The sequence below is a fragment of the Pseudonocardia sp. MH-G8 genome, assembly GCF_002262885.1.
Taxonomy (GTDB): Bacteria; Actinomycetota; Actinomycetes; order Mycobacteriales; family Pseudonocardiaceae; genus Pseudonocardia.
Genome location: NZ_NKYF01000001.1, coordinates 1,195,449 through 1,310,791 on the forward strand (window position 1 = coordinate 1,195,449; position 115,343 = coordinate 1,310,791).

The following is a 115,343-nucleotide window of genomic DNA, read 5'->3' on the forward strand; positions in this document are numbered from 1 at the left end:
ATCTCCCCGAACAGGACCACGGCCGGTCGGGCCGGCTCCGTGCAGCGCGCGCACCCCGGCAGGTCGCCCTGGCGCACCTCGTGCGCCTGCCCGGTCCAGCCGCAGAAATCGTCGTCGAGGCAGCGGGCGCGGCCCGCGGAGCCGTGCAACTCGACCACGTCGGCCGACCCGGCAGCCTGGTGCAGGCCGTCGATGTTCTGGGTGATCACCGACGCCCCGGTGGCGGCGAGCGCGCGGTGCGCGGGGGTGGGACCCGCCCCCGCCGCGATCTCCCACATCCCACCCCAGACGCTCCACAGCGCGTCGACGTTGGCGGGCAGCAGGTGGGCGTGCATGGCGCGCTCCACCTCGGGCGCGATCGTCCACAGACCGTCCGGCCCGCGGAACGTGCCGAGCCCGGCGGCCACGCTGATCCCGGCGCCGGTCAGCGCGCAGACCCGCGCGAACCGCTCCCGCGGGGCGACATCGACGAGGCTGGACACATCTTTCACGGCGTCGACCACATCACGATCCTCACATCCGGCGGGCCGGTCCGGCACCCCGCACACCAGCGTGCACCGTTGCTCGGCCCGCTCGCGGCGCCCTCACCTCGCGCCCCCTCGCCGACGACGCGACGGCGACGGCGGGGCGCCCGCGGCTCCCGGGTAACCTGCACGCAGGCCCTCGTAGCTCAGGGGATAGAGCACCGCTCTCCTAAAGCGGGTGTCGCAGGTTCGAATCCTGCCGGGGGCACGTACAGCATCTGCACAAGAACGGGTGTCGTTCGTGGGGAGCCCGCCGGCGTCGTCGGCGATCCCGTCGTCGAACGCGAGCACGGTGGGCTCCTCGACGCGCCGGTACACCGCGACGCACTGCACGCGCGCCCGCCGCCGGCGTCCGGCGCGATGCTGTAGCGTCGGCGCCTGATCAGCGCTGCCCGTACCGTCGGCGCATCTCCCGGGTCAGGTCCGCGGCGCGCCCGGCGTGCACGTCGGGGACCTGCGCGGCGAGCCGGTCGGCTCCGGCGCTGATCATCTCGAGCTGGGCGGCGAGCTCCCGGGCCGCCGTGTCCGGCGGGGTCCACGGCGGGCGCCGGAGGTAGGTGTCCAGGCATGCCGGCAGCTCGACCCGCACGATCTCGGAGGCGTCGGCGAGGCGCTCGGGCGCCGCGACCCGGTCGGCCTCCTGGTCGGCCGGCCGGTCGAGCCGGTCGAGCACCACCCGTACGGTCCTCACGATGTGGCGGAAGGTCCGCTCCGCGCCGGGGGGCAGCTCCTCCCGCTCCAGCTCCACCCGCGTGAGCTGCGCTTCGGCCTCCCGTCGCAGGACGTCGGTCAGGCTCGGCTCCGCGGCCGGTTCCGCGACCGGATCGGGTGGCGCGACCAGTGCTCCCACCGCGTACAGCCCGATCGCGACGACCGGCCAGACGTCGCCGACGACTCCGGCGAGGTGCAGCCCGACACCGACGAGCGCGCCCACCATCCCCGCGATGTTCCTGCGCGAGTCGAGGTATCGGCGCACCGCGCTGAATCCCGTCATCGGTTCGGCTCCTCACCACCCGTCGATCCGATTCTGCCGGGAGCCGCAACGCCCCGGGCCACATCCGCGCCCTCCTCCTCGCCGGCCTGCTCGACCGCGCGGTGCTGCACGTCCCGCAGGGAGTCGTCGCTGCGCACCGCGCCCCGCAGCTCGGCCTGGGAGACCGCGTACCGCTGCACCATCTCGAGGTAGGTCAGCCGGCCGTCCTCGCGCACGGCGCGGGCCACCCGCCTGGCCAGTTCGGCGATGTCGACGACCTCGATGCGCACCGGCGTGCCGTCCGGCAGCGCGTGGATCTGCGGCTGGATCTGGCGCGCCCCGATCACCTCGTTGGTGAGCCGGTCGAGCATCCGGAGGTTCTCCGCGTCATCCGGGCCGCCCAACTGCAGCTCGTGCACGTGGTCGGCGGACATCTGCACGGTCACCCGACGGACCAGGCGGTCGGCGAGGTCGGGATCGTGCGGCCGGATCACGTGCTCGATCCGCTCGACGAGGTCGTGCCGGTACTTCCGGGTGACGTTCCGGTCGCGGGCGACGGGGTTGTGCGCCTTCGTCAGGCGTCCGTCCGCGCTCAGCTCCAGCAGCCGCTCGGCCTTCCACCGGAACTCGCGTCGTGGCATCGCCTTCTCGTACCAGATCTTGACGGTGGCCGGTGGCGGGCTGCGGGCGCCCCCGGCGCCGGTCATCGGGGAGGTGGGCTCGACCTGCCCTCGGCGCGCGACGGCCGGAACCGACGCGGCGGGAGCACGGAACGGTGACGGCGCTGCCGCGCCCGGCGCGTCGTCGGCCGGAGCACCTCCGGCCCCTGCCACCTCTGGGACGTCCTCCGATCGCTGCGCGCGGGCGCGCTGCAGCACCTCCACCAACCGCGCGGCATCCTGGTCGTGGCGGTGGCCGGTGTGCTCGAGAACGTGCCCGCCGGGCAGGTGGAAGTCCTGTTCGTGGACCAGCAGGTCGCTCCACCAGCCGGCGTCGAGCCGGCCGGCGGCCAGGTGACCGGACAGCTCGTCCAGCATTCGCCGGGTGATCACCACCGCGCGCCCGTCGGCCCAGCCGAACGCGATCACACCGGGCACCGGCAGGTCGCCGTCCAGCACCAGCACCTCGACCCCGGGCGGCCCGCGCGGCATCCGGTGCGGCAGCTGCGCCAGCGGTGTCATGCGACCCTGCTGCGCGAGCAGCGCGTCGACGATCGCGAGCCGATCCGCCTCCGTGATGGGCCTGATCGCGACCGCTCCGCCGCCGGGCTCGCCGTACATCGGATCGAGATCGAGCAGCGCGGCCCGCGCGGCGGGCCAGCCCGCGGCGAATCCCGGGTGCAGTGGCAGGGTGTGCAGCTCGTCGAGCCGGACCCACCGCAGCTCGTCGCTCTCGTGGTCCGCGGTCGGGGTCAGCAGGGAGTTCGCCTCGGCCAACACCCAGGCGTAGGTCCAGCCGCCGTGGTCGTCGGCGTACTTGCCGGTCACGCGGTACTCGCCGGGGCCGATCCACGCCTCCTCCCAGCCCTCCCGCATGGCCGCCCGCTCGTCGGACTCCCGGTAGTCGCGCGCCCCGCCGAGCAGGCCCCAGGTCCCGGCGTGCTGGTTGACCGCCGAACGGTGCTGCATCAGCACCCACCGTGTGCCGTCCGCCGCCCGATGGGTCAGCAGCAGACCCGCGGCGCCGTGGCGCCCCCAGTGCCGCTGGCCGCAGTCGCACTCGACCCAGCCGTCCCCTGACCGGTCGGGTGCTCCGGTGCCTGCGGGTGCCGGTTCGTCGACGAGCATCGCCGCGCGGTTGCCCACCAGGTACTGGCGATCGAAGTCGTAGCGGCCGCGTCGGATCCAGATGGCGTCGACCCCGCTCAGCGCAGCCCACAGCCCGATGTCCTTCTCGAGGGCCGCGGCGATCGCCGTACCGCCGCGTCGACTGGCGGCGGCCGCGTCCTCGTCGCGCCTGCGCCGGGCCTCGTCGATGTGCACCACGACGGCGTCCTTGTGCAGGTATCCCAGCAGCGTCGCCGACCTGGCCGACCGCCGCCGCTGCGTGAAGCCAGGGCTCGGCGTGTCGGCGCTGTACTCACCGGCCACCGCATGGTCGGTGGCGAAGTTGGTTCCGCGCCCCTCCATGTTCGCGGCCCACCCGATGAACGGGGTGCCGGTGCGGAACTGTTCGGCCCTGCGGACGGCGTAAGCGCCCGCGATGCCCCGGTACATCGGGATGTGCCCGGCGGCCACGATCGTCGGCCAGTCCACCTCGCGCACCACGGCCGGTGGGCCGTCCATCCCCTGGACGGCCCACACCTCCCGCAGCGCGTCCGCGACCGGCACGGCGGCGAACCCGGCCAGCTGGGCCCGGTCCCACTGCGCCACGCTCGTGCGGCGCACACCGAGGTCGAGCCGGGCCTGCCACGCCGCGCCGTTGTCCGGGTACCGGCGTGCCAGGGGGTTCAGGCGGCGCTCGACGGCGCGGCGCAGCGCACCGGTGGTCGCCGCCAGCATCGCGCCCCGGCGGTCCGGCGCCGCGGCCGGCAGCGCCGCGGCCAGGCGGACCGCCACCGCCGCGGCGCGGGCGTCGGGTGCCCTGCCGTGGGTGAGCACCAGCGCGTCCGCCAGCAGCAGGGTGACGAGATCGGTCCAGCGGCCCAGGTACGCCGCGCGGCCCGCCCTCTCCGGACCGAGCCCGAGCAGCTCCTCGATCGGACCGACCAGCGGGCGCAGCTCGGCGTCGGTGTACCAATCGGCCAGCGCCCACAGCACGTCGGCGCGGCGATGGCTCGCGGGCAGCCCGGCGAGGACACCGCGGCCGCCCGCGGCCAGGACCGCCAGCGCCAGCGCCGCGCGGTCGCGCTCGGTGGCCGTGGCCCATTGCGCGGTCGCCCACCGCGGGCCGCCCGCCGCGATCCAGCCGGGCGCACCGTCGACGAACAGGCCCAGCTGACCGCCGGGGGCCGGAGTCGCGCGGTCGCTGTCGAGCAGGATCTGCGCGACGCGGCCCACCACTGCGTGGTGCAGGGTCGAGCGCTCCGCCCACGGCGTCCGGGCGATCTCGGCGAGGACCGGCCCGGCCTGGCGCCAGTCCTCGGCCGTCAGCTCCCCGGTCCACGGGCTCTGCAGCAGCAGCGCCGCCCTGCGCAGCGTGGCGAGCGTGCCGCGCGCCTGGTCCCGGCGCTTCGTCTGCGCCGGGTCGAGCGCCTGCGGCCACAGCCCGTGGGAGCCGCCCAGCAGGTCCAGCCCCGCCTCCGCCACGTCGAGCTGCGCGGTGCCGAGCGCCCCCCTCGAACTCCACGGGTCCGCCAACACGTCCACGGCATCGGCGAGCGCCCCCTCCACACCGTCGAGCAGCCGCGCACCGGCCCGGTCGTCGAGGCGGGCGAGCCGCTCGGCCCAACCGGGCGCCACGGCCAACGCGACCAGCGCCAGCCGCTCGGCCCGCTCCGCGCGCCGCCAACGCTCGAGCCACGCCGGCCGCGGACCGTGGCCGGCGAGCAGCTCGACGAACGGGGCGGGTTCGTCGAGAAAGCCCGGCACGGTCGGTGGTCCGATCCGCAGGAGCGCCGCGGCGATCGTGGTGCGCCGATCGACCTGCTTCCCGTCTCCGATCGCCGACGGGAGGACGTGCCACAGCCGCGCCCAGTCGACCGCGTCGGCGCTCACCCGCCCGGCGCCGTGGAGCAGATAGGTGGATTCGGCCCGGGCCAGGTGCTGCCCGGCTCTCCTGACGAGATTCGCGGTCCGCCGGTCCCGAGGCAGGAGCCGGCGCAGCTTCGCGTGCCGGTCGAGGCCGCGGACCACCCGGTCGTACCGGGACCACGCTCGGGCGAGCGCCGCCGCGTTCCCGGCGCGGGCCGGGTCCCTGAGCACGACGTCGCCCGCATCCCACGAGGAGTCGAGGGCGGCCGCACGTCGGCGGCTCCCGTGTCTCAGCCACCAGATGCCGCCCACCGCGCCGACCAGGCCGCCCGCGAGCACCCAGATATGGATCAGCCGGGCGGTCTCCCGATCGTCCTGGCGCTGCTCCAGCTCGGTCAGCTCGGCGCGCAGGACGGGGATCCTCGCGTCGAGGGAGTTCAGGGTCCGGTCGAGCTCACCGACGTCCGATTCCAGGTCCGTGAGTCCCCGCCGCAGTGACTCGAGGTCGATCGCGGGATCCGCGGCGTCCCGGATCAGCAGGTCGGCGCTTTGGCGCAGGTAGTACGGGTAGAGGCGTTCGGGGATCGCCCCTGAGAGCTCCGCCTCGATCCGAGCGGCCGCCGCGACGATCCGCTCGGACTCGGCGTCGGTGGAGAAGTCCTCGACCCGCCACTGCAGGGACGAGGCCCGCGACCCGAGGGACACGTCGTCGAGGGAGTCGATGCGCCGGTCCAGCGCGTTCACCGCGGTGCGGAGCCCGCGTGCCCTGTGCCCGATCCGGTCCCGCTCGTCCCTGGGGGCCTGTGCCGCCGCGGGGGTGGCGTGCGCGACGGGGGCGGTGGCCACGGTCGTCGCCGGGTTCGGCGCGGCGACGGTCGTGGCCGCACCGCCTGCGAGCACGGGCATGCCGCCGAGGACCGCTGCCGCCGCGAACCGCCCCAGCCTGTGTCGGGAGGGGGCACGCGTGGTGCGCTGCAGCGGCCCCACGTAGGTCAGGTCGCGTGCGCGCAGGCCACGGAGCGGGAGGCCGGCGCCGTCGCGGGCGTCGGCCAGCGCGGCGGCGAGTTGATCGGCGTGGTCGTCATGCCCGAGCCCGTGCAGCCGCTCCCGGCCGTTGACGTGGAACGCCGTCTCGTGGCCCAGCAACTCCGGCCACCAGTCGGTCGTGAGCCGGCCTGCGGCCAGGTGCCCGGCGATCTCGTCCAGCCGCGCCCTGGTCAGCACGATCGCGCCCCGCTCGAAGCCCGAGCCGGCCGGGCCGTGCCAGCCGAACGCCACCAGCCGGTCCAGCACGTCGTCCAGCCGGGCCTGCTCGTCGCGGGTCAGCAGCCGGGCGAGCACCGGCCGCAACGCCTCGACGTCCAGGACGGCGACGGGCGGCACCGGGCCCAGGAGCCGGCCGCGCGGAAGACGCACACCCAGCCGGCGCGGCGACGTCAGGTGCGGGGCCAGCCTCGCCAGCACCTCCCGGAGGAACCGGGTGTCGGAGTCCTCCCAGCGACCGGTGGCGACCGGGCCGTCGGGCTGCGTCGGCCCCGCGGCCACCACCCCGGACCGGCGCGGATTCCCGCCGGTGGTCCCCGATGGCGGACCGCGCCGTGTGATCACATGCTGCAGCGCGGCGATGGCCCTCCGGGCAGCAGCACCGACGCGCGTCGCGCGAGTACCGGGCGATGCGCTCGATGCCTCGGTCCTCGGCGCGTCGGGTGTCACCAGCGAGTCGGCTTCGGCGACGCGGCCGTCGGAATCCAGCCCGGCGCGCCGGGCGACGTCGGCACGGCGCGCCTTGAGCCGCTCGACGAGCAGATCCGTCGTAGCCGGCCCGAAACCGGCGACAGTCACGATCGCCTCGATCTGCTCCGGGGTCACGGCCAGGACATGACGCGCAGAGGTGCGCAGCTGCTCTGCGGACATCGAGCCGAACACGCCTGCAGAATCCGGGTTGTCGGCATTCGGCAGCAGCGGGTTGTCGTACCCACGCAGGGTGTCCCACTCGGCCACGGCGTTGCCGAATGCGCCTCCCTTGTGGTCACCGCGGGCCCGGAACAACAACGCCCCGCCCGTGTCGATCCGCACCGGGGAGCCGTCGACGGTGACCACGTTGCCGTAGCCACCGCCCATCACATCCCATCCACCCAGCCACGCATCAGCCGCGAACCCGGGGAACAAGGCGGCCACGTAGACGGGATCCGAAAGTCGCTCGGACAGATCCGACCGCGCACCCGCCAGCATCAGGGACGCCACCGCCAGCTGCCCGTCGACCGACAGCACCAACCTGTTCGCCGGCACCGCGATCCCTGCCGCCTCGTACAGCACCGCGGCGAGCACCTCGTTGCGGGCATGATCCGCCGATGGCGGGAACTTGACGTAGTACTGCGAACCGTCGGGTGCCACGTACGTTCCGCCCGGGTTACTCCCCCGCCTGCCCCCGATTTCCTGCCAGCCCTCCATGCTCACCGGCCGGAACCGGTCCACTACCCCATCGGGAACCGACCCGGCCGCGGAAGCCGAAACCAACGCGTCGTCGGTGCCGCGGCTGCTCATCGACCCCGCCGCCGCGTCCCCGACCTCCACGAGCATCACCCCGCGGTTGATCACCAGGTAGTGCCGGTCGCCACCGCCAAGGCTCTTGGAGATCGCATCGACCCCGGTCAGCGCCGCCCACAGGCCGATGTCGGCCCGGACCCGGTCGGCCACCTCGTCGTGGCCTGCCTGACGGAGTGCCGCCACATCCACCGCGCGCCGCGCGTGTGCGGCGTCCAGATCCACGATGTGCGCGTCATGGCCCAGGTAGCCGATCACCACCGCCCGAGATCCCGTATCGGACCCACCGAACAACTGCCGGAAACCGGGGAGCACCACCTGGGAGAAATGACCGGCCACCCGTGGATCGGTGCTGAAGTTGGTCCCATGACCGCCCATGCTCGCCGCCACCCCGACGAACGGCCGATCACCGGTGCGGAACTGCTCGGCCCACTCCTGCGCCCGATCGCCGAAGTCGTCGTGGATACCCCGGTACAGCGGCTCCCGACCAGCAGCGAACAGCTCCCGTCGCTGGACGCTATCCACCGGTGCCGGTGCACCATTCAGGCCCTGAGCAGCCAGCACCGTCAGCAGTGGGTCTTCCGCTGACAACGTCATAAGTTCGTGCAAGAACTCCGGATCCCACTCGCCGACGTGGGAACGACGCCCGTCGGAACCGGCCGGCGCAGCGGCCCGGGCCGACCGCAGGGCCTCCGCGAACGGGGCCGCGTGCGCGTCGTGCCGATCACCGGTGTGCTCCGGTGCGCGCCCGTCACGGGGAAGGTGGAAGTCCCGCTCGTGTTCCAGCAGGCGGTACCACCAGTCGGCGGTCAGCCGGCCGGCCGCCAGGTGATCGGCGATCTCGTCCAGCACCCGCCGAGTGATCACCACCACGCCGCGCTCGGCCCAGCCGAACGCGATCACACCCGGCACCGGTAGCTCGCCGTCCAGCACCACGACCTGGACACCGGGCGGCGCCCGCGGCATCCGGTGTGGCAGCGCATCGAGGGGTGTCATGCGGCCCTCCATGCGCGGCAGCGCGTCGAGCACCGCCAGCCGGTCGGCCTCGCGCAGGGGGTCGAGGGCGGCCGCCCCGCCGCCCACGGCCGCACCCAGCCCGCGGCCGTGGGCGGGCGCGTACAGCACGGCGACGGTGAGGTCGTCGCGGCCGCCCTTGTTGCGCGCGGTGTCGGCGAGCAGGGTGGCGCCCTCGTCCGGGCCGCCGACGCCGGCAGCGAAGGTCAGCTCGCCGAGATCCGCCGGCTCCGGCAGGTAGCGCCACAGGCCGTCGGTGGCCAGCACCAGCACGCCGGGCACGGCCGGGCGGTAGGTGGTGACGGTCGGTTCGGGCATGTAGTCGCTCGCCGCCCAGCGGGTCATGATCCCGCCGTCGGTGATGTCGCCGCCGCGGGAGTCGTCGGAAGCCAGCTGGATGTCGGGGCGCGACTCGAGCCGGGTGCGGTCGAGCGGGAGGTAGTAGGCGCGGGCGGTGCCGACGTGGCTGATCGTGATCGTCGCGTCGGCGGCGTAGTAGGCGGCCAGGTAGGCGACCGCGGCGTGACCGGTCTCCGGGGTGTAGTTCTCGGTGAGGCCCCGCAGGCCGGCCTCGTGCGCATCGCCGAGTGCCTCGGCCGGGGTGCGGCCCGCCCGGTCGGTGCGCAGGATCTCGGCGCGGAACGCGGTGGCGAACCGGTCGGCCGCGAACCTCGACCCGGGGTAGCTGAACACGCCGTCCACCACCACGGCGACGCGGTCGCCGTTCGGGAGCGTCAGCAACGTCGCGGCGTCCTGGTTGGTGCGGTTGCCCAGCCCGCGCCGAGTCGACGCGGCCATACCGGGACCGCCGAGGTCCTCGTCGCCGTATGGGTGCTCGACGCGGGCGCGGTGCGGGATCACCGGGGAGACGCCCGGCGCCGGGGCCACCGGCACTCCGGTGAACAGGTCCTGGTGTGCGGCGCGCAGCCTCTTCGCCGCCACCCGGGCCGCCTCGATGATCCGCAGGCCGCCCGCGGTGCGGTACAGACCCGCGGCCAGCGCGTAGACGTGGTCGATCTCGTAGCGCTCCAGCGACAGCCTGGCCTCGGTCAGCGCCACCTCCCGCTCCGGGCCGGGATGCAGCCGGTCGAGCTCGGCACGGGCCGCGTCCAGCTCCCGGGTGATCTCGCGCAGCCAGTAGTCCGCGGTCGGCGGCAGCGGGTCGGAGCCGGGGGCGTACGGGCGGGCGGCGTCGGCACCGCCCAGTGCCCGGTCGACCTGGTGCAGGTGCGCGCCGACCAGCTTCAGCTCGTCGGCGGCCCGGCGGCGGGCCTCCCGCAACCGCGCGTGCGCCTCGACCTCGGCAGCGCGGGCCGCGTGCAGGAGGTCGGCGGCCTCGGTCCGCAGCAGCTGGTCCGGCCGCTGGTCGGCGAGGAACTCGCCGGCGCGCCGCGCCCGGAAGTAGAGCCGGTCGGCGGCGTCGGTCTCCCGCAGCAGGGCGCGCAGCAGGCGACGCTGAACGCCGGGCACTGTGTGGTGCCGCCACCGCGTCACGACCAGATCGCCGACGCCACGGGCGAACCGGACGGGCGCGGCGGGGTGGTCGGCAGGCAGCGGCCAGCTGAGCCAGCCGGCCGAGTGCCGCATCCGGTAGCCCAGCCCGGTCAGCCGCCGCAAGGTGATGCCCGCGTCGTCGAGCCATCCGTCGTGCCAGTGGCGGAATGCGAGATCGCCGTCGCGCAGCAGGTCCCGCAGGGCGCTGTAGGCATCCCGCGGCGTGGGGCCACCGGGCTGCACCCTGACCTCTGTCCCGGTGAGCGGGGCGAGGTCGGCGCCGCCGGGCAGCACCGACGCGTCGGAGCGCACCGCGTGCCGCAACCGGGCCCCGGCCGCCCGCCACAGCTCGATCAGTTCGTCGGTGGCGCGGTAGCCGTTCGCCGCGTCACCCACGACCGCCTCGATCTCGGCCAGCGCCTCGAGGGTCTCGGCCCAGCCGGTACCGCCGTACAGCGCTTGCAGCTGCGTCGGGGTTGCCGTGCCGCGGCGGCCTGCGAGCAGCAGCAGCCGCTCCAGCAACGTGGCAGGCACCGTGTTCGGCGTGGCCTGCGTGGCCTGCGTGGCCCGGGTCATCGCATCGCGCCAGCGCTCGCGGTTCCAGTTCCGCTGGGTGGAGCTGTGCTCGGCCTCGATGGCGAGCAGCGCCGCACCGTTCAGCAGCCGCATCCCGGCCTCGAGCTGCCGCATCTCGGCGAGCCGCTGGTCGTCGGCACCACTCTCGCCTGCCGCGATCCCCAGCTCCTCGGTGCCGACCGATTCGCCGATGCTGCGCGCCCGCTGGTCGGCCAGCTGCCCGACCGCCTCCAGCGGCTCGACGCGCGGCTTGCTCGCGCCCAGCACCTCGTAGTCCAGCGACCGCGCAAGCGCCGCGGCCCGGCGCAGGTTCGGGTGGTCCGGATCGTCGTTGTCGTGGTAGTGCTGCTTGATCGCCCGCAGCAGCTCACGCCGCGGGCCCGTCGTGTACCGCGACCGCAACTCGTTGCGGTCGGCCAGCGCGGCCGCCAGCCGTCGCGCCCACACCCGGCTCGACGGTGCGGGTGCCTGCTCGGCCTGACGGTCCTCGAACAGCGCCCACAGCTCCTGGCCGAGCATCCGCTGGAACTCGACGGAGTGCGCCTCGGCGACCCAGCCGTCGCTGTGCAACCTGTCGGCGACCCGTTTCAGCGCACCGGGGTCGGCCGCGAGGATCGGCACGACCAGCTGGACCGTCTCGACGTGCTGCAGGCGCCGCTGGTGGGCCGCGCGCCGCTCGGCGGTCAGCGCGGCGATGATCTCCGCTGTCCCCGGCAGCGGCTCCCACTCGTCCAACGGCGTGTGGATCGGCGCCGTCATCCGACCCCACAGCCGGGCTGCCAGGTCCTCGGCGAGGCCACGGTCGAGCGTGCGGCCGGACAGCCCGAACAGGCCCAGCGCCTCGTCCAGCTCGCGCCGGTACCCCTGTGCCCGGTAGGGCATCCGGCCGCCGGTCAGCACCGTCCAGCGGGGCGCCCGGCTCGGCGACCGCAGCGCCCGCGTGCTGCGGAACCCGTAGTAGCCGTGGCGGAACTCGTCGAAGTCCCGCCACAACTTGTTGATCAGCAGCACGGTCGTGGCCGTCACCGCGAACCGGATGAGCACCTCGGCCGGTGAGTTGTCGTTGGCCAGTACCCAGGCCCGGTCCACCCAGGCCAGATTGATCATGACGGCTGCGAGCCCGGCCAGCACCGGGTCCAGCGCCTTGCGCCACGTCAGCCGCGTGTCGACCGGGTTGAAGTTCCGGTAGTCCAACCAGGCGCGGAACTTCCGCCGCTGCCGGTCGCCGTTCCCTTCGACGGCCGCGTTCTTGCGTTCCTGCTGGGCCGCCCGCTTCGCACGCGGCGCCATGATGCGCCCGACCCAGACGTTGACGTACTCCGCGACCACGGTCGGCGACGCGTAGACCACCGTGGCGACCACGACCGCGTAGACCAGGTCCTGCCACCCACCCGGGACCAGTGCGGTACCCAGGGAGCTCACCACGAACGCGACGACGGCCGACAGCGACCCGGACACCAGGGCCTTGATCCCCCTGGTCCGCAGGGTGTCCTTCTGCTGCAGGACCGAGCTCAGGACGCCGACCACCATCGCCGTGCCGACCGGCCACAGGCCCCAGTAGCCGGTGACCAGGCCGAACGCCCGCCCGAGGCCGAGCGCGGCGATGAAGACGTAGGCGGCCGCCGCCGACCGCCACGCCGCCGGCCACGGCCGCGTCGGCATGCCGGAGTCCTGGTTGACGTGCTGGCGGCGCAGCACGTACCGGAACACCATCCCGGCGGTGACCACCGGCACCAGCAGCGCCTTCACGCCCAGCAGGCCCGGCTGGTCGGCGAACACCGGCCACAGCGCCACCAGCTGCTCGACCAGCGGCTGGGCAGCCAGCGCCGCGCCGATCCCGCCTGCCACCCACACTCCGAGCCGCACACCGTGGGCTCGCAGGCCTCGCCAGAACGCCGGTGCCGGCGGGCCGCGGGTCTGCCGCGGGGTCCACACCGCGCGCGCCGCGACCAGCACCGCGGCCACCGCGACGACCACCCCGGCCGGCACCGTCACCGGGCCGACGCCGACGAGCCCGACCAGGCCCGCCGCCGTGAGGCCGACGCCCGCACCGATACCGAAGGCGGCCATGCGGACCCGGCGGGTCCGCAGCCGCGGCGCCACCGGCACGTCGAGCCCGAGGCGGGTCCACAGCCGGGTCCACGTCCCGGCCGGGCCCCGGCCGCGAGCAGCCCGGTCTATGCGGCGGTAGGCGCGCTCCGGCGCCACCCCGGCATCGGCCGCGAGCTGCACCGCGCCAAGCCGCCCGGTGACCAGCGCCCGTCCGGCCGCGCCGTCCGCGGCTCGCGCGCCCCGCAACGCCGGGAACGCCTCGGCGTACCGGGCGGCGACCGCGGCGAGGGCCTGGTCGAACGTGATGCCGGTGGCCCTGATGTCTCCCGGCGCCCGGACCTCGGCGGCGTCGAGCCTGCCCGCCCGCGCGAGCAACCGGGCGGCGACGTGCTCGGGCAGCCCCAGCGCCCGCGCGACCCTCGCAGCCAGCCGGCGGTCGGGCAGCCGCGCCCCCGCGGGCTGCGCCGAGCTCACCACCGACAGCCAGCCGATCCAGCCCAGCTGCTCGGTGGTGACGTCCCGCACCATCGTCTGCTGCTCACGGCTCAGCAGCCGCGCCGTCGCGCCGGCGGCGGCCCGCAACCGCGCGACACCGCGGATCTGGGCCCGCAGGACCCGCCCGGCCCGCAGGTGATCAACGAACCGCTGGCGGCCACGGCCCAGAGCAGCGGCGCCGGCCACCAGCCGGTCCCCGGCCCACTGCCGGGCCGTCCCGAGCGCGGACCGGAACCCGTTCCAGCGCTCGACCGTCCACCGGGCCGTACCACGCACCCCGTCCAGCACGCCGTCGCGCGAGGTCTGCCATCCACTCGCGATCCGCGTCCCGACGGCGCGCGCGGCGTCCTGCACGGTCGGCGGGGTGGCCGGCAGCACCCGGACGTCGGCCCGGGACAGGCCGGTGGCGCGGCGCACCGTGCCCGCCCGCACCCCGGAGTTGCGCGCCGCCAGCGCCGCTTGCAGGACCTCGCGCTGCGCGTCGATCCGGGCGGCAGCCAGGCCGTTCGTCGCCGACTCGTGCTCCGCCACCGCCGTGCCCAGCTCCACCGCGTGCCCCGTGGCCGCGGCCCGGGTCGCTGCCAGCAGCTCCGCGGCCGTCATGCTGGTCGCCGCCAGGCCTGCGGGCAGGTTCGCCGTCCCGGCGAGGTCCCGGTCCGCCAGCCGGGCCCGCACCCGCTCCGGATGCACGGACAGCGCACCCGTCAGGTCCGTGACGATCTGCTCGTCGGTCCGGCCGTGCGCACGCAGCCGCTCGGCCAGCGCGGGCACCCAGCCCAGCCGGGCCGCCATGTCCTGCTCGCGGATCACGACGGCGTCCCGGGCGCGGGCCTCGGAGTCCTCGACGGCGGCCAGCGGCTCGCGCGCCTGTGCCACCTGCTCCTGCAGCTCCCGGGCCGCTCGGCGCTGTCCGGGCCACCAGACCATGCCGGCCGCGGCGATGGCACCGGGTTCGGCCGCCCCGTACCGGAGCGCGGCCAGGGTCGCGACCACCGCGACGGCGAACAGCACGACCGCCCCGGCCGTGCGGGTGGAGAAGAAGCGCTTCCACCACGGCGGGCTGCGCGAGCGGGCCTCGGGGCCGCCGGTGCGCGGTCCGCCGGTCCGCATCCCGGCGGTCGTGCCGGTCCCGGCCTGCGGGGCCGAGCCACGCTCGGGCCCGGTGCCGGTGGGGCCGGAACCACCGCCGCCGACCACCGGGCCTCCACCGGTCGCGGTCGGGCCCGAACCGCCGCCGCGCGTCTCGTCGATGATCGCCTGGACCTCGCCCGGGGTCAGCCCGGTGAGCCCGGCGATCCGGTCGATCGGGACCCCGCCCGCGGCCGCCGCCCGGACGGCCACCTCCAGCGCCGCCCTGCGCTGCGCCTGCAGCTGCACGAGTGCGCGGTTCGCGTCGTCCACGCCGTCGGCGGCGTCCCGCAGCCGGGCCTCGACGGCGCGCAGCGCCGCCGTCACCCCGGCCAGGCGCTCGTCGAACGAGCCGGTCGGCGTGCCCAGGCCCGCCGCGTCCACCGGCACGTCCCGGTCCAGGGAGTACCGCCGCACCTCGGTAACGTCCAGGCCGAGTGCCCGCGCCACCGCGGCCTCGCGCGCCGCGTCGACGACCGGGTCACCGGTCCAGCCGTCCGGGCCGCTGTACAGCCGGCGCACCGCGCGCCGCTGCCAGGCGGCCAGCTCGGCGTCGGCCGTGGCCAACCCGCCCCGCGCGCCACGGAGCTCGGTCCGGCCGCCCCGCACCCGCTCGTCCAGCCCGGCCAGCACCGACCGCAGCCTGCGGTCGGCGGCCCACCGGCGGCGCGCAGCCACCAGCGCGTCCCAGGGCCCGCGTGCAACCTCGCCGACGTGCTGACGCACGGCGCTCAGTCCGGCAGCCGCCTGGCCCCACAGCTCACGCAGCCGGTCGCCCGCCTGCCCCCGCAGCTCGCGCAGCCGGTCGCCCGCCTCGCTGCGCAGGCCCCGGACGTTCGCCGGGACACCCACGAGCGCGGCGCGGACGCCACTGGCCCGCCACCGGGCACGCAGCCCGGCCGGCACGCCGAGCACGGTGTTCCAGCCACCCAGCCGCGCCAGCCCGTCCCGCATGCGCGGGGCCAGGATCACCGCGGCAGCGGCAACCATCGCACCGACGGAGAGCAGGCTCGCCCCCGGAACACCGGCCGTCTCCAGCGGCCACCCGAGCAGGCTCGCGCCGGCCAGCGCGCCGAGCACGGCGAGCCGAACCGCGGGGCCGCTCAGCAGCGGTGCGCCGATGACCAGCCGGTCCGTCCACCGCCGCGCGGCAAGGCCGGTTGCGGCGGCGGGTGTAGTGGTCGAGCTCGACGCGGGCGGTGGGCCGCGGTTCCGCACGAGGTGGATCACGGTCACGACCGCGGCGCCCGCCACGGCCCCGACGACGGTGAACCCGGCGACGCCGGCTCCGGCCGCTCCGCCGAGCACCGCGAGCCCGCCGCCCGCACCACCCGACGCGATCGCCGCACCGGCGATCACGGCAGCCGGGAGCCTGCGCTGCGCCGCCGGCGCCTGGTCGCGGGCCGGCAGCCCGTGCTCGGCGTGGACGTAGGCGTCCAGCACCAGCAGCGCCACCGCCTGGCCGAGCCCGGCGCCCGGGGCCGGCGTCCGCAGCGCGCCCGAGGCGGCCCGCACCAGCTCGGTCAGCTCCGCGTCGTCGAGATCCCCGGCACGGGCCCGGGCCAGCAGGTCCAGCGCCTCGACCGGGATCGCGGCGCGCTCGGCCTCGGTGATCAGCCCGTCGCGGTCGCGCTCCAGGAGCAGGTCGGCCAGCGCCCTGAGCGTGTCGATGCCCAGCTGCGCGCGCAGGTCGGCGATCCGCCCGATGGTGGCCGGGACGCTCGGGTCGTACGGAAGTCCGGCGGCGATGTGCATCGCGGCCAGCAGGTCGTCGTGGGTCCAGGCGGAGCGCGAGGAGGCCAGTTGGAGGGCCAGGTGGCGGTCGCGGGTGCCGAACCGCTGGGGCACCGACGTGCGTGCCAGCGCCGCACGCACCGCCCTGGTCGGGCCGGCGGGCATCCCGAGGTCGGCCAGCTCGTCGAGCGACATCGCCGCCAGCTGCGACACCGACGTGACGCCCGCGCCGATCAGCGTGGCGTACACCCGGTCGCGGTGCCGCGCCGGGAGCCGGTCGACGAACTCCTCGATCCGGTCCGCCCGCTCCCACAGCGCGGCGGCCTCCGCCGGGTGCAGCCCGTACAGCTCGGCCGCGCGCAGCTCGTCGCGCGCCCGCTCCCACACCCCGCCGGCGCCGGCCGCGGTGAGCTCGTCGACGCCGAGGTCGGCGAGGACGCGGTCCAGGATCTCGTCGCGGACGGCCGCCTCGGTGCGCACCTGCCTGCCGGCCGGCTCCCGGGTGCCGAGCAGCGGGTTGTTCCGGGTGGCCCGGGTGAGCTTGTCGATCACGATGCCGGGGTTGTCGGCGTCCATCCGCAGGAACCAGCCGAGCTCGCCGGGTGTGATCCCGAGCCGGGCGGCGATCTGCGTCTCCGGCACGCCGCGCGCGTAGTCCAGGAGCGCCTGCAGCTCCCGGTCGCTCAGCGCGGCGAGCCGCATCTGCTCGGCCGGTGCGTTCGGGTTCGCGGGCATCGGCGTGCCGGTCCGCCGCGCCTCCTGCCGGTCGGCGAGCAGCTGAGCGGCCACCGCCATCGTCGCGGTGTACTCGTCGGCGTCCATCCCCAGCCGGTCGCGCAGCTCGGGGCCACGCCGCACGGCGTTCGCCTGCTGGGCCAGCTCCGCCAGCCGCTGCGTCACCGCGGCCAGGTCCGCCTCGGTGTACCGGTACGGCTGGAACGAGCGCTCCGGCAGGTGCTGCGCGACCGTGGCGGCCGCCGCGCGGTCGGCGTCGGTGACCGGGTTCTCCACCGCGTGCCGGCGCGCCAGCTCGCGCAGCTCCTCGTTCAGCTCCGCGTTGCGGTCCTGCGCCAGACCCTCGATGTCCTGCCCGGCGCGCAGTGCCGCCAGCTGGGGCAGGTCGATGCCCGCCGGGTTCGCCGGGATCGTCGACTCCTGCGCGGGCTGCGGCACGTCCTTCGAGCCGAGCACCTGGCGGGCCGGCATCCCGCTGCGCCGCAGCGGGTTCCGGCCGCGGCCCTCCGCGGCCACCCGGGCCTGCTGCTGCGCTCCGCGCTGGGCGCGGGCGGTCAGCTCGGCCTGCTGGCGGGCCAGCGTGAACAGGGCGTCCACCGCGGTGGACCCCTTGGACACCGGGCTGTCGTCGAGCGTGCGCACCGCGGCGAACTCGCCCTTGCCGAGCGGCTGGAGGACCCGGTCCTCCAGGGAGCGGTGCAGGGTCGAGCTGCCGTTCTCGCCCTGCCGTGCGGCGCGGCCGCGAGCCTGGAACTCGATCCGCAACGACTCCGCGAACTCGGTCAGCACCACGTGCAGCCCGCCGGCCCGGTCGACCGCGGCGTGCCTCGCGCCGCCCTTCGCCTCGCCGCCGAGCAGGACGTCCACGCCCCGGCCGGCGATGTTCGTGGCCACCGTGACCTGCCCCGACCGGCCCGCGTCGCCGAGGATCCTCGCCTGGTCGCCGGCGCTGGTCTTCGCGGTCAGCAGGTTGTGGTCGACACCGGCCTGCCGGAGCCGCTGTGAGAAGGCGGCCGCCTCCCGGATCGACCCGGCCACCACCAGCACCGGCCGCCCGGAGCCCATCGTCGCGACGACGTCGTCGAAGATCCCGTCCCACTTCTCGGCAGCGGTCCGGTACGTGCGGGTGCCGTCCTTCCGCAGGGACGTGCGGTTCGGCGCGATCTCGACGACGCCCTTGTCGTAGTACTCGCGGAACGCCGCCGCGCCCGCCTCGCCGCCCGCGGTGCCGGTCATCCCGGCGAACTCCCGCTTCCCATCCCGTATGCCGAGGAAGTCGACGACCGTCATCGAGTCCAGCACGCGGGTGGGCCCCAGCACCTGCACGAGCTCGGCGTACTCGATCGCCTCGGCCAGTCCGTCGTTGTAGCGGCGCCCGTCCAGCCGGTGACCGGTCCTGCGGTCCTCCAGGACGATGCGGCCGTCCTCGACGAAGTAGTGGACGTCGCGCTCCAGGACCCACTTCGCCGTGAGCGCGTTCTCCACGTGCCGCACGAGCGGCTTGTTCGCCGACGTCGACAGGTCCCGGCCGGTCTCCTGCGCGATGAACCGGATGCCGTCGGGCGTCAGCGTCACGCCGTCCCGGCCGAGGACGTAGTGCCCCGCCGGGTCGGCCGCGGTGCGCGGCTTCAGCTTCGTCGCGATCCCCGCGGAGAACGCCAGGTCGCCCAGCGGCGCCTTGCCGTTCCGGATCGACGCCGCCAGCACGTGCGGGGTCAGCGCCTCGTCGAGCAGCACCTGGTCGACCTCGTCGATCAGGCGGAACGCACCGCGGTCCCCGTGCACCGGGCGGCCGCGGCTGTTGCGGGCCCGCAGCCCGTCGAACACGAACTCGCTGACCGTGCCGATCGCGATGTCGGCCCCGTAGGCGCGGCGCTTGAGCGGGATGCTCCACCGCGAGGTGTACGGACGCACCACACCGACCGAGAGCCCGAGCCCACGGGCGATCGGCCGGACCGTCCGGACCGCGGAGAGCAGGTCCGTCGGGTTCAGCGCCATCCACTGCACGCCCTTGCCCGCGAGCGGCCTGCCGGCCACGTCCCGTGCGTCGAGCGCGCGGACGGGCGCCGCGAGCGCTCCGGTGAGCGTCTTGCCCTCACCGGTGAGCATCTGGATGACGTTTCCGTCCGCCAGCGCGAGCGCGCCGGCGATCTGCTTGTCGGTCGGCTCCTTCCCGTTCCGTCGCGAGACCTCGCAGGCGAGCGCCATGCACTCGGTCCTGACCTCGTCGATCGTCTTCCGGTTGGCGCGGACGTCGGCGGCGAGCGCCGCGTACCGCTCCTTCAGTACCCTGAGCGGAACGGTCGCCTCGTCCCGGAGCCCCTCCCAGAAGGAGCGGACCTCGGCGACGCCGGGCGCGTAGTCCTGCTCGGTGCGGACCGGCTGCCCCGCGTTCTGGCGAGGACCGGTGGTGCTGCCCTCGTCACCCGGCGGGGGCAGGTCCGACTTCAGCGGGTCGGGCTGCGTCGGGTGACCCTTGCTCGGCTGCGCCGGTGCAGGCTCGTCCGCGTGCGGGCGGGGCGTGCCACCGGGCGGGGTCTCGCCGGGCAGCGCGTCGGGCCCGCCGCCGGAGTTGCTCTGCCGCTGCCCGCCACCCAGCCGGTCACCGCTGCGCGGGGCCTGCGGCAGCATCGAGTCGGCGGGCGCGGGCTCGTGCCGCACCGGGTTCGGCTGCTGCACCGGCGTCCCGTCGGGCTGCTGCCCGTCGGGACGCTGCCCGTCGGATCGCTGCCCGTCGGCCTGCTGCTGCGCCGCGTCAGTGGTCGGCTCCCCGTCGCGGCCCTGCGTGCCGGTCCGGGCAGGGCTGCCGCCGCGGTTCCCGGCCGCGGTCACGGTGTCGGCCACCTCGTCGAGGCCGCGGGTCAGCGAGGTGTACTCGGCGGAGCTCAGCCGCCCCTCGGCGATCTGGGACAGCACCTGCGCACGCTGCCCCGCGTACACCCCGCGCCCGGCCAGCCGGTTCGGGTTGCGCAGCGTGCCGCCGAACATCACCTGGTCGTAGCGCGCCACCGCGCTCGCACGGTCGGCACGGCCCTGGCGGATGGCGTAGGCGGTCTCGTGGCCGAAAAGGCGACCCAGCATCGTGCGCGGGCCGAGCGCGTCGGGGGCGAACGCCCGCACCGACGCGTTCGTCGAGGCCGACGCGATCTCCGTAGCCGTCAGGGGTCGGCCGAAGCGCAGGCCGAGGTGGTTGTAGGCGCGCAGCGTCCCGATCAGGCCCGGGGTACGCCCTTGCATGGTCGTCCGGCCGAAGAGCCCGTCCGAGCCGACGATCCGCCCGGCGTACGCGCCGGTTTCCAGGGCACCCCCGATGCGGCCCAGCCGCGCGGAGTGGGCCTGCAGCGCGATTCCCTCGGAGTAGCGGCCGAACTCGAACGCGGCCCCCGCCCGCCCGGCCGCGATCTCCGCCGCACCGAGCATCCGCCCAGCCAGCGGGCTGAGCACGGCACGCGACACGAGCCCGGTAGCCATGCGTGCGGCCGCGAAGTTCACCGACAGGGGCGCGAGCGCCACCTTCCCGGTCCACCCGGCGAACCGCATGGTCCCGCTGAACGCCGCGTCCAGACCCGGCACCCGGGTCGCCGCCCACGCGCCCCGCGCCGCGACCCACCCGGTGCTGAAACCGGACAGCATCGACGTGGTCAAGCCTGCCGATGCGGCGGAGGCTCCCTTCGCCCCCAGCGAGATGCCCTTGATGATCGCCCCGGCGCCGACCGCGACCAGCGCGACCGTGCCGACGTCCTCCAGGAGCGTGGAGACCGGCGCGTAGTAGTAGTCGTGGCCGAGCCGGTCCCAGTCGGGTCCGCCGTCCTCGAAGTTGAGCCACCGGTTGTAGAAGTTGACCGCGCCGGTCGCGACGCCCCCGGTGAAGGGGTACAGCCGCGTGTAGTACTCGAGGTCGGACTCGCCCTCCTTCTGGTCGGGAACGTCGAAGCCGACGTGGCCACCGGTGATCGACCCGACCAGGCCGGTGTCGCCGAGGAAGTCGTACCTGACGGTGTTCAGCAGCTCGGTTCCGACCGACTCCAGCAGGCCGGGGATCGCGTAGACGACGACGGCGCCGAGGTCGCGGGCGGCGTTCTTGAACCACTGGCCGGGGGACTTGTCCTCCGTCAGGTCGAGCACGTAGAACTCGCCGTCGAGGTCCTTGAACGCCTCGTCGTCGATCTTCTGCGCGTCGCACCGCGAGCTGGCCGAGCAGATCTTCTCGGCGTCGTCGCGGCCGGGCGCCTGCGAGTTCAGGGTGATCGTGTCGTCGCCGTCGGGGTCGCCGATGAACCGGCCTGCGGACAGCGCGTGCTCGGGCACGGCCAGCCCGACGCACATCCCGCTGGCGCCGCCGCTGGACTTGCAGTCCGACAGGGTGTCGCGGTTGGAGTCGACGTGGGTGCTGAACTCGCCGCGGCAGGAGTTGTTGGAGTCGCTGCAGAACCCGAGGGCCAGCGCCTGCCCCTGCCGCTCCCGGTCCCCACCGGCCGCCACCGCCGACGCGGCGAGAGCGCAGTTGCCCGCGACGCCCATGCCGCAGCTCTTCTCCGAGTCGGCGTTGTTCTTGCCCGACTCCTGGAACGCCTCGACGTGCGCCGAGTACGAGCACGCCTGCGCGTTGCTGCTCTGGCACCAGACCGTCGCCTCGGCCAGGCGCTTCTCGGTGTCGATCGAGACGTCGGCCGCCACCGAGCACCAGCCCGACCCGGTCGTCCCGGAGTCGCCGCAGTCGCTGCGCGCGTTGGCGGCGAGCAGCCCGTCGTCCTCGGAGAGCTCCTCGAGGCCGTGCGCGGAGAAGTCAAAGCTGCAGTTCTCCTCCGGACCGTCGGTTCCGCACCCCGCACCCGACTGCACGTGCGCCGGGAGCTTGATCTCCTCGCCGTTCTCGGCGGTGACGGTGCGCTCGCCGTCGGCGTAGTACTTCGCGAACGACACCGAGGAGCAGAACCCGCCGGTCTGGTTGCAGTCCGACACCCCGTCGCCGTTCAGGTTCTCGCCGTTCGGCGAGTCCACCCACGCGTAGGTGTGGGTGGAGGACCGGGTGCAGTTCGTGCCGCCCGAGTCCCCGGTCGAGCACTGGGCGAACGCCGTGACCGTGCCGGTCGCGTCGTCGTAGGCCACCGAGGCGACCGTCGAGCACGAGCCCCAGGTCCCCGAGCAGTCGGAGTAGGCGTTGCCGTTGTGCTTGGTGTGCTCGGTCTCCCGGTCGAAGGTGCCCCAGGAGTGCGCTTCCTGGGTGCAGTGGCTCCCCTCGGGGAAGCAGCTGGTCTGCGCGATCACGTGCGCCGGGATCTCGTCCGGCTTGCCGTCGCCGTCCTGGTCCTCGCCGGTGGCCGCCGGCACGTAGTCGAACCGACCGGCCACCGCGCACGTACCCGAGGTCTTCACGCAGTGCGCGTTGCCGTTGCCGTGCAGCGTGCCGTCCTTCGCGCCGCCGGGCTTCGCCTGGCCGGGCCCGGACACCTCGCCGTGGAGGTGGGCCTCGGACTTGGTGCAGCCGGTCGCGCCGCCGTTGTCGCAGACGGCGTAGGCGGTGATCTCTCCGGTGTCCGCCTTGAACCCGCCGCCGACGATCGTCGAGCACCAGCCGGTGGTGCCCGCACACTTCGACACCGCGGTCGCGCCGATCTTGCCGTCGGCACCGGAGATGTTCGCGTTGGCCTGGGCGTTCTGCGAGCAGGTGCCGCCCTCGACGGCGCAGCCCGTGCCGACGACCAGCGTCGGCGGGATCTCGTTCCCCTTCTCGTCGAGGCTCGCCTCGTGGTACTTGACCACCCCGACGGCCGAGCAGCTCCCCGGCCCGGCCCCGCCGCAGTGCACTGCGCCGTCGCCGGTCAGCTGCCCGCCCTGGAAGGACGCGTCGATGGTGATGTTCGCGTACTTGGAGCAGGAGCCGCCCTCGGTGGAGCAGTACGAGGTGGCCTGCAGCTGCCCGGTCTTCGCGTCGTAGGCGACCTTGGAACCGGTGGCGCAGTACCCGCCCGCGGCGCCGCCGCCGGAGCAGTCCGCACCCGAGTCGCCGTTCAGGCCCGCGCCCGAACCGGACGACCGCGAGCTCGTCGCGTAGTACGAGTCGCAGGACCCGGTGCCCGAGCAACCCGCCTGGGCCAGCGCGGTGTCGGCGTCGACCTTCACCACGGCGTACGAGCCGCACGAGCCGCCGGTGCCCCCGCCCGAGCAGCGCGACCACGCCTCGGCGTGCTGGCCGCCGACCGTCTTCGACGCCTCGGCGCCGCTGGAGTAGCTCGCCGAGCAGTTCGATGCCCCCGAGCAGCCCGCGGCCGCGTTCGCGTACCCCTTGCCCGCGGTGGCCTGGGCGAACACCGACAGCCCGCCGCCGCCCGGCCCGGACCCGCCACCGGAGCCGGACGCGTGGGCGTGCGCCCAGCTGCGGTGCGTGCCGTCGTCGTAGGAGGCCGAGCTGGACGCCTCGCCCGCGTAGCCCCACCGGCAGTTGGCCGCGCCGGAGCAGGAGGCGCTCGCGTTGGCGTAGCCCGGGCCTGCGGAGGCCTGCGCGGACACCGACACACCGCCACCGCCGGTGCCGCCACCACCCGAACCCGACGCGTAGGCGTTCGCCCAGTTGCCGCCGTAGGACGCCGACGCCGACGCGTTCGCGCTGTAGGAGTGGCTGCACCGCACGCCGCCGGACCCGCCGCCGGACCCGCCGCAGGACGCCCCCGCGGACGCGAAGCCCGGGCCGGCCGACGCCTGCGCGGACACGGCCACCCCGCCACCGCCCGTACCGCCGCCACCCGAACCCGACGCGTACGCGTTCGCCCGGTTCCCGCCGTGGGACGCCGACGCCGACGCGTTGGCGCTGTAGGAGTGGCTGCACCGGGCGCCGCCGCTGCCGCTGCAGGACGCCGCGGCCTGCGCGCTGCCGTCCCGCGCCGCGGCCGTCGCCGTCGTCGCGACGTACCCGCCGCCGAACGTCCCCGACCCCGATCCGTGGGCGTTCGCGTTCGCCCGCGCCCCGCCGGACGCGGCCGCGGCCGAGCTGCGCGCGCGGTAGGAGTGGGTGCAGCCCGATCCGGCGCTGCCCTGGCAGGCGGCCATCGCGACCGCGGCCCCGTCGGCGGTCTGCGCCGCGGCTCCGGTGGCACACCAGCCGCTGCCCGCCCCGCCGGTCGTCCCGCAGTGCGCGTGCGAGTCGGCGACGTCCCCACCGGTGGCGCTGTGCGCGGAGCTCGTCGAGGAGTAGCTGTGGCGGCAGACCGAGCCCTTGCTGCCCGCGCACGACGCGGATGCCTGCGTCCCGTTCTCGGTGGCGCCGACCCGGCTCGTACCCGCACACATCCCGGACGTGCCGGCGGTGCAGTCCGTCCGTGACGCCGCCTTGCTCATCCCGCCCGGCACGGCGCGCTGCGCGGTGCCGTCGGTGTGGGTGCGGCAGCCGGTGCCGGTGCACTCCGCGGTCGTCTCGACAACGTCCTTCGAGGCGAACCCGCCGGTGGCCGAGTAGCAGGCGCCGGTGGCACAGGTCGCGCTCGACGTGCCGTGCACGCCCTTCGCGACCGCCACCGTGGTGCGGCTCGACGTCCGGCTCGCGCAGCCGGCGGCCGTGCCGTTGTCGCAGAGTGCGCCGACCGAGGCGGAGGTGAGCGCGAACCGCTCGTCGGGCTCGGCGTCCGGCGCGCTGCTCGTGCGCGACGCGCTCGCCGTGATCTGCGCCAGGCACGCAGTGGTGCCGTCGCACCGGGAGGACCCGGTGGCGGTGCTGGTGCTGCGCTGTCCGCCGGCCCCCGCGGCCGCCGAGGACGTGCCGGTCACCGTGCCGGTGCAGCCGGCCTCCGGGCAGAGCAGCTGGGAGCTCGCCTCCGCGACGCCGGACGAGCCCGGGATCGGCCTGGCCTTCTTGCCCTCGCCGCGGGTGAGGCCCGAGTCGCGCTCGGCGGTGACGGTGACGTCGCTGGTGACGACGCAGCCGCTCGCGGCGGCGGCGCACTGGGCCGCGGTGTCGGCGCGGCCTGCGGTGCCGTTCGTGGCACCGGTGGTCGAGGCACGGCACGCCGGGCCTTCGCACTGCGCGGCCGCGCTCGACCGCGACATCGTCGCGGGAGCGTCGGTGACCGGCATGGCGGCCAGCTTCGCGGCCTCGGTGTGGGCCTTCCGGGCGTCGGCCGCGTTCTTCGCGGCGTCGGCGGCGGCCTTGCGCTGTGCTGCGGTCGCACCCGGGTGGGCGGCGACCTCCGCGGCGTCACGGGCTGCGGCCTCGGCCTCGAGGGCCTCCCGGCGCGCCTGCTCGGCGGCGGTGTTGCGGTCCTCCGCGACGATGTCGGCCACTACCTGGCCGGATCCGGACTCGCTGGTGGTCTGGACGAGGCAGCCGCTCTGCGTGCTCGCGCAGCTGCCACTGGAGCTGGTGGTTCCGGTCGTGGCCGGTGGCCCGCGCGCCGTGCCGGCACCGTTCATGGCCGGCTGGCCCTCGTCGCCGGTGGCCGAGGTCCGCGCAGTGCCCGCGCAGCCCCCCGATCCGGCGCAGTCGAGCGCCGCCGACGCCATCGTCCAGCTGGAGGCGCCCGGCACGGTCGGGCCGCCGGAGTTGGCGCTCGAACCCGGCGCCGTCGGCCCGGCCGGCATCCCCGGCTGCTGTTCGGGAGCGCCGCCCTGCTGCTCGTTGCCCTGCTGCTCGCCGGCCGAGCCGACCTCCTCATCGGAGACCGTGGCGTTCGCGGTCGAGCTCGCCGCCACGAGCGGCAGGATGATGTTCGCGTCCGGCCCGGACGAGGCGCCGGAGTTCGTCACTGCCTGGCACACCCCGCCGGTCACGCCCTCGCACGAGCCCGTGCTGCGCGAACCGCGCGGGTCGGCCGACACGACAGGGTCGGTCGCCGTCGCCGCACTGGACGCCCGCCCGTTGCAGACGGCATCGCCCGCGCAGGCCACGACCGCACCGGCGGCGGAGGCCGCCGACGGGCCGGGGGTCAGCCGCGCCCGGTTCACCGGCTGCCCGCCGGACAGAGCCAGCGCCGCTCCGGAACCGGTGGAAGCGGTGGAGACGGAGGAGGCCTGGCACCCGGCGGTGCCACCGGCGCAGCTCGCGTCACCGGTGGAGGTGCGCGGCGCACCGCCTGCGACCGCCCCGTCCCACGCGGAGGTCGACGTCCGCACCGAGCCGGAGCACGCAGTACCTGCCGCGCACACCACGCTGCCGGACGACGACGCCACGGACGACGGCCCGCTCGTCGGCTGCCCCGGCAGGGGCAGCCCGGTCGCCGGGTCGACCGCCACGAAGTCGGGCGCCGACGACGCGGACGAGTTGGTCTCACCCGAGCAACCACCGCCGGCGACCGAGCACTCCGCGGTCGCCTTCGTGCCCCGCGCGTGCGGCGACACCGCGGTGTCGCGCGCGCTGGTCGACGACTCGGCCGTGCCACCACACGTCCCGGCGCCGCCGGAGCAGTGCACGGCCGCCGACGCGGTCGAGACGCTCACCGGTCCGGACACCGCGGCCACGCCGGGCACGGTGCCGCCCGCGGCCGGGTCCCGGTCGGACACCGCGGTGCCCGCCGAGCTCACGCATCCGCCGCCGTCGCCGTGGGCGGTGCAGCTCGAGCTGCCCGTGCTGTCCCGCACCCCGGTGACGTCCCCGGACGCCGCGCCGGTGGTCCGGGCCTCGCCGGAACCGCGGCACGCGACGACGCCGCACTCGGCGCCCGCGTCGGCGGTGCTCGATGCCGACAGTGCACGACCCGGCTGCCCCAGCGCTGCCGCCCGGCGGCCGTCGGACTCCCCGACCTCGGCCACCCGGTCGCTCACCTCGGACGTCGCCTCGGTGTCGCACCCACCCGCCGCCGTTGTGCAGCGCGTGGACGCGCTCGTCGTGCGCACCGGCGCGGCACCGCCCGCCGTCGCGACGCCGGTCGCCTTCCCGGTCGTCGCACCGGTGGCCGTGCCCGTGCACCCCGCGGCGTCGTCGCAGTGCACGCTCGCGCCAGCCGAGCTGGACGCCGAAGCGTCCCCGTCGGACAGCACGGCGAACCGGACCGGGCCCGCCTCGTTCTCGGACTCCTCGATCGACGTGCCGGTCCGGGTGCCGCTCTCCGCGTCGCACCCGCCGCCACGGACCTCGCAGGACGCCGTTGCGGTGCTGACCCGGGACGCACCCTCCTGCGTTCCGCTCGCGGAACCGCTGGTGGTGGTCGTCCCGCGGCCCGAGCACTTCGCGGCGTCGCAGTCCACCTCGACGGTGGCAGCGCTCGCGGTGTCGACATCGTCGGCCGAGCCGTCGGCGTCGGACTCGGAGACGGCGCGGCACCCGCCGCCGTCGACCGCGCAGTCCGCTGCGGCCTTCGTGCCCGACTTCGGGGCCTTCGCCGTCACGGTGCCTGTGGTGCCCGCCTCGTGGCCGGCCTCGGTCGAGCTGGCGGCCGAACCGGTGCAGCCCGCGCCGCACTCCGTCTCCGCCTCGGCGCGGACCTCGCCGGCCTCGTCCAGCTCCACCGAGCTCGACGTGGCGCAGTCCCCACCCCGGCAGCTCGCAGACCCGCTGCCGGTGCCGCTGCTGGCGCCGAGCTCGTCACGGTCGGGAGCGTCCTCGCGGCTCGTGCTCGCCGCGGCGGCGCGATCGTCGCGCCCGTTCCCCGAACTGTTGCTCTCGCACGAGCCGTTCGTGCTCTCGCACTCCGCCGACGCCTCGTCCGGCGTCGCCCGGGAACGCTCCTCGCAGTCGCCCCCACAGCGGGCCAATGCCCGCGTGGCCCCGTCCTTCTTCCCACTGGAGGCGCTGCTCCGGCAGCCCCCGGCACCGGACGTGTCGCATGACGCGGACGCCTCGTTGTCGCCGGATCTGGACGACGCGCCGCCTCCCGAGGACACCCCCGACAGCCCGACCCACCGGTCGGAGTCACGGTTGCCATCGGAGTCCTCGCTCGCGGCACCGCACTCGACGAACGCGCCGCTCGACCCGCAGCCCGACACCGAGCCCTCGCCGTCCAGGTCGTCCTCGGACGCCGCGTCGGTGTGGTTCCCGGTGGCGTCCATCAGCTCGTCGGTGGCCTCGTAGACCTCGTCGCGCTTCGACTCGTACTCCGCGACGTCACGGTCATGGGCCTTCGTGCCGGCCTTGCCGTCGGAGACCTTCTTCTCCTCGGCCGCCAGGTCCTTCTCACGGTCCGACAGCTCCCGGTGCCCGTCGACGACCTCGTCGACGAGCTCGGCCCGGTCCTCGGACAGCGTCGCGCGCCCGGACTTATACTCCTGCTTCGTCTTCTTGTGCTCGGCGGCCTGCTTGTCGTAGTCGGCCTTGGTCGCCTTCCCCGACGCGACCTTCTTCTTCGTCCCCTCGAGCTTCTTCTCGCTCTTGTCGGAGTCGATCCGGTCCTCGAGGACCTTCTCCGTGTTCTCCTCGGAGTCGTCGTACTCCACCCACTCGCCGTCGACGTAGTGGCCGTCGGAGTCGTCGCGCTCGTCCTCGTGCTCGCTGTCGTCGTCGCGCTTCTCGTCCTCGGCGCGCTTCCCGCGGCGCTCCTCGCCGGCTTCCGACGCCCGCAGGGCGGCGGCGATCTCGTTCGTCGGCGGCGCCCGCGGGGCGGCCTGCGCCCGCCGCGCCGATCGCGTCGTCCCCTTCGACTTCCGGGCGCTCGCCTGCTCGCCGTCGTCCGCTGCCTTCGGCGTAGCGGACGTGGGCCGGTCCGCGGCGGGTTCGTCGTCGGACACCGTCGACTGCGCGTCCCGGACCTCCTGGACCGCCCGGCGCACGCGCTTCTCCGACTTCTCCTCGTCGTCCGCGTTGCGCGCCTTCCGCTCGGCCCCGTCGACCGCCTCGTCCACGAGCTCACGCACCGCGCGGGCGGTGTCCCCGTCCCCATCACCGTCCAGGACCTTGCGCGCCACATCCACGGCGCGCTGCGCGGAGCGGCGCTTCTCGTCCCGATCTTCGTCGGACGAGTCGTCACCTGATGTGTCGTCACCGGCTTCGTCGTCCGGCGCCTCGCGGTCGGCGGCGTCGTCGAGCGCCCTGGCGACACGCGTCAGTACCTCATGTCCGTCCGCGTCGTCGGCGTCCCGCCGATCACGCGATCCCCCGGCCTGCTTCCGCCGCCGTCCGGAGTCATCGTCGACGGACTCCTTCCGCCCGATGGCCCGCTTCGTGGTCGAGTCGCTGTCGGCCGCGCGGGTCGTGCTCGCGTCGGCGCTGCGCTTCCCGTCGGCCTTCTTGTCGGCCTTCTTGTCGGCCTTCTTGTCGGCCTTCTTGTCGCGGGCACCCGCCGGGATGGCCCGAGCGTCGTTCCCGGACTCCTCGGCCGCTGCGGACTCGCCGGCGGCTTCACCGGTATCGGTGTCGCCCTTCCCGGCGTCACCCTTCCCGGTGTCGCGCTTCTCGGATCCATCGTTCCCGGCGTCCTCGGACTCGTCGTTCCCGGATTCCGAGCTGCTAGCCCGCGATCCGCGGCCCGATTCGTCGGAGTCGTCCTCGCCCTGCCGCGTCGACTCCGACCGTGCGCGATCGTCCCGTTCCTCGTCGGAATCCTGCCGATCCGACGTCCGCCGCGAGTTGTCTGCGCTGTCGCGCTTCCTGTCCGAGTCACGGTTGCCGGATTCGTCGGCCGACTGCTCGCGATCCTCCGACTCGCCCGAATGCGGGTTGTCGGACTCGCCGCCACCCTTCCCGCCGTCGGACTTCTCGTCGGACTTCTCGTCCTTGTCGTCGGATTTCTCGTCATCCGAATTGTCCGACTCCTTGTCGGACTTCTTGTCGGACTTCTTGTCGGACTTCTTGTCGGACTTCTTGTCGGACTCCTTGTCGGACTTCTTGTCCGACTTCTTGTCGGACTCCTTGTCGGACTTCTTGTCCGACTTCTTGTCGGACTCCTTGTCGGACTTCTTGTCCGACTTCTTGTCGGACTCCTTGTCGGACTCCTTGTCGGACTTCTTGTCCGACTTCTTGTCCGACTTCTTGTCCGACTTCTTGTCCGACTTCTTGTCCCCGGAGCCCGAGTCGGAATCCCCGCCACCGGCCGGCCGGAGACCGCCACTCCGGGCCACACTCTGCTTGCCGACGCTCGCCTGAACAACCGGAACCGCAACCGCAGCGGCAGCCGAGGTCGCCGTCAGGAACGCCGACCCGAGCCACATCACCACGACGGCGCCGGTGACCATGAGCGCCCACCGGACGACGCCCAGTGCGCAGTCGAGCGCCGAGAGACGCAACCGCACGGGAACGATGTCAGCAGTCGAGGAGAGGCCAACGGCCTCGCCCTCGCACACCGACACCTGACCCATGACGGACACTCCAGAGGTTTCGCCGCCGCACGCGGACGACAGAAGGGGAAGAACCAGAAGGACTCGCGGGCGATGCCGCTCATAGCTACGAGGTGGGAGAACACGGGTTCCCGCCGCACGTCGCGCCTGAGGCCAGCGACATGGGGTCGGCCTACGCCGCTCCACTCGCACCGTCTCCCGCGAGCCCACCCGTTGCGAGGCTTCAGCAACCGGCGACACCCTGGGGAGGCAGCCACAGATGATGTTGAAGGGCGGAGACGACGGACGTCGATCGCTCCGACGTCTACCAAATGATCGATGGGTGAACATCCGGGTGCGCCGCCTGCGACCCGCCACGGGCCGGACACACTGCGGCCACGGGTCGCGCCCGGGCACTGCCGCGACGCCCGGGGCCACGTCTTGTGCCGACGACCGCTCGACCCCATCCGGGTACGCCGCCGAACGGCGATGGATCAGGAGCTGGGAGCAAGCAACCGGAGCCGGCAAGGAATCCGTCGAGAAGACGGATCGCCGAGGTCGGCCCGCTCTCGGTTCCCTGACGCCGGAACAATCCGTCAGGCGAGCGGCCAGCTCTGCAACGCGGCGTCAACCGCCCGGTGCAATTCGTCGCGGCCCGCGCCGCCCGCGCCCTGGACTGCGATCCGGGATGCGACGCTCGCGACGAGCCTGGCGAGTAGTACCGAGTCGGATGTCGGCGGCAGGTCGCCTTCGTCCTTGGCGCGCCGGCATCTGTTGTGCAGGCGGGTGCAGGAATTGTCGCGCCAGTCGGACAGGGTATTCCGGATGCCGCGGTCGGCGGGGGCTCAGCCAGAGCGCCCTGGACGGTGCGGCACCCGTGCGGCCGATCGGGATCGGTGGCGGTGTCGCCGTCGCCGTCGCCGTCGCCGTCGACGTTGCTCTCGGCATGGGAGGTCATGTTCGAAGCAGCGGCTCAGGTGGAGCCCTTGTGTTGGCAAAGGACAACACTCCTCAAGCGGATGCCGCAGGTTCGGATCCTGCCGGAGGGCACGAGAACAACCCCTCACCAGACAGAACCTGGCGAGGGGCTGATCTTTGTCCGGTCCCTCGGCGAACTGAGCGCGAAGCGCCGCACCTGCTAGCGCCGGGCGCCGGAGAGGCCGAGGTCGTCGGGCCGCCCGGCATCAGCGCGTGTACCGGTCGATCCAGTCCAGGATCCGCCCCGGCTCCCGCTGGAAGTGCAGGTAGCCGTCCCACCGGCGGGTCGTGTCGGAGATCCAGAACAGCTCCTTGGGCGCACCGTCCACGGCGGGAACGGCATCGAAGATCGCCTGCACGTCGCTCGGCCTCGTCATCACGTCGTCGTGAACCTGGTACACCAGAGTGGGGACCCGGACGCTGCGTGCCGCCGTCACCGGTGACATCGCGTCGAGGGTGAGGCTCGTCCGGAGCTTGATCCGCCGGTCGAGCTCGTCCACGTACGCGGCGGGAAGTCCCCGGCGGCTCAGGTTCTGCTCGATGACCATGCGGGGCGACAGCGGCTGGCAGGCGACGAGGCAGCGGACGCCGGCGAAGGCCGCGGGGTCCCGCTCCATCGCGAACAGGGTGGCGTCGGCGCCCAGGCAACGGCTGAACAGGGCGATCCTGGCGGCGCGCAGATCGGGCCGCGACCGGGCGTAGCGCAGGGAGCCGATCACGTCGCGCGACTCGAATCTTCCGCTGCTGGTCAGTCCGCCGTTGGCCGCTCCGCTGAGGCCGAAGTTGCGCAGGTCGTAGGCGAGCACGTGGTACCCGGCGGCGTGCAGGACAGCGATGTCGGGGACGAGGTCGACCTCGACGTCGTTGCCGGTCTCGGCGGTCATCGAGCGCCAAGGTTCCTCGTGCGAGGGCAGGCCGGACCGGCTGAAGAACCGCGGGTGGTTCACGATCACCAGCCGGTCCGAGTCCCCGGCCGGCACGAACCATCCCTCGAGCGGCGTCCCGTCCTCGGAGGGGAAGGTGACGTCTTCGTAGCGCAGCCCGTGCTCGGCCGGCGAGCGCAGGACCGGAGAGCGGGGGGACGTGCTGAAGTTGTCGGCGATCCGGTTCAGCACGGTGTCGAGGTGCTCGTCCATCAGGCGCCGGTCCGGGTGAGCCCACCGTCGACGTGCAGGATCTGGCCGGTGATGAAGCCGGCCCGGTCCGACACCAGGAAGGCGAGGGCATCGGCCAGGTCGGCCGGAACCGACGGACGCTTGATCGTCTGCATCGACGCCACCCGGTCGAACACCGCGTCGGCGGTCGGCCCCGTGGTCCGGTCGCGGCCGAGGAAGCCCTCGGTCGCCACCACGCTCGGCGCGATCGCGTTGACGGTGATCCCGTGCTCGCCGAGCTCGTTCGCCAGGGCCCGGGTCAGCGCGTGCACGCTGCCCTTGCTCGTCATGTACGCGAGGTCGCGGCCCTGCAGGAGCGTGTTGGCCGAGCCCGTGTTGACGATCCGTCCCCAGCCGGCGGCCCGCATCCCCGGGGCGAAGGCCCGCGCGAACAGCAGGGCGGCCTCGACGTTGACCGCCTGCACGCGCCGCCACAGATCCACCGTCACGGTGTCGAGGTCGGTGGCGGGGAAGATCCCGGCGTTGTTGACCAGGATGTCGCAGCGGCCGAACCGCTCGGTGACGGTGCCGGCCACCGCGTCGATCTCCTCCGGCCGGCTGATGTCGCCGGTCAGCCCGAGCTTCGTGCCGTCGCCCTCGAGTCCGTCGATCTGCTCGGAAGGATCGTCCACGTCCACCGCGACGACGTCGGCGCCACCGGCGGCGAGTCGCCGGCAGTACGCGTACCCGATGCCCCGCGCACCGCCCGTCACCACCGCGGTCCTTCCTCGAAGTGTCATTCCGATTTCCTGTTCCGTGAGGCTCGGCCGCCGGTCACAGCGAGAACGTGAGCCCGAGCTGGCCGGCGATGCCGAAGTAGTCCTCGAGGTGCCAGGTCTGCACGATCCGGCCGTTCTCCAGGCGGTGGAAATCCGACGCCCGGAACTCGATCGCACGGCCGGTGCCCGCAACGCCGAGCAGCTCGCCGACGTGGCGCGCCCGGTTGAGCGACCGGACGGCGACCACATCGCCGTCGACGACGACGCTCTCGATCGTGACGGTGAGGTCGGCGAAGACGCTGCGCAGGTGCTCGATGCTCGCCTTCCAGCCGTCCGGTCCGGGGCCGGTCCGCAGCGCGGGGACGGCCTCCCACCCGACGTCCAGCGCCAGATCGACCAGGGGCGTGTCACCGGTGGCAAGGGCCTCGTAGAAGTACCGCACAGCGGGCACGGTCATCTCTGCTGGGAAGCTCACGATTCGACGGTAAGGACGCCCCTGGACGGACGTCCAAGACCTGTTGTCGACCAGGTGATCCACAATCCGCATCACCGCGGCCCTCATCCGCGGTCCGGCGCTTATCATCGCGATGTGCCACACCCGGTCGACCCCTCGGCAGACCTCGACCTCCGGCTGGTGCGCTACTTCACCGCGGTCGCGGGACACCGGCATTTCGGCCGCGCCGCCGCCGCGCTCCGGGTGGCGCAGCCTTCGCTGAGCCGGCAGATCCGCCAGCTGGAGGCGCAGGTGGGCGCCCGCCTGCTGGACCGCGACCGGCACGGGACCAGGCTCACCGAGGCCGGCGAGGTGTTCCTGCCGCGGGCGGAAGCCCTTCTGCGGTCAGCGGCCCAGGCGGCGGTGGCGACCCGCTCGGCCGCCCGGCCGGCCCGGATCGTCATCGGGTACACCGCCGGGATCGTCGTCACGCCGGCCGTGCGGAACCTGCGCCACAGCCTTCCGGGAGCCGACATCCACACCCGGCACCTGGCCTGGAACGAGCCCCGCCAGGCGCTGCTCGGCCAGGAGGTGGATGTCGCCGTGACGCGGCTGCCGCTGCGATCCGACGGGCTGGCGGTCGCCGAGCTCTACCAGGAGCCGCGCGTGCTCATGGTCTCGGCCGGGCACCGGCTGGCCGGCAAAACCGCCGTCAGCCTCGACGACATCAGCGACGAGCCCATGCCGCGCTTCCCCGATCCCGAGTGGAACGCCTTCTGGCGGGTCGACCCGCGGCCGGACGGGAGCGCAGCCCCCGGCGGGCCGCCCGTCGACAGCATCGAGGACAAGCTGGAGTTCATCGCCGCCGGCGAGGCTGTCGCGATCGTCCCGGGCATCCCGCGCGCGGCCGGCACCCGCGGCGACGTCGTCACCGTTGCGTTGGCCGACGTCGAGCCGGCGCACGTGGTGCTGGTGTCCCGTGCCTCGGACAGCAACCGGCTCGTCGAGGCCTTCCGTGCCGCTGCCGTGGAGTGCCTCACCGGTCCGGCGTGACCGGGCCATCACCGCCCGGCTCGCTCCAGGCGGCTTGCCGCCGGCCGCGGTGGAGGTGACCTCCGGGCCGATCAGCAGGAAGCGCGCTCCGCCGTCCACCTTCGGGCAGTGCTCGATCCCATGGGGCCCAGCCCCAGGCCCCGGTGTGAGCGGAGATCGTGTCTCCGCCGGGAGTGCTCCGGCAGATGGCCCGGTCGGTGGTCCTGTTGTCACGGGTCGCCGGCCGGCGTGCGTCGAAGGCGCGCGGGCGCGCTGTTCCGGGACTCGGTAGATGTCACATCCGCGGGCCGGGCGGTGTCTTCATGCCGACGACCGAACAGGGACCCGTGCAAGGAGAGACAGCATGGCGCTACGCCTCCCGAAGGCCCAACTCCCCGCCGAGCTCAGGGAGAACATGATCACGCAGCTGGGTGCCGTGCCCGAGAACGTCGAGGTGCTGTGGCACAGCCCCCAGGTCGCCCGGGACAACCTGGAGTTCGGCGCCAAGGTGGGCGCGTGGGACGCGGCCGATGCGAGCCTCAAGTCGTTCGCGCACATGGCCGTCGCGGCTCAGGTCGGCTGCAGCTGGTGCCTCGACGTCGGATATTTCCAGGCGCAGAACGAGAACCTGGATCTGGCCAAGGCGAGCCAGGTGCCGCGCTGGCGGAAAGCGGAGGTATTCACGCCGCTGGAGCGGGACGTGATGGAGTACGCCGAGGCCATCACGACCACGCCGCCGACCGTCAGCGACGAGCAGTACGCGAGCCTGCTGGAGCGGCTCGGCGCGCCGGCGATGGTCGAGCTCACCGTTCACATCGCCTACTGCAATTCGGCGACAAGGGCGAATGTGGCGAACGGGGTCACCTCCCAGGGTTTCTCCGATGCCTGCGAGATCCCGCTGGCCGAGCGTCCGCAGATGTCCGGCGAAGTGTCCACAGCATGATCGAGGATCCGTTCGTCGCCCACCGCAGCCTGCTGTTCACCGTCGCTTACGAGATGCTCGGGTCTGCGGCCGACGCGGAGGATGTGCTGCAGGAGACCTGGCTGCGGTGGGCCGACGCCGACCGTTCGCAGGTGCACGACTGCCGGGCGTACCTCGTCCGGGCCGTCGCCCGGCAGGCGCTCAACCGCCTGCGGACGCTCTCGCGCCGCCGCGAGGACTACGTGGGCGAGTGGCTGCCGGAACCGCTGCTGACCCTCCCCGATGTCGCTGAGGACATCGAACTCGCGGAGAGCGTCTCGATCGCGATGCTGACCGTCCTGGAGACGCTCGGGCCGGTGGAGCGGGCGGTGTTCGTGCTCCGCGAGGTCTTCGACATGCCCTACGGCGAGATCGCCGAGGCTGTGGGTAAGCCGGCGGCGGCGGTGCGGCAGATCGCGCGGCGGGCCCGCGGGCATGTGGCGGCCCGGCGGCCGCGGACACAGGTGAGCCGCTCGGAGCACCGGGCCGTGGTGCAGCGGTTCCTGGCCGCGTTGCACACCGGGCAGGTGCGGGAGTTGATGGAGGTCATGGCGCCGGACGTCGTCCTGATCGCCGATGGCGGCGGGCTTGCTGCCGCCGCTCCCGCTCCGGTCCACGGGGCCGAACTCGTGGCGACGTTGCTCGCCCGCGCGGACCGGGGTGCGTTCGACACCACGGCCGTATGGATCAACGGCGCGCCCGCGGTCCGGCTCGAATCCGATGGCCGGTCGGCCGCGGTGAGCATCGTGGTGGAGAACGGGCGCATCACCCGGATCTACGCGACGGCGAACCCGCGGAAGCTGACACGGCTGGACGAACCGGCCGAACTCACCAGGTGAGCCGAGTCGGCGAGCCGGCCGAACGTGAGGTCCACCGGCCTGCCTCACGATTCGCCGCGCTGTCCGGTCGGACTGGTGAGACACCAGCGACCGACGCAGCCGACGACGACCAGCCGGATCGCGCAGGTACCCAGCAACGGAAACGGATGGAACCGATGACGCAAGCCACGAACCCGCCGCTGCCGATGCGCCGCGACCGCCTCGACCCGGTGGACGAGCTGGGCAGGGCACGCGACGACGAGGGCGTGGTGCCCATTACGACGCCGGTCGGCCGCCCCGCGTACCTGGTCTGCCGCCACCAGGACGTCCGCGAGGTACTGGCCGACACCGACCGGTTCAGCAGCGCGGCAAGCCCGATCCCGGGGGCCGAGATGCTCGACCGGCAGGAGGCGGAGAGGTTGCGTGCCGGCCAGCTGATCAGCCTCGACCCGCCGGAGCACACGCGGCTGCGCAGGATGCTGGCCCCGGAGTTCACCGTGCGCCGGATACGCCGGCTGGAGCCGAGGATCACCGAGATCGTCGAGGCGGCGCTCGACGACCTGGAAGCCGCCGGCCCGCCCGCGGACCTGGTGGCGCACTTCGCGTTGCCGGTGCCGGCGCTGGTGATCTGCGAACTCCTCGGCGTGCCCTACACCGACCGCCCCGAGTTCCAGGAACGCTCCATGCGGCTGCTGGACACCTCGCTGTCACTGGATGCCCGGATGGCCGTCCAGCGGGAAGGCCGGGCCTACATGGCCGGCCTGGTCGCCGCCGCGCAGGCCGACCCCGGCGACGACCTGCTCGGCATGCTCGTCCGCGACCACGGCGACGAGCTCGACACCGAGGAGCTGGTCGGCATCGCCGAACTGCTGCTGCTAGCGGGCCACGAGACGACCTCGAACATGCTCGGCCTCGGCACCTTGGCCCTGCTGCGCCACCCCGACCAACTAGCGGCGCTGCGCCACGACCCGGGCCTGACCGACTCCGCCGTGGAAGAACTGCTGCGCTGGCTGTCGGTGGTGCACTGGATGCCCCCGCGCAGGGCCGTGACCGACGTCGAGCTGGCCGGCCACACCATCCCGGCCGGCTCGCTGGTGGTGCCCTCGCTGGTGGCGGCCAACCGCGACCACGCCACCGCCGACGACCCCGACCGCCTCGACCTCGCCAGGCCGGCCACCCGGCACGTCGCCCTGGGCCACGGCGCACACCATTGCCTCGGTGCGCCGCTGGCGAGGACCGAGATGCGGATCGCGTTTCCGGCCCTGCTGCGCCGCTTCCCGTCCTTGGCCCTGGCCCAACCGTACGAATCGCTCGACTACCGCCGGTTCAGCGTCGTCTACGGCGTGCACGCTCTGCCCGTCACCTGGTAACGGCTTGATCATTCCGCGGCCGGCTGCTCCCGGTGCGCGCGCATGAGTGCTCGCACGTCGGCGACCGGCCCGAGGTGGCGGAGCTTGTCCGGGTTGATGACCGATCGGACGGTCTGGACGGCCCCGTCGGCGACGTCGAGGACGAAGACGTTCGTGATCTGCCCGTCCGGGTCGAGCACCAGCGCGCCCGGCTGCCCGTTGATCTCGCGCAGCTCGGCGCGTATGCCCATCTCGCGCATCTGGCGGCCCACCGCGGCGAGCAGGCGCGACACCTTGTCGACGCCGGCGATCGGCACCGTCCACTGCGGCGCCTTGCCGCCGCCGTCGCCGTAGACGACGACGTCGGCGGCCAGCATGCCGACCAGCTCGTCCACATCGCCGTCGCCGACGGCGGCGAAGAACCGCTCGGCCAGATCCTGCTGCTCCTGCCGGGAGGCGTCGAACCGCCGCCTGCGCTCGTCGAGGCGCCTCCGGGCCCGCGTGGCGAGCTGGCGGCTGTTCGCCTCACTCTTGCCGACGATCCCGGCCACCTCGTCGTAGCCGTACCCGAACACGTCGTGCAGCAGGAAGACGGCCCGCTCGACCGGGTTCAGCCGCTCCAGCACGAGGAGGAAGGCCATCGACAGCGAGTCGGCTTGTTCGGCGTGCGCCGCCGGGTCCGCCTTCCCTTCGTCGGTGAGCAGCGGTTCGGGGAGCCATTGCCCGACGTAGGACTCGCGACGCACCCGGGCCGAACGCAGGTGGTCGATCGCCAGCCTGGTCGTCACCGCGGAGAGGTAGGCCCGCGTGGAGTCGATGCGGGCGCCCCCCGCGAGCGCCCGCTGGTGGCGGACGAAGCTGTCCTGGACGATGTCCTCGGCGTCGCTGACGGAGCCGAGCATCCGGTAGGCGATCGAGAACAGCAGCGGGCGCAGCGCCTCGGCCGGTTCACCGGGATCGGTCATCCGCGCGCTTCCCGGGCTGCGCCCTCGTCGACCAGCCCGTGGCGGAAGCCGTCCCGCCAGCTGGCCCAGGCCGGGCGCCAGTCCAGCTCGCGCTTCGCCTTCTCGTTGGAGGAGCCCCGGCCCTCGGTCATCCACCGCACCACGACCTCCCCCGCCGCGAGCCGGGCGAGCCACACCGGCAGCTTCATCGGCGGCTTCGCGCCCACCGACTCGGCGAGATGGGGCAGCCACTGCGCCACCGGCGCCGGATCGTCGTCGACGACGTTGTAGACGCCCGCCTCGCCCCGTTCCACCGCCGCGACCGTGGCGATGGCTGCGTCGTCGAGGTGGATGAACGACCACACCCCGGTACCGCTGCCGACGATCGGCATCCGGCGGGCCCGGACCATCTCGACCATCGAGTCCGACGCCCCCGGCCCGTAGAAGTTGCCGTAGCGCAGCACGATCCCGGTGAGCGGCGCCTCCGGCACGGCCCGCTCCACGAACCGGATGGCCGCCATGGACTCCCGCTGCGGCTTCGCGGGCTCGGGGTCCAGGGGGTCCTCCTCCGTCTTCACCGGCCCGCCCGTGCGCACGTTGGTCCAGCCGGTGTAGCTCTGGGCCACGACCTTCTCGACACCGCCGGCCTGCGCCGCGGCCAGAAGATGCCTGGTTCCCTGCGTCCGCAGCTCATTGGTCGTTGCGAACCAGCGGTCGAAGTGGCGCAGGTCCTGCACCCCACCCAGCGCGGTCATCTGGTGGACGATCACCTCCGGCCCCGCCTCGGCGACCGCCCGTCCGACCGCGACCCCGTCCAACCCGTCCACCACCACGGCACGGGCGCCGAGCTCCTGCAGCTCGCGGGCTTTGCCCGCGCTCCGGGTGGTCGCGGTCACCTCGTGCCCGTGCGCCACCAGCTGCGGCACCAGCCGCCGGCCCAGCGCACCCGCACCGCCTGCAACGAAGACCCGCATCGCCGTCCCCTCTCGTCTCCTCGACGTCCTGCACCCTGAGACGAGGCACGAGGGCAGCTGGTGACAGCGGCGCACGTCGCCAGGCCGCGCCGGTTGATCACCAGACGGTGGTCAGGAACAGTCCTCCGGCCCGACGCCGATGTCCGAGGGCGTGATGGGGCGGCCCGGCAGCCGGGCCGCCGACCCCGCACGGAGGCTCTCGAGCATGAGCTCCATGCAGCGCTCGGAAGCGAGCTGCGCGACGTCCCCCCGCATGATCAGCAGCGGGTGCGCCAGCAGCGCGAACATCACCGCGACGTCGCCCGCCCCGACGTCCTCACGCAGGCTCCCCTCCGCCTGCGCCTTCCGCACCACGCCGTCGAGCAGCTCGATCATGGTGCGGCGGAGCTTGCCCGTCTTGCGCTCCTTCATGATCTCGTGCACCGCCGGGTAGGCCAGCACGAGCCGGATGCTCAGCCGCAGCTCGTGCGACTGGCGCAGGATGCGCACCAGCGCGTCCCACGCAGAGGGCTCCTCGGCCACGGCGGCGCGGGCCTCCACGAGCGCGTGGTCGAGGTTGTTCTGCGCCACCGCGAGGAATAACGCTTCGCGGTCGGCGAAGTGGCGGTACAACGTGCCCGGCGCGACACCGGCGGCGCGCGCGATCTCCTCGGCCGGGGTCTCGGGTCCGTGGGTGGCGAAGGATGCCTTGGCGGCGGCGAGGATGCGGTCGCGGTTCCGGCGCGCGTCCGCCCGCAGCCGTGTCTCGCCCTCGTTCGTCACTCTCCGCCCTCCTGCTGGAACCGGACGTCACTCTCGCATGTCGACGGTCACACCGCGTTGCTCAGTCCATAACTGTAAGACCCTCCTCTCGTTTCAACTTCGTGATCGGTTACCGTTCGTGGCACGAGAGACATGGGCACGCGGCGTGGAGGGGGAGCGTGTAAATGGAACGGCAGCACGCACCGGGAAGGCCAGTTCGGAGGATCGGACGGGCCGCGGGCGCCGTCCTGGTCGCGCTGACGGTGGCGTCGTGCACCACGGACGAGGCGACACAGGCGCCGGTCGCGACGGTGGAACGCGGTGTCGTGACCACGGGGGTGTCGGCAACGGGGTCACTGAGCGCGATCACCCAGCAGAACATGGGCTTCCCGAACGGGGGACAGCTCACCAATGTGTTCGTGAAGGTCGGTGATCGTGTCGAGGCCGGGCAGGTGCTGGCCACGATCGACGACTTCGCGCTGCGCCAGACGCTCCTGCAGCAGGAGGGCCAGCTGAGGTCGCAGCAGGCGGCGCTCGACCGCCTCGTGAACTCACCGGCTGCCGCGGGCGCGCAGGAATCGGTGAACAAGGCCGAGGAGATCATCGAGGCGACCCGCAAGCAGAACAAGGCCTCCCTGGACATGGCCGAGGTCGCGATCGACAACGCCGAGAAGCAGCTCTCCGTCGACAAGGAGGCGCTGGACGACGCGAAGGAGCGGCTCTCGCGCAGCCGCGACGCGTGCGGTGAGGACAACCCGTACGACGTGGACACCGACAGCCCGGACACCGGCGCGCCCACGGGCGGGAGCCAGGCACAGAGCGGCGACCAGCAGTCGGGTGGCCGGCAGTCGGGCGACTCGGACTCCGACTCCGACTCCCAGGAGGACGGGAACTCCTCGGAGGACGAGGCCGACTCCGAGGGCAGCGGGTCCTCGGACGATTCCGACTCGTCGGAGGACTCCGACTCGTTCAAGGTCGAGTCCTCCAGCTGGACCACGTCCCGGTCGTCGTCGCTCGTCCCGAGCGAGGACAACCCCACCGCGTGCGCGGCCGTCCCCGCCGACGAGGCTTCGGTCAACGCGGCCGAGCAGCAGGTCGTGGCGGGCCAGACGGCGTTGAAGAACGCCCAGGAACAGCGCGACCTGGAGAAGACCAGCGGTGACCTCGCGGTCGCGAACGCCGAGCAGTCGATGCAGAACGCCCGCAACACCGCGGACACCGCGGAGTCGGACCGGCCGTTCGACATCGAGGAGCAGCGGGGCGCGCTCATCGCCCAGCAGGCGGCGGTCGCGGACGCCAAGCGGGACGTCGAGGACGCCACCCTGAAGGCGCCGGTGCCCGGCACCGTGTCGGTCCTCAACGGTGTGGTCGGCGAGTACCTGGCGCCGAGCAGCGGCACCACCGCGCTGGCGCCCGGCAGCAGCGCCCCGATCCCGGGGGCGGACAACGCCAGCCAGCCGGCAGCGGCGGCCGCAGGCGGGCTCGCCTCGCCCACCCGTCCCGGTGGCGCGGAGTTCCTCATGCTCGACAACATCGACGCGTTCCAGGTCGTCGTCCCGTTCAACGAGTCGGACGCGGCCACGATCACGGCGAACCAGAAGGTGAACGTCGTGCTGGATGCGATCCCGGAGCTCACGCTCAAGGGCAGCGTGCTCTCGGTCGCCCCGACCGGCACCGAGATCTCCGGGGTGATCAGCTACTACGCCACCGTCCTCATCGACGGGCAGGACCCGCGGCTCAAGGACGGTCAGACCGCGCGCGCCACGATCGTGACCGAGGAGACCGACAACGTCCTGACCGTGCCGAGCTCGGCCGTGCGCCAGGAGAACGGCAGGAGCGTGGTGACGGTCGTCGAGCCGGACGGGGCCCAGCGCGTGATGCCGTTCGAGCCCGGTACCGCGGGGCAGGACCGCACGCAGGTGATCTCGGGCCTGCGGGAGGGGCAGCAGGTCCTGCTGCCCGCGGCAAGGTGAATGGGCCCGTGAGGAAGCGCGAAGGGGTGTCGATCGATGGCTGAGGACCCGGTCACGGAGCAGATAGCGACGACTGACGATGCCGTCGAGGCGGCACCGCCGGAGAAGCGCGGCATGAAACGCTCCACGCGCATCTCCCTGATCGTCATCATCGTCCTGGCGGTGGTGGTCGGCGGCGGCATCACCACCTGGTACTTCATCGACGCCCAGAACTACGTCAGCACGGACAACGCCCAGATCGACGGTGACCAGATCCTGGTCAACGCCCCGACGAGCGGCACGGTCATCGAGTGGCAGGGCGAGCAGGGTTCCCACCTCACCCAGGACGAGATCGTGGGCCGGATCCGTATGCAGGGCGGGTACGTCCAGCCCGAGATGCCGGTGCGGGCGCCCGCCGACGCCACCGTGGTGGTCGACAACGCCGTCGAAGGCGGGTACGTCACCGCGGGCACCCAGCTCGCGGTGGCCTACGACTTCTCCACGATCTTCGTCACCGCCCGGGTGGACGAGACCGACATCAACGACGTCCGGGCGGGTCAGCGCGTCGACATCGAGGTGGACGCGTTTCCCGGCGCCGAGCTGACCGGCACGGTCCGCGAGGTGCAGGGGGGCGCCGCCGGCGTCTTCTCCCTCTTCCCGGAGTCCAACTCGACGGGGAACTTCCAGAAGGTCACGCAGGTGATCCCGGTGGAGATCGACATCTCCAACCCGGAGAACGTCCCCGTCGTGCCCGGCATGAACGTCACCGTCCAGATCCACAAAGGCTGACGATGTCGACCACAGCGGAGGCCCCGGCAAAGCCTGCCGAGCAGACCAGCGGTGGCTGGGGCCTCCCGCTCGTGGTGCTCATCGCCGGCATGTTCATGTCGGTGCTCGACACGAGCATCGTCAACGTCGCGATCCCGGAGATGCAGAACGTCTTCGGCGTCACCGCCGACGACATCGAATGGATCGCCACGTCCTACACGCTCGTGCTCGGCGTGGTGGTGCCGGCCAGCAGCTGGCTGGCCAACCGCTTCGGGATGAAGCTGGTCTACACCGCCGCCCTGCTGGCGTTCGTCGCCGGGTCGGCGCTCTGCGGCATCGCCTGGGACCTCGACAGCATGATCGCCTTCCGGGTGATCCAGGCGATCCCCGGCGGCGTCCTGCCGGTCGTGACCCTCTCGATGATCTACCAGATCGTGCCGAAGGAGAAGATCGGCACCGCGATGGGCATGTACGGCCTCGGGATCATCGTCGCGCCCGCGGTCGGGCCGACGCTCGGCGGCTACCTCGTCGAGTACGTCGACTGGCGGCTGATCTTCCTCATCAACGTCCCGATCGGCGTGATCGGGGCGATCGCGGCCTGGTTCCTGCTGCCGCGCTTCACGGCGCAACCCACCGGACGCTTCGACGTGCTCGGCTTCGTCACCATCGCCGGCGGGCTGACCGCCCTGCTGCTCGCGCTGTCGGAAGGGCAGTCGTGGGGCTGGACGTCGTACCCGACGGTGATCCTGATCATCGTCGGAATCCTGAGCCTGGTGCTCTTCGTGGTGGTGGAGCTGGAGGTGAAGGACCCGCTCCTCGACGTGCGGGTGTTCCGCACCTGGCCCTACACCAACTCCCTGCTGCTGATCTCGGTGCTCTCGGTGGGGCTCTTCGCAGCGCTGTTCTACATCCCGGTGTACCTGCAGCAGGCGCGCGGGCTCGGGGCGTTCGAGGCGGGGTTGGTCCTGATGCCCCAGGCGCTCGTCATGGCCGTCCTGATGCCGACGGCCGGTCGGATCTACGACCGGATCGGGGCCCGCTGGCCCGCGGTGATCGGGTTGTCGATCGTGGCCTATGCCACCTACCTCATGCGGGACCTCACGGTCGTCACGTCGGAGGGCGAGATCGTCGCGCTGCTCTGCTTCCGGGCCGTGGGCATGGGGCTGAGCATGATGCCGATCATGACGGGCGGGATCGCCGCCGTCACACCGGAGCTCGTGGGCACGGCCAGCGCGTTCAACAACGTCGCGCAACGCGTCTCGGCGGCGCTCGGACTCGCGATCCTCACCTCGTTCATGACCATCAACCAGTCGCAGATCAGCGCCGACCGCTCCGCCATGGTCCCCTCCGACACCCCGATGCCGTCGCTCGGTCCGGGCGCGGACGGCGAGATGATCGGAACGATGACCGCCTACCAGCAGATCCAGACGGAGGTGTATGTGACCTCCCTGGACAACGTGATGATCATCATCACGTGGACGAGCGCCCTCGGGGTCGTTCTCGCGTTCTTCCTCCGTTCCCGCCCCAGCACATCAGCCGGGGCGGGGTCCGCGGCCGACGCGGTCCACTGACGTCGTCAACCTTCGGTGGAGCCGACGTTCACACCGACCGCCAGAAGTCGACGAGCATCCGCGCTGCGCGATCGGGGTCCTCGGTCATCCACCAGTGCCCCAGCCCGTCCAGCACCTCCACGCGGGCACCCGCCCGCGCGGCCGCGCGGTAGCGCTGCTCGTCGGTGCCGACCATGTGGTCCTCGGTCGGCAGCACCGCGAGCCCCGGGCGGGCGGCGGCGGCCTCCAGGCCTGCGCCGAGCTGAGCCATCACCGGCTGCGCCGCCGAGCGGTAGAGCCGCAGGATGCAGTCGCCCATCACGTCGTCGAACCCGGCGGCGATCCGCTCCGCCACGACGGGCGCCATCCCGCGCCCGGTCATCCCGGACGCCCGCGCGGCGGCAGGCGCCGCGGCCATCGCCGCGACGGCGGCCTCCCCCGCTCCGGGCTGCTGCCAGACCTGGGCCAGCTCGTGCCACACGTAGTCGGGGTCGAAGACGCCCGGGATGTCGCTGCACCAGCTGCGCACCAGCTCGGGCCGCGCCATCACGGCGTTCAGCACGTGCCCGCCGCCCCAGTCGTGGCCCACGAGGTCGACCGGGTCGTCGAAGCCCTCCAGCTCGGCCACCAGCCAGTCCCGGTACTCGCCGACGGAGCAGCCCCACCCGTCCGGCACCGGTGCCCCGAAACCCGGCGGCGCGAGCCGCACCGGTTCGGGGACGCCGAGTGCGGTGAGCGACTCGACGAGCAGGTCCCACACGGCCGGGGTCTCGGGGTTGCCGTGCACCAGCACCGTCGTCATGGGACCGACCCAAACGTGGGCCACCGCCGGCGTCAACGACGACTCGCCCGCGGTTCCCGCGGACCACGGTGATCGGTCAGCGCAGAGGGTCGAACGGTGCGAGCTCGGCCGGGGCCCGGCCGGTGGTGATCCGTTCGGCCAGCAGCTGCCCGGTGGCGGGTCCCAACGTGATGCCCCACATGCCGTGGCCGCCCGCCACGAACACACGCTGGGAGCGCGTGGCGCCGATCAGCGGCAGCCCGTCGGGGGTGCAGGGCCGCGACCCGACCCACTCGTCGGTCCTGGCGTCGAAGTCGGCGTCGCGCAGGAGCGGGCGCGCCGCCTCGACGATGGCGCGGACCCGACGCGGGTCCAACGGTGCGTCCGGCGCGCGGAACTCCATCATCCCGGCGACGCGCAGCCGGTCGCCGATCGGCGTGCACGCCACCCGCTGCGAGGGGAAGTAGACCGGCCCCGCGGGGACGTGCTCGAGCGGGATGCTGAAGCTGTAGCCACGACCCGCCTGGACGATCGTGCGGACCCCGAACGGCCGGGCCAGGTCCCCCAGCCGGGCACCGGTGGCGATCACCACCGCGTCGGCGCGCTCGACGTCCCCGCCGGCCAGCTCGACGACGCCGGTCGCGCCCTCGTCGCGGATCGCGCGGACCGCGGCACCGTCGCGGATCTCCCCGCCGCGCGCCCGGACGGAGTCCGCGAGCAGGTGGACGTAGGTGCCGGGGTCGATGAACCGCTGCCCGTGCAGCCGGATCGCGGAGCCGATCGCGCCGGAGAGCGACGGCTCCACCTCCCGGGCCTCGGCGCCGGTGAGCACCTCGAACTCGAGGTCCTGACCCGCCGCGCGGATGTGCTCGATCTCCTCGAGCAGCACGCCGCGTTCGGCCTCGGTGCGGTAGGCCGCGAGGAACGACTTCGCCTCGACGGTCTCGCCCGCCACACCGCCGTCGGCGAGCGCGTCGAAGCCCGCGAGCGCCTTGCCGTTGATCGGGGCCAGCGCGGCCATCGCGCGCTTCCACCGGGCGGCGGTGCTGTGCCGGGCGAAGCCTGCAGCGAAGCGGAGCAGCCGCGGGTCGGCGGTCGGCGGCACGTACACCGGCGACGACGGGCTCAGCACCGCGCGCAGCCCGTAGCGCAGCACGGCGGGCTCGGGCAGCGGGGTGGCGAGGCCGGGTGTCAGCCAGCCCGCGTTGCCCCACGACGATCCGGCGGCCACTCCCTCGCGGTCCACGACCGTGACGGCCACGCCGCGCTCCTGCAGGAACCACGCGGTCGCGAGACCGACCATGCCCGCCCCGATGACGGTGACCCGTTCCGGCGTGCGGTGGGTGTCGACGGCAACCATCCGTGAGCTCCTCTCGAAGGCCTGACACCTCGATGGTCGCCCGGTTCTCGGCGCTCGTCTTCGTGCGATCAGGCCAAACCGATCCGATCTGATGGTGGAGCGGGCACAATGAGGTCGTGATCACGGTTGCCGCGCTCGTCGACGCCGTCGGCCCTGCCCTCCTCCGCCTCACCCGTGCGGGTGACGGCACCCCGGTCGGCGACGTCACCCTGGCCGAACCGGCGGAGGACATCGTCGGGGTCGCCGGTGACCTGGTGCTCGGCATCGGGCTGACCAGCGCGGACGCCGGCGCCGAGCTGGTGGGACGGGCCGCGGCCGCCGGTGCGAGCGGCGTGGTCGTCAAGCCCCCGCTCGCCAGGGACCCCCGCGTCGAAGCGGTGGCCGAACGGACCGGGCTGGCCGTGGTGGAGCTCGCCCCGCACGCGTCCTGGACCCACCTGGTCTGGTTGCTGCGCGGCGTGCTCGACCGGGCCGCCGGGCCCGGGCCCCCGACGCTGGGCGACGCGGGCGTGCACGGCGAGCTGCTCGCACTCGCCGACGCAGCCGCCGTGATCATCGACGCGCCGGTGACGATCGAGGACGCGCAGTCGCGGGTGCTGGCCCACTCGGCCCGCCAGGAGCACGTCGACCCGGCGCGGGTGTCGACGATCGTGGGGCGCCGCGTGCCGGACGAGGTGGTGGCGCACTTCCGCGCACGCGGGGTCTTCCGCAGGCTCGCCCGCACCAGCGAGCCGCTCTACATCACCGATGTCCCGAAGGGGTCGCTCCCCCGGCTCGTCATCCCGGTGCGCGCGGGTGGCGAGTGGCTGGGCTCGATCTGGGCGGTGGTGGCCGGGCCGGTGGCAGCGGACCGGGTGGAGGAGCTCGTCAGGGCCGCATCCGTGCTCGCGCTGCACCTGCTGCGCCTGCGCGCCCAGGCCGGTGTGGCCCGCCGTGCCTCGATCGACCAGCTGCGCGAGGCACTGCGCGGCACCACGCCGGCAGGTGAGGGCCTGTGGCTGCCCGACGGGCCGTGGCGGGTCGTCGCCCTGCACGCCGCGAGCACCGGCGACGACACGCAAGGGCACCTCGACCTCTGGGAGTCGATCACCCGCCGGTTCGGCTGGCACCAGCCACTGCTCGTCGACCTCGATGGCGGCGTGTTCGCGCTGGTCAGCGCGCACGGCCGCGCGAAGACCGCCGGCTCGATGAGCTGGATCCAGGGCCTCGTCGACGCCGTGCACGACCACGACCCGACGCTCGAGGCCGCGGTGGGCGGGGTCGCGGCCACCCGCGCAGAGCTCCCCCGCTCCCGCGCGGAGGCCGCGGAGCTGCGCGCGCTGCTGGGGACCGAGCCACTGGACGGGCCGCTCGTGGCGATCGAGGACGCCTGGGACACCGTGGTCGTCGCGCGGGCCCGGTCCGCGGTCCGCCCGGAGGCCGGCCTGCTCGGCGGTCCCCTACCCGCCCTGCTGGCGCACGACCGCGACCACCACACCGACTACCGCCTCACGCTGGCCACCTGGCTGCGGCACGCGGGCGAGCCGAAGGCCACCGCGGCCGCGCTCCGGGTGCACCCCAACACGCTGCGGTACCGCATGCGGCGCATGCGCGAGGTGGCCGACTGGGATCTGGGATCACCGCAGGTCCGGCTCGCGCTCCAGCTCCAGCTCTGCGCGCTCGACGCCGGCGGCCAGGAGCCGCCCGCGGCGAGCCGCTGACGCCCGGTCGGGCCTGCTCAGCCGGCCGGGCCGGTGCCGTTCGCCTGCCGGCCACCGCGGGGCGCGACGCTCATGGCGACCGCGACCGTGTCGCCCTGGTCCACGTCTTCCGCCCGCCGGACGGCGTCCTTGACCGGCAGCACGTAGCCACCGCCCTTGGGCAGCAGCGAGGTCTCCCACTCGGTGGCGCCGATCCGCACGCGCACCGGGATCGCGCCCCAGCCGTACGACGCCGCCGACGCTTCCGCGCGTACGTGGTCGCAGCCGTCCTCGGGGACGGTCAGCCAGTAGAAGGGGGCCGGCCCGCGCCACTCCCACAGCTCGGCGGTGAACTGCAGATCCATGCGATCACGCTAACGCGGCCGCGTCCGGTCGGGTAGCGAGCGATCGACGCGGTGCCGGCGCGTGGGACCGGTACTGGTAGAACGACGCTCGTGGGTGGGAAGCGGGTTGCTGCTGCGCGGGCCCGCCGCGTGGCCCACCGGCTCGCCGCGGCCCGGCGCATGTTCGGCAGCGCGTTCGTCCTGCTCGCCACGGCCGCAACCTTCCTCACGGTCGGCGTGCCGGTCACCAAGACCGCCGCCCTGTCCCTCGCGGTGTCCGCGCAGCAGGTCGACGCGGGCCCCAGCGGGCTGACGACCGGGGCCGACGCGCTCGGCGCGGCCGATCCGTACGGTCCGAGCGGTCCGGACACGCCGGGCCACGTCGCCGTCGTGGCCGCGGAGCCGCTGCTGCCGAACTCCACCGGGGCACGAGGCCTCGGGCAGGCCGCGCACGATGCCGCCACCGTGCGCGCGGGCGCCGGCTGGGCGTGGAGCGCGCGAGGGCCACCCGGCCCCGCCTGACCGCCCCGGGGACCTCGGGGCGGCCGTACCTGCTCCGGGCGCGCACCCGCGCCCGTTCCACGGGTTCCGTGCGCCTGCGCGCCGCCCGTGCGACCGCCCCGTTCCCCGGCCGCCGCCGTCGCGGCAGGCCCCCTTGGCCACGTGGTCCGCGCGATCACGTCTCCCCTCGAGGACCCGCATGCTCTCCGTCGTCCGTTCCCTGTTCACCGCCCCCGACCTGCGCAGGAAGATCCTCCTGACGCTGCTGGTCGTCGCCGTCGCCCGGCTCGGCTCGGCGATACCGGCGCCCGGCGTCTCGTTCCACAACCTCCAGCAGTGCGTGCAGGAGGTCGAAGGCTCCGGGTCACCCGGCGTCCACGCGCTGCTCGACCTGCTCAGCGGCGGCGCCCTGCTACGGCTGTCGGTGTTTGCGGTGGGGGTGGTCCCCTACATCACCGCGAGCATCATCGTGCAGCTCCTCACGGTCGTCATCCCGCGCTTCGAGCAGCTGAAGCGCGACGGCCGGTCGGGGCAGAACACGCTGACCCAGTACACGCGCTACCTGACGATCGCCCTCGCGACGCTGCAGGCCACCGCCACCGTCGCGCTGGCCGAGCGCGGCCGGTTGTTCTCCGGCTGCACGCTCCCGGTCGTGCCGGACACCCGCGCGCTGACCGTGGTGACGATCGTCGTGGTCATGGTCGCGGGCAGCGCGTTGCTGATGTGGCTCGGCGAGCTGGTGACGGAGAAGGGCATCGGCAACGGCATCTCCGTCCTGATGCTCACCTCGATCGCGCACCGCATCCCCGCGGAAGGGCAGATCGTCTACGAGAGTGCGGGTCCGCTCGCGTTCGCCGGTGTGTGCGTGTTCGCCCTGGCGATCCTCGCCAGCGTCGTGTTCGTGGAGCAGAGCCAACGCCGGATCCCCGTGCAGTACGCGAAGCGGGTGGTCGGGCGCCGCATGTACGGCGGCACCTCGACCTACCTGCCACTCAAGCTGAACCAGGCCGGAGTCGTGCCGGTGATCTTCGCGAGCTCGCTGCTCTACGTCCCGAGCATGATCACGCAGGTTCTCGGCGAGGACGCCGGCGTGATCGGCCGGCTCGTGCAGACCCACCTCGCCGACCCGTCCGGACCACTGCACATCGCGCTGTACACGGCCCTGATCGTCTTCTTCACCTACTTCTACGTGGGGATCACCTTCGATCCCGGCGAGCGTTCGGAGGAGCTGAAGCGGTTCGGTGGCTTCGTCCCGGGCCTGCGCCCGGGCCGCCCGACCGCGCGGTACCTGCGCCACGTCCTCTCCCGGATCACCCTCGTGGGCTCGCTGTACCTTGGCGTCGTCGCCGTCCTCCCGAGCCTCTTCCTCGGGCTGACGGGCGGCGGCGGGCAGAACCTCCCGCTGGGGGGCACCGCCGTGCTGATCCTCGTCGGCGTCGCGCTGGACACCGTCAAACGCGTCGAGAACCAGCTGATGGAGCGCAGCTACGAGGGCTTCCTCCGCTGACCGCGCGCCAGGCGCCCACGATCAGTCGCCGCGGGCCGCCCGTGCGGCGGTCACGAGGTTGCGCAGGGCGGCCGTCGTCTCAGCCTCACCGCGGGTCTTCAGACCGCAGTCGGGGTTGACCCACAACCGGGACGCGTCGACCCACTCCTGCGCGGCCGCGATCAGGGCTCGGATCTCCCGGGTGTCGGGCACCTGCGGGGAATGCACGTCGTACACCCCCGGTCCGAGCGCACGCGGCACGCCGGGCCCCAGGTCGGCGAGCACCTCCATCTTCGACCGGGCCGCCTCCACCGTCGTGACGTCGGCGTCGAGCGCGTCGATCGCCCCGATGACGTCGCCGAACTCCGAGTAGCACAGGTGCGTGTGCACCTGGGTGGAGTCCGCGGCACCACCGACCACGATCCGGAACGCGTCCACCGCCCAGTCCAGGTATGCGGGCCGGTCCGTCGCCCGCAGCGGCAGCAGCTCGCGCAACGCCGGCTCGTCGACCTGCACGATCCGCAGGCCTGCCGATTCCAGGTCGTGCACCTCGTCGCGCAACGCCAGGCCGACCTGGCGCGCGGTGTCCCCGAGCGGCTGGTCGGTCCGCACGAACGACCACGCCAGGATCGTCACCGGTCCGGTCAGCATCGCCTTCACCGGGCGGTCGGTGAGCGACTGCGCGAACCTGGACCAGCCGACGGTGATCGGTTCCGGGCGCGAGACGTCGCCGTGCAGGATCGGGGGGCGCACGCAACGGCTGCCGTAGGACTGCACCCAGCCCAGCTCTGTGGTGGCGAACCCGTCGAGGTGCTCGGCGAAGTACTGCACCATGTCGTTGCGCTCGGGCTCGCCGTGCACGAGGACGTCGAGCCCGATGTCCTCCTGCAGTCGCACCACGCGCTCGATCTCCGCCCGCATCCGCCGGTCGTACTCGGCGTCGTCGAGGTGCCCGGCGCGGTGTGCCGCGCGGTCCGCGCGGATCGACGCAGTCTGCGGGAACGAGCCGATCGTGGTGGTGGGCAGCGGGGGCAGCGCGAGCTGCCGGCGCTGCACGCCCGCCCGGTCCGGCGCCGGGGCACGGCGGTAGTGGTCGGGTCCGAGCGCATCCAGGCGAGCCCGGACCCGGTCGTCGCGGGCGCCGGATGCGCGTCCGGCAGCGCTCGCGGCGAACCCGGCGGCGACGACCTCGCGGCCCTCGCGCAGGGCGCGCGAGAGCAGCACGACCTCGCCCACCTTCTGCCGCGCGAACGCCAGCCGCTCGCGCAGCGCCGGGTCGAGCCCGCCCTCGGCATCCAGGTCGTAGGGGACGTGCAGCAGCGAGCAGGACGTCGCGATCTCCACGCGGCCCGCCGTCCCGAGCAGGGTCGCGGCCCGGGCCAGCGCGTCGTCGAGGTCGGTGCGCCACACGTTGCGCCCGTCGACGAGGCCGGCCAGCACGGTCTTGTCCCGCAGGCCGGGCAGGGCCGCGGCAGCGTCGGCGTCGGCCGCGCCCGCCACGAGGTCGAGCGCGATCGCCTCGACCGGCGCCTCGACGAGCACCGGCAGCGCGGGCCCGAGGTCGCCGAAGTACCCGGCGACGAGCAGCGCGGGCCGCTGGGCGAGACCGCCGAGCCGCGCGTACGCCCGGCGCAGCGCGTCCAGCTCGGCCGGGCTGCGGTCGGCGGCGAACGCGGGCTCGTCCAGCTGCACCCACTCCGCGCCGGCCGCGGCGAGCTCGGCCAGCAGCTCGGCGTACACGTCCAGCAGCGGATCGAGCAGCTCCAGCGGGGCGAAGCCGGCCGGCGAGCCGGGCGCGGGCTTGGCGAGCAGCAGGAACGTGACCGGCCCGACGAGGACGGGCCGCGTCCGAACGCCGGCGGCCAGCGCCTCGACGAACTCGTCGAGGGGCTTGCGGTCGCGCAGCGCGAACCGCGTCTGCGGCGCCACCTCCGGGACCAGGTAGTGGTAGTTCGTGTCGAAGAACTTCGTGAGCTCGAGCGCCGGCACCCCGTCCCAGCCGCGGGCCATCGCGAAGAGCTCGTCGAGCGGGTCGAGCCCCAACGCGGTGAAACGCTCGGGCACCGCCCCGGCCGTGCGCGCCGCGTCCAGCACCTGGTCGTAGAACGAGAACGTGCCGGACGGCACCGAGCCCAGCCCGGCGTCCGACAACTCCCGCCAGGTGTCGCGGCGCAGACCGGCGGCCACGGCCTGCAGATCGCCTGCGCTCGTGGCGCCGGACCAGTAGCGCTCGAGGGCGCGCTTGAGCTCCCGGCGCGGCCCGATGCGCGGGTAGCCGAGGACGGTGGGGCCGATCGGGCGGACCTTGTTCTCTGGCACTGCTCTCTCCTCGCGAGCGGTTCCGAGGACCCGGGACCGGCAGGAGGACGGGCAGCGACACCCGGGCGGCACGGCGTCCGGCCCGGTCCGCCCGGCCCACCCACGAGGCCACGGATCAGCGCACGCCGGCGGCGCGCGCACCGGCGGCAGGTCTTCGGACTCGCGGGCACCTCCTCCTGATGGAGAAGACCTACTTGCCGCCGCTTCCCGGGTGGATGCCCACCCAGTGCTCCTGACGACGTTCGTTCCCGTTCACCGCTGCGGGGCAGTCCCGGATTCCCACCGGGTTCCCTCTTGCCTCGTCCCGGACCACGACCGGCGCCCGGGACGAACCGCCAGCAGGGCCACCCTAGCCCCCTCCACGCAGGAACCCGGGAAGGCGACCGAGCGGCCGTCGCTACACTCCAGCGAGCCCTCCGACCGCCAGGAGTCCGCACGTGCGCGTCCGGATCGCCACCCTGCCCGGATCCGCCGACCGGCCCAACGAGGACCACGCCGTCGCGGATGCCGGCACCGCCGTGGTCGTGGACGGGCTGACCGCCCGCACCGAGACGCACTGCGTCCACGGCGTGGCCTGGTTCGCCGCACAGCTCGCCCGCGACGTCCGCGACGCCGGCGACGCGGCACCCCGCGAGGCCCTGCGCGCCGGGATCGCCCGCACCGCGGCCCGCCACTCCGGGACCTGCGACCTGGGCGCTCCCGCGACACCGTGCGCCGCGGTCGGGGTCGTGCGGGTGGGTGGCGGGCTGCTGCGCTACGCCGTGCTGGGGGACGTGTCGCTCGTGCTCGGCGACGAGCACGTGGTGTCCGACCAGCGGGTGGCCGAGGCCGCGCGGGCGCAGAGAGCAGCAGCCGCGCGGCTGCCACTCGGGTCCGACGCGCGGGCCGCCGCGCTCGTTTCGATGAAGCGGGCCGAGATCGCGCAGCGCAACCGGCCGGGCGGGTACTGGACCGCAGCCGCCGACCACGCCGCGGCCGACCACGCGCTGACCGGTGAGGTGCCGCTCCGCGACCTCACCCACGTCGCGCTCCTCTCGGACGGCGCCGCGCGCGCCGTCGACCCGTTCGGCCTGACCGGCTGGGCCGGGGTCCTGGCACTCCTCGCCTCCGACGGCCCGGACGCGCTCCTCGCCCGGGTCCGCGCCGCCGAGCGCGCCGACGCGGACGCCACCCGCTGGCCGCGCACCAAGGTCTCCGACGACGCCACCGCGGTGCTGTGCCACGACCTCGACCCCCGCGAGGACGCGTGCGCATCACCCTGATCGGCCCCGCCTTCCCGTGGCGCGGCGGGATCCCGCTGCTCACCACCGAGCTGGCGCACCGGCTGACCGCCGACGGCCACCACGTCCGCGTACGCACCTGGACCCGACAGGGCCCCGCCCGGCTGCTCCCCGCCCAGCGCCACCCGCTGACCGCCCCCGAGGCGAGCCCCTTCCCCACCGTCGACGAGCCGCTGTCCTGGCGCAACCCGCTCCACTGGGTGCGGACCGGCCAGCGCGCGGGCGCGGAGTCCGACGTCGTCGTGCTGGTCTTCTACACCACCGTCCAGGCGCCGGCCCTCACGGTGATCGCACGTCTGGCGCGCCGGCACGCACGGGTGCTCGTCATCTGCGCGAACGCCGTGCCGCACGAGCCCCGGCCCGGCGACCGGGTGCTCCTGTCCCGGCTCGTGCGCCGCGCAGACGCGGCGATCGCGCACACCGACGGCGAGCGCGCGGCCCTGCTCCGGCTCACCGACCGGCCGGTCGAGGTCGCGCCCCTCCCGCCCCACCTCCCGGACACCGATCGCCCGGATCTGCGACCCGACCGCCCGGCCCTGCGCCGCCTGCTGTTCTTCGGGAAGGTGCGGCCCTACAAGGGCGTGGACGTCCTGCTGGAGGCGCTCCGCGAGGTCCCCGGGGTCACGCTGTCGATCGTCGGCGAGTTCTACGAGGACGTCGCCCGCACCCGCGCGACGGTGCGCGCGCTCGGCCTCGCGGACCGCGTCGAGCTGCACCCCGACTACCTCCCGGCCGACCGCATCCCCGCGCTGTTCGCCCGCTACGACGCGCTCGTGCTCCCGTACCGCTCGGCCACGGCGTCGCAGCTCGTCGCCCTCGCGCACTGGAACGGGCTCCCGGTGGTCGCCACCCGCGTCGGCAACTTCCCCGAGACCGTGCGGGACGGCGTCGACGGCCTGCTGTGCGCACCCGGCGACGCCGCCGACCTCGCTCGGGCGCTGCGCACGCTCCACGAGCCCGGCCGGCTGGCGCTGCTGCGCGCCGGCGTGCGGCCCGCGGCATCCGAGGCGATCTGGCAGCGCTACACCGACACACTGTTCCGGCTCGCCGCCCGCCCTCCGCACGAAGCCGCTCGGTAGCCCGACACGCCACAGGATGTGGGGGTCACCCGCACACCCAACCACGACATGTAGCGTCTGCCGCGCTGATGGTTCGCCGCCACCCGGCCGGGTGGCGGCGACGTGAGAGGGAACCCGGTGCGAATCCGGGACTGCCCCGCAGCGGTGAGTGGGAACGACCGCCGTCACCACGCACTGGGTCACCCGACCCGGGAAGCGACGGCCAGTAGGAGCACCGGATCCCGGCGCGCGCCCGCGAGTCCGAAGACCTGCCATCGGTGCGCGCACCGCCGGTGCGCGCTGTCCGGGGTCCTCGCGGGACGGGCCCGGGGCGGGCCCGCTCAGCGCGCCCGTTGCCGGAGCGTGCCCTCGTGACCCCGACGCCTGGTCGCCGAGCTCACGAGGAGAGCCGTGACTCCACCCACCGCCACCGCCACCGCATCCGAGGTCCGGGTCGTCCGCCACGACGTCGCCGCGCTCCCGCCCGGATGGTCCCGGGTCGAGCGGCTCGTCTCCGAGGCGGTCGCGGGCATCGCCGACGTCGCCGCCGAGCCGGTGCTCGCCGAGGTCCGGCGAGCCCTCTACGACGGCATCACGAGCGAGGAGCTCGCACTCGCCACCGTGATGGCCGGGCGCACGCTGGTGGAGTCCGAGCCGAACTACAGCCACGTCACCGCTCGGCTGCTGCTCGACGTACTGCGCACCGAAGCGCTGACCCACCTGGCCGGCGCGCGCGAGCAGGCGCGCCAGGACGAGATGGCGGACCGTTACCCGCGCTACTTCCGCGCCTACCTCGACCGGGCCGTCGCCCTGGAGCTGGCCGACCCGGCCCTGCTCGGCTTCGACCTGGACCGGGTCGCGGCCGCGATCCGGCCCGAGCGCGACCTCGACTTCACGTTCCTGGGCCTGCAGACCCTCTACGACCGCTACCTCCTGCACGAGCACGGCGTGCGGTTCGAGCTGCCGCAGGCGTTCCTCATGCGCGTGGCGATGGGACTCTCGCTGCGCGAAGACGAACGGGAGGCGCGCGCGGGCGAGTTCTACGAGCTGCTCTCCTCCCATCGCTTCATGGCCTCGACGCCCACGCTGTTCAACTCCGGCACCACGCGCGCGCAACTGTCGTCGTGCTTCCTCACCACCGTCGACGACGACCTCGACTCGATCTTCCGGGGTTACCGCAACAACGCGCTGCTGGCCAAGTACTCCGGCGGGCTGGGCAACGACTGGACCCCGGTGCGCGGGCTCGGCGCCCACATCAAGGGCACCAACGGGCGGTCCCAGGGCGTCGTGCCGTTCCTGAAGATCGCCGGCGACACCGCGGTGGCCGTCAACCAGGGCGGCAAGCGCAAGGGCGCCGCGTGCGCGTACCTGGAGACCTGGCACATCGACGTCGAGGAGTTCCTCGACCTGCGCAAGAACACCGGCGACGACCGGCGCCGCACGCACGACATGAACACCGCCAACTGGGTGCCCGACGAGTTCCTGCGCCGCGTCGAGGCCGACGCCGACTGGACGCTGTTCTCCCCCGACGAGACCCCCGACCTGCACGAGCTCTACGGCACCGCGTTCGCCACCCGCTACCGCGAATACGAGGCCGCCGCCGACCGCGGGGAGATCCGGGTGTTCCGCCGGGTGCGGGCCGTCGAGCTGTGGCGGCGGATGCTCACGATGCTGTTCGAGACCGGCCACCCGTGGATCACGTTCAAGGACCCCTGCAACCTGCGCTCCCCGCAGCAGCACGCCGGGGTCGTGCACTCGTCCAACCTGTGCACCGAGATCACCCTCAACACCGCTGCCGGCGACGAGGGTGAGGTCGCCGTCTGCAACCTCGGCTCGGTGAACCTCGCCGCGCACGTCGGACCGGACGGGCTGGACGCGGCGACACTCGAGCGCACCGTCCGGACCGCGGTGCGGATGCTCGACAACGTGATCGACAACAACTTCTACACGATCCCGGAGGCCCGTCGGTCCAACCTGGCACACCGCCCCGTCGGCCTCGGGCTGATGGGCTTCCAGGACGCCCTGTTCACGCAGGCGATCCCGTTCGCGAGCGATGCCGCCGTCGAGTTCGCCGACCGCAGTGCGGAGCTGCTGAGCTACCACGCGATCGCCGCGTCCAGCGACCTCGCCGCCGAGCGCGGCAGCTACGCCTCCTTCGACGGTTCGCTGTGGAGCCGGGGCGTCCTGCCGATCGACTCGATCGCCCTGCTGGCCGCGGCCCGCGAGGACGACGCGCTGGACGTCGACACCGCCACCACCCTGGACTGGGACGCCCTGCGCGAGCGGGTCGTCGCCCGGGGCATGCGCAACTCCAACGTCCTGGCCATCGCCCCGACCGCCACCATCTCCAACATCTGCGGGGTCGGGCAGTCGATCGAGCCGCAGTTCCGCAACCTGTTCGTGAAGTCGAACATGTCGGGCGAGTTCACGGTGGTGAACCCGCACCTCGTGCGCGACCTCAAGGCCCGCGGGCTCTGGGACCCGGCGATGGTCGCCGACCTCAAGTACCTCGACGGCAGCCTCCGCACCATCGACCGCGTGCCCGACGACCTCAAGGCGCTCTACGCCACGGCCTTCGAGGTCGACGCCCGGTGGATCGTCGAAGCCGCGTCCCGGCGGCAGAAGTGGCTCGACCAGGCGCAGTCGCTGAACCTCTACCTCGCCTCCCCCAGCGGCAGGGCGCTCGACGAGTTGTACCGGCTGGCCTGGCACAAGGGCCTCAAGACCACCTACTACCTGCGCACCCAGGCGGCGACGCAGGTGGAGAAGTCCACGCTGCGCGGCACGGACGGGCGGCTCAACGCCGTGCCCGCCGCGCCCCTCCCCGACGCCTGCCGCATCGACGACCCGGACTGCGAGGCCTGCCAGTGACGACGACGCCGACCACGACGCCGACCACCGGCCTGGAGACGATCCACCGCGGCGCCGCACCCGTGGACGCCGGCGCGAAGCGCATGATCAACGCGCGCGCGGACGTGAACCAGCTCCTGCCGTTGAAGTACCGGTGTGCGTGGGACCGCTACCTCGCCGCCTGCAGCAACCACTGGATGCCCACCGAGGTGTCCATGCAGGCCGACATCGCGCTCTGGCGCAGCCCCGACGGCCTCACCCCCGACGAACGGCTGCTGCTCACCCGCAACCTCGGCTTCTTCGCCACGGCAGAGTCGCTGGTGGCCAACAACGTCGTGCTGGCCGTCTACCGGCACCTCACCAACCCCGAGTGCCGCCAGTACCTGCTGCGGCAGGCGTTCGAGGAGGCCGTGCACACGCACACGTTCCAGTACGTGTGCGAGAGCCTCGGCCTCGACGAGGGCGAGCTGTTCAACGCCTACCGCGAGGTCCCGTCGATCACCGACAAGGACGCCTGGGCGCTCGAGTACACCCGGCACCTCGCCGACCCCGGCTTCACCACCGGCACCCCGGAGGCCGATCGGGCGTTCCTGCGCGACCTCGTGGCGTTCTACGTGGTGTTCGAGGGCATGTGGTTCTACACCGGCTTCGCGCAGATCCTCTCGCTCGGGCGCCGCAACAAGATGGTCGGGATCGCCGAGCAGTACCAGTACATCCTGCGCGACGAATCGATCCACCTGAACTTCGGCATCGACTGCATCAACCAGATCAGGCACGAGAACCCGCACCTGTGGACCGACGGGTTCGCCGCCGAGGTCAGGGGAATGCTCGGCGAGGCCTGCGAGCTGGAGATCGCCTACGCCCGCGACACGCTCCCCCGCGGTGTCCTCGGCCTGACCGCCGACGCGTGCGCGCAGTACATGCGGTTCATCACCGACCGGCGGGCACGGCAGATCGGGCTGGCGCCGCTTCACGGCGAGCCCGAGAACCCGTTCCCGTGGATGAGCGAGTCGATGGATCTGAAGAAGGAGAAGAACTTCTTCGAGACCCGCGTCGTCGACTACCGCACGGGGGGCGGGCTCGACTGGGACTGAGGCACCGGCGCGTCCGCGCGCACGTCGACCACCGTGGTCCGGGTGACCACGCCGCCCAGGCCGCGGTGGTCCCGCGTGGTGAACAGCGCCACCAGGCTCGCCGCGCCCCACAGCGTCGCGAGCCCTGCGAGCCCGCTACCGGACCCCTGGAGCAGCACGAACCCGCCGGTCCCGACCAACGTCCGGACGAGCCGCCCGGCGCGCTCGAGCGGGCGCCCGTCGGCCGACGCCGGCCGCAGCAGCACCGCACGCTGACCGGCGGTGCCGCCTGCCCCCACGAGCGGGAGCAGCACCAGCAGCACGACGGCCGGCACCCAGAACGTGAGGATCGCCTGCAGCGAGGCGACCCACCAGAGACGGTCGTCGCCGGTCACGTCGACGCCGGCCGCGAAGATCAGCGCCGCGTTCAGCGGGGCGCCGACCAGCCCGCCGACGAGCTGCACCGCGATGAGGTCGCACACCACGCCGAGCAGCCGTCGTCCCGCGGTCACCGGCCGCGCCGACCCCGCGTGCACCGCCCGGGCCCGCTGCCCCGGCACCGCGGCGAGCAGCGGCGCGCCGATCGCCCCCACCAGCGCGCCGAGCCCGTTGGCGAGCAGGTCGTCGACGTCGGCGATGCGGTAGGGGCAGGGGTAGAGGAACCAGTTCCCCGTGAACTGGGTGAGCTCGATGGCCACCGAGACCGCCACGCCCACGAGCGTCGTGACGAGGATCGAGCGCCTGCCCAGGTACCGCAGGAACGCGCCCAGCGGCACGAACAGCGCCACGTTGAACACGATCTGCTGCACCGCGGGGTTCGTGAGCACGGCCCGCGGGCCGCTGCCGGACTGCTCGGCGCGGATGTCGGCGAGGAAGCGCAACGGGTCGAGCTGCGGGGCGGCCAACGCCTGGTTCCGGGCGCAGAACGCCGCGTCGACCTGGGGCAGCGGGAGGAGCACGTAGGCGACGAGCGCGAGCCCGTAGACCAGCACCGCGAACGCGAGCACCGCCCGGCCCGGCCCGAGCTCGCCGCGACGGCGGTACGCCATGGCCACGTAAGGGACGAGCAGCACGACCGCGAGCACACCGCCGAGGACGACGGCGATCACCGCCGGCAGGATCCGGTCACCCAACCCCGACGCTCCCCCTCACGACGACCCGCGCGCCCGCAAGGTACGCCGACGCGCCACGCGCCGGGCCCCCGGCTCGGGCGGCGGCGGGGCCGACCACCCGACCGGGTGACGCGCGCCGGCGGGCGCCGCTCGCCGTCCGAGGTGGCTTCAGGTCCCCGAGGTGCTTCAGGTCCCCGAGGTCATTCAGGTCCCCGAGGTCATTCAGGTCCCCGAGGTCATTCAGATCATGGAGCCGCTCGGCTCGGTGGGTCCGCGGCGAGCTCCCCGAGGTACGAGGCGATCGACAGGCCGGGACGGGTCAGCAGCGCCACGGCCGCCGTCCGGAGTGCGAGCGGCAGGCCCCCGGTGTGCGCGACGAGCCGCGCGAGGCCGTCGGGCTCGGCGCGCACCCGGTCGCCCACGATCTCGCGGAGCACGTCGTGCGCCTCCTCGGGGCCGAGCATCCCCAGCGCCACCCGGTGCGCCCCCGGCGAGACCAGCAGGTCGGCCGGTTCGCACCGGGACGTCGCCAGCGCCGCGCAGGTCGGCGAGCCGGGCAGCAGCACCCGCACCGCCTCGGCGTCGGCCGCCCCGTCCAGGACGACGAGCACGCGGCGCCCCGCGGTCATCGACCGGAAGAGCGCCGCCGCGTCGGCTCGCCCGGCGGGCACCGCATCGGCCGGGGCGCCGAGCGCACGGAGGAAGGACGCGAGGACGGCGTCGACGTCCGGGGCCCCGCACCCGAGCGCGGCGAAGAGCTGACCGTCGGGGAAGTGTTCGGCCAGCTGGTGGGCGGCCCGCACGGCGACCGTCGTCTTGCCCGCGCCCGCCGGGCCGGTGAGCACGACCAGCCGCGGCGCCTCGGCCTCCGGCGGGGCGGCGAGGACCTCGACGACCTCCGCGACCTCGGCCCTGCGCCCGACCACGCCGTTGGTCGCCATCGGCAGCTGGCGCGGGGGCGGTGCGGGCGCCCGCACCGCGGGTGCGGCCGGGGCCGGCTGGTCGGTTCCGTTGAGGATCTGCTGGTGGGCCGCCCGCAGCTCCGGTCCCGGATCGACCCCGAGGTCCTCGGCCAGCATCCGGGTGACGATCCGGTAGCTCTCCAGCGCCTCGCCCTGCCGGTGGGCGCCGTACAGCGCGCGCATCCGCTGGACCCAGAACCGCTCCCGCAGCGGGTGAGCACCGGTCAGCCCGATCAGCTCCGCGCACACCTCGGCGTGCCGGCCCAGCCGCAGGTCGAGCTCGACGCGCAGCTCGACGACCTGCAGGTACCGCTCCACCAGCCGCGGTGTCTCGTCCCGGTGCAGCGCCTCGGACACGACGTTCGCCATCGGGGGCACCGCCCGCCACAGGCGCAGCGCCTCGGCCAGCTTCGCGGATGCGGCCTCCAGATCGCCCGCGTCGGCCGAGCGCGTGCCCCGTTCGACCACCTCGTCGAAGCACTCCACGTCGAGCGTGCCGTGCCGGAGTTCGAGCCGGTAGCCCTCGGGTTCGGTACGGATCACGCAGTCGGTGCGGGCCAGTGCCTGGCGCAGCCGCATCACGTACTTCTGCACGGCGCCGCGCGGATCGGCAGGAGCTTCCTGGTCCCACAGCTTCTCGCCGAGCTCGCGGACCGGCACCACGCGGTTCGCGCGCAGCAGCAGCATCGCCAGCAGCACCCGCTGCTTGCGCGGGGGCACCGGGACCGGATGGCCGCCCACCACGATCTCCAGCGGGCCCAGGAGGCGGAACTCGACCGCGGTCCCGCGGAGACCCGAGCCGTCGACGGTCGTCGTCATCCGCGGCCGCACCCCCCTCGTCGCAGTTGCTGAGGTGGACGATAAAAGCTTTCACGGCAAGCGGCGCACCGAGCGGGAGGACTTTGCGAAGCCTTAAGGGTCCGGCAGGCTGGTCATCGGCGTTCGTCCGTCTGGCCGCGCGTCTACGGGACGCCGGACGGTGCGACCCACCGGTTCGCCCGCGTCACCCGAGCGGGTCCGGCACCTCCGCAGCGGTCGCCGCTGCGGCCAGCAAGCCGGCGCGCTCTCCGAGGAGCGGAGCGCCGTGACCGAAGCACACCGTCGTCGCCCCGGTGCCGGCCAGGCGCCGGAAGGACGTCTTCGCCCGGTCGCGGTCGGTGTTGAACGGGCCGAGGAACACCGCGCCGTCCCGCTCCGCGGCGATGTCGCCGGTGAACAGCAGGCCGCGCGCCGGGTGCAGGACCGCGATGCTGCCCGCGGTGTGGCCGGGCGTCCAGATCACCTGCAGCCCGTCGTCGAGGACGTCGCCGTCGTCGAGGTCGAGGTCGACGCGCGCCTGCGGCACGTCCGGCGGGTCCGGCAGCCCCGCGGCGACGACGGCGTGCAGCTCCCGCTCGGCGGGCGTGAGGTCCGGCCACTCCCCCGGCACCTCACCGCGGACCACCCGGGCGTCCGCGTGGTGGGCCGCCACCCGGACGCCGGGCCAACCGGCGATCTCGCGGGCCGATCCGGCGTGGTCGGAGTGGTAGTGGGTGAGGAGCACGCGCCGCACCCGACCCCAACCGGCGAGCGCAGCGGCGATCGCGTCCGCCACCCCCGGCGGCCCGGTGTCGACGAGCGTGACGTCCCGTCCGTCCCGCAGCGCGTACGCCTGGCCGACGGGGAAGCGCAGCATGCGCAGGTCGGGTGCGAGGTCCACGATCTCCATCCGGTCATCCTGCGGAGTGTCCGGCCGCGCGGGCATGCGTGTTCGCCACCAGGGAACTCAGCGGCGGGTGAGCGCCACCAGGTAGCGGCAGGACCGGTCGGTGCGGCTGGCGAACACGCGCGGCCCGGGCGGCCCGAGCTGGAGGCAGTCACCCGGGTCGAGCTCGTGCACCGTGTCGCCCTCGTGCAGGCGCAGGTGCCCGTCGAGCACCCAGATCTGCTGGTGGACCAGCGCATGGACGTCGTTTCCGAACGCGACCCGGGCCCCGGCTGGCAGCTCGACCTCCACCAGCTCGAGCGGCCGGCCGCCGGCCGGTGAGACCGTGCGGCGGCGGTACCCGCTGGCCGGGTCGGTCCAGGTGGGCTGGTCGGCAGCGCGGACGAGCCGTCCGCCGCCGTCCTCGGCGCGGGCCACCAGCTCGGACAGCGTCATGTCCAGGGCGCCGGCCAGCCGGGCGAGCAGGACTGCGGTGGGCTGCGCGTCACCGCGCTCGATCTTGCCGATCATCGCTCGCGAGACGCCCGCCCGCTCCGCCAGCGCGCTCACCGAGAGGCCGTGGGCTTCCCGGGCCGCCTGGAGCGTGGCGGCGAGGGACGGGCCGAGGTCGTCGGACACGGTGCCATTATAGGCGACAAGCTGGCTATTATCGTCGCCATGAAGGTCCGCGCCGCCACCGTGGAGGACGCCGCCGCGTGCGCGGCGATCTACGCGCCGTACGTCACCGACACCGCGATCACGTTCGAGGCCGAGCCGCCCACGGCGGCGGAGATGGCCGAGCGGATCGCCGCAGCCGCGCGCAGCCATGCGTGGCTCGCCCTCGAGGACCCCGACGACGGCGGCCGGGTCGTCGGCTACGCCTACGCCGGCCCGTTCAAGGCGCGGCCCGCCTACCGCTGGGCCTGCGAGACCAGCATCTACCTGGAACTCACCCGCCGCCGTACCGGCGGCGGCCGAGCACTGTACGAGGCGTTGTTCGCGCTGCTCGCCGATCGGGGCTACCGCACCGCCGTGGCCGGAATGACGCTGCCGAACGAGGCGAGCGCCGGGCTGCACCGTGCGCTGGGCTTCGAGACGGTCGGCACCTACCGGCGAATCGGGTGGAAGAACGGGCGGTGGCACGACGTCGCCTGGCTGCAACGGGTCCTCGCCGAGCCCGCGGACCCGCCCGCCGAGCCGCGCTGAGCCCGTCCGGTCGGAAATGCGGGTGAGCGGAACACCAGCGTAGTTCGATCTTGGGCGGAGAACCCTGGTGTTCCGTTCACCCGTCACCGCGGCTCGACCTGGCCGGTCGTCCCGGCCCGCCGCAGGTCCTCAGGCGCGGACCCGCACGACCACCTCGGTGTCGGTGACCTGCTCGACCGCGACCGTGAAGCCGCCGGCCTGCGTCTCTCCCCCGACGGGCACGCTGATCTGCTGGCCCGCGATCTCCAGCTGCGCGGTGCCCTCCTGCACCCCGACGAGCCGGGCCTCGACCCCGAGGACGGAGACGGCCGCCTCACCGCTGCGCGGGAACGTGACGGTGCAGCCGTCGAGCCCGCAGTCGGTCTGCGAACCCTGCCCACCGCACCCGGCGAGGAGGACGAATGCGATGAAGAGGGACGCAACGGTCATACCGGGACGACGGGTCACGAGCGGGAGCCTAGCGTTCACCAGGTCACGCAGATCGAGCCCACGGATGCCCGATGATGATCGCTGCGAGAAGCACCTGACCGTCGCCGCGACAGCCGGCGCACGAGAAGTACATGAGCGCGGCCCCGAGGGCCCTGGTCTGCGGCTCACACTGCGCGCCGCCGCAGGAGCACACGGCCCGCTTCCCCCGGCAGGCGGAGATCGTTCGCGCCCCGATCGGGCTACCCTGTGCGACACGACCGGCACGCGCGAGCCTCGCCGGTCGCGCGGCGTCGAAGGAGGAGCACATGGACGATCGGGCGACCGCGAGGGCCACCGGTGACGGGTCGGACGGCCACGCGCCACCGCCCGATGTGGACCTCGGCACCCCGTCCATCGCCCGGCTCTACGACTACGTGCTCGGCGGCAAGGAGAACTTCGAGGTCGACCGGCGGGCGGCCGACGCCCTCTACGAGGCGGTCCCGGAGACCAGCCAGCTGGCCAAGGACAACCGCAACCACCTGCGCCGCGCCGTGCAGTGGCTCGTGCGCGAGGCGGGCATCCGCCAGATCATCGACCTCGGCTCGGGCCTGCCCACCGTCGGCAACGTGCACGAGCTCGCGCAGGCGGTCGACCCGGACGTGCACGTGGTGTACGTCGACAACGACCCGCTCGTGCTCGCCCACGGGCGCGCGCTGCTCAGCGACGAGACCACCACCACGGTGATCACCGCCGATGCCCGCGAACCGGAGTCGATCTTCGCGAACCCGCGCACCGCCGAGCTGATCGACCTGCAACAGCCCTACGCCGTGATCGCCGCGAGCATCCTGCACCACCTCGACGACGACGTGGCCTACGACGTCGCGGCGCGGATCCGCGCCCAGCTGGACTCCGGCTGCTACGTGCTGATCAGCAACTTCCTCGACGACGACGAGCCGCGCGCCAAGGAGCTCGAGCGCGCGTTCCTCGAGGGCGGGCTCGGCACCGGCCGGTTCCGCAGCTGGTCCGAACAGCGCCGCTTCTACGACGACCTGGAGATGGTGGAACCGGGACTGGTCTACGCCAACGACTGGAGGCCCGACCACCTGACGCCCGCCGAGAGCCGCGTGCACACGCTCTACGCCGCCGGAGTGGCCCGCAAGCCGTGACCCGTCACATGGCCGCGTGCAGGCGGTGCAGGGCGTCCGTGGAGTCCACTGGGGATTCCGCCTGCACGATGACGCGTTCCATCACGGCGAGGTAGTCCTCCACGTCGGTGCGCTTGTCGAGGTAGACGGCACTGTTGAGCTGCTCGAGGTAGACGATGTCGGGCAGGTCGGGCTCGGCGAACCGCAGGATCGTGAAGGCCCCGCCCGCGGCGGCGTGGCTGCCGAGGCGGAACGGCAGCACCTGCACCGTGACGTTGGGTAGCGCCGACATCTCGAGCAAGTGCTCCAGCTGGGCCCGCATGACGTGCGGAGCGCCGAACGGGCGACGCAGCGCCGCCTCGTCGATGACGGCCCAGAGCCGGGGCGCCCCAGGTTCGGTGAGCATCTTCTGGCGGGTCATCCGGAGCTGGACCCGGCGGTCGATCTCTTCGGCGCCGCCTGCCTGGTGCCCCACCATGATGACGCTGCGCGCGTACTCCTCGCACTGCAGGAGCCCCGGCACGAACTGCACCTGGTAGGTGCGGATCATGTTGGCGGCCTGCTCGAGCCCGAGGTACATCTCGAACCAGCTCGGGAGCACCTGGCCGTGCTGCTGCCACCAGCCGCGGGCGTTGGCGCGGCGGGCGAGGTCGAGGAACTCCTCGCGCTCCTGCTCGTCGGTGACGCCGTAGAGCGCGAGCAGATCGACGAGGTCGCGATCCTTGAACCCCACCCGGCCGAGCTCGAGCCGGCTGATCTTCGCGTGGGAGGCGCGGATCGCCTCGCCCGCCGCCTCCCTGGTGATCCCGCTGGCCTCCCGCCACCGGCGCAGCTGCGTGCCGAGCACGATCCGCAGGACGGTGGGCCCGCCGTGCTGGTTCGGATCGATCGGGAGCTGCGCGGACCGGGACACGGGCGGTGGATCTGCGCGCACTGCTCACCCCCAGGAAGGACCGGCGACGGGCGCTGCGGCGCCGGACCCCGGGAGCATATCGCCTCCTGCCCGTCCTGCCGTCGCCTTCCTTGGGACTCGCGCATGAACGTGCAGATGTACGTGCACCAGTAGCTTGCACCGCCGAGTTGCAGAAGTTGGATGCACCCAAGCCTTGCGGATGCAATCGGAGAGCGACAGACTGGATGCGGGGGGTGGCGAGCGGACAGCCGCCATCCGGAAATGCACCTGTGGCGGAGTGGGGACCGTGAGCAGACCGCGTGAGCGACCGGCGTCGTCCCAGCTCGGGGACGCCTGCACGATCTCCGTCACCTGCGTCGCGGACGGCCGCAGCCACGCCGTCCCCGACGGGGAACTGGCCATGGCCGCCACCCAGCGCGGCGGCTACTACTCGGCGGTCTGCGGTCACCTCGTGACGCCGGCGCCGATGGTCGCGCCGGACGGCGAACTCTGCCGCGCCTGCGCCGAGCGCGACGCCGCTCACCGCCGCAGGCGCAGCGCCCGCGGCTACCGCTTCTAGCGCTCGTCCAGCCCCTTGTCCCCGCCTCGCACGCGTCCTGACCACCCGGTCAGGCGTCCGCCGGTCGGGCAGATACTCGTCAAACAGGTGTGAAGCGCGCTCCAACGGGCAATCGGGATGTCGACATCCACCGACCAGGGAGTACTGATGTTCGACAACCTCGCCGCAGCGCTCGGCGACGCGATGCGCTCGGTCGCGGTCTTCGTACCGCAACTGGTGCTCTTCCTCGTCATCCTGCTCATCGGCTGGCTCATCGCCAAGGGCCTGCGCAAGCTCACCAACACCGTGCTGGAGCGCGTCCACTTCGATCGCGCCGTCGAACGCGGCGGCATCGGTCAGGCGCTCGCGCGGTCCCAGTACGACGCGAGCGATCTCATCGCCCTGGTCGTGTACTACGCCGTGCTGCTGATCACGCTGCAGCTCGCCTTCGGCGTGTTCGGGCCGAACCCGGTCAGCGCCATGCTGACCGGCATCGTCGCCTTCCTACCGCGCATCGCCGTGGCGATCATCATCGTCGTGGTGGCGGCCGCGATCGCCGCAGCCGTCAAGGACCTCATCTCCGGCGTGATGGGCGGCCTGTCCTACGGCCGCGTGCTGGCGACCATCGCCTCGGTGTTCATCATCGGCCTCGGCGTGATCGCCGCGCTGAGCCAGATCGGCGTCGCGATCGCCGTCACCCTGCCGGTGCTGATCACCGTGCTGGCCACCGTCGGCGGCATCCTCATCGTCGGAGTGGGCGGCGGCATGGTCCGTCCGATGCAGCAGCGGTGGGAGCGCTGGCTCGCCCGCGCCGAGCAGGAGGCTCCTCAGGCCCGGGCGCACGCGCAGGCCTACGAGCGTGGCCGCGAGGACGCCACGCGCCCTGGCGCCACGGCTCGCGCCGACGTCACCGACCCGGTCGGCACCCGGGTGGACCCGGCCGCCGACCCGACCGCAGATCTCCGGAACCCGTAAGGCACACCCGCTCCCCCCGGAGCACCCGGCGGGGTCGGCCGCAGAGGCGGTCGGCCCCGCCGCGGCCCGTCTGCGACCTACAGCAGGCGGTCCAGCGTGATCGGCAGGTCCCGGACCCGTACCCCGGTGGCGTGGTGCACCGCGTTGGCCACCGCGGCCGCGACGCCCGTGATGCCCACCTCCCCCACACCCAGCAGGCCGAGCGGGGTGGTGGGGTCGGGTTCGTCGAGGTAGGAGACGTCGATCGCGGGGACGTCGGCCTGCACCGGCACGTGGTAGTCGGCGAGGCCGGCGTTCACGATGCGCCCGGTGCGCGGGTCCACCTGGGTCTCCTCGGTGAGGGCCGCCCCGATCCCCATCACGATCCCGCCGCGCAGCTGGCTGGTTGCGGTCTTGGCGTTCATCACCCGCCCCACGTCGAACACGCTGACCCAGCGCGTCACGCGCACCTCGCCGGTGTCCTCGTCGACCGCGACCTCGCAGAAGTGGGCGCCGGTGGCGGCCCGCACCTGGCGGCGCTGGTCGTTGATCATGCCCGCGAAGAACCGCACCTGACCGGCGACGCGGCCGACCGACGTCCGGGCGCCGACACGCCCCTCGAGCGAGGGCCGCCCGGCACGGGCGAGGATCGTCGCGTAGGTCTCCCCCGAGCCGTCCGCGGCGAAGAGGCCTCCGTCGCGCGCCGCGAGATCCCCGATCCGCCGCCCGCGCAGCGGCGAGCCGGCTGCGCGACGGGCCAGCGCGAGCGCGGACCGCTTCAGCTCCTCGCAGGCCCGCAGCACGCTCGCCGCCACGCTCGCGGTCTGCCCCGACCCACCCGCCATCGCTCCGACCGGCAGCACCGAGTCACCGTGCTCGACCGCGACCGTCTCGACCGGCACGCCGAGCGCGTCGGCCGCGATCTGCGACTGCACGGTGGCCGCGCCCACCCCGATCTCGTGCAGACCGCAGCGCACCAGGACGGTGCCGTCCATCGCGAGCCGGACGGTGACGTCCGCGGGAAGCTGGATCGGCATGTGGAAGGCGGTGGCGACACCCCAGCCGAGCAATGACCGCCCGTCGCGCATCGAACGGGGCTGCGGAGGGCGCTCGGCCCAGCCGAACCGCTGCGCGCCGCGCGCGTAGGCGGCCCGCAGGTTGCGATGGGTGAACCGCTTGCCGTCCAGCGGATCGCGCTCCGGCTCGTTGCGCATGCGCAGCTCGACCGGATCCATGCCGAGCTCGTGCGCCAGTGCGTCCATCCCGGACTCCAGGCCGAACGTGCCGACGGCTTCACCCGGTGCTCGCATCGCCGCGTTGGGCAGCATGTCGAGCGTCGCGGTGCTGTGCCGGACGAGGATGGTGCCGGCCGCGTAGAGGTGCTTGGACTGCGAGCCCACCGCCTCCGGCATGCCCCCCACGCGCCCGACCTGCGAGATCCCGGTGTGCACGAGCGCGGTCAGCGCGCCATCGCGTTCGGCGCCGAGCGCGACCCGCTGCACGGTGGGCGTGCGCCCGCCGACCGTGCGGAAGACCGCCTCGCGCGACAGCGCCAGCCGGACCGGGCGCTTCGCAACGCGCGCGGCCATCGCCCCCAGGATCGTGCCGGCCCAGACGAAGCCCTTCCCGCCGAACCCGCCTCCCACGTTCGGCGCGATGACGCGGACCCCGTCGACCGGCACGTCGAACCGCAGCGCGAGGTGGCGGCGCACGAAATCCATCGCCTGGGTGCTCTCGTGGACGGTGAGCCGCTCCCCGTCCCACACGGCGGTGGTGACGTGCGGCTCGATGGCGTTGTGATTGTGCGGCGGCGTGGTGAACCGCAGGTCGACCGACACCGGGGCGGCGGCGAGCGCCTGCTCCGCGTCACCCTTGCGGCCTCCGCCGGGCATCATCGGGAGCGCGCGCACCGGCTCGGCCGAGTGCTCGGCGGCGTGGAAGTCGGTGACGGCGGGCGCGGCGGCGTAGTCGACCTGCACGCGCCGCGCGGCTTCCACCGCCGCTTCCAGGGTCTCCGCGACGACGACCGCGACCGGCTCCCCGTTCCAGTGCACCTCGTCACTGCCGAGGTAGTCGACCTTCGTGCCGGACGCCATCGTGCTGAGGTCGAACGGGTTCACCCGCGCAGCCGGCGGCTTCAACGGCGGCGCGTTCCGGTGGGTGATCACGGCGAGCACCCCGGTCACGGCCTCGGCGGCCGCGGTGTCGATCGCGGTGATGCGCCCCCGCGCGATCGTGGAGTGCACGAGCGCGGCGTGCGCGAGGTCCGGGTAGGGCCGGTCGGCCGCGTACTCGGACTCGCCGGTGGTCTTGACCGCGCCGTCGACCCGGTCGATCGGCCGCCCCACCGCGGGGGTGGTGGCCGTCGTGGGCCGGGTCCGCTCCGGTGCCTGGGTCACGCCGCACCTCCGGTGCCCTCTGCTCGCTCCGCGGAGCTCCGCTCGGTTGCGAGCTGCCGGAGCACCGCGACGACCGCGCGCTGCGTCAGCTCGATCTTGAACTCGTTCTGCGGCCTGCCGACCGCGGGGGCCAGCTCGGCCGCGGCCGCACGGCGGAAGGACTCCTCGGTGGCCGGGGCGCCGAGCAGCAGACCCTCGGCCTCCGAGGCGCGCCACGGCCGCGGGGCGACTCCGCCCAGGGCGAGCCGCACGTCGGTGACCTCGCCGTCCCGCACCTCGAGCGCGGCGGCCACCGACACCAGCGCGAACGCGAACGAGGCCCGGTCGCGCACCTTGCGGTACCGCGAGGTCCGCGCGACGGGGGTCGCCGGCAGCTCCACGGCGGTGATCAGCTCGTCCGGTGCGAGGTCGGTCTCCACGTGCGGGGTGTCGCCGGGCAGCCGGTGCAGCTGCGCCACCGGGACCCGCCGGGCGCCGCGCACGCTCTCGAGAACCACGATCGCGTCGAGCGCGACGAGCGCCACGGCCATGTCGGACGCGTGGGCCGCGATGCAGTGCTCGCTGGTGCCCAGCACCGCGGTGGCGCGGTGGACGCCGCCGAGCGCGGCGCACCCGGTGCCGGGCTCGCGCTTGTTGCAGTCGGCGGAGAGGTCGCGGAAGTAGGGGCAGCGGGTGCGCTGCAGCAGGTTGCCCCCGACCGTCGCCATGGAGCGCAGCTGGCCGGAGGCACCGGACAGCAGCGCCTGGGCGAGCACCGGGTAGCGCGAGCGCACCAGCCGGTGCGCGGCGAGGTGGCCGTTGCGCACCAGCGCACCGATCCGCAGGCCGCCGCCGGGCAGCTCCTCGATGTCGGCCAGGGGCAGCCGGGTGAGGTCGACGAGCGTCTCGGGCCGCTCGACCTCCTCGCGCATGAGGTCCACCAGGTTCGTCCCGCCGCCGAGCGGACGCGCACCCGCCGCCACCACGTCGAGCGCGGTCGGCAGGTCGGGGGCGCTCACGTAGCCGAAGGGCCTCATCGCGCCACCTCCCCGGCCACGTCGCGGATGGCCGCGACGATGCCCTCGTACGCGCCGCAGCGGCAGAGGTTGCCGCTCATCCGCTCCCTGATCTCGGTATCGGTGAGCGGGATGTCGTCCGCGTCGAGGTCCGCGGTGACCGCGCTCGGGGCTCCGGCCCGGTGCTCGGCGAGCATGCCGAGCGCGGAGCAGATCTGCCCGGACGTGCAGAAGCCGCACTGGAAGCCGTCCTCGCGGATGAACGCCCGCTGCAGCGGGTGCAGGTGATCCGACTGCCCGATCCCCTCGACGGTGGTGATCTCGCGCCCGGAGTACTGCACGGCCAGCGCGAGGCAGGAGGCGATCCGCTCGCCGTCGACGAGCACGGTGCACGCGCCGCAGGCACCCTGGTTGCAGCCCTTCTTGGTACCGGTCAGGCCGACGTGCTCGCGCAGCGCGTCGAGCAGGCTGACCCGGGGGTCGAGCTCGAGGTGCCGGGTCGAGCCGTTGACGCGCAGCTCTACGGGAATCATGGCGGCCAGCGTAAGGCAACGCCGTTCCCTTAACAAGAGAACATCGTTGCCTTACTTCGGGGTAGGGTCGCCCGGTGAGCAAGGAGTTGGCCGCCGCTTTCCTGAGGGCCCGCCGGCCCGAGCAGAAGCAGCTGCGCTACGCCGCGATCCTCGACGCCGCGCGCGAGCTCGCCGAGCGCGACGGCGTGGGCGCGGTGAGCCTCACCGGCATCGCCGCGCAGGTCGGCATGCACAAGTCCGCCCTGCTCAAGTACTTCGAGACCCGCGAGGAGATCTTCCTGCGGCTCGCCGAGACGGAGTGGCGGGAGTGGGCCGCCGGGGCGGTCGCCGCGCTGCCGGCCGCCGGCCCGGCCCCCCACGACGTGGCCGACGCACTGGCGCGGTCCGTCGCCGACCGGCCGCTGTTCTGCCAGCTCCTGCTGCACTCGCCCCTCACGCTGGAACGCAACGTCTCGATCGAGGTCGTGCGCGCGTTCAAGCAGGCCATCCACGGGGCCATGGTCGAGGTTCAGCGCGCGCTGCAGCAGGCCCTGCCCGCACTCGACGCCGACGCGTGCACCGACCTGCTCATGACGTCCGGCCTCGTCGCGGCCGGGCTGTGGCAGACCACGCACCCGCCGCCGCAGGTGGCGGCCGTGTACGCGGAGCAGGCCGGCACGTACGCCTGCCCGGACTTCACGGCCTCGCTGACCCGGTTCGTGCGGGTCCACCTCACCGGACTGCTGCGGGAGTGACGCCTCAGGCGGCGTCGGGAGCCGGCTGCAGCGGCAACGCGCGCTGCCTCCAGTCGTCGTCGCGGCTCAGCGCGCAGACGGCGAGCACGCGGACGGTGAGCCAGTCGGCCCGGTGCCAGCACTCCTCCACGGCGGCGCGCAACCGGCCGCCGTCGGTGCCGGCCTCGTCGAGCAGGCCCTTCGCGTAGCCGGCCAGGAGCACGGCACCCGCTGCGGCGGCCGAGCCCTCCACGCCGAGCAGGAGGATGTCGCGCACGCCTGCAGCGTGCTGGTCGACCGCCGCGAGCAACGCGGGCACGGAGGCCGCAGCCGCCAGCCCCGGGACGCCCACCTGGTCCATCAGGCGCGCGAGCCACCGCTGCGCGTGGTGCTCGGCCCGATGGTTCGCCAGGTGGTCGAAGAGTCCTGCCACGATCGGGGAGGCTAGTCACCCCCGGCGGGCGGGGGAATCAGGGCGTGACGAAGCGCGCAGTGGTCGGTGCGCGCCGCAACCGGACGCGCACGGACCGCGAGCACCGACCCTGCTCAGAGCCAGATGCCCGGACCCCCGAACGGTCCGCGGGCCTCCCGGTCCGCGTCGTGTTCCTGGGGTTCCACGGCGTCCGCCGTGCGCAGCAACCACCAGACGGAGCCGAACGCCGCGACCACGACCACGGCGAACACCGACCCGGTCAGCGCCACGAGGCCCAGGACGATGGTGACCATCGCCCACTCCGGCACCGTGGTCTCGCCCGGGCGGGCACGCAGGTCCTCTCCGGCGTCGTGCCGGCGGACGGCCTCCGCCAACTGCTGGTCGTCCTCAGCGGTCCATTCCATGCCGCTCACCTCCCTCGTCGGGGGTACCCGGAACGGCCTACCAGCCACACGGCCGTTCCGCATCCTGCAACCGGGCGAGTGACCCGTTCAGCGGCGGGCCCGGAACCGGAACCTGTCGCCATTGCTCTCCACATCCGTGTACCCGAAGCCCGCCGCGCTGAGCCGGGCGGCGAGCGTGGCCGGGTCGATCGGGGTGAACACGTCGTCCACGTGCAGGGCGCGCCGAGCCGGGGTGTCCTCGCCGTCCGTGCCCACCAGCAGCCCGCCCGGACGCAGGACACGGGCGATCTCGACGAGCGCGCGGTCCTGCCCCTCCGGATCGGGGATGTGGTGCAGCATCGTGAAGCAGGCGGCCGCCGAGAAGCGTCCGGTCGGCAGCGGCATCGCCGTGGCGTCGGCCGTGACCACCTCGACCGGGCGACCCGCCATCCGCTGCCGCAGTGCCGCGGCCAGGTCCGGGTCGAGCTCGATCGCGGTGACCTGCGGGGCGCGCTCGACGAGCAGATCGGTGACCAGACCCGGCCCCGCACCGATCTCCAGGACGTCCGGGCCGAGCTCGTCATCGCCCAGCACCCAGGGCAGCAGCTCGTCGGCCACCAGCTGCGCCCACTCGGCGCTCGCGCACAGCCGCAGGTGCTCGTCGTTCACGCCGCCGCCCTCATGCCATCGCCCCCCGGGCGTCGAGGTGGCCTGCCAGGGAAGCGGCGGCCTGCTGCAGCAACGGCACGATCCGCTCGACGGCCGCCCACGTCACGCGCGTGTCGGGACCCGAGACCGACAGCGCCGTGGACGCCGGGCCACCCGGCACCGCCACGGCAACGCACCGCACACCCAGCTCCTGTTCGGCGTCGTCGACGCCGTAACCCTGGGCTCGGATGCGCTCCAGCTCGCGCGCCAGCCGGTCCGGGTCGGTGATCGTGTGCGGGGTCTGGGCCGCCATCCCGGTGCGGGCGAGGATCGCGCCGACCTCCGCGGGCGGCAGTTGGGCCAGCAGCACCTTCCCCACGCCGGTGCAGTGCACCGGCACCCGCCTGCCGACCTCGGTGAACATCCGCATCGAGTGCCGCGACGGCACCTGGGCCACGTAGACGACCGCGTCGCCGTCACGCATCGCGAGGTTCGCCGTCTCACCCGCCTCGTCGACGAGCTCGGCGAGCTGCGGGCGGGCCCACTCCCCGAGCATCCGCGACGCGGCGTCACCGAGCCCGATCAGCCGAGGACCCAGCGCGTAGCGACGGGACGGGAGCTGCCGCACGTACCCGGACGTCACCAGCGTGCGGACGATCCGGTGGATGGTGGGCAGCGGCAGCCCGGACCGGGTGGCCAGCTCCGAGAGCGCGACGGCCCCACCGGCATCGGCCATGTGCTCGAGCAGGGCGAAGGCGCGGTCGAGCGACTGCACGCCGCCGCCGCGGTCCGGCTGGCTCATCCGTCCACCCCGTTCCTCCTGCTGATCGAGCCCTCGACCCTATTCGGTCGGGATCACTCCCCTGTCCAGGTGGCCCGCTCCTTCCGGGCGAACGCGGCGACGGCCGAGGCGAAGTCCGCGCTCCCGTAGACGCGCGTGACGATGTCGTCGTCCTCGGGCAGGCCCGCGCGGCGCAGGCGCGTGACCGACTGCTTCGTGGCCCACATCGACAGCGGCGCGTGCGAGGCCAGCGTCGTGACGGTCTCGTCCAGCGCCGCGTCCAGCCCTGCCGCGTCGTCGACGAGCTGGGTGACGAACCCGGCGGCGTGCGCCTCCGCGGCGTCGAGCAGCCGGGCACGCAGCAGCATGTCCAGCGTGCGCGAGCGGCCCAGGTGCGCCAGGAGCAGCGCGGTGGTGTCCATCGACAGGCAGTTGCCCAGCGTCCGCGCGATCGGGATCCCGAACCGGGACGCGCTGGTGGCAATCCGCAGGTCGCAGGTGGCGGCGAGGCCGAGGCCCCCGCCGATGCAGTACCCGTCGACCGCGGCGACCGTGGCCACCTCGGTGTCCTCCAACCGGCGCAGGATCCGGGTCATCCGCTCCTCGTACTCGACGCCCTTGGCGCCGTCGAAGCCGGAGAACTGCCCGATGTCGGTGCCGGAGACGAAGGCCTTCCCGCCCGCGCCGCGCAGCACGAGCACGCGGATGTCGCGGTCGGCGTCGGCCTTCTCGCACGCGTCGTACAGGCCCTCGTACATCGCGAACGTCAGCGCGTTGTAGGCCTTCGGGCGGTTGAACGTCACGCGCAGGACGGGCCCGTCCTGCTCGACCAGCAGGTCGTTCTCAGTCGTGGTCATCGCTGCATCGTCCCGACACGCTCCTCGATCTCGTCGTCCACGTAGCCGAACTCACCCCGGCCCGGCACCTACAGCCACCCGGGCGCGACCAGCAGCAGCCAGGTGATCGGCGGGGTGAGGAGCACCATCGAGAAGCCCCACACGAGGAGCCGCTTGTAGACGTAGTCGCGGTGCTCCTCGGGGGCGTTCGCCACGGTGAGGGCTCCCGAGGTGGAGTACGGGCTCGAGTCGACCACGGACGACGAGATCGCGAACGCCGTGATGACGCCGACCACACCGAGCTGCCCGCCCATCAGCAACGGCACCGCGAGCGGGATCAGCACGGTGATGATGCCCGTGGTGGAGGCGAACGCCGAGACGACGGAGCCGATGTAGAACAGCAGCAGAGCGGCCAGCAGCGGAATGGCGAGCCCGGCGACGCCCTCGCCGAGGACGTCGATCGTGCCGTTCTCCTCCATGAGGGCGACGTAGGTGGCCACGCCGCAGACCAGCAGCACGGTCGGCCAGGCGACCTGGGCGACGGCGCCCTTGTACGCCTGCGGCGACAGGATCGACAGCACCACGGCGGCGGTGACGGCGAGAAGCCCGACGTCGAGCTGGAAGCCCAGCGCGCCCACCGCGACGCCGAGCAGCGCCACGAGCGTGAACGTCCGGTTGCGGTCGAGCGTCGTGACCGACCGGCGCTCGCCCTCGGTGAAGCCGGCGCCGGTGGCACCCGTGGTGGTGCTCTTGGCTGCGCCGGGCCCGCCGCCCGGTGCGACCTCGGGTCCGCCCACCGCTGCCGGCTCCTCGGCCACGCGGCCCATCAGCTGGCGCCCCCCGAACAGGAAGAACGCAACGACGTTGAGGAGGGTGTTGAACACGAGGCTGCCGAGGAAGAGGACCAGCGGGTCGCCGGGCAGGCCTGCCGCGTCCACCACGCCGTTGGTGATCGCGCCGAAGATGCTGAGCGGCGAGAAGCCACCTGCCGTCGCCCCGTTGATGATCGACAGACCCATGATCATCGGGTTGATTCGGTGCTGCACCGCGAGGCTGAGCCCGATCGGCGCGATGATCGCGACCGCCGCCGGCACCACCGACCCGAACGCCGTGAGTACGGCAGTGATCGCGAACATGATCCACGGGATCAGCACGATCCGGCCGCGCACGGCGCGCACCGACCGGTCGACGAGCCAGTCGACCGTGCCGTTGGCCCGGGCGATCGCGAACAGGAACGTGACACCGACCAACGTCACGAACAGGCCGCCGGGGAAGCCGGCGACCACTCCGTCGGCAACGTCGCCCGGAGAGCCTTCCAACGCGATCGACCCGACGATGAAGGCCGCCACCAGCGCGATCGCGCCGAGGTTGATCGGCAACGTCGTGGCGATCACGAACGCGACCACCATCAGGAGGATCGAGATCAGGTGGATTGACATGGGCACTTCCTCACGGCGGCGTTGTCGGAGGTGTTCCGCATCGCGGAAGTATGATTCCGGCGAGGAGTATGGTTCCGGTCACTCGAAGCGTCAACCCCGGGAGCCTCCGCCGCCGACGGCAGGTGGACGGCGCAACCGCGATGCGGTAGTTCTCTTCCGCGATACGACATTGGAGGTCCGCGCGTGCACACCACCGGAGGGCGTCACTTCCTGCAGATCCCCGGTCCGACGAACGTGCCGGACCGGGTTCTGCGGGCCATGGCCGCACCCACGATCGACCATCGCGGACCGGAGTTCGCGGAGCTGACGAAGGCCGTGCTGCCCGCACTCGGGCCGGTGTTCGGCACCGCGGGACCGGTTGTGATCTATCCCTCGTCCGGCACCGGCGCCTGGGAGGCCGCGCTGGTCAACACGCTCAGCCCCGGCGACCGGGTGCTGATGAGCGAGACCGGGCACTTCTCCACGCTGTGGTCCGAGCTCGCCGGCCGGCTCGGCCTGCAGGTCGAGATCATCCCGGGCGACTGGCGCCACGGCGCCGACCCCACCGCCATCGGGGAGCGCCTCGCGGCCGACACCGCCCGCGAGATCAAGGCCGTCTGCGTCGTGCACAACGAGACCTCCACCGGCGTCACCAGCCGGGTGCCCGACGTCCGCGCCGCCATCGACGACGCCGGCCACCCCGCGCTGCTGCTCGTCGACACGATCTCCTCGCTCGCGTCCATCGACTACCGCCACGACGAGTGGCGCGTGGACGTCACCGTCGCCGGGTCGCAGAAGGGCCTGATGCTGCCCCCGGGCCTCGGCTTCAACGCCGTCAGCGAGAAGGCGCTGGCCGCGGCGGGATCGGCCGGGCTGCCGCGGTCGTACTGGGACTGGCGACCGATCATCGAGGCCAACGCGCGCGGCTTCTTCCCCTCCACCCCGGCCACCAACCTGCTCTACGGCCTGCGCGAGGCGTGCACGATGCTCGCCGAGGAAGGGCTGGAGCACGTCTTCGCGCGCCACCAGCGCCACGCCGCCGCCACCCGCGCCGCCGTCCGCGCGTGGGGTCTGGAGGTGCTGTGCGCCGACGAGCGCGAGCACTCCGGCGCGCTCACCGCCGTGCTCGTGCCCGAGGGCCTCGACGCCGACGCGGTGCGCCGGATCATCCTCGAGAAGTTCGACATGTCGCTGGGCGCCGGACTGGGCAAGCTCGCCGGCAAGATCTTCCGGATCGGGCACCTCGGCCACTTCAACGACCTGACGCTGGTCGGCACGCTGGGCGGCGTGCAGATGGGGCTGCAGCTGGCCGGAGTCCCGATCAAGCCCGGTGGTGTGGAGGCGGCGCTGGAGAGCCTGCGGGAGGCCGCCGCATGACGCGCGTCCTCGCCGGCAGCACGGATCTGCAGCGAGCACTGGACCGTGAGCTCGAGGGCGAGGTCCTGTTCGACGACTACACCCGCCACCTCTACTCGCGCGATGCCAGCATGTACGCGATCACGCCCGTCGGCGTGGTCGCGCCCCGGCACGCGGGCGACGTCGTCACCGCGGTGCGGCTGGCCGCCGAGCACGGGGTGCCCGTGCTGCCCCGCGGCGGTGGCACCAGCCTCGCCGGGCAGACCGTCGGCGAGGCGCTGGTGCTCGACTTCGCCCGGCACATGAGCACGATCGTCGCGCTCGACCCGGAGGCGCGCACCGCCCGCGTGCAGCCGGGCGTGGTGCAGGACCAGCTCAACCGCGCCGCCGCACGGCACGGCCTGATGTTCGGACCGGACACGTCGACGTCCAACCGCGCCACGCTCGGCGGGATGATCGGCAACAACTCCGCGGGCAGCGGCTCCGTCCGCTACGGGATGACGATCGACCACGTACGCGCGCTCGACGTCGTGCTCTCCGACGCCTCGACGGCCCGCTTCGGCCCGGTCGACGAGGCCGAGCGCGCCCGCCGCGCCGTCGGCGACACGCTGGAGGCGGCGCTCTACCGGGAGCTGCCCCTGCTCGTCGACGCGCACCGCGACGCGATCAGCGGCGGATTCCCGAAGTTCTGGCGGCGGGCCGGGGGTTATCGCCTCGACCGGCTCACCGACTCGTTCGACCTCGCGAAGTTCGTGGTGGGCTCGGAGGGCACGCTCGTCGTGGCCACCGAGGCCGAGGTCGGGCTCGTGCCCAAGCCACCGACCACCGTGATCGCGGTGGGGCACTTCCGCTCCACCCAGGCCGCGATCGACGCCACCGAAGACGCGTTGGCCTGCGACCCCGCGGCCGTCGAGCTGATGGACCGCACGATCCTCGACCTGTCCCGCCAGAAACACGAGTACGCCGCGCTGGGCACGATCCTGAGCGACGACCCGGACGCCCTGCTGTTCGTCTCCTTCAGCGGCGACGACCGCGCCGCGCTCACCGTGCAGCTGGATCGGCTGACTGCGCTGTGGGAGAAGCACGGGCACGGCTACCACACACTGCGTGCCGAGACCCCTGCGCAGCAGGCCGCGCTGCTCAAGGTCCGCAAGGCCGGCCTCGGGCTGCTGATGGCCGCGAGCACGGGCACCAACCGGCCCGCCGCGTTCGTCGAGGACACCGCCGTCGACCCGGCCCGGCTCGCCGAGTACACCGCGCGCTTCGCGAAGGTCCTCGACCGGCACGGGATGCGTGCGGGGTTCTACGGCCACGCCTCGGTCGGCTGCCTGCACGTGCGCCCGTTCGTCGACCTCTCCCGGCCCGACGAGGTCGCGAAGATGCGGTCGGTCGCCGAGGAGATCCGCGACCTCGTCGCCGAGTTCGGCGGGGCCAACTCCTCCGAGCACGGCGACGGCCTCGCCCGCAGCGAGTTCAACCGGCAGCTGTTCGGCGACGAGCTCTACGAGGCGATGCGCCGGGTCAAGGGGATCTTCGACCCGGACGACCGGATGAACCCCGGCAAGATCGTCGACGCGCCGTCGATGACCTCGCACCTGCGGGAACCGGCGCTGCCGCCGCCCGGGCCGCTGACCACGGCCCTGGACTTCACCGTCATCGCGGGCGGCGAGCACGGCATGCGCGGTGCCGCCGACCGGTGCATGAACATCGGCGTGTGCCGCAAGGACGACACCGGCGTCATGTGCCCGTCGTACATGGCCACCCACCGCGAGGAGGACGCCACCCGCGGGCGGGCGAACGCGCTGGTCAAAGCGCTGTCCGAGCCCGATCCGCGCACCGCGCTCGGCGACGACCGGCTGCACGAGGTGCTCGACCTGTGCCTGATGTGCAAGGCCTGCAAGAGCGAGTGCCCGCTGTCGGTGGACATGGCCACGCTCAAGGCCGAGGCCCTGCACCACAAGCACGAGACGAAGGGCATCCCGCTGCGCTCGCGGGTGTTCGCGGGCATCCGCGGCCTCAACCGCCTCGGCGCAGCGAGCGCCCCCCTGGCCAACCTCCCGAACCGCGTGCCCGCGCTGCGCAAGCTGATGGCGAGGGCGATCGGTATAGCTCCGGAACGCCCGCTCCCCACGTTCGCGGCGGAGACGCTGATGTCGTGGTGGCACTCCCGGGAGGTTCAGGAAAGCCACATTCATGAACCTGCAGGGCAGGAAAGTGGCTTTCCTGAACCTCGGAGCCGGGGGCCGCTCACCTTTCTCGGGGATTCGTTCACCTCCTTCACCGAGCCTGCCATCGGGATCGCGGCGATCGAGCTGCTGGAGCTCGCCGGCTGGGACGTGCGGCTGGAGTCCGGGGGGTGCTGCGGGCGCGCGGCGTTCTCCAAGGGGATGCTCGACCAGGCGAAGCGGCAGGCGTCGGGACTGGTCGACGCGCTGGCCGGCACGCAGGGTCCGATCGCGGGCGTCGAGCCGTCCTGCGTGCTCACCCTCGGCGACGAGCACCGGGCCCTGCTGGGCGCCGACGACCCCCGCGTCGCCGACGTGGCCGGACGCGCCCGGCTCGTGGACGAACTGCTCGTCGAGGCCATCGACGACGGCGCGCTGCGCCTGCGCGAGGACGCCTGGCCCGCCGGGCACCGGATCCTCTACCACGGCCACTGCCACCAGAAGGCCGAGGTCGGCACCGCCGCCACCGTGGCCCTGATGAAGCGGATCCCCGGCGCCGAGGTCGTCGAGGTCGACGCCGGGTGCTGCGGGATGGCCGGCTCGTTCGGGTTCGAGGCCGAGCACTACGAGGTGTCGATGCAGGTGGGCGAGGACCGCCTCTTCCCCGCCGTCCGCGCCGAGCCCGGAGCCACGGTCATCGCCGCCACGGGTGTCTCCTGCCGTCAACAGATCGCCCACGGCACGACGCGGCGGGCCCACCACCCGGTGGAACTGATCCGCGCCGCCCTGGCCTGACCATCAGCCTGTGAGTGGATACGAGTGCTGCAGCACTCGTATCCACTCACGACCGCGTCAGCGGAGCGGTTCGACCTCGCCGACCGGCTCGCCGTGGCCCAGGACCGGGACCCGGCCGATCTCGTCCAGGCCCTCGATGCCCAGGGCGGCCGTGACGACCGGCGGTACCGGGCGCGCGGAGCCGTCCGCGATCTTGACGGCCACCGCGCCGCCGTCGGGCAGGGCCGCGGCGAACACGCCCTCGGCGCCGTCCTTCGCGACGAGACCGGGCACGGCGCCGATCAGCTGCGTGGCGAACCGCCCGGTGCCGCCCAACCACCACGGATGGGCGCGCACCGCCGTGGCCACCCGGTGCTCGGGCGTCCCCGGCGCGGCCGTGGCGATCCGGGCGAATGCCCGGGCCAGGCCCGTCACGGTGCAGGAGAACAGGGGCGCGCCGCAGCCGTCGACGGTGGTGTGCGCCGGGTCGCCGTCGCCGGTCAGCTCGGCCACCGCGGCCTGCACGGCCTGCTGCAGCGGGTGCGCCGGGCCCCGGTAGGCGGCGCGGTCCCAACCCGCGGCGACGCACGTGGCCAGCATCGCCGCATGCTTGCCCGAGCAGTTCTGCGTGAGCGACGACGGCTCGTTCCCGGCCGAGCGCCAGGCGAACGCGGCGCCGGCGTCGAGCGGGAGGGCGGGGGTGTTCTGCAGGTCGGCGACGTCGAGCCCGGCACCGTCGAGGATGCGGCGGACGCCGGCGAGGTGCGCGGGCTCGCCGGAGTGGCTGGCGCAGGCGAGTGCGAGCAGCTCGTCGTGGAGGTCGAGGCCACTGCGCAGCATCGCGACCGCCTGCACGGGCTTCAGCGCCGAGCGCGCGAAGAACGTGACGTCCGGGTCGCCGCGCCGCAGCCGCACCGCCCCGTCCGGCCCGAGCACGACCAGGTGCCCCCGGTGCACCGACTCGACCACCCCGCCGCGCACCACGTGCGCCAGGACCTCGGCTCCGTCCTCGATCACATCGACACGCTATGCCGACGACGCCGCCGCCGGGCACCGGAACCCGGATCACCGCCTTCATGGTCACCGAACCGGCGCAGGAGCGGCGAGATACCGCCGCGGGCGCACCCATCCGGCGATCATGACCGGTGCGGCGTCGATTGGCTCACGAAGATCACCGGCCTCGCCGATCACCGCCACGTGATCGATCCGAGCCGCACACCAGCGCTGCCGCCACCACCCCGACGTACACCTCGCCCCGATCACCACCACCTGATCCACCCGAGCCGCACACCAGCGCTGTCGCCACCACCCCTACGTACGGCTCACCGCGATCACCGTGATCCATCCGACCCGCGCATCGGTGCTGCCGGCACCACCGCCACGTGCGGCTCGTTCCGATCATCGCGGCGCCGACTACGCCGCAGGCGGTAGGGCGGGGCACTCCCGTCGGCCGACGTGCGGGACGCCTCGGCTGGCTAGCGTCACCCGCATGCGAGCCGACCTGCGTCCGGGCTGGTGGGGAGGGGTGCTGCCCACCGTCGTGCTGCCTGTCGCCGTCGGGGTGGTGACGCTCGTCGGCACCGGGTTCGCGGAGCAGGCCGGCACCGGGCTGCGCCCGCTCGACCTGCTCGGGCGGGTCCTGCTGCTGGCCGGTCCGGCCGCGCTGGTCGTGCGGCGGTGGAACCCGCCGGTCGTGTTCGCCGCGGTCGGTGCAGTGCTGCTGGTCTACCTCGCCGCCGGGTACCCGTTCGGGCCGGTGCCGCTCGCGACCTTCGTCGCGCTCGGGAGCACCGTCGGGCGCGGGTACCGGCGGGCGGGCTACGGGATCGCCGTCGTCGTCTTCGCCGGAGTGGTCCTGGTCCACGTGCTGCGCCAGCCCGGCCTCGGGTTCCCGCTCGCCGGCGTGGCGGCGTGGTCGGCGTGGATCGCCGCGCTCGTCGCGGCCGCAGAACTGTGGCGCGCCCGCCGGGACCGGCGCGAGCAGGCCCGGGCAGCCGCGGCCGAGGCGGAGCGCAGGCGCGGGAGCGAGGAGCGGCTGCGCATCGCCCGCGACCTGCACGACGTGCTCGGCCACCACGTCTCCCTGATCAACGTCCAGGCCGGCGTGGCGCTGTACCTGATGGACGACGACCCGGAGCAGGCCCGCTCGGCGCTGACCGCGATCAAGCAGTCCAGCCGGGACCTGCTGCGCGAGATGCGCTCCACGCTCGGCGTGCTGCGCGGCGTCGACGAGGAGCCCCCGCGCGACGCGGTGGCGGGCCTGGCCCGCGTGGACGACCTCCTCGACGCCACCCGCGCCGCGGGCCTCCCGGTCACGGTGCAGATCGAGGGCGAACCCCGCGCGCTGCCACCGAGCGTCGACACGGCGGCGTACCGGATCATGCAGGAAGCTCTGACCAACGCGCGCAAGCACGCGGGGCCCGCGCGGGCATCGGTGCTGCTGGCCTACACCCAGGACGGACTCGACATGCGCATCGACGACGACGGCACGGGCCCGGCGGACGACTCCGGCAGCGGCAACGGGCTGCCCGGCATGCGGGAGCGCGCCGCGGCGCTGGGCGGCACCCTCACCGCGGGGCCGCGGCCCGGTGGCGGCTTCCGGGTGGACGCGCACCTGGTCGCGGGCGGAGCCGGCCGATGATCGGCGTGCTCCTGGTGGACGACCAGGCCCTCGTGCGCGCCGGGTTCCGCGCACTGCTGCGCGCCCAGGCCGACATCGAGGTCGTCGGCGAGGCCGAGGACGGCGCCACCGCCGTGACGGCAGCCCGCGACACCCGCCCCGACGTCGTGCTCATGGACATCCGGATGCCGGGACGCAACGGCCTGGACGCCACGAAGGACATCGTCGCCGACCCGCGCCTGTCGGGCGTCCGCGTGATCGTCCTGACGACGTTCGCCGAGGACGCGTACGTCTTCGACGCGATCCGCAACGGCGCGAGCGGCTTCCTGGTGAAGGACATCGAGCCGGTGGAGCTCGTCCACGCGATCCGGGTGGTGCACGGCGGCGAGGCGCTGCTGTCCCCGGTGGTGACGCGGCGGCTGATCGAGGAGTTCGCGGCGCGGGCCAAGCCGCCGCAGCCGGCCAAGCAGATCACCGCGCTGCTCGACCAGCTCACCGAACGCGAGCGCGAGGTGGTGGCCCTGGTGGCCGCCGGGCTGTCGAACGACGAGATCGCCGAACGCCTCGTCGTGAGCCCGGCGACGGCGAAGACGCACGTCAGCCGAGCCATGATCAAGCTGGCCGCCCGCGACCGCGCGCAGGTGGTGGTCCTCGCCTACGAGAGCGGGCTGGTCCGGCCCGGCTGGACCGGTTGACGACCGACCCAAATCACTCCATCGTGTGCCTCAGCGCACGGCTTGCGGGCCGACGTCGTCTTGCGGGGGAGGAGCGCAGGGAGCGAGGTACGAGCGACCGAGCACCGGAGGAGCAAGGCGGCGTCACCAAGGGCCCGCAAGCTCGCCGGAGCGAAGCGGAGGCAATTGAACACGGAGGTGGGCGGGGTGGACTCCGAACCGACGTCGAAGGTGGCCGCCGCGGAGGCGGGTTCCCGTCCCGACCAGATGCGACGGGTCGCGCTCGCGAGCGCCGTCGGCACGACGATCGAGTGGTACGACTACTTCATCTACTCCACCGCGGCCGCGCTGGTGTTCGGCTCGCAGTTCTTCACCACTCTCGAACCGGCTTCGGCCACGCTGGCCGCGTTCGCGACGCTCGGCGTCGGGTTCCTCGCCCGCCCGATCGGCGGGATCCTGTGGGGGCACTTCGGCGACCGCGTCGGCCGCAAGGCCATGCTCATCGCCTCGTTGCTGCTGATGGGCTTCGCCACGGTCGGCGTGGGCCTGCTGCCCACCTACGACCAGATCGGCATCGCCGCGCCCGTGCTGCTGCTGGTGCTGCGCCTGCTGCAGGGCCTGTCCGCCGGCGGGGAGTGGGGCGGCGCCGCGCTGATGGCCGTGGAGCACGCGCCGGCGGGCCGCCGCGGGCTGTACGGCTCGTACTCGCAGATCGGTGTGCCCGCCGGGCTGATCCTCGCGCAGCTCGTGTTCGTGGCCGTCGGGGTGCTCGACGACGAGCAGTTCCAGGCCTGGGGCTGGCGGCTCCCGTTCCTGTTCAGCATCGTGCTCGTGGCAGTCGGGCTGTTCATCCGGCTGCGCATCGAGGAGAGCCCGGTGTTCAAGGCCCTCAAGACCGACCAGGTGCGGGCCCGTCTACCGATGCTCGACGTGCTGCGCGAGCGGCCGCGCGAGCTGGTCATCGCGTCGGTCAGCTTCATCGCGAACACCGCGATCGGTTACGTCTTCCTCGCCTACCTGCTCTCCTACGGCACGTCCGTGCTGGAGGTCGACCGCACCACGATGCTGATCGTGGTGATCATCGGCAGCGTCTCGTGGCTGGTCAGCATCGTGGCCTCGGCCCGGTGGTCGGACAGCATCGGGCGCAAACCGGTGTACCTCGTCGGCTCGGTGCTGCTGGTGGTGTGGCCGGTGCCGTTCTTCCTGCTGATCGACACCCGTTCGACGGCGCTGATGATCCTCTCCGTGATCGTGCTGACGATCGGGCTGGGCGCCTCCTACGGGCCGCAGTCGGCGCTCTTCGCCGAGATGTTCGACGCGCGCTACCGCTACAGCGGGGCGTCGTTCTCCTACGCCGTCGGGGCGGTGCTCGGCGGCGGCTTCGCGCCGCTGATCGCCACCTGGCTGCAGACCTCCACCGGCACGTCGCTGTCGGTGTCGGGGTACATGGTGGTGGTCGCGGTGATCAGCCTGCTCGCCGTCATGGCCATCCGGGAGACGCGGCGGCGGTAGCGCGGATCTACCGCCCGCGGGTCTCGAGGAGGACCTCGGGGAACTGCGGGGAAGGGCCGTCGAGCAGCGGGGCGTGCACGCCCTTCAGGTGCGTGTCGAAGAAGGCGCGTGAGTAGGTGTTCACGATGCTGATCGCCCGCTGGGCGCCGACCGTGCCGCTGAGGCCGGCCGGCTGCAGGAACGGCGAGACCAGCGGGAAGTCGGAGAAATCGGTGTGGAACATCCCGGGGACCAGCACCTCGTAGCCGGCCCCGGGGAGTCGGGCGAAAACCGCGCGCATCGTCGAGTGGGTCTCCTCGACGTCCGACTGCGACCAGCCCTCGCGCTGCATGGTCGCGGCGTCGCGGGTGATCCACATCACCGGTTGCCGCAGACCGTCGGCCACGACGTCGGCGGGCAGGAAGACGTCGATGGGCAGGCAGGCCCGCAGGCGGGCGTCCCGGTGACAGGTCTCGCCGGTGACGGCGCCGCCGAGGGACACCCCGAACATCCCGACGTGCTCCAGGTCCAGCCGTCCGGTCAGCTCGCCGTCCGGGTCGGCCCGGTCGAGGGCGGTGATCCGGTCCAGCGTGAACGACGCGTCCTGCGCGAGGAAAGGGATCACGCCGTCGATGAAGGTGCGGTCGAGCATCCGGGGATCCATGCCGACCACCCGCCCGTCCGGGAACGCGACGCCGGCCGCGGCGTGCGGGTGGTCGATCGTCGCGACCACGTACCCGTGTGAGGCGAGCTCCTCGACCTGCGCCGTGTTGTGCTGGCGGTAGCCGCCGCGCCCGTGGGAGAACAGCAGCACGGGATAGCGGCCCCCGTCCGCCACCGGTGCGTCCGCCACGGCGTGCGTGCGGACGTGCTCGAAGTGCCGGAGGACGAACTCCGGCAGGCCCATCAGGCGGGCGAGTGGCCCGAGCACACCGGCGTCCCGGACGTAGGGGGCGCGCGGGGCCGACGGCACGGCCGTGGCCGGGTACCACAGCTGCACCACCAGCTCGCGCCGGTCGTCGGGCTCGGCGGTGAAGACGTCCGCGCGTGTCGTGTCGACCCAGTGGTAGGTCCGCGTGCCGATCGCGTACGGGCCGGTCGGGGTGGGGAGGGCGAACACCGGGGCGGCCACCGGGAGCGCGATCGCGACGGCCAGCACCAGAACTCCGACACCGGCCGCGATCCCGGCGCCGCGACCCGCGACCCGGCGCGGCGCGGCCGTCCTCACGAGCCAGGCGAGGGCGAGCAGGCCTGTCAGCGCGTAGGCGGGGACCAGCTGCCAGCGCGACCCGTCGACGAGGAGCTGCGCGGTCAGCGCGGGGAGCGGGACGAGCGCGAGGTGTCGCGCCCCACCGGTCGACCGGACGACCAGCACGAGGAGGGCCAGCAGGTCCGTGGCGAGCAGGAGGGTGTCGAGCGGGCGCATCTGCGGTAGCTTCCTCGCGAACTGAGACTGAGGACTTGAGACACCATATCTCAAGTCGCGAGGAGGTCATGTGCCGGCCGAACGCGCACCCACCGGACTCGGACGACGCCGACAGCGGCTCACCGACCAGGAGACCGAGCGGCGCATGCTCGACACGGCGATCGGCATGGTCAACCGCACCGGCCTGACGGTGAGCCTCGAGCACATCAGCCTCGAGGAGGTGATCAGGGACGCGGGCGTCGCCCGCAGCGCCGTCTACCGCCGCTGGCCCTACAAGGACCTGTTCTTCAGCGACCTGCTCCGCGAGCTCGCCCGCGCAGCGGCACCGGCATCCGTCGGCGGGCGCGCGACGACGGACACCCTCCTGGCCGGCATCGCGGCGGAGCGCCTCGAGGCGCTCGGCACGCCGGAGGGGCGCCGCACGTTGCTGCTGGAGCTGTTCCGGCGCGAGCAGGACTTCGAGATCGTCCACCGCTCCACGGAGTGGCGGACCTACCTCGCCCTGCACGCCACGTTCCTCGGCCTCCCCGACGGCGCCCTGCAGGACGAGGTGCGCTCCGCGCTCACCGAGTCCGAGCGGGGCTTCACCACCCGGATCGCCGCGGCGTGGCAGGAGTGGTCCGAGCTCTTCGGATACCGGCTGCGGCCCGCGCTCGGCACGCGGTTCACCGTCCTCGCCGGCCTCGTCAGCGCCCATTTCCGCGGAATGCTCCTCATGTCACCGACCAGCCCGGACATCGCGTCCGCGGATCTGGACGCCGACCCGTTCGGCACGGGCGAGACCGCGCGCTGGCCCGTGCGGGCGGTGGCGCTCGCCGGCATCGCGCTCACGTTCCTCGAGCCCGACCCCGCGGTCGTCTGGGACGAGGCTCGCCTCGCCGCCGTGCGGACGCAGCTGACGTCCTTCCTCTCCGGCTGAGCCGCCACGCGTCGTGGCCGGCGCCGGCCCGGCAGGGCCATCTACCAACCGGTCCAGCGAGGAAGTGCTGACCCGGCGAAGCCGCTGGTGGCCCCCGGACCACACGTCCGGGTCGGCTGCGCGGCCCGGCCGTTTCCCCGTGCTCGCCGCCGAGCATCCCGGTGCCGTCTGCTGATCAGGGCTGAGGACGAGTCCTCGATCGAGGAACGACGAGAAGGGAGCCATCATGGCGATCACCATCGACGACCCGGCCCGGCTCAAGGGCACGCAGGTGCGCGGGGGTGACGGCAGCAAGCTGGGCAACGTCGAGGCGGTGTACTTCGACAACGAGACCAACCGTCCGGCGTGGGTCTCGGTGTCCAGCGGTCTGTTCGGCTCGCACGTTTCGATCATGCCGTTGCAGTCCGCGGACTTCGACGGGGGCGAGCTCCGGGTCCCCTACGACAAGGACGCCCTGAAGTCGGCGCCGCACCACGACCCCGGCCACGAGCTGAGCCCGCAGGACGAGGACGACCTGTTCCGCCACTACGGCATGAGCCACGACGGGATGAGCCACGGCGGCGACAACCGGACGCGGCAGGACAACCGGCGTGACACCCGTGGCCGCGGCACGGACGACGCCATGACCCGCTCCGAGGAGCGGCTGCGCGTGGGTACCGAGACGCACGAGACCGGTCGGGCCCGGCTTCGCAAGCACGTGGTGACCGAACACCAGCAGGTCGACGTCCCGGTGTCACGCGAGGAGGTGCGGGTCGAGCGCGAGCCGATCACGGACGCCAACCGCGACGCGGCGTACAGGGGCGCGGAGATCACCGAGGATGAGCACGAGGTCACGCTGCACGAGGAGCGTCCGGTCGTGCGCACCGAGACGGAGCCGGTGGAGCGCGTCCGGCTCGGCACCGAGAAGGTGCGCGACACCGAGCAGGTGGGCCGCGACGTCCGGCACGAGGAGATCGATGTCGACGAGGAGGGCACCGACCGCAGGCGCCGGTGACCGGCTGCCGCCGCGGCCCCGTCCCGCTCGGGACGGGGCCGCGGCGCGTCATGGGGCCAGCGTGTCCCGGACCAGGAACGCGGCACCCGGGACGTCCGGCGCGGCGACCTCGCGGAAGCCGAGGCGGTCGTAGAACGCGCGCGCCCCGGTGTTGCGTCGGGACATGGACAGGTGCATCTGCGCCACCCCGGCCCCCCGCAGCGCCCCGAGGAATTCACCGACGAGAGCCCGCCCGTGCCCGGCGCCCTGGTACCCGGGGAGCAGGTCGATGTGCAGGTGGGCGGGATGGTCGGCCACCTGCGCCACGAGCATCCGCTCCGGACGGTGCAGGGCCGCGGACAGCTCGTCGTCCGGAGTGCGGGCCGAGCTCGGCGGAGGCGGGTAACGCACCTCCACGGTCGGCAACCAGACGCGCCGGAACCACGAGACGAACGCGGATGTGTCGGCCGTCCCGAGCACGTACCCGACGGCCATGCCGTCGTCGTCGAGCACGAACGCGAGCTCCGGCTCGTGCTCGACGTAAGGCAGTGCGTAGATGGTCGGCAGCAGGCCGGGGTCGCGGTACTTCGCGCTCGCATCGCCTCCCGCGTCGCCGGTGCGGATGCAGATTTCGGCCACGGCGGCCCGGTCGGTGGGTCGGTAGCGACGGATGGTGGGCACCGGATCACGTTAGTGCGGCGGCCACGACCGTTCACGGGGTCATGCACCGTCCACCCGCAACGACCCGGCCCACACCCCTTCGCTGCCGACGCACCCCTTCTCCGGCCACGCGACCGGTCGACGGGGTGCGTGAGGACTCCCTCGGCTGGGCGCCGCGCAGCCTGCCGCTGTTCCTCACAGTGGCCCTGCCTCGTAGCCCGGGGTTGCCGAGCTCGCGATCATGACGCCGAGCCGGCGCGCGAGAAGTACATGAGCGTGGCCGCGAGGGCGCTGGCGTGCGACTCAGCCGCACCGACGCCGAGAAAGCCGGCGGACGTACGTGGAGCGATGCACACGCCGCGATCCGAGCCGTCACTCCGTGCCGTCGTCACCGGGGGCTCCCCGGCCGAGCGCGGCCAGCACGTCCAACGCCCCGGCGAGCACCTCGAGCGGTGGCGTGGCCAGGGCCAGCCGTACCGCGCCGGGCGCGTGTCCCGGGCCGGCGGCGTACGCGGCGGCGGGCGTCACCGCGATCCCCCGCCGCGCCGCGGCCGCGACGAACGTCTCCGCGCGCCACTGCGCGGGCAGCTCCCACCAGCAGTGGTAGGCGGCCGGGTCGCCGCGGACCGCGAAGCCGGCCAGCCGCTGCGCCACCAGCTCCTGGCGTCGAGCCGCGTCGCCGCGCTTGGCCGCCTGGATGCGCGCCACCACCCCGTCTGCCATCCACCGGGTCGCCGCCTCCAGGTTGAAGGTCTGCGCCATCCAGCCCCCGGCACGGATCGCGGCGCTCACCCGCTCGTGCCGGGACGCGGGCGGGACCACGAACCCGAGCGAGCAGCCGGGGGCGACCCGCTTGGACAGGCTGTCGACCACCACCGTGCGCTCCGGCGCGAACACCGCGAGCGGCGGTGGATCGTCGCGCAGGAACGAGTAGACCCGGTCCTCGATCGCCGGGATGTCACGGTCGGCGAGCGCGTCGGCCAGTTGCTCGCGCCGCCGCACCGGCATCGTGGCGCCCAGCGGGTTGTGCAGCGTCGGCTGCACGAAGACCGCGTCGAGCCGGCCCGCGGCCCGGACCGCGCCGGGCAGCAGGCCGTCGCCGTCCATCGGCAGCGGGACGAGGTCCACGCCGAGCCGCGCCGCGATCGTGCGCGCCACCGGGTAGGTCAGCGCCTCGACGCCGAGCCGCCCGCCCACGGGTACCAGCGCACCGATCGCCGCGGCGATGGACTGCCGCCCGTTGCCGGCGAACAGGATCTGCTCCGGCAGTGGCGCCCAGCCCTCGCACGAGAGGGTCGCGACAGCCGCCTGCCGGGCGGCCGCGGTGCCCGCCGCACCGCCCGCGGCGAGGCCTGCCCGCAGCGCGTCGGGCCGCAGGAGACCGGCCAGCGCGGGGGCGAGCAGCTCGGCCTGGCCGTCGAGCACCGGGAAGTTCAGTTCGAGGTCCACCCCCTGGTTCGGGGGGTGCTCGGCGAGCGCCGGGCCGGGCGCGGGAGGCGCGGCCCGGACGAACGTGCCGCGACCGACCTCCCCGGCGATGAGCCCGCGCCGGGACAGCTCGGCGTAGGTGCGCGACGCGGTGGACACCGCGACCCCGCGGTCCCGCGCGAAACGCCGCTGCGTGGGCAGCCGGTCCCCGGCGCGGAGCCGACCCGCCGCGATGTCCGCGGCCACGACGTCGGCGAGCGCGCGGTAGTCCTCCATCATTGCTCCGAGGTCATTGTCGGCGTGTCGAGCTATTGAACCCAGGTTTTGTACCGCGCAAACTCGGAGCGGTCAATCCGAGAGGAATCCTTGAGATGCGTACGATCGTGCTGGATCGGACGGTGCTGGCCTACGACGACGTCGGGCCCGACCACGGCGTGCCGCTGCTGCTGGTGCACGGGCACCCCTTCGACCGCTCCATGTGGGCGCCGCAGGTACGGCGCTTCGGTGCCGACCGCCGGGTGCTCGTCCCGGACCTGCGGGGTTACGGAGCCAGCCCTGGAGCGGTCCCGGAATGGTCGGCGTTCGCCGACGACCTCGCGGCGCTGCTGGACGGGCTGCGCGTGCCGCGCGTCGCCGTCGCCGGGCTGTCGATGGGCGGGCAGATCGCCCTGGAGCTCTGGGCACGCCACCCGCACCGCGTCGCCGGCCTGCTCCTCGCCGACACCACGGCGGCGGCCGAGACCGCGGCATCGCGTGCGGCCCGTCGCGCGCAGGCGGCGCAGCTGCTCCGCGAGGGCATGGACCCCTACGCCGTCGATGCGCTCTACCTGATGGTCGGCCCCGACGCGCCACCCGCGGTGGCGGGGCACGTGCTGGAGATGATGCGCGGTGCCGATCCCGCAGGCGCCGCCGCGGCCCAGCGGGCGCGGGCGGACCGGCCCGACCGGCGGCCCGACCTGGCGGGGGTCACCGTGCCGACGGTCGTGGTCGTCGGCAGCGAGGACGCCTACACGCCGGTGGCCGATGCCCGCACGATCGCGGACGGGGTTCCGGGCGCGGAGCTCGTGGTGGTGGACGGCGCCGCGCACCTGCCCAACCTGGAGCGCCCGGACGCGTTCGATGCGGCCGTGGCACGCCTCCTCGAGCGGGTCGACGCCCCGTGATCGCGAGTTTCGGGTGCCCATTGCTGTGATCACAGCAATGGGCACCCGATAGTCGCGATCTTCGGGTGCAGTTGTCCCGAACCGGCCCGCCGCGGCGCCCACGCTGGCAGCATCCCGGTGGTGACCACCGCCGTCGCTCCCCGCATCACCTCGCTGCACGTCTTCTGCGCGGTGCTCGCGGTCGCGGTGCTCGCGCGGCCGCTGCTCACCGACGCGCTGTCGGTGCCGGTGCTGCAGACCGCGGCCACGGTGTTCGTCGCCGTCTGCGTGCAGGCGGTCCCGTTCCTCGTGCTCGGCGTGCTGCTCTCGGGCGCGATCGCGGCGTTCGTCTCCCCCGCGGCGCTGCGCCGCGCCCTGCCCGACCGGCCGGCCGCGGCCGTCCCGGTGGCGGGTGCGGCCGGGCTCGTGCTGCCCGGCTGCGAGTGCGCGTCCGTCCCCGTGGCGCGGCGGCTGATCGGCCAGGGCGTACCCGACGCCGCGGCGCTGACGTTCCTGCTCGCCGCCCCGGCGATCAACCCCGTCGTGCTCGTGGCCACCGCAGTGGCCTTCCCCGGCGAGCCGCGGATGGTGCTCGCCCGGCTCGCGGGCTCGCTCGCCACGGCGTGCGTCATGGGTTGGCTCTGGCAGCGGTTCGGGCAGGCGGGGTGGATCGCCGAGCGCGCCCGGCGCGCGGTGCCGCAGGCCCGTGGAGGCGGGCGGCTCGGCGTGCTCGCCGAGACCGCACGGCACGACCTGGTGACGGCCGGCGGCTTCCTCGTGCTCGGCGCGCTCGTGGCGGCGGTGCTGTCGGTGCTCGTCCCGCCGTCCTGGATGGACGCGCTCGCCGGGCAGCTCCTGCTCGCGATCCTGGTCATGGCCGTGCTGGCCGTGGTGCTGGCGCTGTGCAGCGAGGCCGACGCGTTCGTCGCGGCCGCGCTGTCCACGCTCCCCCTGCTGCCGCGGCTGGTGTTCCTCGTGGTCGGACCCGCCGTCGACGTCAAGCTGATCGCGCTGCAGGCCGGCACGTTCGGGCGCGCGTTCGCCGCCCGGTTCGCACCGCTGACGTTCGTGGTGGCCGTGCTCTGCGCGGTCGGCGCGGGCCTGGTGTTCCTGTGAAGCGCGACACCCAGCACGTCCTGCTCGTGCTGCTCGGCGGGGCGCTGCTGCGGATCGCGGCCGACGACACCTACCTGCGCTACGTCCGCCCCTCCCACCGGTGGCTGCTGCTCGGCGCGGGCGTGGTGATCGTGGTGCTCGCGGTCGTGGCGCTGCTGCGCGACCGCGCGGCAGCGCCCGCCGCCGACCCGCACGAGCACGGGGCCGCAGAGCGCCACGCCCCCTGGCTGCTGCTCGCCCCCGTCCTGGTGATCGCGCTGGTGGCCCCGCCGGCGCTCGGCGCCGACGCCGTGGCCAGGGCCGGGCCGCGCAACGCGGTGGTGCAGGCCTCCGACGTGTTCGCGCCGCTCCCCCCGGGTGGGCCGGTGGAGCTGAGCGTGGCCGAGTTCGTCGAGCGCGCGGTCTGGGACACCACCGGCACCCTCCACGGCCGTGAGGTGGTGCTCACCGGCTTCGCCGTGCGGCCCGGCGCGGCCGTCGAGCTGGCCCGCATGACCATCGCGTGCTGCGCCGCGGACGCCCGCCCGAGCCGGGTCCGGCTGGTCGGGGACGCGGGCGACCCGGCGCCCGACACCTGGCTGCGGGTGCGGGGTGTGCTGCGTGAAGGCAGCACCGGGGCGGACCAGGTGCCGGGGTTGGACGTGCAGGCGGTCGAGCAGGTCCCCGCGCCGTCGGACCCCTACGAGTACTGAGCGCCTCAGGCCCTGCGGATCTCCGACGACCACGAGAGGACCGCGGCGGCGGCCGCCAGCACCACACCGAGCAGCGCCTCCGCCACCGGAAGCCTGCCGGACACCAGCGCGTCCACGGCGGAACCCGCCGGCGGCAGCCACGGCTGCACCGCCGTGGCCATGACGACCGCGACGCCGAGGCAGAACGACCAGCCGATGCGGGTGACCACGGGCCGGGCGACGAGCAGGCCGACGGCCGTGCCCGCGGCGGCGCACGCGAGGTGGGCGAGGGCGCCGAGCAGCAGCACCGCGGGCGGGTACGGGTAGCGGCTCAACACCGCGGGCAGCAGCACCGAGGCCGCGGCGAGGACGAGGCCGCCGGCCAGCGCCACGAGCAGGGTGGCGGCCGCGACCCGCGCCGGGCCGCCCGCCGTCGCGATGGTGACGCTGCGCTGCTCGGGTGCCTCGGCGTTCGCCACGACCACGGCGAACCACGCGGCGGTCGGGTACACGGCGAGCGCCGACACCGCCCACGGGCCGGGCGGCGGCCCCGGGTCGCCGCCGAAGAGCACGGCCAGCACCGCGCCGTGCACCAGCACGGGGAGCAGGAAGCGCTGCGATCGGCCGACGTCCGCCGCGAGGTAGCGGGCGACGGCCGCCGTCCGGACGAGCGCCGCCGTCCACGCGGTCACGGGTGCCTGTCCTCGCGCCGGACGTCGAGCACGGAGCAGCCCCGAGCGAGCGCCGCAGCGAGGAGCCCGTCGCCCCGGTCGGCAGGGACCCGCACGGTCAGCGCCCCCGCCCCGAGCCACGACTCGCGCACACCGGGCAGGCCGCGCAGCGTCTCGGCCGGGTCGCCGGGGCAGCGCAGCTCGACGAGGGTGTGCGCGACGTCCGGTGGTCGGGACGCGGCATCCCGCGAGAGGATCCCACCGGCGATCCGGAACACGACGGCGCCGGGCAGCGCGGCGGCCCGGCCGGTGTGGTCGGCGACCAGCAGCGCCGCACCGGTCGACGCGGCCGCCAGCCGCCGATCCAGGGCGATCGCGGCCGCGGCGTCGAGCCCGGACCACGGCTCGTCCAGCACCAACAGCTCGGCACCGCACCCGAGCGCCTGTGCCAGGCCGACCTTCTGCACGTTGCCGGTGGACAGTTGGGCGACGGGAGCGTCGAGGTCCCCGCTGAAGCCGAGGTCGTCCAACAATGCGAAGCCGCTCACCCGGGGGGGCGCCGTGGATCTCCGCCATGTGGCGCAGGTAGGCGCGCGCCGGCATCCGGACCGACGCGGGCACGCGTCCGGGGAGGAACCCGACCACCCGCGGCCGGCCCGTCACCCGCCCCACCGTGGGCGCCGCCGCACCCGCCACGATCCGCAGGAGGGTGGACTTGCCCGTGCCGTTGCCGCCGACCACCACGACCGGGCGCCCCGCGGTGAGCTCCAGGTCGACCCCCGCCAGCACCTCGCCCCGACGCCGGTAGGCCTTGCGCACCCCGGCGATCCGCACCGGCCCGACCCCCACCCGGCCATCCTGCCGCGCCGTCTCAGCGCTCCCCGCGCCGCCCCACGAGGGCGCCCGTCATCACGTCGTCCGGGTCTCGCGGGCGCGGGCCCTCCGCACGGCGAGCACCACGAGCCCGACCACGATCAGCCCGATCACCACGTAGGTGACCGGCCCGAGCCAGCCCTCCACCTGCCCCCAGTTCTCGCCGAGGACCCAGCCGAGCGCGATGAAGGCCGCGTTCCAGACGCCACTGCCGACGGTGGTGAGCACCAGGAAGCGCCACATCGGCATGCCGGAGATCCCGGCCGGGATGGAGACGACGCTGCGCAGGAACGGGACGCAGCGGGCCAGCAGCACGACCTTGCCGCCGTGCCGGTCGAAGACCGCGTCGCCGCGTTCCAGGTCCTTCTGGCTGACGAACACGAACCACCGGTGCCCGGCCAGCCGGTGCAGCCGGTCGTAGCCCAGCCAGGCGCCGAGGCCGTAGAGCAGCAGCGCCCCCACCACCGAACCCGCGGTGGCAGCGGGCCAGACGGCCAGCACGTTCAGGCTGCCGGTGCGCGCGCGGAACCCGGCGAGCGGGAGGATCACCTCCGAGGGGATCGGCGGGATCACGTTCTCCAGCAGGATGAGCAGGCCGACGCCGAGCGCGCCGAGCCGGTCGACGATCGCGAAAACCCAGTCGGCCACGTGTCCAGGTTGCCCGAGTCGGGCGACGCCAACCAGTGCGTCGGGAGCGTCCGCCGCGGGTACTTCGTCGCGTGACGGTACGGACGCTGGGCGTCGAAGAAGAGTTCCTACTGGTCGACCGGCAGTCGGGACGGCCGCGAGCCGTCGGGCAGGCGGTACTCGCCGCCGCGGACGAGCTGACCGGCGAACTGCAGCAGGAGCAGGTCGAAACCGCGACGTTGCCCTGCCACACGCTCGACGAGCTGTCCGCGCAGGTGCGCGCCGCCCGGGACACGGCGGCCGCGGCCGCCGCCGGCGCGGGCGTCGCGCTCGCGCCGCTGGCCACCTCACCGCTGCCGGTCGAGCCCACCATCACCCCGTCGCGGCGGTACGCGGAGATGGCCCGCCGGTTCGGGCTCACCGTCGACGAGGAGCTCACCTGCGGCTGCCACGTGCACGTGGCGGTCGACTCCCCCGACGAGGGCGTCGCCGTGATCGACCGGATCCGGCCGTGGCTCGCCCCGCTGGCCGCCCTGTCGGCCAATTCCCCGTTCTGGGGCGGGGAGGACTCCGGCTACCGCAGCTACCGCACCCAGGTGTGGCAGCGCTGGCCGTCGGCGGGGCCGTACGCCCCGTTCGGCTCGGCCAGGGCGTACCGGGCGTTCGTCGACGCCGCGCTCGGCAGCGACACCCTGCTCGACGAGGGCATGCTCTACCTCGACGCCCGGCTGTCGCGGCAGCACCCGACCGTCGAGGTGCGGGTGTCCGACGTCTGCCTCGAGCCCGACGACGCCGTGCTGGTGGCCGCGCTCGTCCGGGGGCTGGTGCAGACCGCCGCCGACACCCGCGACACGGCCCCGGACCCGGTGCGCACCGAGGTGCTGCGGCTCGCGGCGTGGCGGGCGAGCCGCACCGGCATGGAGGGCGAGCTGCTGGACCCGCGGACCTGGCGCCCGGCCAAGGCCCCGGAGGTCCTCGACGCCCTCGTCGCCCACATCACGCCGGCCCTGGAGGAGGCGGGCGACCTGCGCGTGGTGCGCGAACTGCTCGACGCCGTGGTGTACCGGGGCACCGGGGCCCGGCGCCAACGCGAGGTGCTGTGCCGGACGGGCGATCTGACGGCGGTGGTCCGCGACGCGGTACACGAGTCCTGACCCGTCGCCCAAGAGGCGACGCTCCGGCTCCACGCTGACTCCACACACCCTGTAGCCACTTCACACAAGGCCCGCCTTGTGTGAAGTGGCTGCTAGGTGTGTGGAGTGCTCCGGAGTGGGGCCCGGGTTAGGCCGCCTTCGCTGCGCGGCTCCGCATGCTCTCCGGCACCTCGAAGCGGCTTCCGTAGCGCCTCGCCAGCTCGTCGGCGCGGGCCACGAAGCCCGCGACGCCGCCGGGGTACCCCTCGACGTACTGGACGGCGCCGCCGGTCCAGGCCGGGAAGCCGATGCCGAAGATCGAGCCGATGTTGGCGTCGGCGTCAGTGGTCAGGACGCCCTCGTCGAAGCACTTCTGGGTCTCGATGGCCTCGACGAACAGCATCCGCTCGGACAGCTCGTGCAGGTCCACGTCGTGGTTCGTGGCGCCCAGCTCGGTGCGCAGTCCCGGCCACAGCCGCGTCCGCCTGCCGTCGGCGTAGTCGTAGAAGCCCGCGCCGCCCGACTTGCCCGGGCGGCCGGCCTCGACGAGCCGGTCGATGATCTGCTCCGCCGGGTGCGGGTCCCACGTGCCGCCGGCCGCCTGTACCGCGGCCTTCGACTCGTTGCGGATCTTCTGCGGCAGGGTGAGCGTCAGCTCGTCCATCAGCTGCAGAACCGGCGCCGGGTAGCCGGCCTGCGCCGAGGCCTGCTCGATCGTCTGCGGGTCGATGCCCTCGGCGAGCATGGCGACGCCCTCGTTGAGGAACGTGCCGATCACGCGGCTGGTGAAGAAGCCGCGGCTGTCGTTGACGACGATCGGGGTCTTCTTGATCCCCAGCGTGACGTCGAACGCCTTGGCGAGGGTGGCGTCCGAGGTCTGCTCGCCGCGGATGATCTCGACCAGCGGCATCTTGTCGACCGGCGAGAAGAAGTGCAGGCCGATGAAGTCGGCCGGGCGGTCGACGCCCTTCGCGAGCTCGGTGATCGGCAGCGTCGAGGTGTTGGAGCACAGCAGCGCGTCCGGCGCGAGGTGCGGCGCGGCCTCCCGGAACACCTGGTGCTTGAGCTCGACCGACTCGAACACGGCCTCGATGACGATGTCGCAGCCGGCCAGGTCGGCGTAGGAGTCGGTGGGGGTGATCCGGGCGAGCAGCGCGTCGCCCTTCTCCTGGGTGGTCTTCCCGCGCTTGACGCCCTTCGCGACCAGGCCCTCGGAGTAGGCCTTGCCCTTCTGCGCGGCCTCGACCGAGACGTCCTTGAGCACGACCTCCCAGCCGGCGAGCGCGCAGACGTAGGCGATGCCCGCGCCCATCATCCCGGCGCCGAGCACCGCGACCTTCGTGGGCTGCCACTGCGCGTACCCGTCCGGGCGCGACTTGCCGCCGTTGATGGCCTGCAGGTCGTAGAAGAACGCCTTGGTCATGTTCTTCGAGATCTGGCCGGTGACCAGCTCGGTGAAGTAGCGCGCCTCGATGCGGAACGCGGTCTCGATGTCGACCTGGGTGCCCTCCACCGCCGCGCAGAGGATGTTGCGCGGCGCGGGCATCGGGGCGCCTTTGAGCTGCTTGCGCAGGTTGGCCGGGAAGGCGGGCAGGATCGAGGCGAGCTTCGGGTTCGACGGCGTGCCGCCGGGGATCTTGTAGCCGGGCTGGTCCCACGGCTGTTTCGCCTCGGGGTTGGCGGCGATCCAGGCCCGTGCCTTGTCGAGCATCTCCTCAGGGCTGCCCGCCAGCTCGTCGAGGATCCCGATCTCCAGCGCCTTGGCCGGCTTGTGCCGTTGGCCCTGCACGAGCACGTTCATCACGGCGTTCGCGATGCCGAGCATGCGGACGGTGCGCACGACGCCGCCACCGCCGGGCAGCAGGCCCAGCGTCACCTCGGGCAGCCCGTAGACCACGCCCTTGGCGTCGAGCCCGATCCGGTGGTGGCAGGCGAGCCCGATCTCAAGGCCCCCGCCGAGCGCGGTGCCGCCCATGGCCGCGACGACCGGGCGCCCGAGCGTCTCCAGCTTGCGGAACTGCCGCTTCACGATCGCGGTCTGCTCCATGTAGGCGGGCGCGTCGGCCGGCGTCGCCGTGCTCATCGTGTCGAGGTCGCCGCCTGCGAAGAAGGTCTTCTTCGCGGACGTGACGATCACTCCGGTGATGTTCTCCTTGTCGGCCACCAGCGCGTCGACGCACTCGCCCATCGCCTCGACGTAACGCTCGTTCATCGTGTTGGCGCTGCGGCCCGGGTCGTCGAGCGTGACGACGACGATCCCGTCCCCGTTCTTCTCCCAGCGGACGGCCTTCTGCTGCTCAGTCACGTGATGCCCTTTCAGGAGAGGCGCTCGACGACGGTGGCGATGCCCATGCCGCCGCCCACGCACAGCGTGGCGACGCCGAAGCGCTGGTCGCGGCGCTCGAGCTCGTCGATCAGCGTGCCGAGGATCATGGCGCCGGTCGCGCCGAGCGGGTGGCCCATGGCGATGGCGCCCCCGTTGACGTTGACCTTGTCGTGCGGCACGCCCATGTCCTTCATGAACCGCAGGACGACGGCGGCGAAGGCCTCGTTCATCTCGAACAGGTCGATCTGGTCGGCCGTCATGCCCGCGCGGGCGAGCGCCTTGCGGGTGGCGGGCGCGGGGCCGGTCAACATGATCGTCGGGTCTGCCCCGGAGAGCGCGGTGGAGACGATCCGGGCGCGCGGGGTGAGACCCGCGGCCTTGCCCGCCGCCTCGGTGCCCAGCAGGACGAGCGCGGCGCCGTCGACGATGCCCGAGGAGTTGCCCGCGGTGTGCACGTGCTCGATCGCCTCGACCCAGTGGTAGCGCTGCAGGGCCACGGCGTCGAAGCCGCCCTGGTCGCCGACCATCGCGAACGAGGGCTGCAGCCCGCCGAGCGCCTCCAGCGTGGTGCCGGCGCGGACGTGCTCGTCGCGGTCCAGCACGGTCAGGCCGTTGCGGTCCTTGACCGGCACGACCGAGCGGGCGAAGTAGCCGTTGGCCCACGCCTTCGCCGCGCGGGTCTGGGACTCCAGCGCGTAGGCGTCGACGTCGTCGCGACCCCAGCCCTCCAGCGTGGCGATGAGGTCGGCGCCGATGCCCTGCGGCACGAATCCGGTCTCGTAGGAGGTCTCCGGGTCCATCGCCCACGCGCCGCCGTCGGAGCCCATCGGTACCCGCGACATCGCCTCGACGCCGCCGGCGAGCACGAAGTCGGCCATTCCGGCGCGCACCTGGTGGGCGGCGTTGTTCACCGCGTCCAGGCCGGAGGCGCAGAAGCGGTTGAGCTGCACGCCCGCGGTGGTGTCCGGGAGCCCGGCGAGGATCGCGGCCGTCTTGGCGATGTCGCCGCCCTGGTCCCCGATCGGCGACACGACGCCGAGCACGACGTCGTCGATCGTGGCGGGGTCCAGCTCGGGGAACCGGTGGCGCAGCTCGTGGATCAACCCCACGACCAGCGAGACCGGCTTGACCTCGTGGAGCGAGCCTGAGGCCTTGCCCCGGCCACGCGGCGTGCGGACGGCGTCGTAGACGAACGCCTCAGGGATCTCAGGCATGGACAAGCCTTTCCTCGACGACCGGGTGAACCCCTCCGCTTTGTTACAGCAGCACTGTCACATAGGTCAAGCGGTGCCGTAATCTGCGCCTCATGTCAGCGCTATCGCCACCCGACCAGGGTGAGCTCCTGACGATCGACCAGCTCGCCCACCGCACGGGCATCACGGTCCGCACCATCCGCTACTACTCCGGGCGCGGCCTGCTCCCGCCCCCGCAGCTGCGCGGGCGCACCGGGCTCTACGGACCCGACCACCTGGCCCGCCTCGGGCTGGTCAGCGAGCTGTCGGCGCTCGGGTTCACGCTGTCGGCGATCGAAAGCCACCTGGAACGGCTGCCGCCGCACGTCGGGCACGCCGAGCTCGCCCTGCAGCGCGCGCTGCTCACCCCGTGGGTGCCGGAGGAGATCGAGGAGGTCGACCCCGCCGAGTTGGAGCGGCGTGCCGGTCGCGCGCTCTCGGCCGCCGACCTGGAGGCGCTCGAGAACCTGGGGGCGATCAGCGCGGTATCCGGCGGGCGCCTGCGCCTGCACGGCACCGGCGCCCTCGGCAGCGCGCTCGCCGTGATCGACTCCGGCCTGCCGACCGATGTGTGGCGGCGGGCGCACGAGATGATCGAGAAGCACACCGCGGCGCTGGCCGAGGACCTCATGGCGATGTTCCAGGACGAGGTGCTGCAGCCCTACCGCGACCGCGGCCGCCGCGCCGAGGAGCGCCACCGCCTGGCCACCGCGCTGTCCCAGCTCAAGCCGGTGACGGTGCTCGGGCTGGTCACGGCGTTCGGCCGCGCGGTGAACCGGACGATCCGCGAACGGATCGGCGACTGAGGAGAAGGGATCGGATGGCCGACTCGCAGGAGTGGACCTACCCGGGGCACGCGGGCGAGCTCGCCGCCCGCAGCTGGCAGGCGAACGGGCCGGGCGCGCGCTACGTGGCCCTGCTCTGCCACGGCTACGGCGAGCACATCGGCCGGTACGAGCACGTGGCCGACGCGCTGGTGCGCCACGGCGCGGTCGTGCACGGTGTCGACCACGTCGGCCACGGGCGCAGCGCGGGCGAGCGCGTGCTCATCCAGAACTACGAGCAGGTCGTCGCCGACTTCCACGAGCTCGCCGTGCGCACCCGCGAACCGGGCCTGCCCACCGTCCTGATCGGGCACTCGATGGGCGGCATGATCGCGGCGCGCTACGCCCAGCGGTACGCCGACGAACTGGCCGCACTCGTGCTGTCCGGCCCGGTGCTGGGGCGCTGGGACTCCGCGACGTCGCTGCTCGCGCTCGACGAGATCCCCGACACCCCGATCGACCCGGACACGCTCTCCCGCGATCCCGCCGTCGGCGCCGCCTACGCCGCCGACCCGCTGGTCTGGCACGGCCGGTTCGCCCGCACCACCCTCGAGGCGATCGCGGAGTGCCTCGACCGGATCCGCGCCGCCGGCCGGCTCCCCGACGAGCTGCCCACGCTGTGGGCGCACGGCGCCGACGACGCGCTGGTCCCGATCGACGGAACGCGAGAGGGCATCGAGCGGCTGCGCGGCGCCCGGTTCGAGCAGCGGATCCTGCCCGGCGCCCGCCACGAGATCTTCAACGAGACCACCAGCGACGAGGTCCTGGCGGAGGTCACCGCGTTCGTCTCCCGGGCGCTGTCGTGAGCGAGCTCTTCACCCATCCCCTCTCGGTCCGCTACCTCGAGGTCGACGCGCAAGGCGTCGTCTTCAACGCCTGGTACCTGGCGTACTTCGACGACGCGATGAGCGCGTTCCTCGAGGCCCGCGGCCTGCCGTACAAGTCGATGCTCGATGCCGGCTACGACGTGCAGCTGGTGCGCTCGGAGATCGACTGGAAGGCCGGGCTGCGCTGGCAGGACAGGGCCGAGGTGGCGGTGTCGACCGCCCGCATCGGCCGCACCAGCTTCGCCCTGGACTTCGAGGTGCGCCGCGACGGCCACGAGGTGACGTGCGCGGGCCGCACGGTCTACGTGGTGATCGCAACAGACGGCACAGGCAAACAGAAGATCCCGAAGCTGATAGCGGACGCGCTGGGCGAGCCGACCCCGCTGCTCCCCAGCGCCACTCCGCATACCCAGTAGGTACTTCGCACAAGGCCCGCCTTGTGCGAAGTGGGGGCTGGGTGTGCGGAGTCAGTGTTCGGCGGGTGTGCAGGCGCGCGCGGGGCGCGACAAGGTCCTCGCGGCGCGGTTCAGCATCGCGCGCACGATCCTCGGGTGCACCGCGCGCACCAGCGCGGAGTAGGCCCGGCCGCGCCCGTTGTGCAGCCGCACGACGGTGGTCAGCACCACGCGGTCCGCCTCGCGGCGCACCGACGCCCGGAAGTCGAGGTGGTTCGCGTCCGAGCCGAGCAGCACCTCGTCGTCGCACCGGGCGACGGTGTCGAACGCGGCCCGCCCGCCGCGGTCGATGCCCACCAGCCCGACGAGCACCTCGCGCAGGCCGAGGGCGGCCGCCACCCAGCGCGGTGGGTCGCGGAACACCGCGTCCGCCCAGGCCTGCGGGTCGACCGGCGTGCCCGGGAGCGCGGCGACGGCGTACGCGTCGCTCCAGTCGACGCGCGGCAGGGCCGCCGCGAGCAGCGCCGTGCGCGGCGGCGCGACGGGACGGGCCCGCGGTGCCTCCACCGCGACCAGCAGCCGGACCCAGGGCGACCGGCGGGCCGGGTGGGCCGGCTCGTGCCCGACCGCGCGCTCGGCGTTGTCGAACATCTCCTCGAGCACCGCGTCGTGCGCCCAGCGGACCGCGAGCGGCCAGGCCAGGCGCATGCTCCCGGTCAGGCGCCCCTCGGCGACGTGGCGCAGCAGCGTGCGGTCCGGCCCCGCCGGCTCCGCCGTGAACGTGTGCCCGCCGTCGAAGCCGTGGCCGGGCTCGAACGCGAAGGCGATGGCGCGCCCCGGCTCGTACCCGACCACCCGGTAGCGGATCGGGCCGTGCCCGCCCGCGGCACCGACCGCGACCGGCCCGTCCAGCACCATCGGCTCCCACGCGGGCGACGGCCACAGCACGTCGTCCGGCCCGCCGATCCGGTCCAGCAGCGGACCCACCACCTCGATCGGCGCGGGAACGAGCCGTTCGTGCACGTTGCGGACCACCGGACCACCTCCGTACGCCACCGTATGGAACTTCCGTACGGTAGCGTACGGACGTGACCGAGCGGAAGCGGCTGACTGCGCGCGACTGGACGGCGGCAGCTCTCGCAGCCCTCGCCCGCGGCGGGATCGCCGCCGTGGGGGTGGAGCCGATCGCGGCCTCGCTCGGCGCCACGAAGGGCAGCTTCTACTGGCACTTCAGCAACCGGGAGGCGCTGCTGGAAGCCGCCTTGGCGGAGTGGGAGCGCATCGACACCGAGGAGGTGATCGCGCTCGTCGAGGCCGAGCCGGACGTCCGGCGCAGGTTGCGGCTGCTGCTCACCGTGGCCGTCGGCGGGCACGACGGCAGCCCGGGCGAGCGGGTGGAGCTCGCACTGCAGCCTACCGCGAGCCATCCGCTGGTCGCCCCCGTGCTCGCCCGGGTCAGCGCGCGGCGCCTCGACTACCTCACCGCGCAGTTCACCGCTCTCGGCTTCCCACCCGCCCAGGCCCGGCAACGCAGCCTGCTCGCCTACACCGCCTACCTGGGCCACGCGCAGCTCGCGCACGCGACCCCGCAGGCCACGCCGTCCGGTGACGCGCTGCCGGCCTACGTGGACTTCGTGATCTCGACGCTCAGCGCCCGGTGACCGAGCGGAGGTAGCGCTGCACCCACCCGTCGGCGAGGTGTGCGGCCCACAGCTGCGCCACGGGGGCGTCCTCGTCGGCGTAGCGGTCCACCCGCTCCAGGCAGGCGCGGCGCAGCTGGCGCTTCGTCATGGCGAAGGTGTCGGCCGGGACGGCCGCGGCGGTCCCGGCAGCCACGGCCGCGGCCCGCGCCGACAGCTCCGCAGCCGGCACGACCTCGTGCACGAGCCCGAGCTGCGCGGCCCGCTCCGGCAGGTGGGTCTGCGCCCCCTTGACGAGCTCGCGCGCGCCCCGCTCACCCACGGCGGCGGTGAGCACCTCCAGCGCGATCCGGGGGAAGGGGACCCCGACACGGACCTCCGGCACGCCGATCCGCGCACCGCCCTCGGCCATCAGGACGGTGTCGGCGCAGGCCGCGAGCACGCAGCCCCCGGCGATCGCGTGCCCGTCGACGGCGGCGACGAGCGGCTTCGGCAGCTCGAACGCCGCCCGGAACGCCTCGCACAGCGCCGGGAGGAAGCGCGCCACGTAGGCCTCGCCCTCGGCCAGGCAGCGTTTCAGGTCCACACCTGCCGAAAAGGCTCGGTCGGATCCGGTGAGCACGACCGCGCGGGCCGGGTCGGCGGCCAGCGCGCGGAACCGCTCCGCGAGCGCCTGGCACAGCTCCAGGTCCATGGCGTTGACGGGTCCGTGGGCCATCCGCAGCACCGCCACCGGGACGCCGTCGACATCGAGATCCTCGCGTTCGATCACGGTGTCCGAACCTACCGGCGGCGCCGTCACGTGGCAGGCTGCGCATGAGCGCATCGGAACGACAGAGAGGTGGCGGAGCCATGCCGCAGCAGGTCCGCGGGATCGTCGCGCACAAGAAGGGCGAGCCGGTCTCGATGGAGACGGTGATCGTGCCCGACCCGGGGCCCGGTGAGGCGGTCGTGCAGGTGCAGGCCTGCGGGGTCTGCCACACCGACCTGCACTACCGCGAGGGCGGGATCAACGACGAGTTCCCGTTCCTGCTCGGGCACGAGGCGGCCGGGGTCGTCGAGTCGGTCGGCGAGGGCGTCACCGACGTCGCACCCGGCGACTTCGTGATCCTCAACTGGCGCGCGGTCGACGGCACCTGCCGGGCCTGCCGCCGCGGCGAGCCCTGGTACTGCTTCTCCACGCACAACGCCACGCAGAAGATGACGCTGGAGTCCGGCCAGGAGCTCTCCCCCGCGCTGGGCATCGGCGCGTTCATCGAGAAGACGCTGGTGCACGCCGGCCAGTGCACGAAGGTGAACCCCGGGGTGAAGCCCGAGGTCGCGGGCCTGCTCGGCTGCGGGGTGATGGCCGGGATCGGCGCCGCGATCAACACCGGGAATGTGGGGCGCGGCGACTCGATCGCCGTGATCGGCTGCGGCGGCGTCGGGATGGCCGCGATCGCCGGCGCGAAGCTCGCCGGGGCGACCACGATCATCGGCATCGACGTCGACGACCGCAAGCTCGAGTGGTCGAAGGAGTTCGGGGCCACCCACACGATCAACTCGCGCGAGCAGGACCTGGTCGAGGCCGTGCAGGCACTCACCGACGGCAACGGCGCGAACGTCGTGGTGGAGGCGGTGGGCCGCCCGGAGACGTTCAAGCAGGCGTTCTACGCGCGGGACCTGGCCGGCACGGTCGTGCTGGTCGGCGTGCCGACGCCGGAGATGACCGTCGAGCTCCCGCTGATCGACGTGTTCGGCCGCGGCGGGGCCACCAAGTCCTCCTGGTACGGCGACTGCCTGCCCTCGCGCGATTTCCCGATGCTGGTGGACCTGCACCTGCAGGGCCGGCTGCCGCTGGAGAAGTTCGTGACCGAGACGATCGCGCTCGACGGCGTCGAGGCGGCGTTCGAGAAGATGCACAAGGGCGACGTGCTGCGTTCGGTGGTGGTCCTGTGAGCCCGGTCGAGCACCTCGTCACGTCCGGCACGTTCTCCCTCGACGGCGGCACGTGGGACGTCGACAACAACGTGTGGATCGTCGGCGACGAGCGCGAGGTGCTCGTCATCGACGCTCCGCACGACGCCGACGCGATCGCCGAGGCCGTCGGCGACCGGCGCCTCGTCGCCGTGGTGTGCACGCACGGCCACGACGACCACGTGCGCAAGGCGCCGGAGCTGGCCGACCGGTTCGGCGCGCCGATCCTGCTGCACCCGGCCGAGGCGCCGCTGTGGGAGATGACCCACCCCGACCGCGCGCCGGACCGCGAGCTCGCCGACGGCGACACCGTCACGGCGGGTGGCGTGGTGCTGCGCGTGCTGCACACGCCCGGCCACTCCCCCGGCTCGTGCAGCCTGCACGCGCCGGAGCTGGGCACCGTGTTCACCGGCGACACCCTGTTCCAGGGTGGACCCGGGGCCACCGGGCGCTCGTTCTCGTCGTTCGACACGATCATCGACTCGATCCGGGAGCGGCTGCTGACGCTGCCCGGGGACACGACGGTCCGTACGGGTCACGGCGACTCGACGACGGTCGGTGGCGAGCTGCCGCACCTGGAGGAGTGGATCGCACGCGGTCAGTGAGGCAGAGTCGCGAAAAATGTAGCTCATCTTGTGCTACCTTTCGGTCATGACTCTGCCTGAGGGCGAGAGCATCGGCATCCGCGAACTGCGCCAGCACGCCTCGCGCTACATCGCGATGGCCAAGACGGGAAAGCGGGTGCCGGTCACCGAGCGGGGCAAGCTGGTCGCGTACCTCGTGCCGGCCGAGGAGCCGACGTCGACCTACGACCGCCTGGTCGCGGCGGGTCAGGTGCGGCCCGCCCGGGGGAACATCCTGGACACCCTGGCCTCGTTCGAGCCACTCGAGGCCGCGCCGGGTGAGAAGCCGCTCTCCGAGGTGCTGCGCGAGATGCGCGACGAGGAGCGGTATTGATCTACATCGACACCTCGGCGCTGCTCATGCTCGTCAAGACCGACGAGGCCGAGGGGCCCGCCCTCCGCGACTACATGACCGGGTCGGGCGATTCCCGCCTCGTCTCGAGCGCCTTGCTCGCCGTCGAGGCGCGTCGAGGCATCCTCCGGGGGCGTCCGGACGGCCTGCCCGAGGTGGGCCTGCTCCTCGCGGACGTCGCCCAGATCGAGATCTCGGACGCGGTCATCGAGTCCGCGAGCCGGCTCCCCGACCCGCTCCTGCGCTCCCTCGACGCCATCCACCTCGCCACGGCCCTGCTCATCCGCGACGAGCTGGACGTGCTGCTCAGCTACGACGAGCGCCTGGTCGCGGCGGCGAAGGCGCACGACATCCCCACCGCGAGCCCGACCCGGCCGTAGGGACCCCACGCCGTCGTCATAGTTCACCGCCCACGCCGGGGCGCCGTGAGCGTCGAGGTCACGATGACCGGAATCGCTCACCTGACCGTGCCGCGGGACCGGACCGCGACGACCGAGACGCCGAGCAACCCGGCCGCGGCACCGAACGCGGCGGGGTAGCCGAACGGGTCGGCCACGGCGCCGAGCCCGAGCGCGCCGACGCCCGTCCCGGCGTCGTAGGCGATGTTCCAGGCCGCGCTCGCGGCGCCGTAGCGATTACGGCCGAACGCGGCGAACAGCACGGTCAGCGCGTCGTTCTGGACCACTCCGAACCCGACGCCGACCATCGCGGCACCCAGCACGACCAGAGGGCCGCCGCCCGCGCCGAGCGCGACGACCTCCGCCACCAAGCCGGCCGCGGTGAGCAGCATCCCCGGAGCCAGCAGCCGGCCGCCGAGGCCGCGCCGGTCCACCAGCTCGCCCGCGACGAGCCGCCCGACCAGGGCGCCGCCCGACGTCGCGAGCAGCGCGACCGCCACGATCAACCCGGCGTCGGGCGCCGCGAGCGGGAGGAACGTGATCACCCCGCCCTGCGCGACCGAGCACGTGAGCATGGCCACGAGCGGCGCAGGCGCCGCGCGCGCGAGCGACCCGGTGTGCACCGCGGCGGGCTCGTCCACCGGCGAATGGCCCATGCGGATCGCCGGAACGAGCAGCGCGCCGACCACCGGCCCCACACCCGCGGCGACGAACACCGCGGTGAAGCCGATCCAGTCGACCATCGCGACACCGGCGGCGAGCAGCACGAGCTGCGGCAGCCCGACCGCGAGCCCGTAGCGCCCCGCGGCTCGCCCGTGCTGGGCCCGCGGCACGAGCTCGGCCACGAGCGCGCTCCCCGCGACCGTCGCGAGGCCGAAGCCGACCCCGCGGACCGCGGAGAGCGCGAGCACCGGCCCGAGGTCGGGCGAGAGGGCCAACAGCGGCGCGGGAAGGCCCAGCAGCGCCGACCCGAGACCCAGCACCCAGCGGTGGCCGAGGCGCGCGAGCAGCCACGGCACCGTGAGCTGGGTGGCCACCGTCGTCGCCATCAGGACGGCCGTGGTCGCGCCCGCGCCGAAGGCGCCCGAGCCGCCGCGCGCCACCCACAGCGGCACCACGGGCAACAACAGGGCGTACCCGCTGAAGCAGAACGCCGTGGCACCGAGCATCAGCCGGAAGGACGTGCCGGAGATCCCCGTGGTCGAGCCGGTCATCGCCGCCACCGCATCCCCGCCGTGCCCAGAGCGCCCGCCATCCCCCGAGCGTAGGTCGGCGCGGGGCGGGCATGCCGTCCACGGGTCGACCATGGGATTCGTCACCGGCCACGACGAATGGCCGCGACGGCACTATCGTGTCTTGTTAGCGGTGGCTCAGGATTGAGTTAGAGGTGGCTAATGCCGGACGCGTCGCGCGCGGTGCGCCGCCGTTCCGTGCTGGCCGCCGCGGGTCTGCTCACGCTGTCCGGGTGCGTCGCCGCGCCGCCCTCGCGCGATGAACCGATCGGCGACCGGCGGCTGCGGGTCACCACCACCACCAACTTCCTCACCGACACCGTCACGCGGATCGGCGGCGACCGCGTCGAGGTGACGGGTCTGATGGGCCCCGGAGTCGACCCGCACCTGTACCGGGCGAGCGCGGGCGACGTGCAGGCGCTACGCGGCGCCGACGTGATCCTCTACTGCGGCCTGCAGCTGGAGGGCCGGATGGGTGATCTCCTCGCCGACCTCGCCGCCCGCCAGCCCACCACCGCCGTCACCACCGGCATCGGACGGGAACGGCTGCTCGCCCCCGCCCCCGGCGCCGGCGAGGAGTACGACCCCCACGTGTGGTTCGACCCCACGCTGTGGGCCGACGTCAGCACGTCCGTCGCCATCGCACTCCTGCAGCGCGACCGGGCGCACGAGGCGGGGTACCGCAGCCGCCTCGACGGCTACCTCGCCGAGCTGTCCGCGCTCGACGCCGAGATCGCCCGCATGCTCGCCGCGATCCCGCCCCGGCGACGGGTCCTGGTCACCTCGCACGACGCGTTCGCCTACTTCGGCCGCCGCTACCGCCTCGACGTCGCCGGCATCCAGGGCATCTCGACGGCCGCCGAGGCCACCACCGCCGACGTCGAACGCGTGGCGCAGCTCGTGGCCGAGCGCGACGTCCCCGCGGTGTTCGTCGAGTCGAGCGTGCCCCGCCAGACGGTGGACGCCCTGCTCGCCGCCGCGGCGCAGCGCGGGGCCCGGGTGCGCGTGGGTGGGGAGCTCTACACCGACGCCGCGGGGGAACCCGGCACACCGGAGGGCACGTACGTGGGGATGTTGCGCGCCAACGCCGCTCGGATCGCGGACGGCCTCGGCGGGACGGACTAGGAGGGGGTAGCCGTGTTGATGAGCTCGCCCGTCACGCGTACCGCGGTGGCGCTGGAGGTGCGGGGCCTGACGGTCTCCTACCGTTCGGTGCCGGTGCTGTGGGAGATCGACGCGCAGTTCCCGGCCGGGCACCTGTCTGCGGTCGTCGGACCCAACGGTGCGGGCAAGTCCACCCTGCTCAAGGCCGCCCTCGGGCTGGTGCCGGCGGACGCGGGCCGGGTGCTGGTCGACGGCGTCGAGGGGAAGGCCGCCCTCGACCACGTCGCCTACGTGCCCCAGGCGGAGTCGGTGGACTGGGACTTCCCGATCACCGTCCGCGAGGTCGTCGAGATGGGCCGCTACCGCTCGACCGGCTGGTTCCGCCGCGTGGGGCGAGCCGACCGCGCGGTGGCCGCGGAATGCCTCGAACGGGTGGGGATGGCGGGCTTCGGCCGACGGCAGATCGGCCAGCTCTCCGGGGGGCAGCGCCAGCGCGTGTTCCTCGCCCGTGCCCTCGCCCAGCAGGCCCCGGTCCTCGTCATGGACGAGCCGTTCGCGGGGATCGACGCACGCACGCAGGCCGATCTCCTCGCGCTGCTCGGCGAGCTGCGCGACGCGGGCGGCTCGGTCGTCGTCGTGCACCACGACATGGCCCAGGTGCGGGCCGCCTTCGACTGGACGCTCCTGCTCAACGTGCGCGCCCTGGGCTGCGGCCCCACCGCCGAGGTGCTCACGCCCGAGACCGTGCGCGCGGCCTACGGCGCGGACGTGGCGTGGACCCCGTGAGCGGGGCCGCGGTCGTGGCCGCGGCGCTCGGCCTGCCCTACACCGACGCGGTCGTGATCGCCGGCGCGCTCGTCCTCGGGATCACCAGTGGCGTGCTCGGCGCGTTCGCCGTGCTCCGGCGCCGCAGCCTGGTGGGCGACGCGGTCGCGCACGCGACGCTGCCCGGGGTCTGCGTGGCGTTCCTCGTGGCAGGGGTGAAGGACGTGCCCGGCCTGTTGCTCGGCGCAGCGATCGCCGGGCTGGTCGCGGCGTTGCTCATGGTGGGCATCGAGCGCGCCGGCCGGATCCGTCCCGACGCCGCGATCGGCGTGGTGCTCTCGGCCTTCTTCGCGCTGGGCGTCGTGCTGCTCACCCACCTGTCCAACAGCTCCGACGCCGACCAGGCGGGCCTGGAGCACTACCTGTTCGGCCAGGCCGCCGGGCTGCTCGAGCGCGACGTCGCGGTGATGGCCGCGCTCGCCGCCGTCGCACTGCTGGTGGTCGGGGTGCTGCGGCGGGCACTGACCACCACGCTGTTCGACCCGTCCTTCGCCGGCGCGCTCGGGCTCCCGGTGCGGGCGCTGGAGACCCTCATGACGGCGCTGCTGGTGGTGGCGGTCGTGATCGGCGTGCGGGTCGTGGGGGCGATCCTCATGGTGGCGATGCTGGTCGTACCCACCGTCACCGCGCGCCAGCTCGCCGACCGCTTCCCGCAGGTGCTGCTCCTGGCCGGGCTGGTCGGCGCGGTCGTCGGGGTCACCGGGGCCCTCCTCGCCACCCGGGGTGCGCTCCCCACGGGGCCGGTCGTCGTCCTCGTGGGGTTCGCCGTCGCGCTCGCGGCGCTGCTGCTGGCCCCCGGGCGGGGTGTGCTGTGGCGGGCCCAGCGGCTGCGGGCACGGCGGCGGGCCGTGCACCGCGACGCCGTCCTCACCCACCCGGACGCCCCTGCCGCGGGGCTGCCCGACCTGCTCACCCGTGCGCGCCTGCGCCGCCACGGCCTGCTCGCAGGCGACGGCACGCTCTCCGACGCCGGCCGCGCCGCGGCCGCCGAGCTCGCCGAGCGGCGCGCCCTGTGGACGGCGTGGCTCGAGCACGGCGCGTCGATCCGGCTGCCCGACGCACGCGAACCGGACCCCGCCGACCTCGCCGGCAGCCTCGGCCCCGACGCCGTGGCCCAGCTCCGCCGGGCCGTGAGTGGATACGAGTGCTCCAGCACCCGTATCCACTCACGGCCCCCGGAGGGGGCGTGATGAGCGACGGGGTGCTGATCGTGCTGGTCGCCGGGCTCGTCGCCACGGCGTGCGGGCTGCTCGGGCCGTTCCTCGTGCTGCGCCGGATGGCCCTGCTGTCCGACGCCGTGAGCCACGCCGTGCTGCCGGGGATCGTCGCCGTCTGGCTGGTCGCGCAGACCCGCGCCCCGTTGCCGGTGGTCCTCGGCGCCGCCGCGTTCGCCGTGCTGTGCGTGCTCGGTATCGACGCGCTGCGCAGCACCGGGCTGGTGGCCTCGGACGCGGCCATCGCGCTGGTCTTCCCCGCCCTGTTCTCACTCGGGGTCCTCGGCGTCACCCGCTACGCCGACGGCATCCACCTCGACCTGGACTCCACCATCTACGGCGAGATCGCGTTCGTCCCGTTCGACACGGTGTGGCTCGGCGGCTACGAGCTGGCGCGCTCGGGGGTGGTGCTCGGCGCGGTCGTGCTGCTCAACCTGCTGCTCGTGCTCGCGCTGAGGAAGGAGCTGAAGGCCACCACGTTCGACCCGCAGTTCGGCAGCACGGTCCGGCTGCGGCCGCGGCTGCTGTCGCGGCTGCTGCTGGTGGCGGCCGCGGTCACCGCGGTCGCCGCGTTCGACGCCGTGGGCGCGATCCTCGTGGTGACCATGCTGATCGTCCCGGCCGCCACGGCGTTCCTGCTCACCGACCGGCTCGTCGTCATGGTCGCGCTCGCCATCGGCATCGGATGGGTCGGCGCCGCGGCCGGTTACGCGATCGCGCTGCCGCTGGACAGCTCGATCGCCGGCGCGATGGGCCTGGTCTGTGCCACCTGCTTCGCGCTCGCGCTGCTCGGCTCCCCCCGCCACGGCGTCCTCACCCGCCGGTGGCGCCGTCACCGGTCCCGGGTGGTGGGCTGACGGCGTGGCCCTCCCCGACGCCGGCTTCCCGGCCGACCCCTATCCGGGCGCCGCGCCCCCGTTCTCGTTCGTGCACGCCGACGAGCGGTCCCACGTCCTGCACCCGCACCCGGCACACGGGTGGACGGTCGCCGGCGTGCCGCTGGACTCCTGGCTCGCCGCCCGCGGTGGCGTCCCCCGGGCACTGCGGGTACCGGTGCTGGCCTACGGCTCGAACCGGTGCCCGAGCAAGATCACCTGGCTGCGGCGGGCCCTCGGCATGGGCGCCGATCCGGTCGTCGTGCTGCGGGCCCGCACCCGCGACGTCACCGCCGTGTGGGCGGCGGGACTGCGACGCCGCGACGGGCAGCGTCCCGCGGTGCTGGCGGCCGCACCGGGCGCCGTCGAGGAGCACGCCGTCTGGCTCGCGACACCCGACCAGATCGCGGTGCTCGACCGGTGCGAGGGTCGCGACGAGCGGTTCCGGCTGGCCCGGCTGCGGTCCGGCGAGGTGTGCACCGACCACGGCGTCCGCATCGACGAACCGTGGTGCTACGTCGGGCACGGCGCGATCCGCCGCCCGCTGCTCGTCGGCGGCGCACCGGTGCGCTGCGCGGCCCTCCCCCAGGACGCCGCCCGGTGGCTCGACGGCGTGCCCGCTCCCGGCGACGGCCTCGACGCACCCACCGTCACCGGCGCCCCGCACCCCGACGAGTGGCCCGCGGCCGTGTTCGTCTACGGGAGCCTGCAGCCCGGCCACGCCGCCTGGCCGCGGCTGGCACCGCACGCCGTCGGCGAGCCGCACCGCACCACCGTGGACGGCACGGTGCACGACACCGGTACCGGAGCCTCGGCCCTGTGTCCCGGCACCGGCGGGCGCGCGCCCGGCTGGCTCGTGCCGCTACGCGACCCGGCAGGCCTCCTGCCCGTCCTCGACCAGCAGGTGGACGACGAGCAGGAGGGCCCGCGGTACCGGCGCGAACGGCTCGTGGCCGGGCGGGGCACGCCCTGCTGGAGCTACGTCGGGATGAACCCACCCGGACGCAACTCCAGCCAGATCACGCCGGCTGCGCGCTCGGTGTCATGACCGTGGCCGACGACCCCGGCAACGGCTTCCGCGCGCTCTCGGCGACCATGATCACCGAGGCCAGCGAGATCACGGCGGCCACGACGAGGTAGATCCCCGGCATGGCGTTGTTGCCGGTGCTCTCCACGAGGATGGTCAGGATGAGCGGCGCCGTGCCACCGAAGATCGAGGTGGACAGGTTGTAGCCGATCGAGAAGCCGCCGTAGCGCACGTCGGTGTCGAAGAGCGCGGGCAGCGTGGCCGACATCGTGCCGAGCAGCATCACCAGCAGCAACCCGAGGATCACCAGGCCGGTGACCGTGCCGAACGCGTTGCCCATCGCCAGCAGCATGAACGCCGGGTAGCCGAGCACGATGAACCCGATGCACGAGCCCGTGATCAGCGGCTTGCGGCCGATCCGGTCGGACAGGGCGCCGACCGGGATGATCACGATCATGATCACCAACATCATGCCGAGGATGTAGAGCAGCGCCGGAGTGGCCTCCAGACCGGTCGTGGTCTGCAGATAGGTCGG

The 115,343-nt window shown here is 73.7% G+C and carries 84 protein-coding genes, 1 tRNA gene, 1 pseudogene and 2 riboswitches (2 of these 88 cut by a window edge); of the genes and pseudogenes, 44 read left to right on the forward strand and 42 right to left on the reverse strand.

Annotated features, from left to right (window positions below):
* Window positions 1-503 carry the 5' portion of a Sir2 family NAD-dependent protein deacetylase gene (locus CFP66_RS05675; protein WP_158228033.1) on the reverse strand. 247 nt of this gene lie to the left of the window's left edge, so only the first 503 of its 750 coding nucleotides appear in the window; the start codon lies at window positions 501-503; the stop codon falls past the left edge of the window.
* 156 nt (window positions 504-659) lie between these two features.
* On the opposite strand from CFP66_RS05675, the gene CFP66_RS05680 reads away from it, so the two are divergent.
* Window positions 660-732: transfer RNA gene (locus CFP66_RS05680), tRNA-Arg, on the forward strand.
* Between the two features lie 174 nt (window positions 733-906).
* Here the strand turns inward: CFP66_RS05680 and CFP66_RS05685 are convergent.
* From CFP66_RS05685 to CFP66_RS05705, 5 genes are all read right to left on the reverse strand, one after another.
* Window positions 907-1,518: a hypothetical protein gene (locus CFP66_RS05685; RefSeq protein WP_094920842.1), complete on the reverse strand. Its 612-nt coding sequence runs from the start codon at window positions 1,516-1,518 to the stop codon at window positions 907-909.
* Entirely contained in the window at window positions 1,515-30,050 is a 28,536-nt protein-coding gene (locus tag CFP66_RS05690) for an NUDIX domain-containing protein (RefSeq protein ID WP_143517125.1), read from the reverse strand. Before CFP66_RS05690 ends, CFP66_RS05685 begins: the two co-directional genes overlap by 4 nt.
* A 1,208-nt stretch (window positions 30,051-31,258) precedes the next feature.
* Complete coding sequence (locus CFP66_RS05695) at window positions 31,259-32,188, reverse strand: S9 family peptidase (RefSeq protein ID WP_094920845.1); 930 nt, start codon at window positions 32,186-32,188, stop codon at window positions 31,259-31,261.
* A complete protein-coding gene (locus CFP66_RS05700) occupies window positions 32,188-32,919 on the reverse strand; it encodes an SDR family NAD(P)-dependent oxidoreductase (protein WP_158228034.1) in 732 nt (243 codons plus the stop codon). Before CFP66_RS05700 ends, CFP66_RS05695 begins: the two co-directional genes overlap by 1 nt.
* 61 nt (window positions 32,920-32,980) lie before the next feature.
* Window positions 32,981-33,400 carry an ester cyclase gene (locus CFP66_RS05705; RefSeq protein ID WP_198961243.1) on the reverse strand — a complete coding sequence of 140 codons (420 nt, stop codon included), beginning with the start codon at window positions 33,398-33,400 and terminating at the stop codon, window positions 32,981-32,983.
* A 114-nt stretch (window positions 33,401-33,514) separates the two neighbouring features.
* Between CFP66_RS05705 and CFP66_RS05710 the strand changes: the two genes are divergently transcribed.
* The 4 genes from CFP66_RS05710 to CFP66_RS05725 all read left to right on the forward strand — a co-directional run bounded on the left by CFP66_RS05710 (window position 33,515) and on the right by CFP66_RS05725 (window position 37,539).
* Window positions 33,515-34,411, forward strand: a complete 897-nt coding sequence (locus tag CFP66_RS05710; RefSeq protein ID WP_094920849.1) for a LysR family transcriptional regulator — start codon at window positions 33,515-33,517, stop codon at window positions 34,409-34,411.
* Between the two features lie 343 nt (window positions 34,412-34,754).
* On the forward strand, window positions 34,755-35,333 hold the full coding sequence (locus CFP66_RS05715; RefSeq protein WP_094920851.1) for a carboxymuconolactone decarboxylase family protein: 579 nt from the start codon (window positions 34,755-34,757) through the stop codon (window positions 35,331-35,333).
* On the forward strand, window positions 35,333-36,190 hold the full coding sequence (locus tag CFP66_RS05720; RefSeq protein WP_233159213.1) for an RNA polymerase sigma-70 factor: 858 nt from the start codon (window positions 35,333-35,335) through the stop codon (window positions 36,188-36,190). Before CFP66_RS05715 ends, CFP66_RS05720 begins: the two co-directional genes overlap by 1 nt.
* 155 nt (window positions 36,191-36,345) lie before the next feature.
* A complete protein-coding gene (locus CFP66_RS05725) occupies window positions 36,346-37,539 on the forward strand; it encodes a cytochrome P450 (protein WP_094921607.1) in 1,194 nt (397 codons plus the stop codon).
* A gap of 8 nt (window positions 37,540-37,547) precedes the next feature.
* Here CFP66_RS05725 and CFP66_RS05730 read toward each other — a convergent pair whose 3' ends face one another.
* From CFP66_RS05730 to CFP66_RS05740, 3 genes are all read right to left on the reverse strand, one after another.
* Window positions 37,548-38,483, reverse strand: a complete 936-nt coding sequence (locus CFP66_RS05730; protein ID WP_094920854.1) for an RNA polymerase sigma-70 factor — start codon at window positions 38,481-38,483, stop codon at window positions 37,548-37,550.
* Complete coding sequence (locus tag CFP66_RS05735; protein ID WP_094920855.1) at window positions 38,480-39,436, reverse strand: NAD(P)-dependent oxidoreductase; 957 nt, start codon at window positions 39,434-39,436, stop codon at window positions 38,480-38,482. Before CFP66_RS05735 ends, CFP66_RS05730 begins: the two co-directional genes overlap by 4 nt.
* Window positions 39,437-39,547: 111 nt before the next feature.
* Window positions 39,548-40,198, reverse strand: a complete 651-nt coding sequence (locus tag CFP66_RS05740; protein ID WP_094920857.1) for a TetR/AcrR family transcriptional regulator — start codon at window positions 40,196-40,198, stop codon at window positions 39,548-39,550.
* Window positions 40,199-40,362: 164 nt separating this feature from the next.
* Here CFP66_RS05740 and CFP66_RS05745 point away from each other — a divergent pair, with 164 nt between their 5' ends.
* From CFP66_RS05745 to CFP66_RS05755, 3 genes are read left to right on the forward strand one after another with little or no spacing between them, the layout of a single operon-like run.
* Window positions 40,363-42,150, forward strand: coding sequence for an HlyD family efflux transporter periplasmic adaptor subunit (locus tag CFP66_RS05745; RefSeq protein WP_094920859.1), 1,788 nt, complete (start codon window positions 40,363-40,365; stop codon window positions 42,148-42,150).
* A 36-nt stretch (window positions 42,151-42,186) separates the two neighbouring features.
* A complete protein-coding gene (locus CFP66_RS05750) occupies window positions 42,187-42,918 on the forward strand; it encodes an efflux RND transporter periplasmic adaptor subunit (RefSeq protein WP_198961244.1) in 732 nt (243 codons plus the stop codon).
* 2 nt (window positions 42,919-42,920) lie between these two features.
* The gene (locus CFP66_RS05755) at window positions 42,921-44,468 is read left to right on the forward strand and encodes an MDR family MFS transporter (RefSeq protein ID WP_094920861.1); all 1,548 of its coding nucleotides are present in this window, start codon (window positions 42,921-42,923) and stop codon (window positions 44,466-44,468) included.
* A gap of 28 nt (window positions 44,469-44,496) precedes the next feature.
* Here the strand turns inward: CFP66_RS05755 and CFP66_RS05760 are convergent, their stop codons facing one another.
* Entirely contained in the window at window positions 44,497-45,249 is a 753-nt protein-coding gene (locus CFP66_RS05760) for an alpha/beta fold hydrolase (protein WP_094920863.1), read from the reverse strand.
* Between the two features lie 76 nt (window positions 45,250-45,325).
* On the reverse strand, window positions 45,326-46,588 hold the full coding sequence (locus tag CFP66_RS05765; protein ID WP_094920864.1) for an FAD-binding oxidoreductase: 1,263 nt from the start codon (window positions 46,586-46,588) through the stop codon (window positions 45,326-45,328).
* Between the two features lie 116 nt (window positions 46,589-46,704).
* Between CFP66_RS05765 and CFP66_RS05770 the strand changes: the two genes are divergently transcribed.
* Window positions 46,705-48,288 carry a CdaR family transcriptional regulator gene (locus CFP66_RS05770; RefSeq protein WP_094920866.1) on the forward strand — a complete coding sequence of 528 codons (1,584 nt, stop codon included), beginning with the start codon at window positions 46,705-46,707 and terminating at the stop codon, window positions 48,286-48,288.
* Window positions 48,289-48,305: 17 nt separating this feature from the next.
* On the opposite strand, the gene CFP66_RS05775 is transcribed toward CFP66_RS05770, so the two are convergent.
* A complete protein-coding gene (locus CFP66_RS05775) occupies window positions 48,306-48,632 on the reverse strand; it encodes a DUF1905 domain-containing protein (protein WP_094920867.1) in 327 nt (108 codons plus the stop codon).
* A 90-nt stretch (window positions 48,633-48,722) separates the two neighbouring features.
* Here CFP66_RS05775 and CFP66_RS05780 point away from each other — a divergent pair, with 90 nt between their 5' ends.
* Together CFP66_RS05780 and secY are read left to right on the forward strand one after the other, a co-directional pair.
* Window positions 48,723-49,133 carry a hypothetical protein gene (locus tag CFP66_RS05780; protein ID WP_143517126.1) on the forward strand — a complete coding sequence of 137 codons (411 nt, stop codon included), beginning with the start codon at window positions 48,723-48,725 and terminating at the stop codon, window positions 49,131-49,133.
* A gap of 178 nt (window positions 49,134-49,311) precedes the next feature.
* The gene (secY, locus tag CFP66_RS05785) at window positions 49,312-50,619 is read left to right on the forward strand and encodes a preprotein translocase subunit SecY (protein WP_094920870.1); all 1,308 of its coding nucleotides are present in this window, start codon (window positions 49,312-49,314) and stop codon (window positions 50,617-50,619) included.
* A gap of 21 nt (window positions 50,620-50,640) precedes the next feature.
* Here the strand turns inward: secY and metE are convergent, their stop codons facing one another.
* Window positions 50,641-52,917 carry a 5-methyltetrahydropteroyltriglutamate--homocysteine S-methyltransferase gene (metE, locus tag CFP66_RS05790; protein ID WP_198961245.1) on the reverse strand — a complete coding sequence of 759 codons (2,277 nt, stop codon included), beginning with the start codon at window positions 52,915-52,917 and terminating at the stop codon, window positions 50,641-50,643.
* Window positions 52,918-53,061: 144 nt separating this feature from the next.
* Window positions 53,062-53,235, reverse strand: a riboswitch (cobalamin riboswitch).
* A gap of 119 nt (window positions 53,236-53,354) precedes the next feature.
* Here metE and CFP66_RS05795 point away from each other — a divergent pair.
* The 4 genes from CFP66_RS05795 (at window position 53,355) to CFP66_RS05810 (ending at window position 59,199) form a co-directional block, all read left to right on the forward strand.
* Entirely contained in the window at window positions 53,355-54,179 is an 825-nt protein-coding gene (locus CFP66_RS05795) for a hypothetical protein (RefSeq protein WP_094920872.1), read from the forward strand.
* Window positions 54,164-55,276 (forward strand): glycosyltransferase family 4 protein, encoded by a 1,113-nt coding sequence (locus CFP66_RS05800; RefSeq protein WP_094920874.1) that lies wholly within the window; start codon window positions 54,164-54,166, stop codon window positions 55,274-55,276. The genes CFP66_RS05795 and CFP66_RS05800 overlap by 16 nt, the downstream gene beginning before the upstream one ends.
* Window positions 55,277-55,328: 52 nt before the next feature.
* Window positions 55,329-55,547, forward strand: a riboswitch (cobalamin riboswitch).
* Between the two features lie 119 nt (window positions 55,548-55,666).
* Entirely contained in the window at window positions 55,667-58,126 is a 2,460-nt protein-coding gene (locus CFP66_RS05805) for a ribonucleoside-diphosphate reductase subunit alpha (RefSeq protein WP_233159160.1), read from the forward strand.
* Window positions 58,123-59,199 carry a ribonucleotide-diphosphate reductase subunit beta gene (locus tag CFP66_RS05810; protein ID WP_094920876.1) on the forward strand — a complete coding sequence of 359 codons (1,077 nt, stop codon included), beginning with the start codon at window positions 58,123-58,125 and terminating at the stop codon, window positions 59,197-59,199. Before CFP66_RS05805 ends, CFP66_RS05810 begins: the two co-directional genes overlap by 4 nt.
* Here the strand turns inward: CFP66_RS05810 and CFP66_RS05815 are convergent.
* The 4 genes from CFP66_RS05815 to CFP66_RS05830 all read right to left on the reverse strand — a co-directional run bounded on the left by CFP66_RS05815 (window position 59,166) and on the right by CFP66_RS05830 (window position 63,575).
* Complete coding sequence (locus CFP66_RS05815) at window positions 59,166-60,311, reverse strand: VanZ family protein (RefSeq protein ID WP_094920878.1); 1,146 nt, start codon at window positions 60,309-60,311, stop codon at window positions 59,166-59,168. The two genes, CFP66_RS05810 and CFP66_RS05815, sit on opposite strands and share 34 nt — an antisense overlap.
* A gap of 224 nt (window positions 60,312-60,535) precedes the next feature.
* Window positions 60,536-62,071 (reverse strand): transcriptional regulator, encoded by a 1,536-nt coding sequence (locus CFP66_RS05820; RefSeq protein WP_094920879.1) that lies wholly within the window; start codon window positions 62,069-62,071, stop codon window positions 60,536-60,538.
* 184 nt (window positions 62,072-62,255) lie between these two features.
* Window positions 62,256-62,960 (reverse strand): MBL fold metallo-hydrolase, encoded by a 705-nt coding sequence (locus CFP66_RS05825; protein ID WP_094920881.1) that lies wholly within the window; start codon window positions 62,958-62,960, stop codon window positions 62,256-62,258.
* Between the two features lie 57 nt (window positions 62,961-63,017).
* Complete coding sequence (locus CFP66_RS05830; protein ID WP_094920883.1) at window positions 63,018-63,575, reverse strand: XRE family transcriptional regulator; 558 nt, start codon at window positions 63,573-63,575, stop codon at window positions 63,018-63,020.
* A gap of 39 nt (window positions 63,576-63,614) precedes the next feature.
* Here CFP66_RS05830 and CFP66_RS05835 point away from each other — a divergent pair, with 39 nt between their 5' ends.
* On the forward strand, window positions 63,615-64,142 hold the full coding sequence (locus tag CFP66_RS05835) for a GNAT family N-acetyltransferase (protein WP_198961246.1): 528 nt from the start codon (window positions 63,615-63,617) through the stop codon (window positions 64,140-64,142).
* A gap of 129 nt (window positions 64,143-64,271) precedes the next feature.
* Here the strand turns inward: CFP66_RS05835 and CFP66_RS05840 are convergent, their stop codons facing one another.
* Window positions 64,272-64,589, reverse strand: a complete 318-nt coding sequence (locus CFP66_RS05840; protein WP_143517127.1) for a hypothetical protein — start codon at window positions 64,587-64,589, stop codon at window positions 64,272-64,274.
* A 287-nt stretch (window positions 64,590-64,876) separates the two neighbouring features.
* On the opposite strand from CFP66_RS05840, the gene CFP66_RS05845 reads away from it, so the two are divergent.
* Window positions 64,877-65,716, forward strand: a complete 840-nt coding sequence (locus tag CFP66_RS05845) for an SAM-dependent methyltransferase (protein WP_094920886.1) — start codon at window positions 64,877-64,879, stop codon at window positions 65,714-65,716.
* A 4-nt stretch (window positions 65,717-65,720) separates the two neighbouring features.
* Here CFP66_RS05845 and CFP66_RS05850 read toward each other — a convergent pair whose 3' ends face one another.
* Entirely contained in the window at window positions 65,721-66,608 is an 888-nt protein-coding gene (locus CFP66_RS05850; RefSeq protein WP_233159161.1) for a helix-turn-helix transcriptional regulator, read from the reverse strand.
* Between the two features lie 286 nt (window positions 66,609-66,894).
* Between CFP66_RS05850 and CFP66_RS05855 the strand changes: the two genes are divergently transcribed.
* Window positions 66,895-67,167 carry a hypothetical protein gene (locus CFP66_RS05855; RefSeq protein ID WP_143517128.1) on the forward strand — a complete coding sequence of 91 codons (273 nt, stop codon included), beginning with the start codon at window positions 66,895-66,897 and terminating at the stop codon, window positions 67,165-67,167.
* A gap of 147 nt (window positions 67,168-67,314) precedes the next feature.
* The gene (locus CFP66_RS05860) at window positions 67,315-68,121 is read left to right on the forward strand and encodes a hypothetical protein (protein ID WP_094920890.1); all 807 of its coding nucleotides are present in this window, start codon (window positions 67,315-67,317) and stop codon (window positions 68,119-68,121) included.
* Between the two features lie 77 nt (window positions 68,122-68,198).
* Here the strand turns inward: CFP66_RS05860 and CFP66_RS05865 are convergent, their stop codons facing one another.
* From CFP66_RS05865 to CFP66_RS05875, 3 genes are read right to left on the reverse strand one after another with little or no spacing between them, the layout of a single operon-like run.
* Window positions 68,199-70,499, reverse strand: a complete 2,301-nt coding sequence (locus CFP66_RS05865) for a xanthine dehydrogenase family protein molybdopterin-binding subunit (protein ID WP_094920892.1) — start codon at window positions 70,497-70,499, stop codon at window positions 68,199-68,201.
* Window positions 70,496-71,515 (reverse strand): xanthine dehydrogenase family protein subunit M, encoded by a 1,020-nt coding sequence (locus CFP66_RS05870; RefSeq protein WP_094920893.1) that lies wholly within the window; start codon window positions 71,513-71,515, stop codon window positions 70,496-70,498. Before CFP66_RS05870 ends, CFP66_RS05865 begins: the two co-directional genes overlap by 4 nt.
* A complete protein-coding gene (locus CFP66_RS05875; protein ID WP_094920895.1) occupies window positions 71,512-72,027 on the reverse strand; it encodes a 2Fe-2S iron-sulfur cluster-binding protein in 516 nt (171 codons plus the stop codon). The genes CFP66_RS05870 and CFP66_RS05875 overlap by 4 nt, the downstream gene beginning before the upstream one ends.
* Before the next feature lie 74 nt (window positions 72,028-72,101).
* Here CFP66_RS05875 and CFP66_RS05880 point away from each other — a divergent pair, with 74 nt between their 5' ends.
* Window positions 72,102-72,761, forward strand: coding sequence for a TetR/AcrR family transcriptional regulator (locus CFP66_RS05880; protein WP_094920896.1), 660 nt, complete (start codon window positions 72,102-72,104; stop codon window positions 72,759-72,761).
* A 4-nt stretch (window positions 72,762-72,765) separates the two neighbouring features.
* Here CFP66_RS05880 and CFP66_RS05885 read toward each other — a convergent pair whose 3' ends face one another.
* The 6 genes from CFP66_RS05885 to CFP66_RS05910 all read right to left on the reverse strand — a co-directional run bounded on the left by CFP66_RS05885 (window position 72,766) and on the right by CFP66_RS05910 (window position 77,260).
* Window positions 72,766-73,173 (reverse strand): DUF6401 family natural product biosynthesis protein, encoded by a 408-nt coding sequence (locus CFP66_RS05885; protein ID WP_233159162.1) that lies wholly within the window; start codon window positions 73,171-73,173, stop codon window positions 72,766-72,768.
* A 113-nt stretch (window positions 73,174-73,286) separates the two neighbouring features.
* Window positions 73,287-73,577 (reverse strand): hypothetical protein, encoded by a 291-nt coding sequence (locus CFP66_RS05890; protein WP_094920898.1) that lies wholly within the window; start codon window positions 73,575-73,577, stop codon window positions 73,287-73,289.
* Between the two features lie 87 nt (window positions 73,578-73,664).
* Window positions 73,665-74,225: a class I SAM-dependent methyltransferase gene (locus tag CFP66_RS05895; RefSeq protein WP_094920900.1), complete on the reverse strand. Its 561-nt coding sequence runs from the start codon at window positions 74,223-74,225 to the stop codon at window positions 73,665-73,667.
* Window positions 74,226-74,235: 10 nt separating this feature from the next.
* Window positions 74,236-75,006: an IclR family transcriptional regulator gene (locus CFP66_RS05900; protein WP_094920901.1), complete on the reverse strand. Its 771-nt coding sequence runs from the start codon at window positions 75,004-75,006 to the stop codon at window positions 74,236-74,238.
* 53 nt (window positions 75,007-75,059) lie between these two features.
* Complete coding sequence (locus CFP66_RS05905) at window positions 75,060-75,842, reverse strand: enoyl-CoA hydratase/isomerase family protein (RefSeq protein ID WP_094920903.1); 783 nt, start codon at window positions 75,840-75,842, stop codon at window positions 75,060-75,062.
* A 68-nt stretch (window positions 75,843-75,910) separates the two neighbouring features.
* Complete coding sequence (locus tag CFP66_RS05910; protein ID WP_094920904.1) at window positions 75,911-77,260, reverse strand: SLC13 family permease; 1,350 nt, start codon at window positions 77,258-77,260, stop codon at window positions 75,911-75,913.
* A gap of 183 nt (window positions 77,261-77,443) precedes the next feature.
* Here CFP66_RS05910 and CFP66_RS05915 point away from each other — a divergent pair, with 183 nt between their 5' ends.
* Window positions 77,444-78,616, forward strand: coding sequence for an alanine--glyoxylate aminotransferase family protein (locus CFP66_RS05915; protein ID WP_094920906.1), 1,173 nt, complete (start codon window positions 77,444-77,446; stop codon window positions 78,614-78,616).
* Window positions 78,613-81,555, forward strand: a complete 2,943-nt coding sequence (locus CFP66_RS05920) for an FAD-binding and (Fe-S)-binding domain-containing protein (RefSeq protein ID WP_094920907.1) — start codon at window positions 78,613-78,615, stop codon at window positions 81,553-81,555. The genes CFP66_RS05915 and CFP66_RS05920 overlap by 4 nt, the downstream gene beginning before the upstream one ends.
* Before the next feature lie 57 nt (window positions 81,556-81,612).
* Here CFP66_RS05920 and CFP66_RS05925 read toward each other — a convergent pair whose 3' ends face one another.
* Window positions 81,613-82,551, reverse strand: a complete 939-nt coding sequence (locus tag CFP66_RS05925) for an asparaginase (RefSeq protein ID WP_233159163.1) — start codon at window positions 82,549-82,551, stop codon at window positions 81,613-81,615.
* 472 nt (window positions 82,552-83,023) lie between these two features.
* On the opposite strand from CFP66_RS05925, the gene CFP66_RS05930 reads away from it, so the two are divergent.
* The 3 genes from CFP66_RS05930 to CFP66_RS05940 all read left to right on the forward strand — a co-directional run bounded on the left by CFP66_RS05930 (window position 83,024) and on the right by CFP66_RS05940 (window position 86,340).
* Window positions 83,024-84,175, forward strand: coding sequence for a sensor histidine kinase (locus tag CFP66_RS05930; RefSeq protein WP_094920909.1), 1,152 nt, complete (start codon window positions 83,024-83,026; stop codon window positions 84,173-84,175).
* Window positions 84,172-84,849, forward strand: coding sequence for a response regulator transcription factor (locus CFP66_RS05935; protein WP_094920910.1), 678 nt, complete (start codon window positions 84,172-84,174; stop codon window positions 84,847-84,849). The genes CFP66_RS05930 and CFP66_RS05935 overlap by 4 nt, the downstream gene beginning before the upstream one ends.
* Window positions 84,850-85,095: 246 nt before the next feature.
* A complete protein-coding gene (locus tag CFP66_RS05940) occupies window positions 85,096-86,340 on the forward strand; it encodes an MFS transporter (protein WP_094921617.1) in 1,245 nt (414 codons plus the stop codon).
* A 7-nt stretch (window positions 86,341-86,347) separates the two neighbouring features.
* Here the strand turns inward: CFP66_RS05940 and CFP66_RS05945 are convergent, their stop codons facing one another.
* On the reverse strand, window positions 86,348-87,745 hold the full coding sequence (locus CFP66_RS05945) for a hypothetical protein (protein WP_094920912.1): 1,398 nt from the start codon (window positions 87,743-87,745) through the stop codon (window positions 86,348-86,350).
* A gap of 70 nt (window positions 87,746-87,815) precedes the next feature.
* On the opposite strand from CFP66_RS05945, the gene CFP66_RS05950 reads away from it, so the two are divergent.
* Window positions 87,816-88,664 (forward strand): TetR/AcrR family transcriptional regulator, encoded by an 849-nt coding sequence (locus tag CFP66_RS05950; RefSeq protein WP_198961247.1) that lies wholly within the window; start codon window positions 87,816-87,818, stop codon window positions 88,662-88,664.
* A 226-nt stretch (window positions 88,665-88,890) separates the two neighbouring features.
* On the forward strand, window positions 88,891-89,658 hold the full coding sequence (locus CFP66_RS05955; protein WP_094920914.1) for a DUF2382 domain-containing protein: 768 nt from the start codon (window positions 88,891-88,893) through the stop codon (window positions 89,656-89,658).
* A gap of 48 nt (window positions 89,659-89,706) precedes the next feature.
* Here the strand turns inward: CFP66_RS05955 and CFP66_RS05960 are convergent, their stop codons facing one another.
* The gene (locus CFP66_RS05960) at window positions 89,707-90,318 is read right to left on the reverse strand and encodes a GNAT family N-acetyltransferase (RefSeq protein ID WP_094920915.1); all 612 of its coding nucleotides are present in this window, start codon (window positions 90,316-90,318) and stop codon (window positions 89,707-89,709) included.
* Between the two features lie 351 nt (window positions 90,319-90,669).
* On the reverse strand, window positions 90,670-92,001 hold the full coding sequence (locus tag CFP66_RS05965; RefSeq protein ID WP_094921620.1) for a PLP-dependent aminotransferase family protein: 1,332 nt from the start codon (window positions 91,999-92,001) through the stop codon (window positions 90,670-90,672).
* Between the two features lie 95 nt (window positions 92,002-92,096).
* On the opposite strand from CFP66_RS05965, the gene CFP66_RS05970 reads away from it, so the two are divergent.
* The 3 genes from CFP66_RS05970 to CFP66_RS05980 all read left to right on the forward strand — a co-directional run bounded on the left by CFP66_RS05970 (window position 92,097) and on the right by CFP66_RS05980 (window position 94,675).
* Window positions 92,097-92,888, forward strand: a complete 792-nt coding sequence (locus CFP66_RS05970) for an alpha/beta fold hydrolase (RefSeq protein ID WP_094920917.1) — start codon at window positions 92,097-92,099, stop codon at window positions 92,886-92,888.
* Window positions 92,889-93,005: 117 nt separating this feature from the next.
* Window positions 93,006-93,983 (forward strand): permease, encoded by a 978-nt coding sequence (locus CFP66_RS05975; protein WP_369804959.1) that lies wholly within the window; start codon window positions 93,006-93,008, stop codon window positions 93,981-93,983.
* Complete coding sequence (locus CFP66_RS05980; RefSeq protein WP_094920920.1) at window positions 93,980-94,675, forward strand: TIGR03943 family protein; 696 nt, start codon at window positions 93,980-93,982, stop codon at window positions 94,673-94,675. The genes CFP66_RS05975 and CFP66_RS05980 overlap by 4 nt, the downstream gene beginning before the upstream one ends.
* A gap of 5 nt (window positions 94,676-94,680) precedes the next feature.
* On the opposite strand, the gene CFP66_RS49035 is transcribed toward CFP66_RS05980, so the two are convergent.
* The 4 genes and pseudogenes from CFP66_RS49035 to CFP66_RS05995 all read right to left on the reverse strand — a co-directional run bounded on the left by CFP66_RS49035 (window position 94,681) and on the right by CFP66_RS05995 (window position 96,846).
* Window positions 94,681-95,346 (reverse strand): hypothetical protein, encoded by a 666-nt coding sequence (locus CFP66_RS49035; protein WP_094920922.1) that lies wholly within the window; start codon window positions 95,344-95,346, stop codon window positions 94,681-94,683.
* Window positions 95,343-95,873, reverse strand: a complete 531-nt coding sequence (locus CFP66_RS49040) for an ABC transporter ATP-binding protein (RefSeq protein ID WP_233159165.1) — start codon at window positions 95,871-95,873, stop codon at window positions 95,343-95,345. Before CFP66_RS49040 ends, CFP66_RS49035 begins: the two co-directional genes overlap by 4 nt.
* A 169-nt stretch (window positions 95,874-96,042) precedes the next feature.
* A pseudogene (locus CFP66_RS50230) lies at window positions 96,043-96,174 on the reverse strand (ABC transporter ATP-binding protein); the annotation flags it as partial.
* Window positions 96,175-96,234: 60 nt separating this feature from the next.
* On the reverse strand, window positions 96,235-96,846 hold the full coding sequence (locus CFP66_RS05995) for a DedA family protein (protein WP_094920924.1): 612 nt from the start codon (window positions 96,844-96,846) through the stop codon (window positions 96,235-96,237).
* A 71-nt stretch (window positions 96,847-96,917) separates the two neighbouring features.
* On the opposite strand from CFP66_RS05995, the gene CFP66_RS06000 reads away from it, so the two are divergent.
* Complete coding sequence (locus CFP66_RS06000) at window positions 96,918-97,979, forward strand: glutamate--cysteine ligase (protein WP_094920926.1); 1,062 nt, start codon at window positions 96,918-96,920, stop codon at window positions 97,977-97,979.
* A 127-nt stretch (window positions 97,980-98,106) separates the two neighbouring features.
* On the opposite strand, the gene CFP66_RS06005 is transcribed toward CFP66_RS06000, so the two are convergent.
* Both CFP66_RS06005 and CFP66_RS06010 read right to left on the reverse strand, forming a co-directional pair.
* Window positions 98,107-100,263, reverse strand: coding sequence for a 3-hydroxyacyl-CoA dehydrogenase NAD-binding domain-containing protein (locus tag CFP66_RS06005; protein WP_094920928.1), 2,157 nt, complete (start codon window positions 100,261-100,263; stop codon window positions 98,107-98,109).
* A gap of 11 nt (window positions 100,264-100,274) precedes the next feature.
* The gene (locus CFP66_RS06010; RefSeq protein WP_094920929.1) at window positions 100,275-101,498 is read right to left on the reverse strand and encodes an acetyl-CoA C-acetyltransferase; all 1,224 of its coding nucleotides are present in this window, start codon (window positions 101,496-101,498) and stop codon (window positions 100,275-100,277) included.
* Between the two features lie 92 nt (window positions 101,499-101,590).
* Between CFP66_RS06010 and CFP66_RS06015 the strand changes: the two genes are divergently transcribed.
* The 3 genes from CFP66_RS06015 to CFP66_RS06025 are packed head-to-tail and all read left to right on the forward strand — an operon-like array spanning window position 101,591 to window position 103,583.
* Window positions 101,591-102,322: a MerR family transcriptional regulator gene (locus tag CFP66_RS06015; RefSeq protein ID WP_094920932.1), complete on the forward strand. Its 732-nt coding sequence runs from the start codon at window positions 101,591-101,593 to the stop codon at window positions 102,320-102,322.
* Between the two features lie 14 nt (window positions 102,323-102,336).
* A complete protein-coding gene (locus CFP66_RS06020; RefSeq protein ID WP_094920934.1) occupies window positions 102,337-103,146 on the forward strand; it encodes an alpha/beta hydrolase in 810 nt (269 codons plus the stop codon).
* Entirely contained in the window at window positions 103,143-103,583 is a 441-nt protein-coding gene (locus CFP66_RS06025) for a thioesterase family protein (protein ID WP_094920936.1), read from the forward strand. Before CFP66_RS06020 ends, CFP66_RS06025 begins: the two co-directional genes overlap by 4 nt.
* A 51-nt stretch (window positions 103,584-103,634) precedes the next feature.
* Here the strand turns inward: CFP66_RS06025 and CFP66_RS06030 are convergent, their stop codons facing one another.
* Complete coding sequence (locus tag CFP66_RS06030; RefSeq protein ID WP_094920938.1) at window positions 103,635-104,597, reverse strand: DUF2867 domain-containing protein; 963 nt, start codon at window positions 104,595-104,597, stop codon at window positions 103,635-103,637.
* Window positions 104,598-104,650: 53 nt separating this feature from the next.
* Here CFP66_RS06030 and CFP66_RS06035 point away from each other — a divergent pair, with 53 nt between their 5' ends.
* Window positions 104,651-105,223, forward strand: a complete 573-nt coding sequence (locus CFP66_RS06035) for a TetR/AcrR family transcriptional regulator (RefSeq protein ID WP_094920940.1) — start codon at window positions 104,651-104,653, stop codon at window positions 105,221-105,223.
* Here CFP66_RS06035 and CFP66_RS06040 read toward each other — a convergent pair.
* On the reverse strand, window positions 105,210-105,974 hold the full coding sequence (locus CFP66_RS06040; protein ID WP_233159167.1) for an enoyl-CoA hydratase/isomerase family protein: 765 nt from the start codon (window positions 105,972-105,974) through the stop codon (window positions 105,210-105,212). The two genes, CFP66_RS06035 and CFP66_RS06040, sit on opposite strands and share 14 nt — an antisense overlap.
* Before the next feature lie 80 nt (window positions 105,975-106,054).
* On the opposite strand from CFP66_RS06040, the gene CFP66_RS06045 reads away from it, so the two are divergent.
* The 4 genes from CFP66_RS06045 to CFP66_RS06060 are packed head-to-tail and all read left to right on the forward strand — an operon-like array spanning window position 106,055 to window position 108,513.
* Entirely contained in the window at window positions 106,055-107,140 is a 1,086-nt protein-coding gene (locus CFP66_RS06045; RefSeq protein ID WP_094920943.1) for an S-(hydroxymethyl)mycothiol dehydrogenase, read from the forward strand.
* Window positions 107,137-107,763, forward strand: a complete 627-nt coding sequence (locus tag CFP66_RS06050; RefSeq protein ID WP_094920945.1) for an MBL fold metallo-hydrolase — start codon at window positions 107,137-107,139, stop codon at window positions 107,761-107,763. The genes CFP66_RS06045 and CFP66_RS06050 overlap by 4 nt, the downstream gene beginning before the upstream one ends.
* Window positions 107,764-107,809: 46 nt before the next feature.
* Complete coding sequence (locus CFP66_RS06055) at window positions 107,810-108,115, forward strand: type II toxin-antitoxin system Phd/YefM family antitoxin (protein ID WP_094920946.1); 306 nt, start codon at window positions 107,810-107,812, stop codon at window positions 108,113-108,115.
* Window positions 108,112-108,513, forward strand: coding sequence for a type II toxin-antitoxin system VapC family toxin (locus tag CFP66_RS06060; protein ID WP_094920948.1), 402 nt, complete (start codon window positions 108,112-108,114; stop codon window positions 108,511-108,513). Before CFP66_RS06055 ends, CFP66_RS06060 begins: the two co-directional genes overlap by 4 nt.
* A gap of 77 nt (window positions 108,514-108,590) precedes the next feature.
* On the opposite strand, the gene CFP66_RS06065 is transcribed toward CFP66_RS06060, so the two are convergent.
* A complete protein-coding gene (locus CFP66_RS06065; protein WP_094921621.1) occupies window positions 108,591-109,745 on the reverse strand; it encodes an MFS transporter in 1,155 nt (384 codons plus the stop codon).
* Window positions 109,746-109,925: 180 nt separating this feature from the next.
* On the opposite strand from CFP66_RS06065, the gene CFP66_RS06070 reads away from it, so the two are divergent.
* The 5 genes from CFP66_RS06070 to CFP66_RS06090 are packed head-to-tail and all read left to right on the forward strand — an operon-like array spanning window position 109,926 to window position 114,829.
* Window positions 109,926-110,888 carry a metal ABC transporter solute-binding protein, Zn/Mn family gene (locus CFP66_RS06070; protein WP_094920949.1) on the forward strand — a complete coding sequence of 321 codons (963 nt, stop codon included), beginning with the start codon at window positions 109,926-109,928 and terminating at the stop codon, window positions 110,886-110,888.
* 18 nt (window positions 110,889-110,906) lie between these two features.
* On the forward strand, window positions 110,907-111,653 hold the full coding sequence (locus CFP66_RS06075) for a metal ABC transporter ATP-binding protein (RefSeq protein WP_094921623.1): 747 nt from the start codon (window positions 110,907-110,909) through the stop codon (window positions 111,651-111,653).
* On the forward strand, window positions 111,641-112,882 hold the full coding sequence (locus CFP66_RS06080) for a metal ABC transporter permease (protein ID WP_233159168.1): 1,242 nt from the start codon (window positions 111,641-111,643) through the stop codon (window positions 112,880-112,882). The genes CFP66_RS06075 and CFP66_RS06080 overlap by 13 nt, the downstream gene beginning before the upstream one ends.
* On the forward strand, window positions 112,882-113,763 hold the full coding sequence (locus CFP66_RS06085) for a metal ABC transporter permease (RefSeq protein WP_233159169.1): 882 nt from the start codon (window positions 112,882-112,884) through the stop codon (window positions 113,761-113,763). The genes CFP66_RS06080 and CFP66_RS06085 overlap by 1 nt, the downstream gene beginning before the upstream one ends.
* A 4-nt stretch (window positions 113,764-113,767) precedes the next feature.
* Window positions 113,768-114,829, forward strand: coding sequence for a gamma-glutamylcyclotransferase family protein (locus CFP66_RS06090; protein WP_094920952.1), 1,062 nt, complete (start codon window positions 113,768-113,770; stop codon window positions 114,827-114,829).
* Here the strand turns inward: CFP66_RS06090 and CFP66_RS06095 are convergent.
* Window positions 114,801-115,343 carry the final stretch of an MFS transporter gene (locus tag CFP66_RS06095; protein ID WP_094920954.1) on the reverse strand. It continues 798 nt past the right edge of the window, so 543 of the gene's 1,341 nt are visible here — the last part of the coding sequence; its start codon lies off the right edge, out of view; the stop codon is at window positions 114,801-114,803. The two genes, CFP66_RS06090 and CFP66_RS06095, sit on opposite strands and share 29 nt — an antisense overlap.

Bases quoted from the DNA above. Each gene is read 5' to 3' on its own strand.
- CFP66_RS05945 (WP_094920912.1), bottom strand. From the start codon at position 87,745: ATGCGCCCGCTCGACACCCTCCTGCTCGCCACGGACCTGCTGGCCCTC.
- CFP66_RS05845 (WP_094920886.1), top strand. From the start codon at position 64,877: ATGGACGATCGGGCGACCGCGAGGGCCACCGGTGACGGGTCGGACGGC.
- CFP66_RS05890 (WP_094920898.1), bottom strand. From the start codon at position 73,577: ATGGAATGGACCGCTGAGGACGACCAGCAGTTGGCGGAGGCCGTCCGC.
- CFP66_RS05685 (WP_094920842.1), bottom strand. From the start codon at position 1,518: ATGACGGGATTCAGCGCGGTGCGCCGATACCTCGACTCGCGCAGGAAC.
- CFP66_RS05835 (WP_198961246.1), top strand. From the start codon at position 63,615: ATGAAGGTCCGCGCCGCCACCGTGGAGGACGCCGCCGCGTGCGCGGCG.
- CFP66_RS05920 (WP_094920907.1), top strand. From the start codon at position 78,613: ATGACGCGCGTCCTCGCCGGCAGCACGGATCTGCAGCGAGCACTGGAC.
- CFP66_RS05900 (WP_094920901.1), bottom strand. From the start codon at position 75,006: ATGAGCCAGCCGGACCGCGGCGGCGGCGTGCAGTCGCTCGACCGCGCC.
- CFP66_RS06065 (WP_094921621.1), bottom strand. From the start codon at position 109,745: ATGACCGGCTCGACCACGGGGATCTCCGGCACGTCCTTCCGGCTGATG.
- CFP66_RS05735 (WP_094920855.1), bottom strand. From the start codon at position 39,436: ATGCGGGTCTTCGTTGCAGGCGGTGCGGGTGCGCTGGGCCGGCGGCTG.
- CFP66_RS06045 (WP_094920943.1), top strand. From the start codon at position 106,055: ATGCCGCAGCAGGTCCGCGGGATCGTCGCGCACAAGAAGGGCGAGCCG.
- CFP66_RS05745 (WP_094920859.1), top strand. From the start codon at position 40,363: ATGGAACGGCAGCACGCACCGGGAAGGCCAGTTCGGAGGATCGGACGG.
- CFP66_RS05715 (WP_094920851.1), top strand. From the start codon at position 34,755: ATGGCGCTACGCCTCCCGAAGGCCCAACTCCCCGCCGAGCTCAGGGAG.
- CFP66_RS06070 (WP_094920949.1), top strand. From the start codon at position 109,926: ATGCCGGACGCGTCGCGCGCGGTGCGCCGCCGTTCCGTGCTGGCCGCC.
- CFP66_RS05695 (WP_094920845.1), bottom strand. From the start codon at position 32,188: ATGGACGAGCACCTCGACACCGTGCTGAACCGGATCGCCGACAACTTC.
- CFP66_RS05930 (WP_094920909.1), top strand. From the start codon at position 83,024: ATGCGAGCCGACCTGCGTCCGGGCTGGTGGGGAGGGGTGCTGCCCACC.
- CFP66_RS06055 (WP_094920946.1), top strand. From the start codon at position 107,810: ATGACTCTGCCTGAGGGCGAGAGCATCGGCATCCGCGAACTGCGCCAG.
- CFP66_RS05940 (WP_094921617.1), top strand. From the start codon at position 85,096: ATGCGACGGGTCGCGCTCGCGAGCGCCGTCGGCACGACGATCGAGTGG.
- CFP66_RS05875 (WP_094920895.1), bottom strand. From the start codon at position 72,027: ATGATTCCCGTAGAGCTGCGCGTCAACGGCTCGACCCGGCACCTCGAG.
- CFP66_RS05750 (WP_198961244.1), top strand. From the start codon at position 42,187: ATGGCTGAGGACCCGGTCACGGAGCAGATAGCGACGACTGACGATGCC.
- CFP66_RS05725 (WP_094921607.1), top strand. From the start codon at position 36,346: ATGACGCAAGCCACGAACCCGCCGCTGCCGATGCGCCGCGACCGCCTC.
- CFP66_RS05955 (WP_094920914.1), top strand. From the start codon at position 88,891: ATGGCGATCACCATCGACGACCCGGCCCGGCTCAAGGGCACGCAGGTG.
- CFP66_RS06020 (WP_094920934.1), top strand. From the start codon at position 102,337: ATGGCCGACTCGCAGGAGTGGACCTACCCGGGGCACGCGGGCGAGCTC.
- CFP66_RS05905 (WP_094920903.1), bottom strand. From the start codon at position 75,842: ATGACCACGACTGAGAACGACCTGCTGGTCGAGCAGGACGGGCCCGTC.
- CFP66_RS05765 (WP_094920864.1), bottom strand. From the start codon at position 46,588: ATGGTTGCCGTCGACACCCACCGCACGCCGGAACGGGTCACCGTCATC.
- CFP66_RS06075 (WP_094921623.1), top strand. From the start codon at position 110,907: ATGAGCTCGCCCGTCACGCGTACCGCGGTGGCGCTGGAGGTGCGGGGC.
- CFP66_RS05860 (WP_094920890.1), top strand. From the start codon at position 67,315: ATGTTCGACAACCTCGCCGCAGCGCTCGGCGACGCGATGCGCTCGGTC.
- CFP66_RS05910 (WP_094920904.1), bottom strand. From the start codon at position 77,260: ATGTCAATCCACCTGATCTCGATCCTCCTGATGGTGGTCGCGTTCGTG.
- CFP66_RS05825 (WP_094920881.1), bottom strand. From the start codon at position 62,960: ATGGAGATCGTGGACCTCGCACCCGACCTGCGCATGCTGCGCTTCCCC.
- CFP66_RS05970 (WP_094920917.1), top strand. From the start codon at position 92,097: ATGCGTACGATCGTGCTGGATCGGACGGTGCTGGCCTACGACGACGTC.
- CFP66_RS05870 (WP_094920893.1), bottom strand. From the start codon at position 71,515: ATGAGGCCCTTCGGCTACGTGAGCGCCCCCGACCTGCCGACCGCGCTC.
- CFP66_RS05760 (WP_094920863.1), bottom strand. From the start codon at position 45,249: ATGACGACGGTGCTGGTGCACGGCAACCCCGAGACCCCGGCCGTGTGG.
- CFP66_RS06010 (WP_094920929.1), bottom strand. From the start codon at position 101,498: ATGCCTGAGATCCCTGAGGCGTTCGTCTACGACGCCGTCCGCACGCCG.
- CFP66_RS05965 (WP_094921620.1), bottom strand. From the start codon at position 92,001: ATGGAGGACTACCGCGCGCTCGCCGACGTCGTGGCCGCGGACATCGCG.
- CFP66_RS06015 (WP_094920932.1), top strand. From the start codon at position 101,591: ATGTCAGCGCTATCGCCACCCGACCAGGGTGAGCTCCTGACGATCGAC.
- CFP66_RS05820 (WP_094920879.1), bottom strand. From the start codon at position 62,071: ATGACGACGACCGTCGACGGCTCGGGTCTCCGCGGGACCGCGGTCGAG.
- CFP66_RS05935 (WP_094920910.1), top strand. From the start codon at position 84,172: ATGATCGGCGTGCTCCTGGTGGACGACCAGGCCCTCGTGCGCGCCGGG.
- CFP66_RS05755 (WP_094920861.1), top strand. From the start codon at position 42,921: ATGTCGACCACAGCGGAGGCCCCGGCAAAGCCTGCCGAGCAGACCAGC.
- CFP66_RS06085 (WP_233159169.1), top strand. From the start codon at position 112,882: ATGAGCGACGGGGTGCTGATCGTGCTGGTCGCCGGGCTCGTCGCCACG.
- CFP66_RS05775 (WP_094920867.1), bottom strand. From the start codon at position 48,632: ATGGATCTGCAGTTCACCGCCGAGCTGTGGGAGTGGCGCGGGCCGGCC.
- CFP66_RS05730 (WP_094920854.1), bottom strand. From the start codon at position 38,483: ATGACCGATCCCGGTGAACCGGCCGAGGCGCTGCGCCCGCTGCTGTTC.
- secY (WP_094920870.1), top strand. From the start codon at position 49,312: ATGCTCTCCGTCGTCCGTTCCCTGTTCACCGCCCCCGACCTGCGCAGG.